Below are 115,343 nucleotides of genomic sequence, written 5' to 3' on the forward strand. Positions count from 1 at the left end.
CGGTCACCCGTCCTACGGGTGACCGGGCTCCGGCATGTCCGGGGTCGCACGTCCCGGAGCCGCCTTCCGTTCATGATCAATTCACTGGTGGAGGTCCGGCCCGCGGCAGTACGCTTCCGCGGATCACCGCACGCGACAACACGGGCGGGGCCGCGACCGGGGAGCCATCATGGGCGGCGGGAACATCGACGACGGGGAGAACACCTCCGAGGCGCCCGGACCGGAGCACCGTCCGCCGTCCGGTGCCTTCCGGGAGATCCGGCAGGCGGCGCGCGCCGCGCAGGCGCTGATTGTCGGACAGACCGCGTTGCAGCTCGCGCTCGCGGCCGTCGGCGGCACCGGCTCGGCGGCCTTCCGCCGGACCGCCCCGGTTTCGCTGGTGCTGTTTCTGGGCGCCGCGGCAGCTTTCCTCGTCTGGTTCCTGGCCTGCCGGGCGAACGCCGAGCTCCTCGCCCCCGGGTCGCAGCGGTACACCGAGGGACTCACCCTGTGCGGCTTCCTCGTCCCGGTGCTGTGGTGGATACCGGTCCGGGCGGCCCTGGACATCCGCGACGCGAGCGGCTCCACCCGGGGCAGTGCGCTGATCATCGCGTGGTGGGCCGCGTTCGTCGCCAAGACGGCCGGCTCCGCGGTGGTGAACGGGACCGGCCCGGCGAACGGCGGGTTCTCCCCGTACGAACTCGTGGCCGGGGTGCTCGCCGCCGTGACGGCGGTCCTGGTGATCCGGCGGATCACCACCGACGTGGACGCCGCGACCGGGGCCGCCCGGCCCCTGCCGCCGACCGCCGATCGTCCCGCCGTCTGACGCCCGGCCCACGCGAAGATGCCCGGCCGCCCCCTCTGGAACGGGCGACCGGGCATCCGTGTGCGGGCCTCACGGCCGTGTTCGGGGTGCGGGTGCGGTGGCGATCAGGACGCGGTGCAGACGCTCACGGTGGGGGCGGCGGTGTTGCCGTTCGCCTGCACGGTGAACCCGAAGCTGGTCGAAGCACCGGCCGCCAGGCTGCCGTTGTAGCTGGGCGTGACCGTCATGACCTTGCCGGTGCTGTCCCAGGCGGTCGTGCCGTTCCAGACGCCGGTGGTCGTCTGGCCGGTGCCGAGGGTGACCTTGACGCTCCAGCCGGTGATCGCGGCGGAGCCCGCCGTGATGGTCACCTGGCCGTTGAAGCCGCCCTGCCAGGTCTGCGTCGCCGTGTAGGCGGCGGTGCAGGTCTTCGACCCGGTGCCGGTGCCCGGGTCGGTGCCGCCGCCGGTGCCCGGGTCGGTGGTGCCTCCGCCGGAGGAGCTTCCGCCGAGGGCCGTCAGGACCGCGGTGTAGGCGGCCTTCTTGCCGTAGTTGTCGTCGAAGAGCAGCGGGGTGCCGCTGGCGCGCCACGAGTACTTGTCCGGGATGCCCCAGACGGTCATTCCGGTGCAGCGGGTCACGGCGAGGCAGGCCTTGACGACGTTGCTGTAGTTGGTGGCCTGGGCGCTGCCGGAGCCCTCGATGTCCAGCTCGGTGATCTGCACGTCGACGCCGAGGTCGGCGAAGCGCTGGAGGTTGGCCTGGTAGTCGGACGGGACGGGCGAGTTGCTGTTGAAGTGGCTCTGGAAGCCCACGCAGTCGATCGGGACGCCCCGGGCCTTGAAGTCCTTCACCATGTTGTAGACGGCGTTGGACTTCGCGTTCACACCGTCGGTGTTGTAGTCGTTGTAGCAGAGCTTCGCGGCGGAGTCGACGCTCCGGGCGGTCTTGAACGCCTCCTCGATGAAGCCGTCGCCCAGCTTGTCCTGGAAGGGCGAGGAGCGCCGCGCGCCGCTGCTCCCGTCCTGGAACGCCTCGTTGACCACGTCCCAGGCGTAGATCTTGCCCTTGTAGTGGGTCATCACCTGGGTGATGTGGTTGTTCATGGCGGTGCGCAGGTCGGTGGCGGCGAGGCCGCTCACCCAGCTCGGCAGCTGGGAGTGCCAGACCAGCGTGTGGCCCCGCACCTTCATGTTCTTGCTCTGGGCGTGGCTGACGATCGAGTCGGCGTTGGAGAAGTTGAAGGTGTTGCGGGTGCCCTCCACGGCATCCCACTTCATCTCGTTCTCCGGCGTCACCGCGTTGAACTCGGTGTCGAGCGTGGTCGCGTAGCCCGACTCACCGAGGTGGTTGGCGGCGACGGCCGTACCGAAGTAGCGACCCGAGCCCGCGGCTGCGGCGCCCAGGGTGCTGCCGGCGGCCTGTGCGCTGCCGGAGAGCGCGACGACTCCGGTGACGGAGACGAGGCCCGCTCCGCCGAGGGCGAGGGCCCTGCGGGCGAAGGTGCGGAACGGGGAGCGGTGCCGCCCGCCCGCGTCGGACACGTTGATGGTCATGACTGCTTCTCTCTTCCGTGGTCGGACAGGGAGGAACTGACCGCCGGGGGACGGCCACAATCAGGGGCATGCTGCGCAACAAGTGCCATGCGCATGCCAAACATGGGCGGGGCGCCGGGCCCCTTCCGCTCGACGGGCCGCGGGCCGGGTGGGCCGGTGCGACGCGGCGTGGTCGCACCGGCCCGTGCCGGTCGGGTCAGTGCCTGCCGTGGCGGGGCGCGGCGGCGCGGAGGCCGTCGGCGAGCGCGGTGTAGGCGGGCTTGCGCACGAAGTTCTCGTCCATGATGTTCGCGGAACCCTGGCCGGAGAACGTGCCCGGGACCCAGGAGTACTTGTCGCTGAAGCCCCAGACCGTGAAGGACTTGCAGCCCCGGACGGCGATGCAGGCGTCGAGCAGCCTGCGGTAGTCCTGGGCCTGGCGCGCCTGCTTGGCGTCGTCCACCGGCAGCGTCATCCGCACGTCGATCTCGGTGAACGCGGTCTGCAGGCCGAGGGCGTCGAACCGGGCCAGGTTGTCGCCGACGTCGCCCGGGAAGCCGTACTGGATGTCCAGGTGGCCCTGGATTCCCAGACCCTGGACGGGGATGCCCTGGGCGAGGAGCTTCTTGGCCAGGTCGTAGTAGGCGGTGGACTTGGCGTTCACGCCCTCGACGTTGTAGTCGTTCATGAAGAGCTTCGCCTTGGGGTCGGCCGCGTGGGCCCACTTGAAGGCGTCGGCGATGTAGGACGGGCCGAGCTTCTGCAGCCACAGGGAGTCCCGGTAGGTGCCGTCCTCGTCGAAGACCTCGTTGACGACGTCCCACTGGTAGATCTCGCCCTTGAAGTGGCGGACCTCGTCGGTGATGTGCTTCTTCAGGATGGCGCGGAGCTCGCCGGTGTCGATCGAGCCGTCCGCGACACCCGAAGTGAGCCAGCCGGGCAGCTGGTTGTGCCAGACCAGCGTGTGGCCACGCACCTCCTGGCCGTTCTTCTTCGCGAACGCGACCAGCTTGTCCGCCTGCGACCAGTCGTAGGTGCCGCGGGCCGGCTCCACGACCTCCCACTTCATGACGTTCTCGGCGGTCACCGAGCTGAACTCGGCGGCCACGTCGGCCCGGTAGGGGGCGTCGGTGGCCAGCGCGCTGGTGTCGACCGCCGTTCCGACGAGCAGGTCCGGACGCGCCGCGAGGGTACGCAGCGTCGCCTCGTGCCCACCGTGACGGGCGGGGGCCGCCTGGGCGGCCGTACCGAGGGTCAGCGCGGCCACGGCACCGGTGGCGACGGCGAGGGCGAGTCGTCTGGACAGCATGGTGCAACTCCTCATAAGGGTGGGACTGGGGTGCGTCGCGCCGACCAGGACTCCGACCCGGCCCCCTGATCTTCCGAAACTCTCTCGACAAGAAGCAGGTGGTGCTCCGCCCATCTCACCGGTTCGGGAGAGGGGACAATAGCCTGGACTTACCGGATCGTTCAGACACAAATCACCCCGCCGGGTGGTGCGCTGAGCCGTTCTTCGGCGCTGAGACAGATCCTGGGGCATGTATTGCCGCCGAAACAATGGCGCGTCACAAACGAAACATTTTCGTTCGAGATATCCCCGTCGAACAGGACGATTCGACGACTCCGCGCCCCGGAATCCGGACACGGGCGTCCCCCGGGCGGGCGCACCCGCGACGGCACCGCGCCGGACAGAGCCGCGTCCGGCCGGACTCCCCCGAGCCCCCGGGCCAAATCCCGACACCAGCCGCCCCGGCCGCCCCCGCCTCACCCCGTGCCGCGACACCACAGCGCCCCGCCCGACCCCGACCCACCGCGCCCACCACGACGGGTCACCGCCCGACCGCTCCGTGTGACGTGGCTAACTTTTGTATTTTCAGGCGGACTTGCTCCGTTCGACTCCCCACATACTGTGCGGAGCACGGGAGTTCGCTTCGTCCGTGTTGCGCCCGGTCGGTCCGGCGCCCCGATCGTCCGCCTCGGCACTTCAGGCCCAACAGGGCACTGTGGTACCGGAGATCGCGAATGAGCCGGGATCGCGGTGGAAGTCTCCCTTGTGTCTGAACTTCACGGGAACTCCAGCGAAATGGCACGTGTGTGGATATCGTGCACCGAGCGATGGCGCATCCGCAGGTCCCCGGGATCGGCGGGTGCGCGGCGTTTTGGGGATGCAACTGTGACTGGGGGGTTCATGGGGCATGTCGAAACACCTGAATCTGACATATCCGGGCCGGTGGGACTTCGGCGTCCGCCACGCCCCCGTTCCACGGCACCCGGGAACCGCGCGACGGCCCTGGAGCAGCTCTGGAGGGCCCCGACAGCACAGCGCGACCTGACCGATCACGCACGTCCCGGGCGGCGGGCCGGCCGCTGGGGTACGCCCCTCACGGTCCTGACCGAGACCGTGGGGATGGCCGTTCCCGCCTGGGCCGTGCTGTCCGCGCGGGGGCAGCCGGTGGCCCTGCCCACCGCCGCGATCGCGGCGCTCGTCTGGACCGGGGTACGGGCCGTCCGCGGGCGCCACACCGCCGGGCCGCCGCGGAGCGCGGCCGGAGCGGCGGGCACCCTGGGCGACTGGCTGGTCTTCGTCGGTCTGCTCGCCGTCGCCTGGGCCGTGGCCGGCGACGCCGTGGACCCGACCGTCGCCCTGGTGGCCGCCGCGCCCGGCGCGGCGGTGGCGGTGGTGACCTCGGCCGTCCGGCGGCGGGCCCGCTCAACGCACCGCCGCCCTGCCCTGCGGGTCCTCGTCGTCGGCGACGCGTCCGGCGTGGACACCGTGGCGGGTGCCCTCGGCCCCCGTACGCAGAAGGGGGGTTACGCCGTCGTGGCGGCCGTGCCCGTGGGGGCGGCGGAACCGGAGCACGAGCTGCCGCTGACCGGGAGGCTCGGGGCCGACGGGACGGACGACGACGTCCCGACCGTGCTCGCCGGGGCGTACGCGTACGACGTGGATCTGGTCCTCGTGGCGCCCGGGCCGCTGCTCTGCGGCGACCGGCTGCGCCGGCTCGGCTGGGGGCTGCACGACGGGGGCATCGCGCTCTGCGTGCTCTCCGCGCTCTCCGGCATCGCCACCTCCCGGGTCCGGCCCGCCTCGGTAGCCGGGATGACCCTGCTGCACGTCACCCCGCCGCTGCGGCGGGGTCCGCAACCGGCGCTGAAGACGGTGCTGGACCGTACCGGCGCGGTGTTCGGGCTGGTGCTGCTGGCCCCCCTGCTGCTGGCGGTGGCGCTGAGCGTGCGGCTCTCCTCGCGCGGGCCCGTCTTCCACCGGCAGATCCGTCACGGGCGCCACGACCGGCCGTTCACCATGTGGAAGTTCCGCACCATGGTGGTCGACGCCGAGTCCCGCAAGGCGGAGCTGACCGGCTCCAACGAGGTGGACGGCCCGCTGTTCAAGATGCGCCACGATCCCCGGGTGACCACGATCGGCCGGGCTCTGCGACGCACCTCGATCGACGAACTCCCGCAACTCTTCAACGTGTTGCGGGGTGACATGTCCCTGGTAGGTCCGCGCCCGCCGCTCCCCGAGGAAGCGGCCGACTACGACGACCGCGAGCGAAGACGGCTCGCGGTGAAGCCCGGACTGACCGGCCTCTGGCAGGTCAGCGGCCGGTCCGACCTCTCCTGGCAGGAGTCGGTCGCGCTGGACCTCTGGTACGTCGACAACTGGTCGGTCTCCACCGACGTGAACCTGCTGGCCCGTACGGTGCGCGCCGTCACCGACGGCCGCGGGGCCTACTGAGAGGCCGGAGTGGAGACCATACGAGCAGTCCGGGTGCCCCGCGCGCGGCGGGGCACCGGATCGTCCGGTTCACCCGAGGGCGGCGTCCCTCTCGCGCCACCAGGCGTAGGTCCCGGCGATGCCGTCCCGCAGGGAGATCTTCGGCGCGAAGCCGAGGGACGTCAGGCGCTCCACGTCCAGCAGCTTGCGCGGGGTGCCGTCGGGCTTCGTGACGTCCCAGGTGATCTCACCCTGATATTCCGTCACGTCCCGCACGGTCTCGGCCAGTTCGCGAATGGTGAGGTCGTCGCCGCAGCCGACGTTGACCGGCTCGTCACCGTCGTACGAGGTCAGCAGGAGGGCGCAGGCCGCGGCCAGGTCGTCGACGTGCAGGAACTCGCGGCGGGGGGTGCCGGAGCCCCAGAGGGTGACGGAGGGCGCCCCGTCGCGCTTCGCCTCGTGGAATCGGCGGATGAGCGCGGGCAGGACGTGCGAGGTGGCCAGGTCGAAGTTGTCGCCGGGGCCGTAGAGATTGGTCGGCATGGCACTGATGTACGAGGCGCCGTACTGCCTGCGGTACGACTGGATCTGCACGATTCCGGCGATCTTCGCCAGCGCGTACGCCTCGTTGGTCGGCTCCAGGGGGCCGGTGAGCAGCGCGTCCTCGCCGATCGGCTGGGGGGCGTGCTTGGGGTAGATGCAGGAGGAGCCGAGGAAGAGGAGCCGTTCGGTGCCGGCCGCGTGGGCTCCGGCGATCACGCTCAGCTGGATGCGGAGGTTGTCCTCCAGGAACTGCACCGGCCAGGTGCTGTTCGCCATGATTCCGCCCACCTTGGCGGCGGCCAGGACGACGGCGTCCGGCCGGACGTCCTTCAGATACGCCTCGGTCCGCGCACCGTCGCGCAGGTCGAGGAGGTCACGGCCGCGGGTGAGGACCTCATGGCCGTCCGCGGTCAGGCGGCGGACCACCGCCGAACCGACCAGTCCGCGGTGACCCGCCACGAATATGCGTGCGCCCGGGCGCAGTAGAGGGCGATCGGATTCCTGAGGAAGGCCGGGGAGATCAGTCGTCATGGCTCGGATTGTGCCAGTGGGAACTCGGCACTGTGACCTTTTCACCGCAAACCACTCACTTCACGCAATACCGGGTTAACAAACGCCGTTCAGGCGACCACAGAAGGGGGGAGTCATGGCCAAGACCGCACTCATCACCGGCGTGACCGGACAGGACGGCTCGTACCTGTCCGAGCTGCTGCTCGACAAGGGCTACACGGTCCACGGGCTCATACGCCGTTCGTCGAGCTTCAACACCGAGCGCATCGACCACATTTACCAGGGGCCCGAGGAGGCGGACCGCTCCTTCGTGCTGCACCACGCGGACCTCTCCGACGGGGTGGCGCTGGTGAACCTGCTGCGCGAGATCCAGCCCGACGAGGTCTACAACCTCGGTGCCCAGTCGCACGTCCGGGTCTCCTTCGACGCGCCCCTCTACACCGGGGACGTCACCGGCCTCGGCGCGATCCGGCTGCTGGAGGCGGTGCGCGCCAGCGGCATCGAGACCCGCGTCTACCAGGCGTCGTCGTCCGAGATGTTCGGTTCCACCCCTCCCCCGCAGAACGAGAAGACGCCGTTCCACCCGCGCAGCCCGTACAGCGTGGCGAAGGTGTACGCGTACTGGGCCACGGTCAACTACCGTGAGGCGTACGGGATGTTCGCCGTAAACGGCATCCTCTTCAACCACGAGTCCCCGCGCCGGGGCGAGACCTTCGTGACCCGCAAGATCACCCGGGGGGTGGCCCGCATCAAGGCCGGACTCCAGGACCGGCTGCACCTGGGGAACCTGGACGCGGTACGCGACTGGGGGTACGCCCCCGAGTACGTGGACGCGATGTGGCGGATGCTCCAGCGCGACACCCCGGACGACTACGTGGTGGCGACCGGCGAGGGGGTCAGCGTCCGGCAGTTCCTGGAGCACTCCTTCGCCCATGCCGGTCTGGACTGGCGCGAGCACGTGCGGTACGACCCGAAGTACGAACGCCCCAGCGAGGTCGACGCGTTGATCGGTGACGCCTCCAAGGCGGAGGAGCTGCTCGGCTGGAAGCCGGAGGTGCGGTCCATGGAGCTGGCGCGCATCATGGTCGACGCGGACGTCCGGCTGCTGGAGGCGCAGCTCAGCGGCGCGGCCGTGCGGGTGGACCGGTGAGCGCGCCACGCCGCCCCGGCGAGGGGTGGCGGCGGGGCGGGGTGGGCGCGACGGTCCTGGCGCTGGCGGCGGGGGTGCTCTCCGCCTCGGCGGCGGGTGCTCCGCCGGCCGCGGCGCTGACCGCGCCGGTCGGGTTCACCGCGGACAACCTGTCCACCTACCAGACCAACGGCATCGTGTGGGCGCTGGCGGAGGCGAACGGGGTCGTCTACGCGGGCGGCACCTTCTCGCAGATCCGGCCCGCCGGGGTGGCGGCGGGCGGCGCGGGTTCGGCGGCTGCGGTGAACTTCGCGGCGTTCAACGCGGCGACCGGGGCTCCGGCCGGCTGCTCGCTCTCCTTCACCCGCAGCAGTGGCACGGCCACGGTGCGGGCGTTCGCGCTCTCGCCGGACAAGTCGACGCTGTACGCGGGTGGTTACTTCAACGCGGTCAACGGGACCACCAGCAACGGGCTGGTCGCCATCAACACCGCGACCTGCGCGGTGCGTTCGGGGTTCGCCCCCAACTTCGGCGCGACCGTGCGGGCGCTGGACGTGGCCGCGGACGGCACGGTGTACGCGGGTGGTGACTTCCAGACAGTCAACGGCAGCGCCCGCCGCTTCTTCGGGGCGGTGACCCCGGCGGGCGCGCTGACCGCGTGGAACCCGGACGCGGACGACCCCGGGCGGGCCCTGAAGGTCACCCCGGACGGTGCTTCGGTGCTGATCGGGGGCGACTTCACCACGGTCGGCGGCACCGCGACGCACGCACTCGCGGTGACGGACGCGGCCTCCGGCGCGCTCACCCACACCTACCCGAACGGATTCGTCCCGGCGTCCGCGGTCGTCAAGGACATCGTCACGGACCAGGCGTCCGGCGGCTGGTACGTCGCGGGCGAGGGCATGGGGGGCAACTCCTTCGACGGGCGCATCGCCATGGAGCTGGACGGGTTCGGCCAGCGCTGGCGCGACACCTGCCAGGGCGCCACGCAGGCGCTCCGGGTCTACCGGGGCGTGCTGTACGCGGGCAGCCATGTGCACGACTGCTCCACCATGGGCGAGTTCCCGAACCAGGTGCGCAAGCATCTGACGGCCCAGTCGGTGGACGGTCCGGCGATGCTGGGGTGGCTGCCGGACACCAACGACGGCATCGGCGAGCCGGTCGGGCCGCGCGCGCTGACCGTGGCCGGCCGGGACGGGCGCGACTTCCTCTGGGTGGGCGGTGAGTTCACCACCGTCAACGGCTCTTCCCAGCAGGGGCTGACCCGGTTCGCCAACACCCCGGACACGGGTGCGCCCGCCGTACCGGTGGTGAGCGTCTCCTCGCCCCGGGCCGGGCAGGTGAGGGTCGGCTGGCGTTCCTCGCTCGACCTCGACGACTCCTCGCTGACCTACCGGGTCTACCGCAACGGCGCGTCGGCCCCGGTGTACACCACGACGGGCTCCTCGCTCTTCTTCAGCCGTCCGCAGCTGACCTTCACGGACACGGACGTGGTGGCCGGGCAGACGTACTCCTACCGGGTCAGCGCGAGCGACGGCACCAACACCAGCGCCCAGTCCGCCGCCGTCTCCGTCACCGCGGCCTCCTCCGCCTCCCCGTACCAGGAGCGGGTGCTGGCGGACGGTGCCGAACTGTACTGGCGGTACGACGAGGCGGGCGGGGCGTTCGCCGCGGACGCCTCGGACGGGCTCGACGGGGGCGTCTACGTCAACGCGCCGACGTACCGGGCGGCGGGGGCGGTGGCCGGTTCGACCGCGCTGGGCCTGAACGGCACGGACGAGTACGTCTACAGCGACCGGCTGCACCACCTGACCTCGCCGTCGCCGTACTCGGTCGAGACGTGGTTCCGTACGACCTCGACGACCGGGGGCCGGATCGTCGGCTTCGGCAACAACATCGGCTTCGACACCGGCCACACCAGCACCATCTCCGACAAGATCGTCTACCTGACGGACGACGGGCGGCTCGCCTTCGGGGTCCAGACCGGCAACGCCCGGCCGACCATCACCACCACCGCCGGCTACAACGACGGCGCCTGGCACCACGTGGTCGCCACGCAGGGCCCGGCGGGCATGGTGCTGTACGTGGACGGCACGGTGGCCGGCACCGACGCGGCGACCGGGAACCGCTCGTACGACGGGTACTGGCGGGTCGGCGGGGACGCCATGAACAACGCGTGGCCGAACCGTCCGACCAGCGGCTATCTCTCCGGGCAGGTGGACGAGACCGCGGTCTACCCGACCGCCCTGACGGCGGCGCAGGTCGCCGCCCACCACGACCTCGCGGACGCCCCGCCCGTGCCCGGCGACGGGGGCGGCGGCGCGGACACCACGGTCGCGCTCACCCCGGTGGAGGACGCCTACGTCAACAGCGTCGCCCCGAACACGAACTACAACGACAACCAGCTCGCCTCGCGCGGCACCACCGCGTACCTGGGCTATCTCCGGTACGACCTGCCGGCGGCCCCCGCCGGGCAGGTGCTCAAGGGCGCCCGGATCGACTTCCGCACCTCCTCGGACTCGACGGCGGGTACCGCCGAGAGCCACCAGGTGGTGCCGGTCACCGGTGCCTGGACCGAATCGACGGTCACCTACAACACCCGGCCGGCGCTCGGTGCGACCGTGCTGGGGACCATCACCGGCGCGACCGCCGTGTCCACCGGCTACTCGGTGGCACTGGACGCGCCGGCCCTGGGCGGGGCCCTCGGCTCCACCACCTCACTCGCCCTGACCAACACCGGTACGGACAGCCTCCGTATCTGGTCGAGCGAGGTCTCCACCGCGGCCTACCGGCCGCAGCTCGTTCTCACCTTCGGAGCTGAATGATGAACGGACGTACGGGGCGGAGATCCGCCGGACGTGGCCGCAAGCGCGCCGCATCCGCCGCTCTCTGCCTGCTGGGCGGGGCCCTGACCGCGACCGCGGTCGGGACCTCCCCGGCGGCTTCGCTGACGCCGCCGGTGTCGATCACCGCCGACGACCTCTCCACCTGGCAGACCAACGGCATCGTCTGGTCGATGGCCGCGACCGGTAACACGGTCTACGCCGGGGGCACCTTCTCCACGGTGCGCCCGCCGGACGCCGCCGCCGGGACCTCGGAGACGCCCGCGGTGAACTTCGCCGCCTTCGACGCGGCGACCGGCGCACCGAACGGCTGCTCCCTGTCGTTCACGCTCTCCTCGGGCACCGCGACCGTGCGGGCCCTCACCCTCTCCCCGGACGGCCAAACGCTCTACGCGGGAGGGCAGTTCGGCTCGGTGAACGGCGTCGGGGTCAGCAACATCGTGGCGATCGACACGGCCACCTGCACCCCGCGCAACGACTTCAAGATCGCGGTGTCGGCGACCGTCCGCGCCATCGCCGTCACCGACGACACCGTCTACTTCGGCGGCGACTTCAACAGCGTGGGCGGCCAGACCCGGCAGAAGTTCGCCGCCGTCACCACCGGCGCCGACCTGCTGCCGTTCACCGCCAACGCCGACGAGGTCGCCCGCGCGGTCGAAGTGACCCCGGACGGCCAACACGTGCTGCTCGGCGGTGACTTCCTCACCGTCAACGGCACCACCTCGCACGCGCTGGCCGTGGTCGACGCCACCAGCGGGGCGGTGACGACCGCCTATCCGGGCTTCATCCCCAACACCTCCACGGTGCAGGACATCACCACCGACGCCACCGGTTTCTACACGGCTAACGAGGGCACCGGCGGCGGGGTGTTCGACGGACGCATCGCCATCGACCTCGACGACTTCCAGCAGCGCTGGCGGGACACCTGCCTCGGTGCGACCCAGGCCGTGCTGGTCCATTCGGGCGTGCTCTACAGCGGAAGCCACGCCCACGACTGCTCCAGCATGGGCGAGTTCTCCGACCAGCCCCGCCACCACCTGCTGGCCCAGTCGGTGACCGACCCGCAGCTGCTGCCGTGGGCACCCGACACCAACGACGGCATCGGTGAACCGGTCGGCCCCCGGGTGATGACGCAGACGGACACCGGCGGCCACCACTACCTGTGGGTGGGGGGCGAGTTCACCACCGTCAACGGGGCGGCCCAGCAGGGGCTGACCCGGTTCGCGGACGGCCCCGACACGGGGGCACCATGGGTGCCCAACGTGCAGCTGTCGACCGTCGTACCGGGGCAGATCGATGTCAACTGGCAGACCAGTTCCGACACCGACGACGGGCTGCTGACCTACCGGATCTACAAGGACGGTGCCACCACCCCGGTGTACACCACCACCGGGAACTCGATCTTCTGGGACCGGCCGCAACTGCGCTGGACCGACACGGCCGTCGCCGCCGGGGAGACGCACTCGTACCGGATCACCGCGAGCGACGGCACCAACACCAGCGCCAAGTCCCCCGCCCTGTCAGCCACCGTGGCCTCGGCGGCCGAGGCGTACCCCACCAAGGTGCTGGCCGACGGCGCGACGCTGTACTGGCGTTACGACGAGGGCACCTCGACCTTCGCTGCGGACACCGGGACCGGGCTGGACAACGGCTTCCTGCGCAATGCCCCGTCCTACCGGCAGACCCCGGCCGCGATCACGGGCGATTCCACGGCCATCGGGTTCAACGGCACCGACGAGTACGCCTACAGCAACCGGCGGCACGCCAAGCCGGGCGCCTTCTCGGTCGAGACCTGGTTCAAGACGACCACGACCAGGGGCGGCAAGCTCATCGGCTTCGGCAACCTGACCATGCAGAACAGCACGGCCTACGACAAGCACGTCTACATGACCAACGACGGCAGGCTGGTGTTCGGCGTCAACGACGGTTCGAAGCGCACCATCACCACCCCCGCCTCCTACAACAACGGCGCCTGGCACCACGTCGTCGCGACCCAGGGCACCGGCGGTGTCGCCCTCTACGTGGACGGCGTGCTCCGGGCCTCCAACTCCTCGTACCGGAACAACCAGAACTTCACCGGTTACTGGAGAGTCGGCGGCGACGCCCTCAGCGGCTGGGCCAACAACCCCACCAGCGCGTTCTTCGCCGGTCAGCTCGACGAGACCGCCGTCTACCCGACGGCGCTGAGCTCCACGCAGATCGCCGCGCACTACGCCCTCAGGACGGGCTGATGAGGAACCCGCTCCTGGCCGGCGCTGCCGTCGTCATCCTGACGGCGGCGCTGGCCGCGTGCGGCTCGTCCCACGACGGGAACGACCCGGAGGCCGCGGCGGCACCCCGCCCCGCGGCCTCCGGGCCCTCCGTCGCGGGCCCCACCGCCGCGACACCGACCGACGGCCCGGCGTCCGGTGGGGACACCGACGCGTCCCCCACCGCGCCCGCGGCCGAAGGCCCCAAGGTCCCCACCGACGAACTGACGCCCGCCACCGGCACGTTCACCAAGAAGGAGAAGGAGTACCTCACCGACCGGGTACCCAAGGGCATGGACCCGGCGGCCGTCCTCCAGACCGGCCAGGAGACCTGCGACAAGCTCGACTTCCTGGTCAAGGCCGACCGCCGGATCGCCGTCGGCTCGATCGTCACCGGCGAAGTACCCGACGCCGCACCCGCCGTCGCCCACCTCTGCACCGGACACCAGGACCTCGTGGACGAGGCCGCGCTCGGCTACGCGGACGGCACCCGCACCGGCAAGGAACTGCGCCCGGGCCGCTACCGCTCGGTCTCCCCCACCGCCGCCTGCACCTGGCGGACCGAAGGAGCCGGCGGCAAGGTGCTCGACCAGGGCTCCTCCGCGAGCGGTCAGCCGGTGAGCATCACCCTCCCCGCGGCCACCCGCACCTTCACCTCCACAGGCTGCTACGCCTGGCTGCCCGAAGGAGACAAGAGTTGAGCGAGTTGAGCAAGCTGCCCATCGCCGTGGCGATCCCCACCAAGAACGAGGGCCTCAACATCGCCGAGGCGGTCAACTCCGTCCTCGGCCACTTCGAGGCGGTCGTCGTCGTGGACTCGCACAGCACCGACGACACGGCGAAGATCGCCGCCGAGTGCGGCGCCGAGGTGGTCGAGTACACCTGGGACGGCGGCCACCCCCGCAAGAAGCAGTGGTGCCTGGAGAACGTCCGCACCGACATCGACTGGATCCTCGTCCTGGACGGCGACGAACGCCTCAGCCCCGGACTCCTCGCCGAACTCCGCACGCTCTTCGCCGACCCCGCCGCGCCGAAGCCCGCCGCGTACGACATCCCGCTCGGCTACTGGTTCTCCGGCAAGCGGCTGCGCCACGGCTACACCATCCGCAAGCGCTCCCTGACCGACCGCACCCGCTGCGCCTACCCGGAGGTCGGCGACCTCGCGGCCCCCGGCATCGGCGAGGTGGAGGGCCACTACCAGCCCGTCGCCGACTCCGCCCAGGCGCTGCGCAACCCGATCGAGCACCAGGACCTCGACCCGGTGACCGCGTGGTTCGAGCGCCACAACCGGTACTCCGACTGGGAGGCCTGGCTGGAACACCACCCCGACGTCAAGGAACAGGTCCGCCGGGTCAAGTCCCGCCAGGGCCGGCTGTTCCACAAGGCCCCGTTCAAGCCGCTGGTGTCGTTCGCGTACATGTACGTCTACCGGCGCGGGTTCCTGGACGGGCGCGCGGGGCTGGACTTCGCCCTGGCGATGAGCTTCTACCGGTGGCAGATCGCGCTCAAGTCGCGGGAGGCGCCCCGGGGGTGAGGCGGTCGCGAGGTTGAGCTCTCGATCGCCGCCGACGCGCAGGCTCCCGAAGCAAAAATTCGCACCGAGCTCCCTCACCCCAGCGGCCCCGCTCGCTTGCTGCCTGATCACCCGCCGACCGATCAAATCATTGTGTTAGCCGTTGTAAACGGCCGCCCACGCAAAACGCTCGGCTGGGAAACCCCAGCCGAGCGCCTGCATAAAATGCTCGCGGCCTGATCAACACAACCACGTATTGCGACGACATCTAGAAACCGCCAGCATTCCGGCGGGCCTACGGCAGATCCTCGGCGACATCAAATCCGACAGAGGCCAGTCCGCTCATCTCTGAACATCGACACCACCCGGAGATGTCTCGAACATTCCGAGAAAATTAGCCAGCGTCTCGCAATTCTTCAATCGAGGCAGAAATTAGGCCTAGATTCCCCTCTAGCCCGGCTAGCCCTTGAGCACTCTCCAGGAAATATACGGACCGAGACCTAAGCTCGCTACTAAATAGCCCACACATGAGAATTAGGTCGATACAAGCCGTACGAGAATCAAGCGTTGCGCTCGTTTCAAGAATCTCCACGTAGGCCGGATATCCTAGGCTGATCTCTTTCATACACTCCGCTTCGGACGCAGGGCCGTATACGCCCGGATCCTCCTCGCTCACCACGGCGGCCGAAATATCCGAGAGAATCCCTAGAATTAGATCTTCAGAATAGTCCGAGCAGCGCCATAGGCAATGAACGAGGCTAGACGCCAAGGCGGCTGAGGCTTCACATAGAATTCCTTGCGCAAATGTGACCTGCTCCACCTGGCGCGCAGCGCTCACCGCGACCTCCCGACTACCAGCGCGGGAAAGGTCCCGGAGAGCATCCTCGAGTATACGAGCATCACCAGAGACCCCTTGGAGTGATCCCCAGGAATGCCGTCTCAGTTCAAGGTCCATACCGGCCCCAACCACCCTTCTGCACTATTGATCGAAGCGGCTCAATACGTCTGAATCGAACACTGTACCCGCCCCCTTGAACCCACTACGCCCGAACTGGCCTTCGCATGCGACGCAAATATTGATCAGCGCCCCAGTCCGAGGCCTCACGGCAGCAGTGAATACAATCTTCGACGGGTCGCCTCCGAGCTGATTGACAACGCAAGTCTCTGCGCAGACACCCTTGACTGATGCGCCTGCGGCGTACTGTCCGGTCTCCGAATTATATCCAGCCGTGACAGTGGCTGGCCTCTTCCTATTGGAGAGCTGGGCCATTTCTCCGGCGTACTCATCTCGAAGCCCTTCCGCCTTCGACATGAGTTCATCTGGACCCAGACCTGCACTGTCTCGGGGACCAGTTCCACAATTGTGAACCAGTACGGGGGTGGCCCCCGCCAGCACATAGTACGCGTGGATGTCAGTGATGGTGAGGTCGTGGGTCAGTTGCGGCTTGGTGAAGTGACGGACCCCCGTGACCTGCACCACGGTGCCAGCGCTCGTGCGCAGCCACTGTCCGACCCAAACATTTCCAGCGTCCACCCATTTCTTCAGCTCTGGAATCCAGAACGGATGGGTATCAGTGGCGACGATGGACGAGTAGCCCTTGCCAACGTGGATACTGATCTCGGTGAAATCCTTGTCGCCCACCGTAGTGATGGTGTCGGCAACAGACCTCGTGGTCGTTTTTCCGGTTTCCACGTCGGTAGTGACAACCTCATCACCGACCTCTACATCCTCGATGGCTTTGTGCGTGCCGTCTGCCAGGAGGACTCCCGTTCCCGGGAGGAAGCTGTGACAGCCGAAGATCGCTTTCGCTATCTTGGGTGCCGCTGCGGAGAGTGCTTCGCCTCCCGCCCCTCCTGCTGCGCCGAGAACTGCACCCGTGGCCATGTCACCGAATACGCCGGTAACGCTGTGGTCAGCATCGGGTGTCATCCAGTTGCCGACGGCGGCGCCTGCCGCGCCGGATATGGCTCCGCACTGGGTGGCCAGGGCGAGGCTCGCTCCGCCGGTCTCTACGGCGGTGGCGCCTGAGACCGCGTAGCAACCTGCACCGACGACAACCTCGGTGCCCAGTTGGACGAGGAAGACCTTGTTGTCATCCACCCATTCGGTTGTGTTGTCCCAACCCGTTTCGATGACCGAGCCAACACCCGTTACAGCGCCCTTGAGATGGCAGCTCCAACTGCAGTCGTCGCCCCCGTCCCCTCCACCTCCGTCGCTGTTGCCGCTGCTGCCGCTGCTGCCGCCTACGTCATAGGAATCGTTCGCCTTCTGGAGTTCTTCGGCGTCGAGGCCATTGAGGTTGGAGCTGCCGGAACGGTCAGCCTGACTCTTGAGGCCGGTGGGGTCGCTCTTGGTGACAGGGCTGTTGCCGGCGTAGCTGTAGCCGTTGAGCTGTTGGGTGTCGGCGAGGTCGAGGACGGGGTCGACGCTGATGAACTGGCCGATTCCCGGGTCGTATTCGCGTGCGCCGATGTGCGTGAGGCCGGTGGTGGTGTCGGCGGGCTTTCCGAGGAAGGCCTTGTCGTCGGGCCAGGCTCCCGCGGTGGTGCCGCGGGATTCGCCGAAGGGCGAGGTGTAGCGCTTGGTGACGGCCTGGGTGGAGGAGTCGAGGGAGATGTTGCTGGTGCCGTGGTTGTCTCCCGCGAGGAAGCTGAGCTTGGTTCCTGCGGTGCCGACCGTCGCGGTGCGCAGCGCGATCGTCTGGCCGGCGGCGCTGTAGTAGCGGGTGCCGGTGACGGTCTTGGTGCTTCCCTTGGTGGTCAGGCGGACTTCGGTGGAGCCGAGGTAGAGGACGGTGTCGCCGTCCCCGGTGGCGCGGCGGATGAGGAGTTCGCCGTCGGCGTCATAGAGGTAGCTGGTGTTGAGTGCCGGCTTGCTGCCCGCGGCGGGCTCGGCCGTGGTGGTGAGGTTGTCCTCGGCGTTCCAGGTCAGGGTCTGGGTGGCCTGGGTGCCGGGGCGGGTGAGGGTGTTGCCGTTGAGGTCGTAGGTGTAGGTGGCGGCTGTGGCGCCGGTGGTCTTGGCCAGCGGGTGTGGCTGTCCGGCAGTGGTGCCGTACGTGTAGTTGGTGGTGGTGTTGCCGCTCGCGCTGTGGGTGACCTCGGTGCTTCGCTGACCGGAGTTGTTGTACGTGTAGCTGGTCCAGTACGGGGCCGGTCCGCCGATGTTGGACTGGGCGCGGTTGGCGGCCGAGCAGTTGTTGGTGGTGGGGGTCCAGGCTTCGGTCAGGCGGCGCTGTGCGTCGTAGGCGAAGCACTGGAAGTCGGCGCCGGTGGTGCCGCCCTGGGTGGTGGCGTCGGCGATGGAGGTGACATTCCCGGCCTGGTCGTAGGCGTAGGTGAGGTCCTGGAGCTTGTAGTTGTGGGTCTGGTCGGTGACGTCCGAGGTGAGCAGGCGTCCCGTGCCGGTCTCGTAGGTGGAGGCTATGTAGGCCTTCTTGGACGCCTCGTTGGTGCCGAGGCTCAGCAGGGTGGGCTGGCCGAGCGCGCTGTAGGTGGCGTCGAGGAGGTAGGAGGAGTTGCCGACGAGGCCGGTGGTGAGTCCGAGGTTGTTGTTGTAGGTCGGCTCCAGTACTTCCTTGGGCAGGCCGGCCACCGCGGGTTCGATGGAGTCGTTGAGGGTGCCGTCGAGCTTGTAGGCGGTGTGGAAGGCCGTGGTCGCTGTGACTGCGCCGGAGGTGACCAGCGGGTCGGTCGCGGGGAGGGTCAGGGTCGTGTCCTGGGCCCTGCCGATCGTGTCGTAGGCGGTGACGGTCTTGGTGTACGCCTTGCCGGTGACGCCGCCGTCGTAGCGTGTGGCTGCTGCTGCGAGCCCCTTGCCGTGGTCGGCGGTGTCGAAGGTCCAGGCGGCGAGCTTGTTGGCGTCGGTCCGGGAGGTCTTCCACAGATCGGTCTTGCGTCCGAGCTCGTCGTACGTGTAGAGCAGGACGTTCTTGTCCGCGTCCGTGGTGGTGTCGACCTGGTCGAGCGCGGTGTAGGTGGTGGTGGTCGCGCCCTTGTCCGGGTCGGTGGTGGACACCTGCCGGCCGTAGAGGTCGTAGGCGTAGGTCCACTTCGATGCGTCGGCTTCCGAGACAGCGGTCAGCGGGAGGCCGTCGAGGGTGGAGGTGCTGGTGACCTGGGTGTAGCTCGCGGCCTGTGCGGCGGTGGCACCGTACTGGGTGTCGGCGGGGGTGGTGCCGGCGTAGGTGCGGGTCGCGGTGGTGCGGCCGAGGGCGTCGGTAATGGTACGGGTGGCGTTGCCGCCGTCGGGGGCGGTGGTCGCCGTGGAGTCACCGGTGTAGGTGGCGGTGGTCTGCCACTTCTGGGTCGTCAGACCGAAGAACGTGGTGGTCGTCGGGCGTCCGGCGGCGTCGTGGGCGGTGTTGGTCTGGGCGCCGGCGGTGCCGTACTCGACCTTGGCGTACACGCCGTCCGGCGACTTCGAGTCGTCGTAGGCCTGGTCGTAGGTCTCGTAGGCGAGGCCCCGGCTGTCGTAGCGCGTGTCGGTCAGGATGCGGCCGGTGAGCGGTGCGGGGACCGGGGACTGCGTCTGCAGCGGGCGCAGCAGCGAGTCGTAGAGGCTGTAGGTGGTGGTGTAGGTCTTGCCGTCGGCGTTGAGGGTGGAGACCGAGGTGGCCGACGGGGTGGCGGTCCTGATCGCGTAGGTGTAGGTGGCGTTGGCGCTTTCGCCGCCGGTCTGGGTGCGGTTGGGCAGCCAGGTGGCGGTGGTGCGGCCCAGCGCGTCGTACGTCGCGTCGGTCTTGCCGCCGTTGGCGTCGTTGCTTCGGGTCTGCAAGCCACGGGCCGGCTCGAAGTAGGCCCACGACTTCTGCGCTTGACCGCTGGCGGCGAGGGTGGGGGTCGTGGTCGCCGTGATGGTGACCGGGCCCTTGTCCGCAGGGGTGTAGGCGGTTGTGGTGGTGTGTCCGGCGGCGTCGGTGACCGTCAACGGCCGTCCGAGCTTGGCCGCCGCGGTGTCGTAGGTGGTCTTGGAGACGGTCTGCCAGCCGGTGGGCGTGCGGTCGGCGGTGCCGGACACGGCCGGGTACCCGGTGGGTCGGCCGACCCAGGTCGCCAGGCCGAGGGTCGGGGTCTGTGTCGCGGACCAGCCGGTCGCGGCGGTGTTGTCGTAGACCGTGGCGGTGTCGGAGAGGACGTCGCCGCGCGTCGCGCTGCTGGTGGGCAGGGTCAGCTGTCCGTCGTCGACGCAGGTCCTGGCGACCTTGCGGACCCGGCTGACGAGGCTGGTGAGTCCCTTGTCGGGGTTGCGGGCGTACCAGGTGCGGGTACAGGTCTCGTCGCCTGTCTTCGCCTGGTCGCCGGAGGTCTCTACGGTGGCCGCCATGCCGTAGCTGTCGTACGTGTGGGACGTGGCGGTCGAGCGCCACGCGCTGGTGGCGGTCAGCCAGGTGTACGCGGTTTCGGTGGACGGCCTGAGGTAGAAGGCTTCGGTGTCGGCGTAGGAGTGGTGCTGGGTCGCGGTGACCTTGAGGTAGTAGGTGTTGAGGTTGAACCCGATCGGGGTGGTCCCGTTGTAGGTGACCGTCTGACGGACCGATCCGGCGAGACGCTCGGTGTCCGGCACGGCCGCGATGGTCGTTCCGGGCATGGTGACGGCCGGGATCGTGGCGGTGCGGGTGGTGCCGTCCAGGCGTTTGTCACCGTTCATGCCCTGCATGTAGACCGTGGTGGTCTTCGTCTGCGGGCCGTCGGTCCGTCCGGTGGTAACGGTGACGTTGCGGTACCCGCGCCAGTCGGACCAGGTGCGGTCCTTCTCCGGGGTGATCACGCTGTCGTCGAAGTGCCAGGCGGCGCCGGAGTAGGCGTACTGGTACTCCAGGCTGCTGGAGCCGGCCGGATCGTCGGTGACGACGGCGGTGACGCGGTACTTGTGGAACCAGTCGACGTCGGTGTCTTCGTCACCCTCGTAGTTCCACTTCTGCGGGTAGCAGGAGGTGGTGGAGTTGTCCTCGGCAGGGAGGCTGCTGCGGACGCACTCGGGCTGGTTGTAGGTGACGGTGGTGATCGCTCCGGTCTCGGAGGTCACCGTCAGCATGCGCGGGCGCGAGAGGGCGGTGACGCCGTCGATGACGGTGTCGACGCGGTTGGGGCGCAGCGTGTAGCCGAACTGGATGGCCGGCAGGGCGATTTCGCCGTTGGACTTGCCGGTGCGCTGGATCGAGGTCAGTGCCAGGACCTGGTCGGAGGTGTCACCGGCGTCCTGCCCGTCCTCGAAGTGCTGCTTGAGGCTGTACGAGTCCACCGGCAGGAACGCGGTGGTCTTGGCGTCCCAGGAGAACGTGTTGACGCCGGTCAGCCGCTTGCGGGTGAAGAACGAAGGGCTGGTGGCGAGGCAGTCGGTGGCCGTGTCGGCGCAGATGGCGTCGAAGGGCACGTCGGGCCAGTTGTCGGCCGTGTCCTCGGTCAGCGACGAGCAGTCGGAGGCGGTGCAGCGCTCGGCGTAGTCGAAGGTGACCTTGTTCGAGGCGTAGCCCTTGGCCGTGCCGGTGGTGCCGGAGAAGAGGGCGTCGGCGCGCTGCCCGTAGAGGATCTCGGTGGGCCGGGAGGCGCGGGTGTAGGACGCGAGAGCGGTCTTGTCGCCGTTCTTGGCGTAGTAGTTGGTGTCGTTGGTGTACCAGGAGGTGCTGGCGTTGCCGTGGACGTCCTGGACGAGGTCGAGGTTCCACCGCCAGGCCTGCTGGTAGAAGCGCTTGTCGAAGCTGGTGCCCTTGCCGTAGCCGGGCTCGTCGGCGTCGTCGCCGAAGACGGGGGTGGTCAGGACGCTGTTGGTACGGGCGTCGTTGGCGCCCGGCAGCTTGTTCAGCCCGAAGGTGTAGGCGGTGCCGTCGCCGGTGACGACCTTCCAGTACTCGCCGGCCCCGTCGCCCTTCTGGGCCGCGCCGACGCCGCTGACCGCGTCGCCCTGGTCGCCGTTGTCCGCGCCGGTGAGGTGGAAGACCTGGGAGGCGTCGTCGTCCTTCAGGTGCCAGACGCCGGTGGTGTCGTCCTTGACGAGCTCGGTGGACTTGCCGTTCAGGACGAGGCTGGCGTTGTCGTACTTCCAGCACAGGTCGTTCTTGTCGTCCTGGCCGTCGTCGTCGCAGGACCCGTAGGACCGTTCGACGTACGACTGGGTGAGGGAGAAGCCCTCACCGATCAGGGACGCCTGGTTGTTCGTGTTGGACGTGCGGCCGTCGCTGCTGCCCGAGTCGTAGGACAGGCTCAGGCTCGGAGCGGGTCCCGCCGCGGCTTTCGGAACTTCGAGCCCTTCGGACCAGGTGAAGGAGCCGGAGGAAGCTCCTGCCGACCAGCTCGACGCGGCACTCAGGTCCGTCGCCTTGAGGTCGCCGGAGCCCTTGACCGAGGTCGGCGCGGTGGCGGCCAGTGCGAAGACCGCGGGTGCCTCCGTGCTGCCGAACGTGGCGCTCAGGGTGACCGCGGCGCTGACCGTCTGCGTTCCCGGGTCGTTGACCGAGTCGACCGGCGTGGAGGCGCGGCAGGCTTCCTTGGTGGGGTCGGTGAGCACACAGGCCGGGTAGCGGAGCAGACCGAGCCGTCCGGACCAGTCGCCGCCGATGACCGAGGCGAAGGAGCCGTAGTTGAGGCTGACTTCCGTCTCACCGGGCGTCTGGGCAGCCGCGGTGAACAGCACACCGGTCACCCCGGCGGCGCGCGCGGACTTCTGGGAGAGGACCTCGACGGTGCTCGTGCCGGCGGCCTGTGCGGGGCTCTTGTCCTGCTTCGCGGCACGCTTCTTGGCGGGGACCACACCGAGCGAGGCGAGCTTCTTGTGGTCGCCCTTGGCGATGGTGCCGGTCAGTCGCTGCGCGGCGGGCCAGGCGGCCTTCTGCTCTTCGGCCGCCCGGCGTGCGGATGCCTGGTTCGCGGCCTTGGTGTCCGCGGCGAGCTTGCGGGCCTTGGCGGCTCCGGGGCCGGGGGTGGTCACCGACGCGACGTGGTCGGTCGGCACGTCGGGGCGGCCGAGGCCGCCCGCCGCAGCCGATGCCAGGGGTGTCAGGGATGTGGGGGCCGACAGGACGACGGCCAGACCCACGACGAGGGAGGCTCGACGGCCTCGGTGTGAGGGTCTTGGCCGGTTACGCCATCGTGGGCGCGCACGGAGAAACACGGAAACTCCCATGTCTGGAAGGTGAATGACTCATGCGGAAAGCGGCTGTGAAGCCGATCGGTCGAAGCAGGGCACCTGGACCGAAGAGTGGGGATGCGGACTCGCGACCACCTCGGGCCGGCGGTCCGCACGGTCCGGTTGTGGGCGTCCCACCCATGGCGGGACGCCCGCAACCGGCGCTGCGGCAGGGTCAGATGCCGGAGCTCAGGGCACCGGCCCACACGTTGACGGCCCCGACGCTGCCGGGCAGTTGGTGCTGCCAGGTGCTGCTGGTGAAGCCCTTGCCCGCGGCGAAGCTGCCGGTACCGACTTCGGCGGTGAACACGGTGTCCACGTCCTGCCGGTCGGACCCGCGGTACAGCCGGATCACACCGGGGTTCGAGGCGTTGGGCGCAACGTCCTGGGCGTCGAACACACCGGTCAGCGTGACCTCACCGTCGATGACCTCGGTGCTGGAGACGACGGAGGTGCCGGTGCCGTCGGCGGTCAGGCGTCCGAAGTGCCATCGTCCAGTCGGGAGCATGTCGAACTCCCCCGTGTCGTCGTTCGGGTAGGCGCTCTCGACGTCCGCGGTGCGCTCGAACCAGATGCCCCACGAACTGCCGGTGGCGGTCTGCTGCCCGGCCACCTGCGCCAGGTAGCCGACCGGCTTGCTCTTGATCAGCTCGGGGTCGATCTGCACGGTCGCGGAGACGGAGAACGAGCCCGAGTCGTCCACGAGCGGACCGGAGACCGTGGCACCGTCACCGGCCGCACCGGTGAAGTTCAGGTGCTCGCCGTCCACCATCGACGCGGAAGCGACGGTCATCGGCCGGCCGTAGCCGGAGCCGTCCTGGACGGTCTGGCCGGTGGCCCCCGCCGGGTCCCACTGCCCCACGAGCTCGACCGCCGGGAGCTTCGACTCCCCGTCGTCCGTGCTCTCGTCGTCGTCCAGGAGCATGGCCTCCTGGACGACCTCCGACTGCGGGATCGCGTAGTTCCACACCGCCACCTCGTCCACGGAGCCCGCGACGTAGTCGGTGTAGGTGTCGGACCACTGGGTCCGGCCGATCTGCAGGGGGCCGGTCGACTGGTACGCGGTCGTGTAGGACACGGGCTGGCCCTGCGCCACGCCGTTGACGTAGAGCAGAATCGTCTTGTCGGTCGCGTCGTACACGGCGGCCAGGTGCGTCCACACCCCGGCCTGCGCGGGCCGGACCGACACGGATCGCGCGTAGGTCCAGGAGCCGGATGCCGGGACATCCGCGGAGACGCCGCGGAAGGACCACTTGCCGCTGACCTCGTAGCCCAGGTAGAAGGCGCTGCGGTGGACACCGTTCTGGCTGAGGATGGTCCGGTTGCGGGAGAGGTCGTCGAGCTTGACCCACGCGGCGACGGAGTACGACTTGGTGGTGTCGATGAGCGGGTCCGTGGTGGCCGCGTAGGCGGTGGTGCCGTTCAGGGACAGCGCCCGGTCCTCGGTCACCGTCTCGACGCCGTCGGCGTCGATGGTGGTGACGTCACCGCGCCGGCCCTGTTCGTTGCGGGTCGCCCCGCCGGCGAGGACGGCGTCGTCCGGATTCGTGCCCCCGGTGTCGGCGGCCGGGGCGGTGTCGGTCGTCTCGGTGAAGTGGTAGCGGCCGACGGCTGCAGGCGGTGAGGCGACCTTGATCTCCACGACGGTGGACTCGCCGTAGTCGACGGTGTCGCGGGCCTCCACCTCCAGAGTGATGGTTCCGTCCACTGTGGGGGTCATCGTGACCGTCGCGGTGTTGCCCGTCGTCACGACGTCCTTGCCGCCCTCGAAGCGGTAGCGGTAACCGGACACGGTCTCCCCGGCAGCCGGGGTCAGCTTGAAGGTGACGGGCTGCCCGGGACCGCCGGCGGGGACGCAGACGTCACCGCACGCGGAGTACGGCGCCTGCGGCACCGCGGTCGGCGCCTTGGGCCGGGCCCCGTCGTAGCGGAAGTAACACCAGCCCGTACCGGACGCGTTGGACGGCCCGGCCGAGTAGTCCGTACCGGTGTAGTACGAACGGGTCCAGGCCCTATACCGGTTGAGAACACCCTCGCCGAGCGTCGCCGCACGAACGGTCTGCCGAGTCCGGGCAACCACATAGCCGGACGAGGGGCTGAGGATGTCCGCCTTGTTCGTCCACGCCTTGGTCGTCGGGTCCTGCTCCTCGACGTCCATGACGGTGCGCAGGTTGCTCTCCTCCACGACCTTCACCTTCCCGGGTGCCGGCTTGTCCCAGCCCGCGGCGCTCGCCACGGTCTGCGGAGTCGCCGTCAGCGCCGGCTGCGGGTCGGAGACGATCGTCGGCTTCAGAGGGTCGACCGAACACACCTGCGTGGTCGGCCCCTTGGAGATCCCGATCTGGGTCGGCAGGGCCGGCTTGGCCGCGTAGACGACCCGCAGGCGCGCGTCGTCGTCGAACCGCTTCCACGAATTCGTGTCCGACTCCGACTTCGCCATCAGCATCAGCGTCAGCCGGGAGAACTTGCCGTCCGCGAACGACTTCACCGTCGGCGCGAGGTTCTCGTCCGGCTCGTCGACGTTGTCGTGAAAGGTGACCGTCGCACGGGGCTGCGCCGGGCTGCACTCACCACCGCGACCTGCCGAGACCTGCCGATCGCCCATCTGGTCGAGCTTCGTCGGCCCCGGCCACTTCGTCGCGGACGAAATGTTGTTGGTCCGCTCCAGGTCGACCCAGGTCGCGTCGCAGGAGAACGACCACGTCTCCGTGATGTCGAAGTACGCGTCCCGCACGTCCTTGCCCTTGAGCTGGTACGGGTCGAACTCGAAGTACATCCGGTTCGTGTACGGCGTGCCGGTGGTGCAGTAGTACGCCTTGCCCCCGATGACCTCGTAGCCGCACTTGCCGACACTCATGCCGTTGGTGCCGCCGTCGAAGTTCCAGAACACGTCCCCGTCAGACGACAGAACGGTGCGCTCGGACTCGTTCAGCGCGATCGTCGGGTCGATGAACAGCGGGAAGTGGGCAGGGTCGGTTCCGGTCAGCATGCCGGAGTCCGGTACGACGGTGATCCGGTCCGGGCCCAGCTCGGTCGCCATCGCCTCGGACGTGTCACCGTTGCCGGGACCGTCCAGAGGATCGATGTCCACCCCGCCGGACACGTCCACCCCCGTGGCGTCGACGGCGCTGCGGGCGGCGGCAGAGGCGGGCTGCGCCGCCGTGTCGCCGGCGCTGTCCCACATCCTTGCCGCCGGAGAGCGGAAGACCGTCTGCCCCTCCCCGTCCAGAGCGGCCAGACCACCTGCGGACTCGGTCAGCCGCAGTCCGTGCGCTTCGACGGGGAAGGCGAGCTTCTCCAGCGCGGGATCCGCAGCGGCCTCAGGGGTGTTGACCTGAAGTACCTCGCGGAAACCCTCCACCGTCGCGGTGAGCACCAGGTCGACGTCCGGCAGGACGTCACGGTAGACGGCCCGTTCGCCCTCGAGCACCGGTACCGGCAGATCGCCTCCCGGCCACGCGAGGCTGACCGAACGCCCCTCACGGGTGATCGACACCAGCTGGTCGTCGCCGCCGCCGGAGAACACCATCTGCGCGGCCGACGCCACCGGCGCCAGACTTCCGTCCGCCCGCTTGGCCAGCGTCGCGTCCGGCGCCTGCCAGCCGCCGCCCTTCTTGGCCACCCGGACCGGCTTGACCGACTGCTCCAGCGTGTACGTCTCCCCGTCCGGGTTCGCGTACGTCGTCGAGCGCTCCGTGCGCAAGCTCTCGACCTCGACCTGCTTCCCCGACTCAGCAGCCTTGAGGAGAGCCGCACTTCCCTCGGAAGGCGCGGCAGTTGCCACGGAATCCGACGCCTGGGCGGCGGCCACAGGGAGCCCCGTCCAGATCAACGCGCCCAGCGACGCGGCTGCAACAGCCGCGCGCACCCGCGCCCCACCCCACCTGTTCACACGAACCCCTCGCAAGATCAACATAACCGGAGGTGAGAGTTCCATGAAGGCACGGTGAAGACAATGACCATTTTGAGATCACCTGAGGGTATTCCAGACCCTTGATGCTCATAAAGTCCAGGTAAATTTGAAGCAAATTCCCTTGCGCGACCCTTGCGGACACCGATGAAAGAACGCTTCAACTGTGCCTCCACACAAGGGAATTGGAAAGGAATCACCAATAGCCCCCTCACGAAAGGAGCTATCGCGACACAATTCACCAGAGAGGCCGAAGAGGGAAAGTGGTTAATTTTAGATGCATAATGCACATATCGGACCCCATTTCATGCGCACCAACCACCCTCCCGGCCACGCTCAGCAGCAGCGCCGGGGGACTCGGGCGTGCACCGGACGGAGAGCCTGGACAGCCGGGCGTCGGGACGGCCCGCTCGCGCTCATCACCGACGTGACGACGATCCGTTCCGGAAAGAAGAAAAAACAAGTGCAGTTGACGCTTCGTCATATGCACCACTCAGAAGGGCAGTTGCGCTCCTGATGCGAAGAAAGCGGCCCTCCACACCGTCGATACCGGCATTCGTCGGGCCCGTTTTCCGGAACTTCGGTCACCAGCACCCATGTTCGGTGGCCGCGTGGTTCGAGCGGCACGACCGCCACACCGGACGCGGCTCAACCATCCACATCGACTCCACGCACGGGCAACCAAATCCCGCTGATAGCGGCAGGTTCGACATGACCGACGGGCACTGCCCTCACCCCGCTCCGGCCGCGTCCCACCGCCTCGCCGCGCGTACGCCTCAGACCGGCTCCCGCGTCGAGGCCCTCCGCAGCAGTGTGGCCGGTACCAGCCGGTGCCGGGGCAGGTCCCCGGCCACCGTGCCGCCGCCCTGGACGAGCTCTATCAGGAGCTGCGCCGCCTGCTTGCCGATCTCCTCGGGCGCCAGGTCCAGCGCGGTGAGCGCGGGGCGGGCGCTGCGGGCGAACTCGCCGTCGGCGCCGACGACGATCTGGACGTCCTCGGGTACACCGAGGCCCAGTTCGCGGCAGACGGCGAGGGTGGCGAACCCGAACTTCTCCATGACGACGTAGAGCGCGTCGGGGCGGTCCGGCCGGTCGAGGAGCCGGCGGGCGGCGTCGGTGGAGTCGGTGCCGGGTTCCGCCCGGTCCATCAGGACCGGGTTCCCGGTGCGGGCGCACCAGTCGCGGTAGGCGCGGGCCGCGTCCTCGTCGTAGGACTGGCCGGTGGAGCCGGTCAGCAGGCCGATGCGGCGGGCGCCGGTGGCGGCGAGGTGGTCGAAGGCGGCGAGGGCGCAGGTGGACAGCTCGTTGTCGACCCAGGGGAAGGCGTCCTTGCGGGCCAGGTCGCGGCCGGTGGTGACGACGGGGACGCCCATGCCGGAGAGCCGGGTGAGCAGCGGGTCGTCGGTGAGCGGGTCGATGACGATGGTCCCGTCCAGCGGCAGCGACTCGAAGGGGCGGCCGTCGAGTGACGGGGGGACGAGTACGAGGGAGTAGTCGTGGGCCATCGCCGTCCAGGTGGCGGCGTTGACGATCTTGACGAAGTACTCGATGTCGGTGACGCCGCCCTCCACAGCGGAGCGGTGCGTCAGGCCGAGCAGTCCGGTGCGGGCGCCGCGCAGCCCTCGCGCGTTGGGGTTGGCGCGGTAGCCGATCTCGGCGGCGACCGCGAGCACGCGCTCACGGGTCTCGGCGCCGACCCGGCCGACGCCGTTCAGGGCGTGCGAGGCGGTGGTGACCGAGACTCCGGCACGGCGGGCCACTTCGCGCAGCCCGCCCGTCTTCGCACCGCCGGTGGCCCGCGGCCCCGCCCCGCCCGTCTTCGTACCGCCGCCCGCCTTCGCAGGCCCGGAGGTTTTCGCCGCCCCGCCCGCCTTCGCCGTGCCGGAAGCTCTCGCCGTGCCGCCGGCCTTCGCCGCCCCGCCCGTCTTCGCAGGACCGGAAGTGCGGGGCGTGCGGGGCGTGCCGCGCGGGTCCGGCTCTGTGACGTCTGACATGGCGGCGAGCTTACCGGTTGACTGCCAAAACGTTTAGGCAGTACGGTCCGGACCATGCCAAAACGTTTGCGCACTTCTCTGCGGAGTGTTGCCAAAACGTTTTGGCAACCCGTGCGGCGCGTCGGGTCCCCCGCCCGAGCCGCGCCGCGCGGCCCCCGCCGTACCGCTCCACCCCCTCCCCCGTAGCTGCACCCCGCACACCGCCGTGCGGTCATCCGGCTCGCTCCGGGCCTTCCCGTACACCCCTCGTCCCGTCCCTCCAGGCCGGGACGCGAGTCCGCAAAGGACGTCTGCCGACCATGGCCGAGGCCACCGCCACCGCCCCGCCCGGATCCACCGCCCACGCTGCCGACCGGACACCCCCGTCGTCCCAGACGTCCGTCTTCACGGTCGAGCAGCGCGGCATCGACGCCGTCCCCGCCTCCGAACGCCAGGGCGGCCCCGGCCGCCTCTTCGGGCTGTGGGCCGGTACGAACACCACCGTCTTCACCGTCGTCTACGGGGCGCTGGTCGTCTCCTTCGGCCTGTCGTTCTGGTACGCCGTCGCGCTGATCGTGGTCGGCAACGTCCTCGGCTTCACCGTCACCGGCCTGACCAGCCTCCAGGGCCCGCGCACCGGCACCTCCACGCACTCCGTCTCCCGGGCCTCCTTCGGGCCGAACGGCGGACGGCTGCCCGCGCTGCTGAGCTGGGTGATGCTGGTCGGCTTCGAAGCGGGCGGCATGGTCCTCATCGTGCTCGCCGGGCTGGCCCTCCTCGACCAGGCGGGCGTCTCCACGGGCACCCCGATGAAGCTGGTGACCATCGCGGTCGCGGCCGGGCTCCAGATGCTCCTGCCGCTCTCCGGCTACCACCTGATCATGAAGGTGCAGAAGTACTTCGCCTGGATCTTCGCCGCGATGTTCGTCGTCATGGCGGTCCTCGTCTTCCCGAAGGCCGACTTCGCCACGCACGGCGCCGCGCCCTCGGTGGTGACGATCTCCCTGGTCCTGGCCATGGTCACCGCATCCGGCGGGCTGTCCTGGGCGGACATGGGCAGCGACTACTCGCGCTACCTCCCGGCCGACGCCGCGCCCCGCAAGGTGTTCACCTGCGCCGCGCTCGGCGGCATGGTGCCCAACATCGCGCTGCAGATCCTCGGCGCCGCCGTGGCCACCGCGACCACCAACGCCGCCGACCCGATCTCGGGGCTCCCGGAGGTCCTGCCCGGCTGGTTCGTCACCCCCTACCTGCTGCTCGCGATCGTGTCGCTGCTCGCGGTGAACACCACCGACATGTACTCCTCCGGCCTGAACCTGCTGGCCGTCGGCCTCCCGATCAAGCGGTGGATGGTCGTCTTCGTCGACCTGACCCTGTGCACCGCGATCACCCTGTGGGCCGTGTTCTCCGCGGACTTCTACACCCTGCTGTCGAACTTCCTCAGCCTGATCGTGCTCTGGCTCGGCCCGTGGGCCGCCGTCTACCTCACCGACTGGGCGCTGCGCCGCGGCCGGTACCACGTGCCCTCGCTCTTCCCCCGGGAGACCGGGAGCAAGGGCATCTACTGGCACAAGGGCGGGGTGCGCCCGGCCGGGCTGATCGCGGTGCTCCTCGGCTTCGTGGCCGCCATTCTCTGGGTCGACTCCACGGTGTTCGTCGGCCCGCTCTCCGACGCGGCCGGTGGCCTGGACCTGTCGGTCTTCGCCGGTGCGCTCGTCGCGGGCGCCGTCTACTGGCTGCTCGCCCGCCGCACCGTGCGCGCCGAGGCCGAGCTCGTCCTGGACGCCTGAACCCCGGACGCCCGAGGCCCGGACGCCTCGACGCCGGCCGTCCGAACGCCCCCGCACGCACTCTCCCGCACGTGAACCCCCCGCACACCTCTCGTACGCGCCCTGGAGCGAACCCCATGAACCACCCCAGCCTCCGCAGCCTCATCGACGCCTCCGAAGGGGTCGTCAAGGCCGACCGGATCATCAAGGGCGGACAGCTCGTCAACGTCCACACCGGCGAGATCTACCCGGCCGACGTCGCGATCACCGGCGAGCGCGTCGCCGCCACCGGTGACGTCAGCGCGTACGAGGGGCCCGGCACGGAGATCGTCGACGCCACCGGCAAGTACCTCACCCCGGGGCTCATCGACGGCCACCTCCACCTGGAGTGCTCCAAGCTCTCGGTGACGATGTTCGCCGACGCCGCGGTCCGCTACGGCACCACCTCGGTGATCTCCGGTCTCGACCAGTTCCTCGTCGTCGCCGGTCTGGAAGGGGTCCGCGAGGCGCTGCGGGAGGCCGACGCGAGCCCGATGAAGATCTTCTGGGGCGCCCCGTTCAAGACGCCGTACACCCTGCCGGAGACCACGGTCGGGTTCTCCTTCGGCCCCGAGGAGCACGAGGAGACGCAGGGCTGGGCCGAGTGCTTCGGTGTCTGGGAGACGGTCGCGGAGTTCGTCCTCAACCGCGACGAGAAGGTGCTGCGCGCCCTCGAACTCGCCCACCGCAACCGGCTGCCGATCTTCGGCTGCGCCCCGATGGCCGCGCAGACCACCATCAACGCGCTGTCGGCGGCGGGCGTCCGCCTCGACCACGAGAGCTACACCGCCGAGGAGGCCCTCCAGAAGCTGCGGGCCGGCATGTCGCTGCTCATCCGCGAGTCCTCGGTCGCGCACTTCATGAACGAGAACGTGCGTACCGTCACCGAGTTCGGCGCCCAGTCCCGGCACGTCGGGTTCTGCACCGACGACATGCACGTCGCCGACATCATCCGCGAGGGCCACCTCGACAAGCTGGTCCGGATGGCGATCAAGGCCGGTGTCCGTCCGGTCGAGGCGATCCAGATGGCCACCCTGAACTGCGCCGAGATGTACCGCATCGACCACCTCGTCGGCTCGATCACGCCCGGCCGCTTCGCGGACGTCCTGATCGTCGACTCCCCCGAGTCCTTCCAGGTGGAGCGGGTGTTCGCGCGCGGTGAGCTGGTCGCGGAGAACGGCCGCACCCTGCGTGCCCCGCAGCCGCCCGTACGCACCCCGGCGCTCTCCCCCGCCTTCAAGGTGGCCCCGCTCGCGCCGGAGGGCGTCGGCATCGCCGCCGAGGGCGAGGAGGCCCGGGTGCTGGTCGTGGAGATGGACCGCACCGTCCCGTTCGTCCGCAAGGGCGTCGAGATGACGCTGCCGGTGGTCGACGGCACGGTCCGCGCCGACCTCGCGCAGGACGCGCTGTACGTCACGGTCTCCGAGCGGTACGGCAAGAACGACGGCGCCACCGTCACCGCGATGATCAACGGCTTCGGGCTGCGGTCGGGCGCCATCGCCTCCTCGGCCGCGCCCGACGACAACAACATCGTCTGCGTCGGCGCGGACCGGGCCGACATGGCCCTGGCGGTGAACCACCTCTCCGAGCACGGCGGCGGCCAGGTCGTCGTGGACGGCGGCGTGATCAAGGAGTTCCTGCCGCTGCCGGTGGCCGGCATCGTCGCCGACCTCACCCCGGAGGAGATGGCCGACGCGGAGGACCGCCTGGAGGCGGCGTCCCGCGCGCTCGGCTGCGAACTCCCCTCGGCGTTCGGTTACTTGATTTTCCTGGAGATCACCGCGATCCCCGAGTACGCCGTAACCGACCTGGGCGTCGTCAGCTACACCACCCAGGACGTCGTCGACATCCTGCTCCCGGCCGCCAACTGACCAGCTGTATCGAGGAGATCGCCATGACCGAGACCGTCACCGTGGACCCCTTCGTCGCGGGTCTGCCCAAGTGCGAACTGCACCTGCACATCGAGGGCACGCTGGAGCCCGGACTGAAGTTCGCACTCGCCCGCCGCAACGGCGTCGAGCTGCCGTACGCCGACGAGGCCGCGCTGCGCGAGGCGTACGACTTCGACGACCTGCCCGGCTTCCTCGCCGTCTACTACGAGGGCATGTCCGTGCTCCGCACCGAGGCGGACTTCTACGACCTCGCCGCCGCCTACGCGGCCAAGGCGCACGCGCAGAACGTCCGTTACGCGGAGATCTTCTTCGACCCGCAGGCCCACACCGCGCGCGGTGTCGCCTTCGACACCGTCATCCGGGGCCTGACCCGCGCGCTGGACGACGCCGAACGCGCCACGGGCTTCCGGGGCCGTCTGGTGATGTGCTTCCTGCGCGACTTCCAGGCCGAGTTCGCCATGGCGACGCTCGTGCAGGCCCTGCCGTACAAGGAGTGGATCATCGGCGTCGGCCTGGACTCCGACGAGGCGGGCAACCCCCCGGTGAAGTTCCGCGAGGTCTTCGCGCGGGCGCGCGCCGAGGGCTTCCGGCTGACGATGCACTGCGACGTCGACCAGCAGAACTCCACGGAGCACATCCGCCAGGTGCTGGACGAGATCGACGTCGACCGCATCGACCACGGCGTCAACGCGCTGGATGACCCGGCGCTGGTGGCCCGCATCGTCGAGCGCGGCATCGGCCTCACCGTGTGCCCGATCTCCAACTCCCACGTCACGGACGGCCTGAAGGCCGCCGAGATCCGCGCGCTCCTCGACCAGGGCGTCAAGATCACGGTCAACTCCGACGACCCGGCGTACTTCCCGGGTTACGTCTCCGAGAACCTCGCGGCCCTGCGCGGCCCCGCCGCCCTCTCGGACGAGGAACTGGTCCGCCTCCAGCGGAACGCCATCGAGGTCTCGTGGGCGGCGCCCTCGGTCCGGGAGAGCTTCCTCGCCGAACTGGACGCGTACGAGGGCTGATCCTCCGGTCACCCGTGTCCGGACGAAGGTGACCGGACACGGGTGACCGGAACACCGGTGCCCCGGACACAGGCGCGGATGCCCCGGAACGCGGGCGACCGGACACGGGGTGAGGGGTTCGCGGCTGCGCGGACCCCTCACCCGTCTTCGCCGGGCGGGTGGTGCGGGGCACGCGCACAGGCGGCCCGCGGGGAGAATCCCCCTCATGGACGCATCTCCCGCCCCCTGGCGGAACACCACGCACGACTGGGCGAGCACCGTGGACCACGCCCATCTCGCCCACGTCCGGGACGATCCGGCCGCGTTCGCTCCCGGCGGCCCGGACCATCTGGTGCTGGAGGTCATCGCCTACGCGGCGGACGAGGCGGAGGACCGGGGCGGCGGGCGCTGTACGGTCACCCTCCACCCGGACGGCTCGGTCTCCGTCGCGGACGACGGCCGGGGCACGGACACTCGGCTCGACGCGCGGGGCCGCCCGGTGAAGAAACCGGTCATGGCCACCAAGGACCTCCGGTTCTTCGACCGTCCCGGTGCCCAGGCACTCCCCGACGGGCACCCGCGACGCGGGATGTCGGTCGTGGCGGCGCTCAGCGAGTGGCTCGTCCACACCAACCGGCGGGCGGGCGGCGCCTGGACGCAGCGCTACGCGTACGGGGTCCCGGTGACGGACCTGACGCCGGTCGCGGACGACGGCACGAGGGGAACGACCGTCCGGTTCCGCCTCTCCGGGGAACTGTGCGCCGTCCCCCTCTCCCCGGGAGCGTTCGAGCGGTCGTGGCCCCGGCTCGCCGTCGAGGTCCGCGACCTCCGTGGGGCGTGAGGGCTCATGCCCGTCGCCGCCCGACCACGTCCTCGTAGGTCCGGCGCAGGGTGGCGGTGACCACGTCGATGGTGAAGTCGGCGTTGACCAGGTCCCAGGCGGCCTGGCCGGCCTCGGCGGCGGCCTCCGGCTCCAGCAGCTCCAGCACCGCCCCGGCCACCTTCGCGGCGTTGGCCGCGTCCTCGCCGACCCGGCTGTCGATCACGCGGCCCGCCCCGGCCTTCGCCACGTCCGGGCCGAGGCCGCAGGTGCGGGTGATGACGACCGGGGTGCCGACCGACATCGCCTCCAGGACCGAGACCCCCAGGGGCTCCTCGATCGACGGGAGCACGTAGACGTCGGCCTCGCGGCCCGCCGCCAGGACCTCCTCGTGGCCGAGCGGGCCCACGTGGTCGAGGGAGCCGGTGACGCCGAGCTTCTCGGCCAGCGCCAGGGTGCCCGCCAGGGCGCCGGTGTCCGGGCCCGCGAGCACGAAGCGGGCGTCGGGGTGGTGGGCGAGCACGGCGGGCATCGCGGCGACGAAGTCCTCGGGGCGCTTGCGCTCCTGGACGCGGGCGAGGAAGAGGACGGTGGGCGGCCGGCCGGGCGCGCGGGCCGGTTTGCGCTCCTGGGGGCGTACTCCGTTGACCAGCCGGACCGTGCGGGTGAGGGCGACCGGCGCGGCCACCGCGTTGACGTCGAGGCGCTCCGTCTCGGTGAGGTGCAGGACGGCGTCCGCCTCCCGGAGCACTTTGCGCACGCCGAGCAGGTCGGTCAGTTTCGCCACGGGCTTCTCGGTGGGGTCGATCATGCCGTGCGTCTGCACGACCAGCGGGGTGCGGGTCGCGAGCGCGAGGAGGGCGACGGGCAGGGTCACCAGGTCGCGCATGAGGTGGACGTGGACGAGGTCCGCGTCGCGCATGGCGCGGCGGGCGGCGCGCAGCAGGGCCAGGGAGGTGATCCCGCTGACCTCGAACATCGGCAGGACGTGCCGGGCGCGGTGGAGGAGGGCCGGAACTCCTTCTATTTCGCTGGGGAGTTCGCCGGGACCGAAGCCGTCGCCCAGGGCCATGACGCGGGCGTCGTCACCGGCCGCCCGCTGGACCTTGGAGAGATTGAGCGCCACCCGGGTGGGCCCGCCGAACGCGTGGTCCGGGGTGTGCAGCGTGACGACGTGCAGGATTTTCACCAGGGTTCCCCTCAACCTCGGCCGGTTTTCACAGAGTAGTCATCGCATCCCCTCAAGTGGCCTGATTCGTTAAGGTGTTCGCAGGTCCACGGAACGGGGGGCGCATGACGTCCGTGTACGACACGGCTCCGGGTTCGAAGGCCGGTGCGGCCGGTGCGGCCCGCGCGGCCACGATCCGGCGGACCCTGGAGCCCGTGACGAGGCCGCTCGCCTGGGCGATGCTGTCGCGTGCGCTGGCGGTGCCGCTGATCCTGGGCCTGGTCGTCTTCCTGCCCGCGGTGGTCGCGGCGCAGCCGGGGACGGGCGGCCGGGACACCGTGTTCTGGCTGCAACTCGTGATGACGTGCTATGCGGGCGCCCGGCTGGCGACGATGATCCTCTCCACCCGGCGACGGCTGCTCCAGGGCGTGTTCTGGATGTTCGTGTATATCGCGATGGGGGTCGCGCCGCTGGCGCAGGCGGTGATCGGGCAGACGCCGACTCCCCTGGTGGGGCCCCGCGCGGATCTGGTGACGGCCACCGCGATGATCCTGGTCGGGTGCTCGGCGTTCGACCTGGGCGCGCTGCTGGCATCGCGTCGCCCGCTGCGGCGCCGGTCCCCCTCCTCCCGGACGCGGCACGGCCGTCCCGCCCTCGCGAGCCGTACCCGGCTGCGGCTGCTGTTGCTGCTGGCGTTCGCGGCGAGCGGGTACTACGTGGTGAAGCTCGGCGGCCCCGCGATCTTCTTCAGCAGCCGCCAGGAGATCAGCGCGTCGGTGGCCGAGAGCGGGGTCGCCTCGGCCGAGTCGAACGTCGGCTCGGCGTTCCTGAAGGGCTTCGGCACGGTGCCCGCGCTGCTGGCCCTGCTCTTCTGGACGCGCCGCCTGGTGACCTCGCGCCGGGCCCGCCGTTCGCCGTCGACGGTGCTGGCGTGGACCGCGCTGCTGGCGCTCAATCTCGTCGTCAACAATCCGATCTCCAACGCGCGTTACTGGTTCCTGACGGTGCTCGTCTCGCTGCTCTTCACGGCGTTCCCGAGCAGCGCGGCGGTGTACCGCACGGTGCTGGCGCTGGGCGTGGTGGGGGCGCTGGTGCTCTTCCCGTACGCGGACAAGTTCCGGTACGACGACAACGGCTACCGGCCGGTTCAGTCGTCCTCGCCCTTCGAGCCGCTGGCGACGAAGGACTACGACCAGACGGTCATGTTCGCCAACACCATCGCCTGGGTGGACACCCGGGGCCACACATACGGCCGCCAACTCGCGGGCTCCGCGCTGTTCTTCGTACCGCGCGCGGTGTGGAGCGGGAAGCCGGAGGACACCGGGGTCCGGGTGGGGCAGTGGATGGGGATGAACATGACCAACCTCTCGGCCCCGCTGTGGACCGAGTTCTGGGTGGACTTCGGTCCGGCCGGGATGGCCGGTGGGCTCGCGCTGATCGGGTACGTCGCCGCGCGCACCGACCGCCGGTACGCGCGCGCGGTCACCCGGGCCGGGCCGGGCCCGGGGAGCGTGCTGGCGATCGCGGCGCCGCTGGTGGCGGGCTACACCTTCATCCTGCTGCGCGGCCCGCTCCTCCAGTCGGTGGGGAAGCTCGCCATCGCGGCGCTCTGCCTGGCGTTCGTCACCACGTTCACGGAGCGGAGCGAACGGCCCTCGCGCTGACGGCCTCCGTACCGGCCCCGTCGGCGCGCCGCAGCCTGGCGACCCGGGTCCAGGTGGCGGCGGCCTTGCAGACGGAGCCCAGGCAGAGCCCCCAGGCGGCGCCGGTGACCCCGGCGGCCAGGTAGCCGGCGATCAGGAAGACGACGGCGGCGAGCGAGAACACCACCTGGATGGAGAGCGTGGTGCGCGGGTCGAGCATCCGCAGGGCGAGGAGCCCGCAGGTGCCGAAGGCCATCGCCGCGTACTGGCTGCCGGTCGCGGGCAGCAGCGCGGCGGCCAACTGCCAGGTGTCGCCGAGGAGTTGGCCGCCTGCCCTGTCCGGGAGGAGGGCGAGGACGGTGGCCCAGAGCGCGGCGGTCGCGGCGAGCACCCCGGCGAGCGCGGCGGTGGCCCGTATCCGGCGCCGCTCGTCGCCGACCCGGGCCAGCAGCGGCGGTCCGAAGCTGGTGGCGGAGGTGAACAGCACGTTGAGCGGCCCGAAGAGGGTGGTCGCGCCGCGCAGAGCGCCCACCACGAGCGGGCTGCCGACCGTGCCGAGGCCGAGCACGGAGAGCTGGCTGGTGGCGTTGCCGACCCCGAACTCCACGACGAACCGCTGCCCCAGGTGACCGCGGCGCAGGTACGGGCGGATGTCGGTGCGCGCTCCGGCGGTACGGCTCCGCAGCAGGGCGGCGGAGAGCAGCAGCGCGGGGAGGGCGGAGAGCCCCCAGACGGCGACCAGCCGGGCGGCCCCGGCCCCGTGGCTCTGCGCCCCGAGCGCGCCCAGGACGCAGCCGAGGCGGAGCAGGTCGGCGGCGAGGGCGAGGTGCGGCAGGCGCAGGGTGGAGAAGGCGTACCGCATCGCGTCCTGGCCGAGGACGACCGGCAGGACGAGTCCGAGCGCCAGCAGGGCGCGGGCGGTGTCCCCCGGGACGAGGAGGGCGCCGCCCGCGAGCAGGGCGCCGAGCACGGTCGACGCGAGCAGGGCGAAGGCGACGGCGGAGCGGCAGGCGTCGCGGGCCGCCTCGCCGCCGCGGGTGAGGACGAGCGGCTGGCCGGTGTAGGCGCCGAAGACGCCGAGCAGCACGGTGAAGACGAGGTAGACCGCGGAGAACCGGGCGAAGTCCGCGACGGTGGAGAGCCGGGCCGCCGCGACGAGCACCAGGATGTTGGTCAGGGCGGCGACCCCCTGGTCCGCGACGGAGCTGACGACCGCGCCGCGGGCCCTCACCGGCGGGCGGGCGGCACGGTGAAGGTGCGCAGCCCCATCGTCTCCGCCGGGTCGCCGGTGATCTCCGGGCGGTCGGCCTCGTCGGGTTCGGCCCCCGGTCCGCCACCGCCGCCTCGCCGTCCGGCGGACTTCTGGTGCTTCCGGTGCTCCTTGCGGGCCCGCCGGGTGCGTCCGGGGTGCAGGAGCACCCCGAGCAGGTGGCCGCCGGCCGCGCCGACGACCTCACGGATGCGCTCCAGGTCGCTGCGGTGCACCTCGCGCGGGTCGCAGACGATCATGACGCCGCCCACCCGGTCCACGAGGGCGACGGCGTCGGCGTACGAGAGGACGGGCGGGGCCAGCACGACGACGACGGCTCCGGGCGCGTCCGCCTCGGCGACGATCCGTCCGACCGGGGCCGAGGTGAGGGCGCGGGGGACGTTGTCCACCCGGGCGCCCGCCACCAGGGCGAAGGCGCCGGAGCCGGGCACGTCGACGTTGGTACGGCTGCCGGCGGGCCAGCCGCGCTTGTCGTCCGAGGCCCACCGGGGCCGGGGCTCGCTGACCGCCGGGCCCAGGTCGCGGGCGAGGGAGGGGGTCCGCAGGTCCGCCTCGACGAGGAGGACGTCGCGGCCCATCTCGGCGAAGGCGGCGGCGACGTTGGCCGCCGCGGCGGTGGCGGCCGAGTTGTCCCCGCGCGGGGCGGTGACCAGCAGGCGGCGGTTGTCGGCGAAGGCGGGGTCGTAGGCGAGCCGGAAGGCCACCGCGCGGTACTCCTCGGCGAGTCTGCTGCCGCCGCGTCCGATGGCGAGCAGGGCGGTCGCGGCGGCGCGCTCCCTGGGGAGGGTGCCGAGCAGGGGGGCGCCGAGCGAGCGGACCAGTTCGTGGGTGGAGCGTACGGTCGGATCGAAGACCAGGCGGACCCAGGAGAGCAGCAGCCCGAGCGCGAGGCCGACGACTCCGCCGAGGCCGAGGAGGAGCGGCAGGCCCGCGCCGGTGGGGGCGGTGGGCGCCACCGGCTTCTTGTTGAGGTAGCCGGGGGTGGCGTCGAGTGCCTTCAGCTCGGATATTTTCTGGCTGAGTTCGGAGATGGAGACGATGAGGCTCGCGCGGGCGCTGGTGATGTCGTCGGCGGTGGAGGAGCCGATCTGCTCCTCCAGTTGGTCGCGCTTCTCCTCCAGCGGTTTGAGCTGGGCGCGGTAGCCGTTCGCCATGTTCTCGATGCTGTCCTCGGTGAGCTGCTTCCGGTTGGCGAGGTAGGCCGTGGCGAGGGCTTCGGCGCGGTCCCGCGCCTGCTGCGGGGTGGCGCCGGTGTAGGCGAACCGGAGGGTGAGGGTGTTCGGCGGGTTGGTGACCTGGAGCCCGGCGAGCAGGTCGCGGGAGGAGACCTGCTCGCCCTTGGCCGCCAGGGTGCGGGAGGCGAGGATGCCGACGGTGTCGCTGACGGCGGTCTGGCGTTCGGAGCCGATGTTGATGCCCTTGTCGGCGGAGGCTCCGGTGGCGAAGGGGTCGGCGGTCGCGGAGCGCACCAGCACCTCGCCGGTGGCCGAGTACGTCTCGTCGCCCGCGACGGCGAGGTAGCCGCCGCCGAGGAGCCCGAGGAGCACCCCGGTGGCGAGCAGGCTGCGGTAGCGCAGCAGCTGGCGGAACTGGTCGCGCAGGAGCGCCGGCTCGTCCTGGTCGTCCAGGGGTCGGATCGGATGGGTCATCGGCGTGCGCTCCCTCGTGCGGTCCCTCGGGCGTTGTCGAGTGCCTCGGCGAGCAGGGCGTCGAAACGGGCGAGCCCCGCCTCGCGGCTCAGGTGCTGTGCGACGTACGTGACTCCGCGCGTGCCGAGCCGGTCGGCTTCCGCGCGGTCGGCGGCCAGGTGGCGTACGGCGGCGAGCAGCGCGGCCGGGTCCTCGGGCCGCACCAGCACCCCGGCGCCGGAGCGGCGGACCTCCTCGGCGGTGCCGCCGCCGTCGGCCACGGACGCGACGACGGGCCGTCCGGAGACGAAGTAGGAGGTGAGTTTGGAGGGGACGGACATGTCGAGGACGGAGGCGCGCTGGGTGACGGCGAGGACGTCGGCTGCGGCGAGGACGTCGGTGAAGTCCTCGGCCGCTGCGGGCGGCAGGAAGTCGAGGTTGGCGAGCCCCGTCGCCCGTGCGCGCAGCGCCTCGCGCTGGTTGCCGTCGCCCATCAGGACGACCCGGACGTCGGGCGCCAGCCGGGCGAGGTCGACGAGCACGTCGAGTCCCTGCTTGAGCCCCATGTTCCCCGAGTGGAGCAGCACGGGGGTGTCCGGGTGCCAGCCGAGGCGGGCGCGGGTGGCCGCCCGGTCGGCCGTGGGCCCCTGCACATGGGTCCAGTTGGGGACGGTACGGATGCGGGCCGGGTCGACGCCGAGGGCTCGCACACCGGGCACGAAGCTCTCGTGGATGACGCCGACCAGCGCCGCGTCGCGCAGCGCGTACCGCTCGGCCGCCGCCGCGGCGGACGCCGCCCTGCCGCCGCCCCGGATGCCGCTCTGGGCGGCGGCTGCGCCCATCAGGTCCTGGACGACGGGGATGTACGGGACGCCGTGGCGGCGGGCGATCCGGGCGCCGACGACGCCGCCCGCGAGGCTCGGCATCTGGGCGACGACGGCGTCCGGACGGCCGGGCGGCGGGGCGAGCAGTCCGTGGCCGAGGACGGTCAGTTCGAACAGACCCCGGCGCAGGGCGGTCTGCCGGGGCGGTACGTAGTGGCGCCGGCGGTGGACGTGGACCCCCTCGCGTCTCTCCGTGGTGCGCCAGACGCCCCGGTACTCCGGGTCGGTCCGCCAGGACGGGTAGTGCGGCATCCCGGTCAGGACGTCGGCGCGCGCGGCCGTGGCCGCCCAGTGTTCGGCGAGCTGGGTGGCGTACGGGCCGATGCCGGTCAGCTCCGGCGCGTAGTTGGTCGAGACCACCAGGATTCTGCGGTCGTGCAGCGGTGTACGTGGTGCGGCAGCGGACATCGGACGATCGCCTTCCCCCCGGAACGGCCCCTGTTCCCCGAGGGAACAGCCCCGCGTCGAGCTTATCCGTTCACGGGTTGCACAAGTGTTCTTCACAGTAAGGTCGTTGGAAACATCAGCACATGACGTTCACCGTGGGGGGAGAGAACGGATGGTGCAGCACAGGGTGGGTTACGCACCGGGCGTGTACGACCTGTTCCACGTGGGTCACCTCAACATCCTTCGTCATGCCCGCAGTCAGTGCGACTACCTGGTCGCCGGGGTCGTCTCCGACGAGATGGCCGAGCTCGCCAAGGGCCACCGGCCGGTGATCCCGCTGCGGGAGCGGCTGGAGATCGTCCGCAGCATCCGCCACGTGGACGCCGCGTTCGTGGAGACCGTGCCGGAGAAGATCGACACCTGGCAGCAGGTCCGCTTCGACGTGATCTTCAAGGGCGACGACTGGCGGGGCACGGAGAAGGGGCAGAAGCTCGAACGCGACTTCGCCGAAGTCGGCGTGGAGGTCGTGTACTTCCCGTACACCGTGCACACGTCCAGCACCCAGCTGCGCGAGGCGCTGGACGTGCTCGTCACGCGGCCCGGAGCGCTCTCAGCTCCCTGAACCACTTGGCCAGGAACGCCACCAGGAAGAGCGCGTGCACGGCGGCGAGCACCGCGTACCCCGCCAGGAAGGCCGCCGGCTCGCCGAGCAGCAGGAAGACCAGGCAGAAGACCCCGTAGTCGGCCGGGAGCAGGGCGACGGCGCGGACCGGGGAGACCGGTCCGGCGGGGGCCGCGGGGACGGTGGAGGCGGCGGCCTCCGCGTCCGTGCGCTGCGCGGCCTTGCCCAGCTGCTCGCGCAGAAGTCCGGCGCAGAAGGTCAGGACGGCGGTGAAGAGGAAGCCGAGCGGCAGCAACAGCCATGCCTCGCCGCGCTGTTCGCCGACGCCGTAGAGGTCGCAGCGGTAGAGGGAGATCAGTACGGCCGTGTGGACCAGGATCATCTTGGCGCAGTCCACCACGTGGTCGAGCCACTCCCCGTCGGGGCCGCCGCGTCCGGTGAGCCGGGCGAGCTGGCCGTCGGCGGAGTCGAAGGCGAAGCCGACCACCAGCCCGGCCCAGACGAGCACCCCGAGCGTCCACGAGGGCCCGGACAGCGCGAGGGCCGCGAGCGAGGTGAAGGTGAACACGGCGCTCACCAGCGTGACTTGGTTGGGTGTGAGCCCCGCCCGGTAGGCCACCGCCGCGAGCACCCGGCCGGCGGGCCTGTTCACGTACCGCGAGTAGAGCGAGACGCCCTTGGCCGTCTTCTGTGCCCCGCGCAACTCGCGCAGCACCGTACCCGTGCTTCCCATACGCCCCCCAGCGTCCGGCAGTTGACCCGCATCATGACACGCTTCCGTTTACGGGCATACCGCGCCGAAGAGGCGTGGACCTTTCGGTGGACCTTTCAAGAGTCAGTGTTCTTCGGTGAGTTGGGTGTCCAGATCGTCGAAGAGCAGGTCGTCGTGGTCGATCTGGCCGGTCCGGTACGCGGACCGGGCGACCAGGTGTGCGGCCACCGGACCGGTCATCATCTGGAAGAAGAGGATCAGGGCGAGGGTCGCGAGATCCATCCCGCTGCGCAGCCGCATCGCCACTCCGACGAGCACCAGCAGGATGCCGAGGGTCTGCGGCTTGGTCGCGGCGTGGCTGCGGGAGAGGACGTCGGGCAGCCGGAGCATGCCGAGGGTGCCGAGCAGGCAGGTCGCCGCGCCGAGCAGGATGGCGACGGCTCCCGCGGTGTCGACGACGGTGAGCCAGGTGGTCACGACCCGTTCTCCTTCGTGTCGTTGGGGCGGTCCGGCCGGGGACGCGGGCGCGGGCGGTCGCGTACCGCGATGAAGCGGGCGATACCGACGGACCCGGTGAAGCCGAGGAACGCCAGCACCAGCATGATCGGGAAGTAGAAGGTGTCGCGCACCAGCGCCGCGCGGGCCCCGAGTCCGGCGATGATCAGGGCCGCGCACACGTCGAGCGAGAGCGCGCGGTCGAGCATCGAGGGGCCGCGCCAGATGCGGGCGAGCAGCAGCAGCCCGGCGACGACGATCATCGCCACCGCCACGTACAGCAGCCACCGGTCGACGTTCTCGGTCGTGGTCATGCGGGGGTGCTCCCGGTCTGCGGGTGGGACGGCGGCGGCTCCGCGACCCGGGCGATCTCGTCCCGGGTCCCGAACGCCCGCACGGCCAGGGCCTCCATCCGCCACACCGAGCGCCGGGCGGCGTCGAGTTCGGCGGGCCGGTCGGCGTCGAGCACGTGCAGGAAGACGGTCGCGGTGGAGCGGCGCACCTCGACGATGGCGCCGCCCGGCACGTTGGAGACGGCGACGGCGGTGGCGGTGAGCATCAGGTCGCTCCGGCAGCGCAGCGGCACCGCGATGACGGCGGCCCGGTGCGGCCTCCCCGCGAGGATCTGCCCGGCCACCTTCACCCCGGAGGTGACCATGTCGTACAGCAGATAGCCGGCGAGCACCAGGATGCCCCAGGGGTGCAGCCGCAGCCCGAGGTCGACCCGGGGCAGTGGGAAGGCCAGGCAGACGGCCACCGCGACGACCACCCCGATGAGGACGTTGGCCCAGGTCAGGGTGGACCAGAGCATCACCCAGATCACGGTGAGCCAGCCGATGAGCGGCAGGTCGAGCACGCGGCGCCCGCTCCTGCCCAGGGTGACGCTGAGCGGGGGCATCCCGGGCCCGTGCGGGAATCGGCGGCTCACCGGCCGAGCACCTCCTCGATGTAGGGGGTGCGCCGCAGGAGTTCGGCGGCGGCCCGGTCGGTGTAGGTGGTCAGCGGTCCGGCGAAGACGGTGAACGAGAGGCTGATCGCGACTCCGGCGGCGGTGGCCGCGACCATGGTGCGGGGCAGCCGGGTCGTGGTGGTGATGGCGCGCCCGTGCAGGGTGGCGGCGAACGCGCGTCCGGCCGGTCCGGGCAGCCGGCCCACGGGCTCGTCGCCCGTGCCGGGCATGCGGTCCGGCCCCTCGTCGGCGTCGTCGTCCTCGTCGGAGTCTGCCTCCAGGACGGTGCCGTCGAGCGCCTGGCCGGGCGGGGCGTCGCGCCAGAACGCCAGGTTCCAGACCTTGGCCATCACGTAGAGCGTGAGCAGGCTGGTGGCCGTCGAGCCGGCCACCAGGAGCCAGGCCCAGACGCTGCCGTCGGCCACACCGGCGCGCATCAGGCCGAGTTTGCCGATGAAGCCGGAGAACGGCGGGATGCCCGCCATGTTGAGCGCGGGGACGAGGTAGAGCACGGCGAGCAGCGGGGCGGCCCGGGCGAGGCCGCCGGTCCGGGTGAGTTCGGTGGTGCCGCCCCGGCGTTCCATCAGCCCGGCGACGAGGAAGAGCGTGGTCTGCACGGTGATGTGGTGCGTGACGTAGACGATCGCGCCGCCGTAGGACTGGCGGGTGGCGAGGCCGATACCGAAGATCATGTAGCCGATGTGGCTGATCAGAGTGAAGGAGAACAGCCGCTTGAGGTCGGTCTGGGCGACGGCGCCGAGGATGCCGACGATCATCGAGGCGAGGGCGAGGGCCATCAGCAGGTCGCCGACCCGGTTGCCGGGGAAGAGCAGCGTCTCGGTGCGCAGCATGCTGTAGACGCCGACCTTGGTGAGCAGCCCGGCGAAGACGGCGGTGACGGGTGCGGGTGCGGTGGGGTACGAGTCGGGGAGCCAGGCGCCGAGCGGGAAGACGGCGGCTTTGATGGCGAAGACCGTCAGCAGCATCGCCTGGATCAACGTCTGCACGCCGAGCGGGAGTTCGGGCAGCCGTTGGGCGAGCTGGGCGAAGTTGGCGGTGCCGGTCGCCGCGTAGGTCATGGCGATGGCGGTGAGGAAGAGCATCGACGAGAAGAGCGAGATGATCACGTAGGTGGACCCGGCGCGCACCCGGGGCCCGGTGCCGCCGAGGGTGAGCAGGACGAAGCTCGCGACGAGCATGATCTCGAAGCCGACGTAGAGGTTGACGAGGTCTCCGGCGAGGAAGGTGCAGGAGACCCCGGCGACGAGGATGAGGTAGGCGGGGTGGAAGACGGCGACGGGGGTCTCCTCGTCCCGGTCGGCCATGCCCTGTCCGAGGGAGTAGACGAGCACGCAGAGGGTGACGGCCGAGGAGACGGTCAGCATCAGGGCGGAGAGCCGGTCGGCGACGAGGGTGATGCCGAGCGGCGGGGCGAAGTCCCCGAGGTGGACGGAGAGCGGTCCTTCCGACTGGGTGGCGGCCATGAGTCCGGCGGAGAGCCCGAGGACGAGCGTGAGCACGGCGACACTGATGAAGCGCTGGAAGCGCCCCAGGCGGGTGCCGAAGGCGAGGCTGAGTCCGGTGGCGCAGAGCGGCAGCAGCACCGGCAGCGGGACAAGGGCTTTCATCCGGCGTCTCCTGGGTGGTCGTCTCCCGGGCGGGGGCGGCGCGGGGGGTCGTCCGAGGGGGGTTCTTCCGTACCGGCGGCCTCCGTACCGGCGGCCTCCGCACCGCCGGCCTCCGCACCGCCGGCCTCCGCACCGGCGCCTTCCGCACCGGCGCCTTCCGCACCGGCGGCTTCGGCGTAGTCCTCCGGGTCGGCGCCGAGCACGTCGTGCCAGAGGTCACCGGTGGCGTCCCTCCCCCGGGCCTGGAGGGCGCGGTCGGCGCGCAGCCGGTGGCGCAGGCGGCGGCGTTCCTCCAGGTAGTGGGCGCGTTCCTCGCTGGTGGGGGCGTCCCCGGTCCGGTACTCCTCGATGAGCTGGGCGCGCTCGCCGCGTACTTCGGCGCGGAGCGCGATGCGCCGGTCCTCCAGGTCGTCGTGGACCTCGTCGGTGCCGGTCAGCTGGTGGCTGCGGTAGGCCATGGCGAGCAGGAACGCGGTGGTGGCGAGGGTGATGACGATCGCGGTGAGGGCGATGGCCTGGGGCAGCGGGTCGGTGACCTCGCGCAGCGGTACGCCGTAGAGCAGGGGCGCGGCGCCGGCCGAGCCGGTGCCGGAGAGCACGAGGAGGTTGATGCCGTTGCCGATGATCACCGCGCCCAGCAGGATGCGGGTCAGCGGCCGGGTGAGCATGAGGATTCCGCCGACCGCGCAGAGCACCACGGCGGTGGCGAGCAGGGAGGCGCTGACGGTCACCGGGTGCCGCCCCCCGCCTCGGCCGGGCCCTGGTGCCGCAGGGCGGCGGCCCGTTCGATCTGCCGGTCGATCTTCGCGCCGAGGGCGCGGACGATGTCGAGCACGACGCCGAGGACCAGCAGGTAGACCCCGCAGTCGAAGAGCACCGAGGTGCCGAGGTGGTAGTCGCCGAGGACCGGGAGGTGGCCGTGGTAGGTCCAGGCGTGCAGCACGGTGCCGTCGAAGAGCCCGAGCAGGGCGACGCCGGTGGAGAGGAACAGGCCCAGGCCCGTGACGAGTCCGGGGGGCAGCGGCGCCGCCTCGGCGAGCTCGAACCGGCCGCCCGCGAGGTAGCGGGTGATGAGGGCGACGGAGCCGACCAGTCCGGCGACGAACCCGCCGCCCGGCATGTTCTCCGCGCAGAACAGGAGGTACACGGAGAGCACCAGGACGGGGTGGAACAGCAGCCGGGCCACCACCTCGAAGACGAGTGAGCGGTGTTCGGGGGCGAGGGTGGAGGTCGCGGCGAGCCAGTCGCGCTCGGGGGCGCCCTCGTCGCCCTGCGGGAGCCCGGTGAGTCCCGCGCCGTCGCGGGAGAGCGACCAGGCGGTGGTGTGCGCCGGGGTGGCGGTGAGCGAGGGGACGCCGGCGGGTGCGGGGGCGGTGGACGGGGGCCGTCCGGGGATCTCGTCGCGGGCGGCGGGCTGCTCGCTCCTGCGGTGCAGGTAGATCAGGCTGGTGACGCCCACCGCTGCGGCGGCGAGCACCGCCGACTCGCCCATGGTGTCCCAGGCCCGCAGGTCCACCAGGATGGCGGCGACGACGTCCTTGAGGCCGTGGCTCGCGGCCTCCTCCACCATCGCCGCGCCGGCCGGTTCGGCGGTGCGCGCGGCGGCACAGACCCAGACGGCGACGCCGAACGTGGCCGCCGCCGCGAGGGCGACGGGGATGCGGACGGCCCGCCGCCAGGAGCTGACGGTCTCCTGGAAGTGCACCGGCATCCTCCGCAGCACCAGCACGAACACGATCATCGAGACGGTCTCCACGCAGAACTGGGTCAGCGCCAGGTCCGGGGCGCCCTGGACGACGAAGAGCAGCGCGGTGCCGTAGCCGGTGAGACCGGCGAGCACCACGGCCTTCATGCGGCGGCTGACGGTGAGGCAGAGCAGGGCCGCGGCGCTGGTGAGAACGGCCAGGGCGCCCTGGAGCGCGGAGTCCCAGAGCCGGGGGCCTACCGCGTCGCCCCACGGGCGGTCGGTGAGGAGGACCGCGAGCTGTCCGGCGATCAGGACGAGCAGGGTGGTGGCGAGGTAGACGGAGAGCGAACCGCGCTGCACCAGGCCGGTGATCTGGAGGGCGAGGCGTTCCAGGCCGAGCAGGAGGTGGCCGAAGACGCTGTCGGCGGTGGGCCAGGCGATGCGCCGGGAGAGCGTACGGACGGGGGCGCGAGCCGCGAAGAGCAGGGCGCCGCCCGCCCAGGCGACGGCGGAGAGCAGCAGCGCCGTGCCGAAGCCGTGCCAGAGGGCGAGGTGGTACGGGTGGGCGGTGGCGGGGAACTCGTCGGCGTACGCGTCGAACAGGTGGTCCGTCCAGCCGACCCCGGGGCCGAGCACGAGTCCGGTGACGGCGAGCACGGCGGGCGGGGCGAGGAAGGCGGCGGAGACCCGGTGGACGGGGGTGTCCGCGGTGCCCGGCTTGCGGAAGAAGGCGCCCCAGACGAACCGGAGGGTGTACGCGGTGGTGAGCGCGGCGCCCGCCACACAGGCCGCGAGGGTCCAGAGGTCGGCGGTGTCCCCGTGCAGGAGCGCCTCGAACGCGGCTTCCTTGGCGGCGAATCCGAGCATCGGGGGCAGCGAGGCCATGGACGCGGCGGCGAGCACGCCGACGGCGCACACGAGCGGCAGGGAGCGGCCGACGCCGGAGAGGCGGCGCAGGTCGCGGGTGCCGGTGGCGTGGTCGACGATGCCGGTGACGAGGAAGAGCGGCGCCTTGAACAGGGCGTGCGCCAGGATCATCACGGCGGCGGCGAGCGCGGCGTCCCGGGTGCCGTCCCCGGCCAGCAGGGTGAGGAAGCCGAGTTGGCTCACCGTGCCGTAGGCGAGGACGAGTTTGAGGTCGTGCAGGCGCAGCGCGCGCCAGCCGCCGAGCAGCATGGTGGCGGCGCCGAGCACGAGGACGACCGGGCGCCACAGGGGTACGTCGGCGAAGGCGGGGGCGAGCCGGGCCACCAGGTAGACGCCGGCCTTCACCATCGCGGCGGCGTGCAGGTAGGCGCTGACCGGGGACGGGGCGGCCATGGCGTTGGGCAGCCAGAGGGAGAACGGCCAGATCGCGGATTTGGACAGCGCGCCCGCCAGGACCAGCGCGACGGCCGCCTGGACGGCGACGGAGGCGGTGGGCGGGTCGGCGACGATCTCCGAGATCCGGTAAGTGCCCGCCGCCCGGCCGATGATGAGGAACCCGACCAGCATGGCGAGTCCGCCGAAGGTGGTGACGGTGAGGGCCTGGAGCGCCGATCTGCGGTTCTGTTTCCTCTCGCTGGTGTGCCCGATCAGCAGGTAGGAGAAGACGGTGGTCAGCTCCCAGAACACGTAGAGCGTGATCAGGTCGTCGGCGAGGACGAGCGCGAGCATGGCACCGGCGAAGGCCAGCAGGTTCCCGGCGAACCGGCCCAGTTGGGGGGTGTCGTCGGCGAAGTACGAGGCGCAGTACAGGAGCACGAGGGTGCCGACCCCGGCGGCGAGCAGCACCATCAGCTCGCCGAGGGCGTCGAGGCGCAGGTCGACGGAGACGTCGTACGCGGGGATCCAGTCCCAGGACCAGGTGTCGTCCCGCCCGTCGGCGGCGCTCGTCCACAACGTGAAGGCCCAGGCCGTGGTGGCGGCCGGGGGGAGCGCGAGCACGACGAACGCGCGGCTGCCCAGCCGGTGCACCAGGGGACCGGCGCAGGCAGCCAGGGCGAAGTGGCAGAGGACGAGCGCGATCACAGCGGGGTGTCCGGAGAATGAGGCACTGAGTATGGATATATCCCCCGGCGGCGTTCACCCGTCCGGCACGCCGCACGAGGTGCGGCGGCGCCCCATCTCCACCCGGGCGGTCCCCGCGAGGGGTCCCGCGCGACGCCTAGGCGTGTGAGGGATATGTGGGACCGGTGTTGTTCATGTGAGCCCACTTTCTCTTCATTTTTTCACTGTGCCTAGTATCTATGTGTCGAAGTTCTCAACGGAATTGACTGGTCGTGAGACCGTCACCCACGTCAAGGAGAATGCCCTGCGCACGCGCGCGTCTCGGCGCACCGACTCGACCCCCATGTCGCTGCGGACAGCCCTGCTCATCCTGGCCATCGTCCCCGGCATCGCCCTCGCGGCCCTCTGGGCGGTCACCAGTGGTCAGACCCTGCTCGACTTCCAGCGGCAGGCAGCTCAGGGGCAGTTGGCCCAGAAGGCCGGCCAGCCGTCCAACATCGTGTACTACAACCTGCAGGAGGAACGGCGGCTCAGTGCGGAAGCGCTGGCCGATCCCGATGCTTCGAAGGAGGCGCTCCAGCGGCAGCGCAAGCTCACCGACAAGGCGATCGAGACCTTCCAGTCCGTCTCGGACATCTCCGCCGACAGCGCCCCGTCCAAGGTGCGCGAGGCCGTCGGCAAGGCCCGTGAGTCCATCAACCAGCTCCCCGCGCAACGGACGTTGGTGGACCAGGGCGACGACGAGCAGCAGGCGGTCGTCTACGGCTACTACACCGACCTCATCGCGGTCGACCTCCAGCTCTTCGCCGCCCTCAGCCAGGTGGACAACGGCGAGGTGACCACGGCGTCCGCGCCGCTGGTCGACCTCTTCTGGGTCAAGGAGATGGTCTCCCGCTCGGACGCGCTGCTCGCCCGCGGCTGGTCCGACGGCAAGCTCAGCACCGCCGACCTCGCGCAGCTGCGCAAGGAGATCACCGGCCAGTCCTTCCAGTACTCCACCAAGGTGCTCCCCAACCTCCCCGCCGACGAGCGGGCGATGTGGAACGAGATGGCCGGTGGCGAGGCCTGGAAGACGAAGACGAAGCTGGAGGCGCAGATCCTCGCGCCCCGCGCCGCCGACTCCAAGGGGTTCGTCCGGATCGGCGCCTCGGAGAAGTCCTGGCGCTCGACGATGGACCAGGTCACCCCCCAACTCGTGGACCTGCTCGAACACCGCACCTCGCTGGTGGTCACGATCGGCAAGAACACCATCGTGTCGCTGCTGGTCAAGATGGTGGTCACCACGGTCGTCGGCCTGCTCGCGGTGGTCGCGGTCATCCTGACCACCTGGCGCCTCACGCGTAACCTGCGCCGTCGCATCAAGCGCCTCCAGGACCGCGCGGAGGAGCTGGAACGCACCCTCCCGGACGTCGTCGAACGGCTCGGCCAGGGCGAGAAGATCGACGTCGAGGCCGAGGCCCGCGCCATCGAGTCCGACCGCAAGGGCAGGACGGGCGACGAGATCACCCAGCTCGGCGACGCCCTCAACCTCGCCCGCACCAGCGCGCTCGCCGCCGCCGTCAAACAGGCCGACCAGCACCGCGGGTTCGAGCGCCTCCTCCAGCGCATCGCCCGCCGCACCCAGCAGCTCATCGGCCAGCAGCTCAAGAAGCTGGACGAGCTGGAGCGCAAGCACGAGGACCCCGAGGTGCTCGACGGCCTCTTCGACCTGGACCACCTCACCGCGCGTCTGCGCCGGTACGAGGAGAACCTGGTCATCCTGGCGGGCGGTGCCCCGCACCGGCGCTGGCGCAAGCCCGTTCCGCTGCTGGACGTCATGCGCTCCGCCCAGGGCGAGGTGCAGGACTACCAGCGGGTGGTGCTCGACCTCGACGGAACGCCCTGGCTCTCCGAACGGGCCGTCGGCCCGGTCTCGCACGTGCTGGCCGAACTGATCGAGAACGCGCTGGCGTTCTCCCGGCCGCCGAGTCCGGTGGAGGTGCGGGCCGCCAAGGTGAGCCGCGGTCTGGCCATCGAGGTCGAGGACCGCGGTCTCGGCATGGAGGAGCACCAACTGGCGGAAGCCAACGAGCTGATGAGCCGGCCGCCCCGGATGGACGTGCTCGCCCACTCCGAGGACATCCGGCTCGGCCTCCACGTGATCTCCCGCCTCGCCCACCAGCACGACCTGCGGGTGGAGTTCCGTTCGTCGGCGTTCGGCGGCACCCGGGTCGTCGTGCTCGTCCCCGACGAGCTCACGGTCGCCCATCCGACCGGGCGCCCGGTCGCCGCCGTGGCCGCGGCGCCCGCGCCGGAGCCCGTGCGCGAGGAGGTCCCCGCCGCCACCGGCGCGCTGCCGTCCCGCGTCCAGGGCCGGGCGATGGCCGGGGTCACCGCCCTGGTCGACCACGCCGCCCGCTCCCAGCGGTCCGCGCCCCCCGTCGGGTCCGAGGCACGGCCCCCCGCCGCCACGGACCAGGACCGGCCGGTCCAGTCGGGTACGTACACCGTCCCGGAACCCCCGTACTCCTCCCCCGAGGAGTACGGGCAGGAGTCGTACGCGGACACCTCCTACGCCCCCGCGCGGGATCCGTACGGCACGCCCGAGGGCTCCTACGGCTCCGGCGACCAGCCGCCCTACGGTCCGGACGACCGGGCGTACGAACCCTCGGCCCCCTACGCGCCCGGCGACCAGGGGTACTCCGCCCAGGAGCAGCCGTACATGACGGCGGCCGGGCAGTACCCGGTGCCGGGCCACGGCTTCGGGGACCAGGACACGCGGGCCGGTCAGTTCCCCGAACCCGGCTCCGCCTACCCGGAGTCGTACCAGGAGCCCTACCAGGAGTCGTACCAGGAGCAGCCGTCGTACCCGGGCGGTTACCCGGACGCGGACGCGGACACCTCGCCCTACGGGAACCACACGCACGGCGGCGACCGGCAGCCCGAGGTCTCCGGTCACCCGGCGCTCCCGCCCGGCCAGGACACCCCGGCACCCGGCTCGGAGCCCCCGCTCCCCCGCCGGGTCCGTCAGGCCAGCCTGGTCGACGAGTTGCGGGTCGACCCCGCGGCGGGCCGTCCGGCCGCCGCGCCCAGGACCCCGAGCTGGGACGAGAACCCCCTGCTCAGGCCCGCTCCCCGGCGGGCCGGTGCGGCGATCGGAGCGTTCCAGCGGCGGTCGCGCGAGGCGCGCTCGGCCGACGGGACGTCCGCGCAGATTCCCCCTCCCCCTTCGCCCCTCAACCCGAGAGAAGAACGGTCATGACACGCACAACGGCCACGCTCCAGGATCTCGACTGGTTGCTCGACGGCTTGGTGGACTCGGTGGCCGAGACCGTCAACGCCGTGCTGCTGTCCGACGACGGACTGGTCGTGAGCCACTCCCGGACCATCGACCGGTCCGACGCCGAGCGGCTCGCCGCGATCTGCACCGGGCAGCAGAGCCTCGCCCGGGGCGTGGGCCAGCTGTTCCGCGGCGGCACGGTGCACCAGGTCATCGTGGAGCTGGCCGACCTCTGGCTCTTCATCATCACCGCCGGCCAGGGCACCCACCTCGCCGTCGTCGCCTCCCAGGAGGTGGACGCCGAGGTGATGTCGCTCGCCATGCACAACCTGGTCCAGCAGGTCGGCCAGAAGCTCACCGCGCCCGTGCGGGGCGAGTTCGACGCCTTCGGCACCGGCACCGGGGACGGGCAGCGGGTGTGACGCCCTACTGGGACGACGACGAGACCGACGACTATGAGGACGACGGTGCGGGCACCATGGTGCGCCCGTACACGATCACCCGGGGCCGGACCGCTCCCGAGCGGGACGACTTCACCCTCATCACCGTGCTGACGACCGTGCACGACATGCGCGACGAGCACGGTGCACCGCTGCGGCCGGGCCGGCTCCAGCCGGAACACCGCATGATCCTCGACCGCTGCACGCACCCCGCCGCGGTCGCCGAGGTGTCCGCCGATCTCGACCTGCCGATCTCGGTGACCAAGATCCTGCTGGCGGATCTGGTCTCCCAGGGCCTGCTGCTGGCCCGTGCCCCGCTCTCGGTGGCACGGGCCTCCGGCGGGGCCCACATGGGCCTGCTGGCCGCCGTACGTGACGGACTCCGGAGACTCTGAGCAAGATGACAACGCCTCAAGCGGCGCCCAGCGCCGTCAAGATACTCATCGCCGGTGGCTTCGGCGTCGGCAAGACCACCCTGGTGGGCGCGGTCAGCGAGGTCGCCCCGCTGCGCACCGAGGAGTTCCTGACCAAGGCCAGCATCGGCGTGGACGACCTGGCCGGTGTCGGCCAGAAGAGCACCACGACGGTCGCGCTGGACTTCGGCCGCATCACGGTCAGCCCGGAACTGGTGGTCTACCTGTTCGGCACGCCCGGCCAGGAACGCTTCTGGTTCATGTGGAACGACCTGGTCAACGGGGCCCTGGGCGGTGTCGTCATCGCCGACACCCGCCGGCTGGACACCAGTTTCGCCTCGATCGACTTCTTCGAGAGCCGGGACATCCCGTTCGTGGTGGCGATCAACTGCTTCCACGGCCACAACACCCGCAGCCCCGGGGAGATCCGCGCGGCGCTCGACCTGGACCCGCACGTCCCCCTCCTCGTCGGCGACGTGCGCGAGCGCTCCTTCGGCCGTGACGTGCTGCTGGCCCTGGTCGACCATCTGATGGCCCTCCCGGCGGCGGTCGGCTGAGCGCGCGGCGCCCGCGCCTTCCCCCCGGCTCCTGAACCCCTCGACCTCCTCGGAAAGAGAACAGACATGGCAACACCCCTGCGCGTACTGATCCACGGCGGCGGGATCGGCGGCCTCACCCTGGCCACCGCGCTCGCCCGCAGCGGTCACACCGTCCAGGTCGCCGAAGTGCGCGACGGCGTCGAGGCTCTCGGCGTCGGCATCATCCAGCCGTCCAACGCCCTGCACGTCATGCGGGAGATCGGGGCCCTGGACGCCTGCCTCGAAGCGGGCTACGAGTGGGAGATCCTCACCATCTGCGACCCGGCCGGCACCCCGCTGGCCAAGATCCCGCAGCCGCGCATGGACGACGCCCCCTCGAACAACGGCATACCCCGGCCCGAGCTGGCCCGGATTCTCGCCGAGGCCGCGACGGCCGCCGGCGCGTCCGTCACCTACCGCACGACGATCACCGAGCTGTCCGACGACGGCGCGGGGGTCGACGTGACCCTGTCGGACGGTTCGTCCGCCCGCTGGGACCTGGTCGTCGGCTTCGACGGCATCGGCTCGCCGCTGCGCAAGCGGCTGTACGGCGACACGTACACCCCCGAGTACACGGGCTTCGCCAACTGGCGCGTCACCGTGCCGCGGCTGCCGGAGGTCCAGGGCGTCGTGATGAGCGCGGGCAACGAGGACGCCAAGGCGCTGCTCACCCCGATCACCGACGAGCTGATGTACCTGGGCGCGGTCTTCGGTGAGGAGCCGGACTTCCGGCCGGACCCGGAGCGGGCGCACGAGGAGCTGGCGGAGCGGCTCACCGCGTTCGGCGGGCCGGTGGCCGAGGCGGTGAAGCACGTCACCGACCCGGCGGCCGTGGTGTACTCCCGGATCTCCCAGGTGACCGTCGAGGAGCCCTGGCACGTCGGCCGGATCGTGCTCGCCGGCGACGCCGCGCACGCCAGCGCGCCGCAGCTGGCGCAGGGCGCGGCGATGGCCGTGGAGGACGCCCTGGTGCTGGCGCGGTCGCTGGACGCCGAGGCCGACGTCCCGGCGGCGCTCGCGGCCTGGGAAGCCCGGCGCCGGCCGCGCGCGATGTTCGTGCAGAGCCTGTCGCGGGCGGTCCTCAAGCAGGAGACCGGCAACCCGACGACGCCCGAGGAGGACGAGCTCCTGAAGATCGGCATCCCGGGCGCCGCCCACGTGCTGGTCAAGCCCTACTGATCCGCCCCGCTCCACCCGGTACCCCGACGGGGCCCGGCCGTCCGCACGGACGACCGGGCCCCGTCCCGCGTCCCGGGGGCGCGGGGCGCGCGGGTGCCCACACAGGGTGGTACGGGCATCACCCGACGCCGCGTAGAGTGACTGTCCTCACAGCCACGGGTCGGGCGGTTCGTGAGAGTGTGGCCCGAAAGTCCTTTTCATACCGGTCGGGTGGCCCCTGTACGTGGACGTCCCGATCCGTAGGTTGGAACACGGAAGCCATCCCGGCGCGGACGGCCGCGCGCACCGCACGACGGCCCCTCCGCCGCCGGACGGCTTCCACGCAAGGAACCCCGCGACCCGAACGGAAGCCGTCTTGCCGCCCGCCGATCCCGCACCCGCCTCCTGGCGCATCGAGCTGCCGCACACGACCGCGGCCGTGCCGATCGCCCGCGCTCTCGTCCGCAGCGCGCTCAACGACATCGACGCGCCCCCGGACAGCGACACCGCCGAACTGCTCACCGCCGAGCTGGTCACCAACGCCGTCGAGCACACCGACAGCCAGGAGCCCATCGAGCTGGTGGTGGAGCTGCTGCCGACCGGCTGCCAGGTGGAGGTCCACGACCGCGACCCCGAGCCGCCGGGCGGCCTGGCCGCCGCGGGCCCGGACACCATGCCGGACCCGTGGCAGGAGCACGGGCGCGGCCTGCTGCTGATCCGTACCCTCAGCTCCGCCTGCGGTCACCGCACCACGGAGCACGGCAAGGCGGTCTGGTTCACGCTGCCGGTGGTGCCTGCCCAGCCGGGTCCTGCTCCGCTGAGCTGACCAGGCGCGAGCGGCTGCGGCCGTAGAAGGAGTACAGCAGGGAGCCCGCGAGCAGGAACGCCGCGAACTCGGCCCAGGCCTCCCAGCCGGTCCCGTACATCAGGTAGAGGCAGAACGCGACGCCCAGGACCGGGCTGACCGGGTAGAGCGGCACCCGGAAGGAGCGCTTCAGCCCGGGGTTGCGGCGGCGCAGCTGGATGACGGCGAGGTTGACGACGGCCATCGCCCCCAGGGTGCCGATGGTGGTCAGGTTCACCACCGCGTCGAGCGAGGAGAAGGCGGCCGGGACCGCGAAGACGGCGGCGACGATCCAGGTGTTGGCGACCGGGGTGTGGGTCTTCGGCGAGACGCGTTCGAAGATCCGCGGCACCAGTCCGTCCCGGGCCATCGACATGAGGATGCGGGTCTGGCCGTACATCACGGCCAGCACGACGGAGGCGATGGCGACGACCGCGCCGAACGCGACGATGCCGCCGCCCACGGTGGAGTCGGTGACCTGGTTGACCACGGCCGAGAGCGCGGCGGGCGTGTCGGCGACCTTCTCCGGGCCGAGCGCCCCGATGGCGGCGACGGCGACCGCGCAGTAGAGCAGCGTGACCAGGCCGAGGCAGATCATGATCGCGACGGGGATGTTCCGCCGAGGGTTCCTGACCTCTTCGCCGGCGGTGGTGATCGCGTCGAAGCCGATGTACGAGAAGAAGGCCAGCGAGGCCCCGGACGTGATCCCGGAGAGGCCGCTGCCCGCGAACGGCGACAGGTTGTCGTGGCGGTACGCGGTGAAGGCGATGGCACAGAAAGCCACCAGGATGGAGATCTTGAGGACCACCATCGCGGCGGTCGCACCCGCGCTCTCCCGGACTCCGCGCACGAGGAGCGCGGCGGCCATGGCGATCACCAGGACGGCCGGCAGGTTGACGACACCGCCGTCGGCGGGGCCGGCCGAGAGCGCCTCGGGCAGCTGTACCCCGAAGAGGCTGTGCAGCAGTTCGTTGACGTACTGGCTCCATCCCACCGCCACCGCGGAGACCGAGACGCCGTACTCCAGCAGCAGGCAGCCGCCGACGAGGAACGCGGTGCGCTCGCCGAAGGTGGCGTACGCGAAGGAGTAGGAGCTGCCGGAGACGGGGATCGCACCGCCCAGCTCGGCGAAGGAGAACGCCGTGAAGATGCAGGTGATCGCCGCCAGCACGAACGAGATCACGACGGCCGGGCCGGCCTCCGAGACGCTGTCCGAGAGCCCGACGAAGATGCCGGTGCCGACGACCGCGCCGACACCGAAGCAGACCAGCTGGAACAGGCCCATGGTGCGCTTGAGGCCGTGCCCCTCGAGGTCCGTCCCGGACTCGGCGACCAGCTGTTCGGGGCTCTTGCGGCGCGGGCCGGAGCTGGGTGGGCCCGGCCGGATCGTGCGCTGCGCGCTCATGCGGCGTTTCTCTTCTCTGGTGGTGCGGTGGGGGGACCACGCCCGGCGCGCCGTGGGGGGCGGTGCCGTACATGGCAATGGGGCCCGAGCCTGCAAGCTCGGACCCCAACGAGACGGACCATGGTAGCCGCCGACGCGCATGTTCACCCAATTGGATGCATCACCATGCAAGCGGGGCAAAGGGCTGCCCCGCGCACCCACCGGGGAGTACGGGGCAGCCCTTCAGGGTGCGGGGAACGGACCCGTGCCCCTCGTGTCCCGCCCCCGGGCGCCCGCGGGCGTGGCCGCCGCCCGCGCGAGCCCCACGCGCTCCGCTCAGGCGTCCGCGAGCGTGGCGACGAGGACCGCCTTGATGGTGTGCATGCGGTTCTCCGCCTCGTCGAAGACCACCGAGTGGGCGGACTCGAAGACCTCGTCGGTGACCTCCAGCTCGGTCATCCCGTGCACGGCGTGGATCTCCCGGCCGACCGCGGTGCCGAGGTCGTGGAACGCGGGCAGGCAGTGCAGGAACTTCACGCCGGGGTTCCCGGTGGCGCGCAGCACGTCCATGGTCACGGTGTACGGGGCGAGGGCGGCGATGCGCTCGGCCCAGACCTCCTTGGGCTCACCCATGGAGACCCAGACGTCGGTGGCGATGAAGTCGCTCCCGGCCACGCCCTCGGCGATGTCCTCGGTGAGGGTGATCTTCGCGCCGCTGACGGCGGCCAGCTCCCGGGCCCGCGCCACCATGTCCTGGTGGGGCCAGTACGCCTCGGGTGCCACGATCCGCACGTCCAGGCCGAGCAGCGCGCCGGTGATCAGGTAGGAGTTGCCCATGTTGAAGCGGGCGTCACCGAGGTAGGCGAAGGCGAAGCCGCCGTCGCGGATGTCCTTGTCGGTGTGCTCGACCATGGTGAGGACGTCGGCCAGCATCTGGGTGGGGTGCCACTCGTCGGTCAGGCCGTTGAAGACCGGGACCCCCGCGTAGGCGGCGAGCTCCTCGACCGCCTGCTGGCTGTCGCCTCGGAACTCGATCCCGTCGAACATCCGGCCGAGCACCCGCGCCGTGTCCCGTACGGACTCCTTGTGCCCCATCTGCGAACCGGCGGGGTCCAGGTACGTGGTGGAGGCCCCCTGGTCCGCGGCGGCGACCTCGAAGGCGCAGCGGGTGCGGGTCGACGTCTTCTCGAAGATCAGCGCGATGTTCTTGCCGCGCAGCCGCTGGACCTCGCTCCCCGACTTCTTGGCCGCCTTCAGCTCCGCGGCCAGCTCGACCAGCCCGAGGAACTCCTCGGCGGTGAAGTCGAGCTCCTTGAGGAAGTGACGGCCTGCGAGGTCTATGGCCATGGTTCTTGCTCCTGGGTCGGACGGGGATCTTCGGCGTACGGCATCCCTGGAAGTGTATACGAGGCAATGCATCGCTATACAGAGCTGTGCGGGGCCCGATCGGGACCGGTCAGAGGCCCGATCACCAGGCGGGACTTTCACCACACGGCCTACACCGGGTCGCGGACGACGGGGCAGCTCATGCACCGGGGGCCGCCCCGGCCCCGCCCCAGCTCGCTGCCGGGGATCTCCAGGACCTCGATGCCCTGCTTGCGCAGATGGGTGTTGGTGGTGGCGTTGCGCTCGTAGGCGACGACCACCCCGGGCTCGATGGCCAGGACGTTGCAGCCGTCGTCCCACTGTTCGCGCTCGGCGGCGTGGACGTCCTGGGTGGCGGTGAGGACGCGGATCGCGTCCAGTCCGAGGGCGGCGGCGACGGCCCGGTGCATGTGCTCGGGCGGATGGTCGGTGACCTTCAGCTCACGGGGCCCGTCGCCCGGCTCGATGGTGTACGAGCGGAGCATGCCGAGTCCGGCGTACTGGGTGAAGGTGTCGCCGTCGACCATCGTCATCACGGTGTCCAGGTGCATGAACGCCCGCCGCTTCGGCATGTCCAGCGCCACGATCGTGTGCGCGGAACCGGCGTCGAACAGCCCGCGCGCCAGCATCTCGACCGCCTGCGGGGTGGTGCGCTCGCTCATCCCCACGAGCACCGCGCCCCGGCCGATCACCAGCACGTCCCCGCCCTCGATGGTCGACGGGTAGTCGTGCTGGCCCTGCGACCAGTGGTGGAAGACGCCCGCCTCGGGGCCGGTGAAGAGCGGGTGGTGGCGGTAGATCGCCTCGAAGTGGACGGTCTCGCGCTGCCGGGCGGGCCACCGCATCGCGTTGATGGAGACCCCGTCGTAGATCCAGGCCGAGGTGTCCCGGGTGAAGAGGTGGTTGGGCAGCGGGCCGAGCAGGAAGTCGTCCGGCTCCATGACGTGGAAGCGGACCGAGACCGGCTCGGCGTGCCGGTCCAGGAACTCCCGCTTGGTCATCCCGCCGACCAGCGCCTCGGCCAGCTCCGCCGGGGTCAGTTCCTCGAAGGCCGCCCGCAGGTGCTCGGTGGCCAGCGGGCCGTACTCCTTCTCGTCGAAGACCCGGTCCAGCACCAGGCGGCGGGCCACCGGGACGCCCAGCGCCTCCCGGAGCAGGTCGCCGAAGAGGTGGACCTCGACGCCCCGGTCGCGCAGCAGGTCCGCGAAGCCGTCGTGCTCCTGCCGGGCGCGGCGCACCCAGAGCACGTCGTCGAAGAGGAGCGCGTCCTTGTTGCTCGGGGTGAGTCGCTTCAGTTCCAGATCGGGGCGGTGCAGGATGACGCGGCGCAGCCGCCCGGCCTCGGAGTCGACATGGAATCCCATGTCCTCATCCTCACCGGGCGGCACCCGCTTCACCCCGCGAATCGCCTGCCGGTCTCGGGGCGTGCGTCACAGCGGTACGTCACGGCGGTGCGTCACCGCGATGTGTCACCGCGATGCGTCACAGCCGGGGGTCGACCGGCTCCGACTCCAGGGCGAGGACGGCGAAGACCGCCTCGTGGACCCGCCAGAGCGGCTCGCCCCCGGCCAGCCGGTCGAGCGCCTCCAGGCCGAGCGCGTACTCCCGCAGCGCCAGGGAGCGCTTGTGCCCGAGGAACCGGGAGCGCAGCCGCTCCAGGTTGTCGGGGCGGGTGTACTCGGGGCCGTAGATGATCCGCAGGTACTCCCGGCCGCGCACCTTGACGCCCGGCTGCACGAGCCGCCCCTTGGCGTCCCGCACGAGAGCGCCGAGCGGCTTGACGACCATGCCCTCGCCGCCGCTGCCGGTCATCTCCAGCCACCAGTCGACGCCCGCGCGGACGGACGCCTCGTCGCCGGTGTCGACGACGAGCCGACGGGTGACCTGGAGCAGGCCGGTCGGGTCGTGCTCGACGAGCCGGTCCAGCCACCCGAGCTGCGCGTCGTGCGGTTCTGCGGCGAGCGACCGCCCCCGTACCGCGAGGACCTGGAACGGCGCGAGCCGCACCCCGTCCAGCCCCTCGGTGTTCCAGCAGTAGCGCCGGTACGCCTCGGTGAACGCGGCGGCGTCCCCGGCGCGTTCACGCTGGCGTCCGGCGAGAGGGGCCACGTCGACGCCCCGGCCCGCGGCGGCCTCCAGCGCGGCGAGGGCCGGCGGGAGGGCGGCACCGGCGGCGGCGCCCACGGCGGCGTACTGCGAGCGGAGCAGTCCGCCCGCCTTCAGCGACCAGGGCAGCAGCTCCGCGTCGAGCAGGACCCAGTCGGTGTCCCACTCCTCCCAGAGCCCCGCGGCGGTGACCGCGGCCCGGATCCGGCCGAGGAGCGTCTCGGTGAGCTCCGCGTCGTCCAGGAACGGCCGCCCGGTACGGGTGTAGAGCGCGCCGGTCGGCCCGTCCGTGCCGAAGCGCTCACGGGCGGCGGCGGCGTCCCGGCAGACCAGGGCGACCGCCCGCGACCCCATGTGCTTCTCCTCGCACACGACCGTGGTGACGCCGTCCGCCCGGTACTGCGCGAAGGCCTCGGCCGGGTGCTCCAGGTAACCGTCCTCGTGGGAGGTGGCGGTCGGCGCCATCGTCGGCGGGAGGTACGGCAGCAGCCGCGGGTCGACCGCGAACCGGCTCATCACTTCGAGCGCGGCTGCGGCGTTCTCCTCGCGCACCGAGATCCGGCCCATGTGGCTCGTCTCCACGATCCGGCGGCCGTGGACGTCCCCGAGGTCGAGCGGACGGCCCTCCCTGCCGCCCGGCGCCTCGGTCGCCAGCGGCCTGACCGGCTCGTACCAGACCTTCTCGGCGGGCACGTCGACGATCTCGCGCTCCGGCCAGCGCAGCGCGGTCAGCTTGCCGCCGAAGACGGCCCCGGTGTCCAGGCAGAGGGTGTTGTTGACCCAGGAGGCGGTGGGGACCGGGGTGTGGCCGTAGACGACGGCCGCGCGGCCCCGGTACTCCTCGGCCCACGGGTAGCGCACGGGCAGGCCGAACTCGTCGGTCTCGCCGGTGGTGTCGCCGTACAGGGCGTGCGAGCGGACCCGGCCGGAGGTGCGGCCGTGGTACTTCTCGGGCAGCCCGGCGTGGCACACCACCAGGTCGCCGCCGTCCAGCACGTAGTGGCTGACGAGCCCCGCGACGAACTCCGCCACCCGCGCGCGGAACTCGGGGTCGGTACCGTCCTCGCGCTCCAGCTGCTCGATGGTCTCGGCCAGGCCGTGGGTGTGCTGGACCTTGCGGCCCTTGAGGTAGCGGCCGAGCTTGTTCTCGTGGTTGCCGGGCACGCAGAGCGCGTCGCCCGAGGCGACCATGGACATCACCCGGCGCAGCACCCCGGGGCTGTCCGGGCCCCGGTCGACCAGGTCGCCGACGAAGACCGCCGTCCGCCCCTCGGGGTGGCTGCCGTCCGTGTAACCGAGCTCGGCGAGCAGGGACTCCAGCTCACCGCTGCACCCGTGGATGTCACCGATGATGTCGAAGGGGCCGGTGAGGTGGCGCAGGTCGTTGTACCGGCGCTCGCGCACGACGGCGGCCCGGTCGGTCTCCTCCTCGGTGTGCAGCAGGTGCACCTTCCGGAAGCCCTCACGCTCCAGACCGCGCAGCGAACGGCGCAGCTCGCGCCGGTGGCGCTGGACGACGTGGCGCGGCATGTCCGCCCGGTCGGGCCGCTTCGCGTTGCGCGCCAGGCAGATCTCCTCGGGGAGGTCGAGCACCACGGCCACCGGCAGCACGTCGTACTCCCTGGCCAGCTGGACGAGCCTGCGGCGGGCCTCGGACTGCACGTTGGTGGCGTCCACGACGGTCAGCCGGCCCGCTTCGAGGCGCTTGCCGACGATGTAGTGGAGCACGTCGAAGGCGTCGCGGCTCGCGCTCTGGTCGTTCTCGTCGTCGGCGACCAGGCCGCGGCAGAAGTCCGAGGAGACGACCTCGGTGGGCTTGAAGTGGCGGTGCGCGAAGGTCGACTTGCCGGAGCCGGTGGCCCCGATCAGCACGACGAGCGAGAGGTCGGGCACGGGCAGGGTCCGGGGCCCGGCCGTCGGCGGCCCCGCGGTGGCGCTGGTGGTGTCGATGCCGGCGTTGTCGTTGTGGGTGGTCATGCCGCCTTCGCCTCCTTCTCTCTCTCGTTCGTGTTCCTGTTCTTGCCGTTGTCGCTCGCGGCCCCGCTCTCGGCCCCGCTCTCGGCCAGCGTGAAGACCGCCATCTGGGTGGGCGGTCCCACCTCGGGGTCGTCCGGCCCGACGGGGGTGAACGCGACCGTGTAGCCGTAGCGGTCCGCCACGCCCTCCGCCCAGTCGCCGAACTCGGCCCGGGTCCACTCGAAGCGGTGGTCGCCGTGGCGGACGTGCCCGGCCGGAAGGGTCTCCCAGCGCACGTTGTACTCGACGTTCGGCGTCGTGACGAGCACCGTCCGGGGGCGCGCCGAGCCGAACACCGCGTACTCCAGCGCGGGCAGCCTCGGCAGGTCCAGGTGCTCCACGACCTCGCTGAGCACCGCCGCGTCGTATCCCCGCAGCCGCTTGTCCGTGTACGTGAGCGAGCCCTGCAGCAACGCGACCCTGCGGGACTGCCGTTCGCCCATCCGCTCCAGCCTGAGCCGGCGCGCGGCGATCGTGAGCGCGCGCATCGAGACGTCGACGCCGAGGATCTCGGTGAACCGCACGTCCTTGAGCAGTGCCTGGACCAACTGTCCCTGCCCGCAGCCGAGGTCGAGCACCCGGGCCGCACCGGCACCGTGCAGGGCGGCCAGGATCGCTTCGCGCCGCTGGTGCGCGAGCGGCACCGGGCGCTCCGGGGTGTCCGTGGTCTCGTCCACGGCGTTGTCCACGCTCTCCACGTCGAGGTCGTCGGACTCGGCGAGGCGTACGAGTTCCAGCGCCTGCTCGGCCTGGCGGGTCAGCCCCCAACGGCGGGAGAGATAACGGCTGGTGATGAGCCGGTGCTCCGGGTGCGCGGCGAGCCAGCCCTCACCGGCCCGCAGCAGCTTGTCCACCTCGTCCGGCGCCACCCAGTAGTGCTTGGCGTCGTCGAGCACCGGCAGCAGGACGTAGAGCTGGCGCAGCGCGTCGGAGAGCCGCAACTCCCCTTCCAGTACGAGCCGTACGTAGCGGGAGTCGCCCCACTCGGGGAACCGCTCGTCCAGCGGTACCGGCTCCGCTTCCACCCGTGCCCAGCCGAGCGGCCCGAAGAGCTTCGCCACCAGCTCGGCGCCGCCCCGCGCGGGCAGCGCGGGCACCTCGACGCGCAGCGGCAGCGGCGCGGCGGCCCGGTCGGGCATGGCCCGGCAGTCGCCCCGCAGCGCCGACTTGAAGACGGTCGTCATGGCCACCGACATGAGCGAGGAGGCCGCGTACGGGCGGTCGTTGACGTAACTCGCGAGGGCCGCGTCGGGAGCTCCGCCCCGTCCCTTCCCCTTGCCGCGCCGGACCAGCGCCACCGGATCGACCTCCAGCAGCAGCGCGGCCGTGCACCGCTCGGGGGACGCCTCGGGGTAGAAGACGTGCGCCGTGCCGTGCGAGGTCGAGAACGTCTGCGCCTTGTCGGGATGCTTGTGCAGCAGGAAGCCGAGGTCGGTCGCGGGGCGTTCCGGGGTTCCGGTCGTACTGATCGTCATGAACACCTGTCCGAGTATGGGCGGGCGGCTCCCTCCTCACCAGGGATTTTCCGCGCCCCGGCCGCCCGGCGCGGGGCCCCGGCCCGGGGCCGAGTCCCGAGTCGTGTGCCGAGTCGTGTCCCGGGCCTCGTGCCGGGTCGTGTCCCGGCTCGGGTCTCCGGCCGCGCTCCGGTCCGGGTCCGCCGGTGCGCCCGCGTCCGGGTCCACGTCCGGGTCCGCGTCCGGGTCCGCGTACAGCGCGCGGCTCAGTGCGGCGATCCGCTCCGGGCCGACCCGGCAGCAGCCGCCGACCAGCCGGGCGCCGTGCCGTGTCCAGGTACGGACCCGTTCCGGGCCGCCGAAGGTGCTCGCACCCGTCCACCGGCGTGCCCGCGCGTCCCACCGCTCCCCGCTGTTGGGGTAGACGACCACCGGCTTGCCGGTCGTCTCCGCCGCACACCGGACCGCGCCGTCCGCGTCGGCGGGGTCGCAGCAGTTGACCCCGACCGCGATCACCTGGTCGTTCCCGGCGGCCTGCGCGAAGGCCTCCCGCAACGGCTGCCCCGCCCGGGTCAGCCCGCCCGCGACGGTGTACGAGAGCCACACGGGGACTCCGGTACCGGCGACCGCCCGGAGCAGCGCCCGCGCCTCGTCCGTGTCCGGCACCGTCTCCAGCGCCAGTACGTCCGGACCGGCCGCGGCCAGCGCCTCCACCCGGGGGCGGTGGAAGCGCTCCAGCTCCTCGACGGAGAGGCCGTAGCCGCCCCGGTACTCGCTGCCGTCCGCGAGCATCGCCCCGTACGGCCCGACCGAGGCGGCGACCCAGGTCTCGTGCCCCGAGCGGTCGCCCGCGCGACGGGCCAGCTCCACGCTCCGTGCGAGGAGTTCCCGCACCCGGCGGTGTCCGGTCCCCCGGCGGGCGAACCCCTCGAACGTGGCCTGGTAGCTGGCCGTGGTGAGTACCTGTGCGCCCGCCAGCGCGTACGCGGTGTGCGCGGCTTCGATCTGCTCGGGCGCGTCCGTCAGCAGCCTCGCCGACCACAGCGCGTCCGACAGCTCGCACCCCTGGGCCTCCAACTGGTTGGAGAGCCCTCCGTCGAGCACCACCGGGCCCTCGGCGAGGGCGTCGGCGAGAGTTCTCCGGACGGGTCGCACGGGTACTCCTTCCGCTTTCGCGCGTTGCCTCGACCGTGCGTCAGCTCAGCTGCGACTGGACCTGCGAGGAGATCAGCTCCAGGTGGTCCAGGTCGTCGAGGTCGAGGACCTGGAGGTAGATCCGCGAGGATCCGACCGCCGCGAACTGCCCGATCCTGTCGACCACCTCGGCCGGCGAACCGGCGAGGCCGTTGGCCTTCAGCTCATCCACGTCCCGGCCGATGGCGGCGGCCCGGCGCGCCACCTCCGCGTCGTCCTTGCCGACGCAGACCACGAGGGCGTTGGAGTACACCAGGTCGTCGGGGCCGCGCCCGGCCGCCTTCGCGGCCTCCCGCACCCGGCCGAACTGCTTCTCCGTGTCCTCCAGCGAGGCGAACGGGATGTTGAACTCGTCCGCGTACCGCGCGGCCAGCCGCGGGGTGCGCACCGCGCCGTGCCCGCCGATCAGCACCGGCACCTTGGGCTGGGCCGGCTTGGGCAGCGCGGGGGAATCGGTGAGCTGGTAGTACGTGCCGTCGTAGCTGAAGGTCTTGCCGATCTCGGTGGCCCAGAGGCCGGTGACGATGGCGAGCTGCTCCTCCAGGCGCCCGAACTTCTCCTTCGGGAAGGGGATGCCGTACGCCTTGTGCTCCTCCTCGAACCAGCCCGCGCCCAGCCCCAGCTCGACCCGGCCGCCGGACATCTGGTCGACCTGGGCGACCTGGATGGCGAGCACCCCGGGAAGGCGGAAGGTGCCCGCCGTCATCAGCGTGCCGAGGCGGATGCGCTTGGTCTCGCGGGCCAGGCCGGCCAACGTGATCCAGGCGTCGGTCGGGCCCGGCAGGCCGTCACCGCCCCCCATGCGAAGGTAATGGTCGGAGCGGTAGAAGGCGTCGAATCCCAGGTCTTCCGTGGCCTTGGCGACGGTCAGCAGGGTGTCGTAGCTCGCCCCTTGCTGGGGCTCGGTGAAAATGCGCAGATCCATGGTTCCATCCTGCCTCTTCCCGCCCGGCTCCCCTCGCGCGGCTCCCTTCGCGCGCCTCCCCCGCACGGCCTCCCACGTGCGGCTCCCTTCGTGCCTCCTTCGCCCGGGCGCGTCCGTACCGGGATCAACGCCCCGGCACGACGCGGCACCGCCCGAGGCCGCCCGAGGCCCTACCCCCGGATCGCGCCGTACGGGCCGTCCCGCTCCCTCGCCCGCTCCCGCGCCTGTTCGGCGAGGCGGCCGAGCATGCCCCGCACCCGGTCCATCGACTCGTCGGCCGCGTCTATGGCTTCGATGCACTGCCAGTAGAGGGTGTCCTCGCCGGTGTCGCAGGCGACCCCGACGAGCGCCATGCCCGCCTCGCCGAGCAGCAGCGCCAGCCCGTCGAGGGTGCGCGCCACGTCGGTCACCTCCGTGAGGCGGGCCGCACGCGCCTGCCCGGTCAGGTGGACCGGCGCCTCCGGCGCGGACCACTCCCTCCCACCGATCTCACCGAGCCCACGCGCGTCACCGCGTAACTCGGCGGGCCCGGCGACGGACAGCCGGGCGCCGATCGCCCGCGCCAGCGTCTGGGCCTGCCACGCCTCGGTCATGATGGCCGCCGCGCCCCGGCTCTCCGCCAGCGCGCGCCGTCCGATCTCGACCAGTCGTTCCGCTTCCATCCGGTCCCCCGTCACTGTGAAAACCCGGTCACTCAGTCCATTACCCACAGTGAGTGAGGCGGTACCGAAAGGACAGAGGAATTCGGAAATCTGTGGATACGAAGGCGATTGTGGATAAGTCGATCACTCCGAAGAGTGATGCTCAGGGGCTTCGGACCGCCCGGGCACCGGAAAACGCGTCTCGTTCCGGTCGATCTTCGCCGACAGCGCCGCCAGCGCATCCACGCCGAGCACCTCGCAGAACTGGAGCAGATAGGCGAGGACGTCGGCCACCTCGTCCTCCACCCGGTGCGCCGTCACCGGGTCGTTCATCACGGCCGCGGCCTGTTCCGGGGTCAGCCACTGGAAGATCTCCAGCAGTTCGGAGGCTTCCACGCTGAGGGCCGAGGCCAGGTTCTTGGGGGTGTGGTACTGACCCCACTGCCTGGACTCGGCGAAGGCGGCGAGCCGCCGCTGGAGCTGTGCCACATCGAGTTCGTTCACCCGGACAGGTCTACCACTGACGCGCCCTCGGTCCGGCCGGCCAGTGCCGCACCCGACTCCCCCACCGTGCCGATCATCCGCAGGTGTCCGTCGGCGCAGATCCCGGCGGCGAGCCTGATCAGCTCCCCCGCCTGGCGCCCGTCGAGCCCCCGGTCGAACCCGTCCGCCAGCACGGTGAGGGCGCGCATGGCCCAGGGGATTTCGTCCGGGGTGTTCACCTCCAGCACATGAGGCCCCGTCAGCAGCACCAGCGCGAGGGCGAGATAGCGCAGCTCGCCGTCGCCGAGACGCCCCATCGGGGTGGTGCGCCCGTCACCGCGCCCCACCAGGGCCTCCACCGTGCCGTCCGCCAGGTCCCGGGTGGTCAGCCCGGTCACCGGCCCCGCGCATCCGGCCGCCGCCGTGGCCACCAGCCGGGCGTGCCGCTGCGCGCACTGCGTACGGGTCCGGTCGAGCACCGCGGCGAGGTTGTCGCAGCCCGGGCGCAGCCGCCCCTCCCCGGCGCGGGCCGGTCCGCGCATCCCCCGGGGCAGCGGATCGCAGGGGAAGGCGGAGTGCAGCCCCACCACCACCTGCTCGGCGGCGGCGAGGACGCGTAACTGGCCCTCGGTGATGCCGGCCACCCGCAGCGGCAGCAGCGCCGTGGCGAGACGGCCGTCCGGGAGGGGTGCCCGGGTCACCGGCACCTGGCCCGCCGTGTGCCAGGCGGCCTGCACGGTCGGGCGGCGCGGGTCGCGCAGCGCGGTGCTGAGCAGGGTCTGCCCGTCCGCCGTGAGCCGCTCGCCCACGATGCGCAGCGAGGGTTCGGCCTGGACCGCCACGTCGAGCCTGACCGGCCCCGCCGGACCGTCCACGGTGCAGCCGATGCGGAACCCGCGCCGGCCCTCGGCGTCGGCCGCCGCGCGCTCGGGCACGCAGGAGACGGGATCGGGGAACACGTCCTCCAGCGCGTCGCCCGCGCCGAGCCGGGCCAGCGCCTCGTAGGCCCGCAGCGCGGACGAGGTACCGCTGCCGCTGGGGCCGGTGAGCAGGGTCAGCGGCCCCAGCGGCAGGGTCCGGCGCCAGTGCGAGGCGAAGGCGGCCAGCCGCAGTTCGGTGACGACGGGGCGGACGGGCCGGGGCGCGGCGCCGGGAGCGGCGCGGGGCGGGCAGACGCGGGTCGCGCTCGGAGGAGGGGCGGTGGTGGTCATGCCCGGACCGTACGCACGGCTGCGGCGGGCGAACCGTTTTGCCCGGAAGAGCTTCCTACGATTGAGGGATGCCCGCCGGGGTCACCCCCTCCACCTCCATGCCGATCGGCGCGAGGAGGAAGACGTTCCGGTCCACCCGGTGCATGCCGCTGCCGAGTCCGAAGACGACCCCGCTGCTGAAGTCGAGGATGCGCTTGGCCACGTCCGTCTCGGCCGCCGTCAGGTCCAGCAGGACCGGGACCTGCGCGACGAGGTACTCGGCCACCTCGCGGGCGTCGGAGAAGACCTGGACCCGCAGCACCACCAGCCTGCGCTGCTCCTCGGCCCTGTCCTGCCCGATCGCGTGGTGGTCGACCCGGGAGGGCCACTCGTTGCGGCCCCGCAGCGGTACCACCTGCGCCAGGCCCTCCCACTGCGCGTCAGTGGCGTCGTACCTGTCGTACCTGCTCACAGGGTCACCTCGTCCGTGTGCCGGTCGACGGTGCGCCGGCTGCGCTCGCTGTTCATCGGCCAATCCTCTCGTTCCTCACCCGTTCGGCCCACCAGCGACACGGCCGGGAATCCGATCCTCGGATCGGCCCCGCCGCGTACCGGGCCGTCCCTGGCCGCGGCATCAACGTAGCCGGAGAGGCCGGGGCCGATCCAGTCGCCCTGCGCGCGGGCGGACGGGCGGACCCGGCGGGCGTACGGCGGGGCGGGGCGGCCGGGCGGGGACGGAGGCCCCCGGCCGCGACGGAGGCAGCCGGCCGTCGGCCGGCCGACGGCGTACGCCGGTAGGGATCAGGTGCGGGCCGGACCGACCAGCCCCCGCTCGATGTCCTGCGCCAGCGAGGCGACTTCGGACATCACCTCGAACACGCCCGTCTGCTCGGAGCCGTTCAGATGCCGGTACTCGGTGCCGACCGTCACGGCCAGGCGTTCGGGCAGGCCCAGGTCGGGGTGGCGGCCCTCGGCGACGATCCGGCGGGCCGCCTCCGTCGCGGGGATTCCGGCCGCGTGGCAGGCGTGGGCGCGGGTCCGTACGTGGCCGAGGTAGTCGATGTGGTCACGGACTCCGGCCGGGCCGAGCAGCGGTCCGTGGCCCGGCACGACGGTCTTCGCGCCGGTGGCCAGGACGCGTTCGCACGCCTCGATCACGTGGGCGAGCGGACCGGCCCAGTGGCACGGGTGGTCGCCCGGCCGCTCGGGGGTGGAACCGAAGATCACGTCTCCGGTGAACACCGTGCCGTGGTCCGGCAGATGGACGATCAGGTCGCCCGTGGTGTGGGCGGGCGGCAGCGCCGTGATCCGTACCGGGTGGCCGTCCAGGGTCAGTTCGAGCTCGCCGGTGAAGTACGTGGTGGGCACGACGGGTTCGGTGTCCGACCAGTCGAAGGGGCCGAAGTGCCGGGCCAGATAGGCCCCGAGAGGCGTCTTCGGGTCGCCGGAGGCGATCAGGGAGTGCTGCTGCTGCGGGGTGGGCTCGAAGTGGATGTGCTCGCGGGCCCCGCGCGTGACGATGATCTCGGCGTCCGGCACGACACCGGCGCCCCAGAAGTGGTCGCCGTTGGCGTGGGTGACGATCACCCGGTCGATCGACACGCCCTCCGGCAGCCGTTCCTCGCTCGCCGCGAGGAACTGCCCGGCCAGCGCCCGGTCGTAGGGGGTGTCGATCCACAACGCCCCCTTGGGCGAGGCGAGCAGGCCGCAGTTGGCCAGCCCCCAGCCCCTCTCCGGCGGTTGCCAGACGTACAGTCCCTGGCCCAGGTCGACGATGTCCCCACCTATGTTCGGCATGGTCGCGATTATGCCGCGCGCCCGGGGTGCGCCGTACGCCCCTCCGGGGAGAACCACGCCCACGCATGACGGAGGGCCGGGTGGCCTTCGCCCCTCCCGGCCCTCCTGGCGGTGGAATCAGGCGTTCCCGGTCGCCGTTCCGGGTCAGGACTCCTCCGACTCCTCGAAGTAGGCGTCCAGGACCACGTCGAGCTCTTCCGGCCACTCCTTGAGCCGCTTCCGGCTCTCCGCCACCACCTCGGCGTTGAACCAGCGGCGCGAGGAGACGTGGACGGTGAGCGTGAACCGGCGGGCCATGCCGGCGGTCTTCACCTCGACCGCGGAGACCTCGGACCAGTCGAAGTCGGCTTCCTGGTCGTCGAGCGTGAACCGGATTCCCGCCTTGTCCACGCGGATGGACCCACGCCGGTCGCTGATCTCGAAGACCGGCGCGCCGGCCTCGTCACCGTCGGCGGAGCCGGCGGCGGTAGCGTCACGGTCAACGGACGCGTCACCGTCACCGTCACCGGACGCTTCGGCGTCGGCGTCGGTGACCGTCGGCTCCGTACCGGCCGCGGCGGACTCCCCGGCGGCGTCCTCCGGGGCCTCGTCCGCCTTCTCGGCGGTGTCGGCCGGGACGGCGTCCGGGATCCCGGCGTCGTCGGCCGCCGTTTCCGCCGGTGCGCCGGCCTCCTCCTCGTCCCCGGTCCGTACCGGAACGGGGGCCGTGAGGCCGGGAATGTACGCCGGGTCGGTTCCCGCGGCGAACTCGGGCTTCGTCTTGGACTCTATGCTCTGCTCCACGGCGGGCAGTATGGTCCACGAACCTGTACGAGAACCAGTCACGCCCCTGCTTGCCTGTTCGAAGCGCCCCGACCGGAGGGCCGGCGGGCCGACCGCCGCGCCGGGACGGCGCGGGCGGCCGGACCCACCGGATCGCTCAGGCCCGGGACGGTGTCCGGCGGATCATGGCCGGACTCCGCCTGCGGGGCCTACAGGGTGCAGCTCTTCCCTCCCAGTGTGAAGGCGGTCGGCGTGCCGTTGCTCCCGGTCCAGCTGCCGGTGAAGCCGAAGGACGCCGAGGACCCGGCCGCGAGCTTGCCGTTCCAGCCGGCGTCGGTGGCCGTCACCGAGGTGCCGGTCTGCTGGACCGTCGCGTTCCACGCCTGCGAGATCTGCTGCCCGTTGGGGAAGGTCCAGGCGAGTTTCCAGCCGTCGATCGCCGTGTCGCCGGTGTTGGTGAGGGTGACGTCGCCCTGGAAACCGCCGGACCACTGGTTGGTGATCTTGTACGTCGCCTTGCAGGCCGCACCGGCGGGGGTGCCGGGGTCCGTACCCGGATCGGTTCCGGGGTCCGTGCCCGGGTCCGTACCGGGGTCGGTGCCCGGGTCCGTGCCCGGATCGGTGGTGCCGGTGTCACCGGACGCGGAGTCGCCGTAGAGGATGCCGCGGCCGTTGGTGGAGACGTACACGCGGCCGAAGATCCGCGGGTCGCCGGTGATCGCGCCACCGGTCCAGCCCCACTGGTGCGCGTCGTCGTTGATCCGCGTCCAGCTCGCGCCCGCGTCGGTGGACCGGAAGATGCCGCGCACCCCGCCGATCTTCGCGCTGGTGAACAGGGTCTGGTACGAGGCGCCTTGGGCCGCCTTGCCGAATCCGATGGTGTCCGCCTGCGCCACGTTGGACAGCTTGGTGAAGGTGGCGCCGGAGTCGGTGGAGTGCCACAGGCCGTACGAGCCGGTGGCGGCGCCGCCGGCCAGCCAGATGTCGCCCTCGATGCCGGGGACGGCCTTGAACCGCACGTTGCCCTCGGCCGGGAGGCCGGTGGACGCCTTCGCGGTGAAGGTGGCGCCGGAGTCGGTGGAGACGTAGAAGACGCCCGCCTTGTAGCCGTAGAACTTCTTCGGGTTCTTGCGGTCCGACTCCACGGTGGCTCCGGCCGGGATGCCGGTGGAGGCCGTCCACGACGAGCCGAAGCCGGTGGTGCGGTACACCCCGGTGCCCGCCGGGCTCCACACGAACGAGCTGCCGTCCGCCGCCGCCGCGACCGTGCCGCCGCCGGTGACGCCCGAGGGGTCGGTGCCGCCGAACCAGTTGGCGCCGTTGTCCGTCGAGAACGCGACGTGCGGGGCCGCGTCCGCGTCACCGACGCGCACCACGGTGCTGGGGGACGCCTCGGCGAAGTCGAGGCTGGTGGAGGAGGTGAAGTTGGGCGAGGTGTACATCATCGCGGGCACGGCGTCGAGGTTCGTGTGCCGGAAGCCGCCGACGTCGAGCAGCGCGCTGAGCAACGGGGCGCCGGAGGGCGGGGAGGCCAGGTCGTTGACGGCCGTCTCCTCGATCCCCTTGACCATGGGCGTGATCGTGAACTTGCTGCCGGTGTCCCAGTTCTTGAGGTTCTCGGTGCCGTAGAGCGTGGCTCCGGTGCCGTACATCATGCGGTTGGAGTCGAACGGGTCGATCTCCAGCGACTCCGTCATCCAGCCGAGCTTCGGGCTGGTCTCGGGCGGCGAGGGGTTGGCGCCCCAGGTGAGCCACGGCACCGAGGAGACGTCCTGGGTGTAGCGGGTGGAGCGGTTGGGGTAACTCGTGTACTCCCAGGCGGTGGTCCAGGTCGCGCCGCTGTCGGTGGACCGGAAGATCTGGGTGTCCGGCCACCAGGAGCTGTAGGCGGTGGCCATCAGCGTGCCGGGCTTCTGCCGGTCCACGGTGAGGCCGCTGAAGCCGTAGTACGTGTCGGCCTCGGCGACCGGGCTGACGTCGATCCAGGTGCCGGTGGCGGTGTCGTAGCGGGCGAGCTTCCCCTTGCCGCCGTCGTACGGGCCGCCGGTGTCGCTCAGCGAGAGGTAGAGGAAGCCGGTGCCCTCGTCCAGGACGCCCTTGTGCGCCAGGTAGCCGGTGGGCTGTCCGGCGATCCGCGTCCAGGTGGCGCCCGCGTCGGTGGAGCGGTAGACGGTGTTGTCCTTGTCCGCCACCCCGACGTAGATGTTCTTCGTCGCCGTCCCCGAGGTGCCGCCGCGCCCGTCGAACGTCACCCAGGTGACGCCCTGGTTGTCGTTGCCGTAGCCGCTGGTGTCGGTCGGGTCCTGGGAGTAGTTCCCGGGGTTGGTGAAGGAGGTGACCTTCGCCCAGGTGGCACCCGAATCGGTGGACCGCCAGAGGCCGTTGCCGCTCGGGGCGCCGAGGTAGAGCACCGAGTTCTTGTGCGGGTCGACGGCCAGCCGCTCACCCATCCCGCGCCCGGGCATGTTGCCGCCGAGCTTGAAGGGGAGCACCGACGGCGTCCAGGTGGCGCCCCGGTCGGTGGAGCGCAGTACCGCGCCGTTGGTGGGGTCCCAGTCGTTGGTGTACGTGCCGGCGGCGACGTACACGTTGTTCGGCTGGACCGGGTCGGAGGCGAGGCTCACCACGCCGGTGTAGCCCCAGTGGTCCCAGTCGACCGAGTCGAGCAGCGGCTTCCACTGCTTGCCCGACTGGTCCCAGCGGTAGGCGCCGCCGATGTCGGTACGGGCGTAGGCGAGGTTCTTCTCGCTCCGGTTGAAGATGATCCCGGGGACGAAACCGCCGCCGTCGACACGGACGTTCTTCCAGGTGTACGAGTCCGCCGCCAGGGTGGCGGACGACGACAGATCGGATGCTTCCGCCGTGGTGGCGGCGGTCCCCGACGTCCGGGGCTGCGCCACCGAGGGGGTGGCGATGCCCGACAAGCCTGCTGACAGGGCGAACACCGCCAGCAGGGCGGCAAAGGGTCTGGCTCTCAAGCGCACGGAAAAGTCCTCTCCGAGCTGGACCGCCACACGGGTGGCAGTGGGCCGATGCGGGGGGTGGGAGCGCTCCCAAGCGCAGCCCGATGGTAGCGGCGCACGGCATCGCGGAGAAGAGGTCGGACAGGAGGTCATCGGATGAATCAGGTCGGGCGCACGAAGCGTCGGGCCCGGCAGCGGCGGACGGGCCCGCTGGACGACGCTGCCGCGCCCGGCCCCGGGCACACCCCACCGGGCGGACCACCGGCCGGGCTGATGGGATGCTGATCAGCTCGCCGGACTTCCGGCTGGGTGGCACATCGGGGAGGGCACGGAAAATGGTGACGCGGAGAACTCTGTCCGTGGTGTTGTGCGGCGTGGTGGCGACGGGGGCGCTGACCGCGTGCGGTGGGAGCGGCACCGGAAAGCCGGAGAGCAAGCCCTCGCCGGTGCCGTCCGCGAGCGACGCGGAGCGCATGACCGAGGCACTGGAAATCTTCAGGGGGTACCGGTCGTACGGACTGAAGGGGGAGGTCCGGGACGACGTGGGCACCCGGATCGACCTGCACGTCGACCGGCGGGGCAACTGCGCCGGAAGCTACGAAACGCTGGGGAACACCACCCGGTTCGTCATGGTCGGGAACCAGGCCTGGGAAGCCTACGACGAGGGGGGCCTGAGCAGTTTCGTGGAACTCGCCAAGCTGACGAACCCCGAGGCGGTGGCCTCCACGGAAGCGGCGGTCGAGAAGGCGCGCGGCAAGTACGTGGAATGGTCGGCCCGCGAGCTGAAGAACGCCCTCGCCCTGTCCCTGTGCGGGACGGACCGGGCGTACGAGGAGCTGCCCGACTCGGTGACCACGGCCGAGCGGGGCAACGGCGGAACGAAGGACGGGGTACGCCTGATCTCGCTCACGCACCCCGAAGAGGACGGCGAGGTGGTCGTCCAGGTGCCCGAGACGGGCACGCCGACGCCTCGTCACATCGAGTTCGAGATCGGGGACGTACCCGTCCTGGTCGACATCGACGACCCGAACATGCCCTTCGAGGCGGAACCGCCCGCTCCTTCCGCCGTGGTATCGGCGGACGACGCGCGCGGGCTGGAACTGTCCATCGAGTGACGCCGCACCCGCCACGGGCGCCGGAAAGGCGGCACGGCTCCTGGGCCTCCGCCTATTCGGCGCCCTCCGGCTCCTCGTCGGAGTCGAGGATCGAGATCTCCAGCTTCCGGAGCAGCACGGCCAGCCGACGCCGCTCGGCCGGGGAGAGCCCGGCGAGCATCCGGTCCTCGTTGTCGAGGTGCTCGGAGAAGACGGTGTCGACCGTGGCGAGACCCTTCTCCGTGAGCCGGGAGTAGACCACCCGGCGGTCGTCGGCGACCCGCTCCCGCACGAGGAGCCCGTCCTTCTCCAGGCGGTCGATGCGCAGGGTGACCCCGGCGGAGGAGACGAGCCCCGAGTCCGCGAGCTGACCCGCCGTCAGCCGGTAGGGCGCACCCGCCCGCCGCAGCGCCGTCAGGACGTCGAAGCCCGCGACGGAGAGACCGTGGCGCTCGATGGACGCGGTGAGGCGGGTGCTGTAGCGGAGGAACGAGCGATGGAGGCGCGCGAGGACTTCCAGTGGGCTCGTGTCCAGCTCGGGCCGCTCGCGGGCCCAGTCCTCGATCACCAGCGCGACGGCGTCGCGGTCCCCGGGCCTCGATGCGGCCATCGTCATCACCTCGTACGGCTCGTGCCGATTTATCACAGTGCCGTGAATCTTACTGCTGAGACGATGAGGTGGGGACGGGTGATCGCGAAGCCTCCGCACGGGTATTGGCGGTGGGGACGGCGGTCGGGACGGCGGCGGGGCCGTCGCACGGGCCCGGCGGTACGGCCGACCGGGGCCGGTCCGCGGTCCGGCCCCGCCCGCCTCACGCGTTCAGTTCCTCCAGCGTCCGCCCCTTCGTCTCCACCGCGAACCACGCGATCACCGCGCCCACCGCGGCGACCACGGCGAGCTGGGCGAAAACGAGGGGGAGGCCGCCGCCGGAGCCGATGACCGCGCCGACGGCGACGGGGCCGAGGATGACGCCGACGCGGTTCCACAGTCCGCCGAAGGCCGCGCCCTTGGCCCGGTTGGAGGTGGGGTAGAGCTCGGGCGAGTAGAGGTAGAGCGCCGCGTTGATGGCGTAGAGGAAGAAGGTCGTGCAGGACGCGAAGAGGGCGACCTGGCCGCCCGAGGTCGCCCCGGCCAGCGCGAGGACGGCGAGCGACAGCACGGTGCCGACGAGCGCGCCGACCAGCGCGGGCCTGCGGCCGACGCGGTCGACGAGGAGGGCGACGACGAAGGTGCCGAGCAGGCCGGTGACGTTGCTGACCAGGGTGTAGACGAGGGCCGTGGTCAGGTCCAGGCCGAACTCCCCGGTGTAGAGCGACGGCAGCCAGGTGGAGATGCCGTGGTTGACGTAGTAGGCGACGAACCACAGGCCCGAGAGCACGGCGGTGCGGCGCAGGTACCTGCCGCGGAACAGGTCGGCGAGCCGGCCCTCGGCGACGTCCTCGGTGGCGCCGCCGACGGCCCGGGGCAGCGGTTCGGCGGTGGAGCGGACGACCTCGGCCTCGATGCGCGCGAGGGCGGCCTCGGCCTCCTCGGTACGCCCCCGGGCCAGCAGCCAGCGCGGCGACTCCTGGACCTGGCGGGGCAGGACGGCGGCGATCACCACGGGCAGCGCGCCGCCGACGAACATGGCGCGCCAGCCGAGGTGGGGCACGACCCAGACGGAGATCAGGGTGGCCGCGGCAAGACCGGCGGGGAAGATCATCTCGTAGAGCAGGACGAACCGCCCCCGCTTGTCGGAGCGGGCGATCTCGTTGATGTAGGTGGCGGCGACGGGCACCACGCCCCCGATGCCGAGCCCCTGGACGAAGCGGAAGAGCGAGAAGGTCCCGATCCCGCCGCAGAGGGCGACGGCGAGGCTGGCGAGGCCGGTGACGGCGACGCCGAGGCCGACGGTGCGCACCCGGCCGATCCGGTCTCCCAGCCAGCCGGCCGCGAGCGCCCCGAGCAGCATGCCGACGGAGGCGGAGGTCACCGCGAAGGTGGCCTGGCCGGTGGTCAGGTGCCACTGCTTCGTGAGGACCGGCAGCGCGGACGCGGCCAGCAGCTGGTCGAACGCCTCGAAGAAGGTGACCGCGCCGATCAGGAACCGGACCTTGACGTGCCAGCGGGAGTGCGGCAGCCGTTCGAGCCGGGCGGAGATGGAACCGGAGGCCTGCTTGCCGGCCACAGTCGTCATGGGGGTCCTTCCGCGGATGACAGGAGTTCCCGCGACCCTAGGTTCATGTACCTAAGCGGTCAATGATTAAGCCCTTAGTAATCTCAACGTAACGCGGCACCACCGGCGTTCACTTCTCGCCAGAACGGGCCACCGGAGCAGCCGGAACGAGAAGTTCCGGGAGCGGGGTCTTGCGCGAATAAATTTAAGCGCTTAGATTTCTAGCACTTCGACACCCCAGGTGGACCGAGCGCGCCGAGCGCCCTCGCACCTGGATCGCGTCCGCAGGACCCATCCGAAATCCCGCCGTCCGGAGGTCTCTTCGTGCCCCCCTTCTCCACCGACATCCTGGTCGCGGGCGTGTGGCGGCCCGGCACGGGCGAGCCCCTCGCCACCGTCGACCCGGCGACCGGCCAGGTCCTCGCCACCGTCGTCTCCGCGTCCGCCGCCGATGTCGCCGAGGCGGCCGAGGCCGCCGCCGTCGCGGTGGAGGACCCGGCCTGGCGGGACCTGCTCCCCCACGAGCGCGCCCGACTGCTGCACCGGATAGCGGAGTTGACCGAGGAGGCGGCCGGCGAGCTCTCCGCCGTCCAGACGGCGGACACCGGGAAGACCCTCGCCGAGACACGGGCCCTCGCCCTCAGCGCGGCCGGCACCTTCCGTTACCTGGCCGCCGCGCTGGAGACCGCCGAGGACACGGTCACCCCGTCCCGGGGCGCGTACGTCACCGTGAGCACGCACGAGCCGATCGGGGTCGTCGCGGCGGTCAACCCGTGGAACTCCCCCATCGCCAGCGACGCCCAGAAGATCGCCCCGGCGCTCGCCGCGGGCAACGCGGTCCTGCTCAAGCCCGCGGGCTGGACCCCGCTGGTCTCCCTCGCGTTCGGCCGCCTGATCACCCGGGCGCTGGAGGAGGCCGGGCTCCCCACCGCACTGCTCTCGGTGCTGCCCGGCAGCGGCCGGGTGGTCGGCGACGCGGTCGTACGCCACCCGCTCGTCGGCCGCATCGGCTTCACCGGAGGCACGGAGACGGGCCGCTCCATCGCGGAGGTCGCGGCCCGGAAGCTGATCCCGGTCTCCCTCGAACTGGGCGGGAAGTCACCGACCGTCGTGCGCGCCGACGCCGATGTCGAACAGGCCCTCGCGGGTGTGCTCTTCGGGATCTTCTCGTCCAGCGGCCAGTCCTGCATCGCCGGTTCGCGGCTCTTCGTCGCCCGCGAGATCTACGACTCCTTCGTCGGTGAACTGGTCGCACGCGTACGCACGTTGCGCGTCGGGCCCGGCACCGACCCGAAGACCCGGGTGGGCCCTCTGGTGCACCTCCGCCACCGGGACGCGGTGGCCGCCTACGTGGACCTCGCCCGCTCCGAGGGCGCCCGGGTGCTCTGCGGCGGCGCGGCGCCCGAGGGCGAGGAGTACGCCGGGGGCGCCTACTACCTCCCGACCGTGCTGGACGGCCTGCCGAACACCTCGCGCACCTGCCAGGAGGAGATCTTCGGCCCGGTGCTCGTCGCCCTGCCGTACGACGACGAGGACGACCTGGTCCGCCAGGCCAACGACTCGGTCTACGGCCTGGCCTGCGGGATCTGGACCCGCGACCACCGCGCCGCCGCGCGGATCGCCCGGCGCGTCCGGGCCGGCACCGTCTGGATCAACACGTACAAGCAGTTCAGCGCCTCCACCCCGTTCAGCGGCTGGAAGGACAGCGGCCTCGGTACGGAGAAGGGGCGCGACGCGATCCGCGCGTACCAGCGCCAGAAGTCCCTGTACTGGGGCACCTCCGAACTCCCCCTCCCCTGGGCGCTCTGACGGACGCCCACGGCGTGCCGTCGAACTGCCCCACCCGCCCCCTGGAGACACTCATGCACCAGCCACCGCCCGGCCCCGTCGCCCGGCTCCGCTCCCTGCGCTACGTCGAGCTGCACACACCCGCCTTCTCGGAGGCCGCCGACTTCTACGAGGAGGTCTGGGGCCTGACGGCCGTGGAGTCGGACACCGGTGCGCGCTGGCTCCGGGGCACGGGCGACGAGCACCACGTCCTCCACCTGACCGAGCGGGACCGGATCGGCCTCGGCCGCCTCGCGTTCGCGGTGGCCACCCCGGCCGAGGTCGACGAGGCGGCCCGCCGCCTCGAAGCGCGGGCCATCGTGCCGGTGTCCGGGCCGGGTCCGCTGGAACAGGTCGGCGGGGGCTACGGGGTGCGGTTCACCGACCCCGAGGGGCGGCTGATCGAGATCAGCGCCCAGGTCCACGCCGTGCCCCCGCGCGGGCGCGAGGAGGCCGTGCCGGTCGGCGTGACGCACGCCGTGCTCAACACCACGGACATCGACGCGGCGGTGGCGTTCTACCGCGACGTGCTGGGGCTGCGGGTCTCCGACTGGTCGGAGCACCAGATGGCGTTCCTGCGGTGCAACGCGGACCACCACTGCGTCGCGTTCAACCAGGCCGAGTGGACCTCGCTCAACCACGTGGCCTACGAGATGAGTTCGGTCGACCACTTCATGCGGGGCATCGGCCGGCTGCGCCACCACGGCATCACCCCGCAGTGGGGCCCGGGTCGTCACGGTCCGGGCGACAACACCTTCTCCTACTTCACCGACCCCTCCGGGCTGGTCTGCGAGTACACCTCCGAGGTCGCCCAGATCGTCGAGGACGCCTGGATCGCCCGGGTGTGGCGGCGCGTGCCCGAGCTGTCCGACCTCTGGGGGACGGCCGGGGCGCCCTCGAAGGAGATCCGCTGCCACATGGCCGGAACGCCCGATCCCGGCCCGCTCGCCCCCGTGGACGCCCCGACCACCGCTGGGGCCCCGGCCGACGCACCCGCACCCGCACCCGCACCCGCACCCGCACCCGCACCGAAGGAGACCGCCGCATGAGCACCGTACGCAAGGTCGGCCTGGTCGGCTGGGGCGCCATCGGCCGCGTGGTCGGCACGGCCCTCGCCGAAGGCCGGCTGGCGGGAGCCGAGTTGGCGTGCGTCGTCGACAACCGCCCGCTGGGCGAGGCCGCGCCCGCCCGGCAGGTCACCTTCGAGGAGGCCCTGGAGCTCTGCGACCTGATCGTGGAGGCGGCCGGACAGGGCGTCGTCCGCGAGTGGGGCGAACGCGTCCTCGCCTCCGGCACCGACCTGCTGATCGCCTCCAGCGGGGCGCTGACCGACGAGGACCTGGCCAAGCGGCTGATGGCGGCGGGCCCCGGCCGGGTGTACTTCACCGGGGGCGCGGTCGGCGGGCTCGACCTGCTCCAGGCCGCGTGCTCGCTCGGACCGCTCGACGAGGTCCGCCTCACCACGACCAAGCTGCCCTCCACCCTCGAACAGCCCTGGATGGACGAGGAGTTGCTGACCCGTATGCGGACGGCGACGGGACCGGTCGAGGTCATGTCCGGTACCGCGCGCGACGTCCCGGTCAAATTCCCCAAGTCGACGAACGTGGCCGCCTCGGTCGCGCTGGCCGTCGGCGACCTGGACACTGTGCGGGTCCAGGTCGTCGCCGATCCGGCGGCGCACCGCACCCGGCACCTGATCGAGGCGTCCGGCCCGCACGGCTCGTACCGCTTCGAAGTGGCGCACCGGCCCGACCCGGAGAACCCGGCGACCAGCCAGGTCGTGCCGTACGCGGTGCTGCGCGGGCTGGCGGCGCTGGCCGGGCGCAGCGGGCAGATCCTGTGACCGCGCCCGCCGCCGTCCACGTGGTGGAGGCCGGGGAGCGGGGGCCGCTGCTGCTCTGCCTGCACGGCATCGGCTCCTCGTCGGCGGCGTTCGCGCCGCAGCTCGCCGAACTCTCCGCGCACGCCCGGGTGGTGGCCTGGGACGCCCCCGGGTACGCGGCCTCGCCCGACCCCGAAGGGCCGCTCGCCCTCGACGACTTCGCGGACGCGGCGGCCGGGCTGATCCGGGAGCGGGGCGGCAGCGCCCACGTCCTCGGGGTCTCCTGGGGCGGGGTGATCGCGTTGCGCCTCGCGGCCCGCCACCCGGAGCTGGTGGCGTCCCTGATCGTCGCCGATTCGAGCGCCGGTTCCGGCACCGACCCGGCGAAGGCCGAGGGGATGCGCGCCAGGGCCGCCGAGCTGGCGGAGCTGGGCCCGCGCGCCTTCGCCGAGGCCCGCGGCCCCCGGCTGGTCTCACCCGACGCGCCGGACGAGCTGGTCCGGCGGGTCGTGGACACCATGGCCGCCTCGGTCCGGCTGCCCGGCTACGCCCACGCCGCCGCGTCGATGGCCTCGGCCGACCTGCGCGGCGAGCTTCCCTCCATTGCCGCGCCCACGCTGGTGCTCTGCGGCGACCAGGACCACGTCACCGGCGTCGAAGCGAGCCAGGTCCTCGCCGGGGCCGTCCACCGGACCGCCTACGTGATCGTCAAGGACGCCGGTCACCTGGCCAACCAGGAGCAGCCCGGGCGCTTCAACGCCTGGGTGCTCGCCCACCTGCGGATCACCGCAGCCATCCCCGAGTAGGAGCTCTCCCCATGCCTCTCACCACCACCGCGTACGACAACGGCGACGACCTCTCCGCGTACACCGACTCGCTCATCGCCTCCAAGGAGTCGCGCGTCGCCGACTTCGACACGCTGTCCTTCCAGGAGAAGGCCGGCCCGCAGTACCGGCGCGGCCAGATCCGTTACGTCGGCTCCGGCGCGACCGGCAACCACGAGGGCGACAGCCGGATCATCCCGTCCGGCGGGTTCACCTTCTCCAACATGCTGCTGCCGCCGGGCGCCGAGGGCCCGGCCCACACCCACCACGACGTCGAGGAGGCCTTCTTCGTCCTGGAGGGCGAGGTCAAGGTCGGCATCCACCGCGGCCCGGACGAGGCGGAGTACCGCACGCTCGGCTACCGCGACATGATCGTCGTCCCGGCCGGGGTGACCCGTTCGCTGAAGAACGAGGGTGACACCGACGCGCTGTTCTGCGTGGTCATCGGCACGCGGAAGCCGCAGGTGCCGTCGTACCCGGAGTACTCCCCGATGCACGGTGTCACCCGTGACTGACCGTTCCCCGGACGGCGTGCGCACGGTCGTCGTCACCGGTGCGGGCCGTGGCCTGGGACTGGCCATGGCCCGCCGGGCGGGCGCCGACGGCTTCCGGGTCGTCGTCGCCGAGCTGGAGCGGGAGCGGGGCGAGCGGGCGGTGGCCGCTCTGCGCGCGGACGGGATCGACGCGCACTTCGTACGGTGCGACGTGGCCGATCCCGCCTCGGTGGCGGATCTGGCCGGCGCTGTGCGCGAACTGGGGCCGCTGTACGGCCTGGTGAACAACGCCGCGCTCGCCAACGGCGTGGGCGGTGAAGAGTTCTGGGACATCGGCGTCGAGGTGTGGGACCGGCTGATGGCCATCAACGCCCGCAGCCCGTGGCTGGTGGCGAAGGCGCTGTACCCGCTCTTCGGCCCCGTGGGCCGGATCGTCAACCTCGCCTCGGACGCGGCTCTCTACGGTTCGCCGCGGCTCGCCCACTACATCGCCTCAAAGGGCGCGGTCATCGCGCTCACCCGGGCGATGGCGCGGGAGCTCGGCGAGCGGGGGATCACCGTGAACGCGGTGGCCCCCGGTCTGACCGAGTGCGAGGCGACCGAGACCGTGCCCGCCGAGCGCCACGACCTCTACCGGGCCAACCGGGCCATCTCCCGGCCGCAACAGCCCGAGGACATCACCGGGATCGTCTCCTTCCTGCTCGGCGAGGAGTCCCGCTATCTGACCGGACAGGTGGTCGCCGTCAACGGCGGCTTCACCATGAACTGAAGCGCAGGAGAAATCCGTCATGGATCTGGGACTCGCGGGCCGCGCCTACGTGGTCACCGGCGGCAGCTCGGGCGTCGGCCTGGCCACCGTCCGCGCCCTGCTCGACGAGGGCGCCGACGTGGCGACGTGCGGGCGGGACGCGGCACGGCTGGCCACGGCCGCCGACGGGCTCGGCACCCGGCCCGGCCGGCTGCTGACGCGGGTGTGCGACGTACGGGACGCGGAGGCGGTGCGCGGTTTCGTCCGGCGGGCCGCCGAGGAGTTCGGCGGCGTGGACGGACTCGTCAACAACGCGGGGCAGTCCCGGATGAAGGGGCTCGACGACTCGACCGCCGAGGACTGGCGGGACGAGCTGGAGCTGAAGTTCGCCGGGGTGCTGCATCCGTTGCGGGCCGCCCGCCCCTATCTCGCCGCCTCCGACGCGGCGAGCGTCGTCAACATCAACGCGGTGCTCGCGAAGCAGCCGGAGCCCCGGCTCATCACGACGAGCGCCGCCCGCGCCGGCATTCTCAACCTCTCCAAGTCCCTGTCGGCGGAGCTGGCCGACGACGGCATCCGGGTCAACTCCGTGTGCCTCGGGCTCGTCGACACCGGTCAGTGGACCCGCCGCCACGCGGCGGCCGGCACCGGGCAGTCCTACGAGGACTGGCAGGCGGAGCTGGCCGCCGACCGCGGGGTGGCGCTCGGGCGGCTCGGCCGCGCCGAGGAAGTCGCCTACGCCGTGGTCGCGTTGCTCTCGCCCCGCGCCTCGTACATCACCGGCACCGCCGTCGACGTCTGCGGCGGCGTCGGCCGTTCCATCCTCTGAGGAGACACCATGCGTCACGACAACGGAGGCGATCTCCTCGTCGCCGTCCTGCGGGAACTCGGCATCGACACCGTCTTCGGCATCGTCAGCGTGCACAACCTGCCGCTGGTGGAAGCCGTCGACCGCGAACTGCGGTTCGTACCCGTGCGGCACGAGGCGTCCGCCGTCAACGCCGCCGACGCCTACGGGCGGGCCCGGGGCTCGCTCGGCTGCGCCCTCACCTCGACCGGTACGGGCGCGGGCAACGCGGCCGGTTCGCTGATCGAGTCGCTCGCCGCGGGCAGCTCGGTCCTGCACGTCACCGGCCAGGTGGAGAGCGCATTCCTGGGCGGCGGACGGGGGTACATCCACGAGACCAAGGACCAGCTCGGCATGCTGGACGCGGTCTCGGTGTACGCGGCGAGCGTGCCCGACACCGAGCGGGCGGGCCTGATCCTGCGCCAGGCGGCGCGTGCGGCGCTGGCCTCGCCCGGCGGCCCGGCGAGCGTGGAGTGGCCGATCGACCTCCAGTACGCGGCACAGAACGACGAGGCGCCCCAGCCGGCCGTCCGCGCCCTGCCCCCGCTCGTGGAGAGCGACGCGTCCGCCGCCGGGGCCCTTCTCGCCGCCGCGCGGCGCCCGTTGATCTGGGCGGGCGGCGGGGCGAACGGCGCCCGCGACGAGCTGACCCGGCTGCTGGAGGCGACCGGCGCGGGTCTGCTCACCTCCAACTCCGGCCGGGGCGCGGTCCCCGAGGACCACGGGCAGGTCGTCGGCAACTTCGCCACCACCCCGGCGGTGCGCGCGCTCCTCGCCGACGCGGACCTGCTCGTCACGGTCGGTACGCACTTCCGCTCGAACGAGACGGCCGACTACACGCTGGAACTCCCCGGGGCCCACATCCAGATCGACGTGGACGCGGCGGCGCTCGGCCGGGTGTATCCCGCGGCCCACACCCTGCACGCGGACGCCTCGGCGGCCCTGGCGGCGCTGCTCGCGCACGCCCGGCCGGCCGAGGAGGGCTGGACGGCACGCGTCGGGGCCGTCCGCGCCGAGGTGCGGGCGAACCTGCACGACTCCATCGGACCGCAGGCGGCGATCTGCGACGCGATCCGCGCCGCGCTCCCCCGCGAGGCCGTGGTCGCCCGCGACGTCACCATCCCGTCGAGCAGTTGGGGCAACCGGCTGCTGGAGATGTACGACCCGCGCGACAACGTCTTCCCGCGCGGCGGCGGCATCGGCCAGGGGCTCGGCATGGGCATCGGCGCCGCGCTCGGCCGCCCGGACTCCCCGACCGTGGTGATCGCGGGCGACGGCGGACTCGCGGTGCACCTCGGCGAACTCCTCACCCTCGCCCAGGAACGCCCGCCCCTCACCTTGATCGTCTTCAACGACGGCGGGTACGGCGTGCTCCGCAACATGCAGGACCGGTACGGCGAGCGGCGCTCCGGGGTGGACCTGGTGACCCCCGACTTCGAGCTGCTGGCACGCGCCTGCGGGCTGCCCTACGCGCGGATCTCCGCCGAGGAGCACGCCGCCCCGGTGCTCGACCACGCCGTCGCCTCGGGCGGCCCGGTCCTGGTCGAGGTCGACCTGACGGCCCTCGGCCCGATGAAGAACCCCTTCACCCCGCCCGTGCGGATCCCCGGGCAGTAGCCCGTGCCCGCTGGACACCGCCGCAAAAACCGCCGGCAAGGAGGCACCTGGCCATGAGCGAGAAGTCGCTGGAGCTGATCGTCCGCCGTATGACGTGGGAGGCCGAGGGCGTACTGTCCGTCGAACTCGCCGACCCGCACGGCAAACCCCTGCCCGGCTGGACCCCGGGCGCGCACCTCGACGTCCATGTCGGCGGCCGGGTCCGCCAGTACAGCCTGTGCGGCGACCCACTGGTTCCCGACGTCTACCGCATCGGCGTGCTCAACGAGCCCTCTTCGCGCGGTGGTTCGCGGTACGTCCACACCCGGCTGCGCCCCGGACAGCTGGTCACCGCCTCCGAGCCGCGCAACCACTTCGCGCTGGAGGAGGCCGGCTCCTACGTGTTCGTCGCGGGCGGCATCGGCATCACCCCGCTGCTGGCGATGGCCCGGGAGACGGCCCGGCGCGGGGTGCCGTGGCGGCTGGTGCACGGCGGCCGGAGCCGCGCCTCCATGGCGTTCACCCCGGAGCTGGACGCGCTCGGCGGGGACGTCACGCTCGTCGCGCAGGACGAGCGCGGCCACATCGACCTCGACGGGGCGCTGGCCGGGCTGCCCGAGGACGCGCTGGTGTACTGCTGCGGGCCCGAGCCGCTGCTCGCCGCCGTCCAGGAGCGCTGCCCGGAAGGCCGGCTCCGGCTGGAGCGCTTCGCCGCTCCGGCCGTCGAACGCGGCGGCGAGGACGCCTCGTTCGAGGTGGAGTGCCGTACGTCGGGGGTGATTCTCACCGTCGGCGCGGACACGTCCGTCCTCGAAGCCGCCGAGGAGGCGGGGCTGTCCGTCGACAGCTCGTGCCGCGACGGGATCTGCGGCTCGTGCGAGACCCGTGTCCTCGAAGGCACTCCGGACCACCGCGACTTCCTGCTCAGCGCGGCGGAGCACGCCGCGAGCGCCACGATGATGATCTGCGTCTCGCGGTGCGCCTCCGGCCGTCTCGTCCTCGACCTGTGACCCCTCCCCCCGCACCCCCTGGAGCCACCATGACCGACACCACGACCGGCACCTGGCCGTATCTGGACGTCCACCAGTCCCGGACGCGACCGCCGACCCCGTACGAGTACAAGCTCGCCGCGACCCTCGAAGAGGTCTTCACCACAGAGGGGCACGAACTGACCGATGTCATACGCGGCCTGAACGCACGTCAGGTCCACGCCGCCGACGGCACGCCCTGGACCGAGGAGTCCTTCCGCGCCGAGATCACCCGACTGGGAGCCTGACCATGACGCTGTCGTCCTCCGCCACCGCGGACCACATCTACGCCACGGGGCTGCGCAACCAGTGGCACCCCGTCGTCCCCTCGCACTTCGTCGCGCCGGGTGCGATGCGCCGGGTGACCGCGCTCGGCGAGCAGTGGCTGCTGTTCCGCCGCTCGGACGGCGCCCTGTCGATGCTGGCCGACCGGTGTCCGCACCGGGGCGCACCGCTCTCCCTGGGCAAGCACCTCGGCGACCGGGTCGCGTGCTGGTACCACGGGGTGGAGGTGGAGGGCGACGGCACCGTGTCGTCCGTCCCCGGGCTGCCCGGGTGCAGCCTGGAGGGGAAGAAGCTGGTCACCTCGCTGCCGGTGCGGGAGGTGGCGGGCGCGGTCCTCGCGTACTTCGGCGACGAGGAACACCCAGAGCCGCCGGAGCTGACGCTGCCCGATCCGCTCGACGACGACGGGGTGTCCGCCTTCCTCTGCTACGCCGAGTGGAACGTGCCGTGGCGCTACGCCGTGGAGAACCTGCTCGACCCGATGCACGGGGCGTTCCTCCACCACGACTCCCACACCATGTTCGACGGCGACACCACCGCCAAGTTCCGTATCCGCGAGACCGATCGCGGCTACTTCTTCGAGAAGACGGACCAGCGGGGCGTCAACTTCGACTGGGTGGAGCTCTGCCGCACCGGCGTGGACTGGGTCGACCTGTCGATCCCGTACCCGCCGTCGGCCGGCCCCGGCGGCCCGTTCGGCATCGTCGGCATGGTCTGCCCGGTCGACGCGGAGCGCTCCGGTGTCTTCTTCTGGCGCTACCGCCGGGTGGCGGACTGGCAGCGGGCCTCGTGGCGCTTCCTCTACCGGACGCTGATCGAGAAGCGCCACTGGGAGGTGCTGGAGCAGGACCGCGTGATGCTGGAGGCGCTGCCCGCCGACGCGGACCAGCGGGAGAACCTGTACCAGCACGACCTGGGCGTGGTGCGGCTGCGCCGGCTCTACCGGGCGGGGGCCGCGGCGCAGTCGACGGCCGCGCGCCAGTAGGGCCTTGTGGGGCGGTGTCCGGATCATGCCGGGCGAGCCGGGCCCTCGGTGGGCCGGCCGGTGGCACCGGGGCGGTGGAGCCTGCGCAGCGCGAGGAGGCCGCCGACGCCGGGGACGAGGGCGAGGGCCTTGATGGTGGTCGTGGCCGGTGCCAGGCGCCAGGTGGCGATCACGACGAACAGGTAGGCGCAGCCGTGGGTGGGGCCCATCAGGGACGAGACGGGCCTGAGGTGGGCGGTGGCGAGGTTGGCCAGCAGCACGGTCAGCGAGACGAGTTCGGCGTGCGCCGCGACGCGCAGGGGGCGAAGGTGCACGGTCACGCTCCCGTGGTGGAGCCGGGACGGACGATCATCAGAACGGTGACGGTGGCCCACAGCAGGTTGAAGACGCCGGTGAGCAGGGCGAGCCGGGCGGCCGGGGGCAGCGCGGGTCCGGGCCCCGACGCCTGCGCGGCGGTCAGGGCCTGGTCCTGGGCGGGCAGGATCAGCAGGCCCAGGACGGCGGCAGCCGCGGCGGTCAGGACGATCGAGGTGATCAGCCATCCGTTGCCGAGGACGTCGAGGCTGCCGGCCGTGGCGAACCCGAAGGCGGGAACCGCGATGCCGATGCCGGCGTAGACGCGGCAGATGCGGTGCAGGGTGCGCAGGCCCGCGACCTGCTCACGGTCGCCCGGGGCGCTGTGGGCGCGACGCAGCGCCCCGGGGAACATGCTCGCGGCGACCGTGACCGGTCCTACGGCGAGTACCGCCGCCAGGACGTGCAGGGAGAGGAGAAGTTTCGTCATGCCCGGCGCTCCACGGCCGCGGGGTCGGCCGGGCCCGCGGGTGCGGGGTCTTCGCCGTCGTACAAAACGCGCTGGGCATGCATGGTGAGGTTCCTTCGGGGGCGGTCGGCGTCCGGCCGGTGCCGGAGTCGTTCCCGACGCTAGTGGGGCGTCGACCCGCGCCCCAGTGGCGTGAGTGACACCTTTCAACGGGAAAGTGCCATGACGCCGGGCAGGGCTCTGAACTGGCCGGATCCCCGGACTCGGGACGCCGTGGCGGCTTCACGGCTACCGGGGGCCGGGTATCTTCTCGCCATGCACGCCATTGCCGTCCTCGCCCTGGACCAGGTGATCCCCTTCGACCTGTCCACGCCGATCGAGGTCTTCTCCCGCACCCGTCTCCCGGACGGACGCCCCGGCTACCGGATCCGCGTCTGCGGCGAGCGGCCGGAGATCGACGCCGGTGCCTTCACCGTGCGCGTGCCCTGGGGGCTGGAAGGCCTTGACGCCGCGGACACGATCATCGTTCCCGGTACCGCCGACCTCGCGGCCCCGCTCGCCCCCGCCGTCCGCGACGCGCTGCGCACGGCCGCCGCGAACGGCACGCGCATCGCCTCCATCTGCTCGGGCACGTTCCCCCTGGCCGCCACCGGGCTCCTCGACGGCCTGCGTGCCACCACCCACTGGGCCGCGGCCGGTCTCCTGGCCGCCGCCCACCCGGCCGTCGAGGTGGACCCGGACGTCCTGTACGTCGACAACGGCCAGATCCTCACCTCCGCGGGCGCCGCCGCGGGCCTGGACCTGTGCCTGCACATGATCCGCCGTGACTACGGCTCGGCCGTCGCCGCCGACGCGGCCCGGCTGTCCGTCATGCCACTGGAACGCGAGGGCGGGCAGGCGCAGTTCATCGTCCACGATCACGCACCCGCCCCCCAGGGATCGACGCTCGAACCGCTGCTGGCCTGGCTGCGGGAGAACCTGGGCTCCGATCTCACCCTCGCCGACATCGCCGCGCACGCCGGGACGAGTACCCGGACCCTGATCCGGCGCTTCCGCGAACAGACCGGCACCACCCCGCTCCAATGGCTCCACCGCGCACGCGTCCGCCAGGCCCAGCATCTCCTGGAGACCACACGCCACTCCGTCGAACGCATCGGCGTGCAGGTCGGATTCGGTTCGCCCACCACTTTCCGCGACCGGTTCAAGAAGACCACCGGCGTCAGCCCGCAGAGCTACCGCCGCACCTTCGGCTGACACGGTCCGTCGCGCCGCCCCCGCGGACGGCCCTGTCCCGCAGCGGCGCCGGAAGCGGTCTCCGCCCGTGGTTCGGCGGCGGCCTTTCGGGGTCGTCCCAGCAGCACCCCCGCGAGGATCAGCGCCATTCCGGCGAGCTGCCGGGCGGTGAGGCCCTCCGCCGCCAGGACCGTGCCGAGCAGGACACCGGTGACCGGGTTGAGGAGGCCGACGAGGCCGACCGTGGCGGCGGGCAACAGGCGCAGGGCCGCGAACCAGGCGAGGAAGGCGAGGGCGGTGGCGACGAGCGTGACGTAGCCGAATCCCAGGAGCGCGCGGCGGTCCAGCGGTGGCGGCGCTCCCTCGCGTACGACCGCCGCCGCCAGCAGGAGCACCCCGCCGAAGCAGAGCTGCCAGGCGGTGGAGGCGAGGACTCCGGCGCCGGAGCTCCAGCGCTGGGAGAGCACGTATCCCAGGGAGGAGACCAGCATGGCGGCGACGGACGCGATCAGGCCGCCGGTCCCGCCGCCCCCGGTACGGCCCCACATCATCAGGACCACCCCGGCGAGTCCGCTCGCCCCGCCGGCCAGGTGGGCGACACGGGGGCGCTGGGCGAGCAGGGCCCACGCGGTGACCGTCATGACCAGCGGGGAGAGCGCCATCACCATCGACGCGGTGCTGGTGGCCAGGCGCTGGGCGGCGATGTAGACGAGCACGAAGAAGGCGCTGGTGTTCAGCAGCCCCAGCACGGCGGCCCGCCCCCACCAGGCTCCGGTGGGCCGGGTCCGGGCGAGGAGCAGCAGCAGGCATCCGGCGGGCAGGGCGCGCAGGGCGGCTCCCCAGAGCGGGTCTCCGGCGGGGAGGTAGTGGCGGGTGACGTAGTAGGTGGTGCCCCAGGCCACCGGCGCCACGGCGGCGACGGCCAGGCCTCGCACATTAGCTTCCATGGAAGGCATATTAGCTTCCCAGGAAGCTACTCACTAGGGTGGGGTCATGCAGCAGCCTCACGAGCACCAGGACCCGCCGCCCGACCACGTGGCCCGCATCCAGGCCGCCTGGCGCCGCGAGCGCCCCGACCTCGACGTCGGCCCGCAGGCCGTCATCGGCCGCCTGCACCGGCTCGCGGCCCTGCTCACGCGGGAGTTGTGCGTGGTGTACCAGCGGTACGGCCTCAGCGAGGGCGAGTTCGACGTCCTCGCGGCGCTGCGCCGGGCCGGCGCCCCGTACGAGCGGGCCCCCGGGGAGCTCGCCGCGCACACCATGGTGACCACCGGGGCGATGACCAAACGCGTCGACCGGCTGGAGCGGTCGGGGCTGGTGACCCGGCGCCGGGGGGACGGGGACGGCCGGGGCCGGGTCGTCGCCCTCACCGCGGCGGGGCGCGAACTCATCGACCGGGCGTTCACCGAGCACATGCACAACGAACGGCGCCTCCTCGCAGCGTTGCCCCTGGCGCGGGCCGAAGCGCTGGAGGACCTCCTGACCACCTGGCTCGCCGAACTGGAGGACCCGCGCGGCGACGGCCGGGGCTGAGGCTGAGACCCGGCGGGCGGACCGGGCGTCCCACCGACCCGCGCGGCGCCGGCCGGGGCTGAGGCCCGGCGGGCGGACCGGGGTTCACGCCCTGGCCAGGCTCCGCACCACGTGGGTCATGTGCTGGACGTTTCCGACCCGCAGCCAGGTGGCGGCGTTGCCCGTGCCCGGACCGTCGGAGCCGGTGCGCACGGCCGGGTGGGTCAGCGAGCGGGCGCAGTCGCGCAGCCAGCACTCCCCCGAACTGGCCAGCGCGCCACGGAAGTCGGGCAGCCGCAGAAGCGCGCGTGCGGCCTCGCGGTTGGCACGCGCCCGGTCCGGGCCGCTGTGCAGGACCTTCACCAGCGCGAAGGTCCGGTCCGTGGTGTAGCGCAGGTATCCCCAGTCCGGCCCGCCCCCTTGGTGCGGCCGGTACGGGCGGGCGAGGGCGGTGGCCGGCTGGACCCCGTAGTCCCCGAACCCGAGGGCGGTGAGCCGGCCCGCGGGGGTCCGCCGTATTTCCTGCCAGACCTGCCAGTCCCAGCGGGGCTCCTCCCGTACGCCCCGGTGCAGCATCTCGGCCGTCACCTGGGGAAATCCGCCGCCGATGGTGACGACGGAGCGCCAGTCGGCCAGCGGGAGCAGGGCGTCGAGGGCGCGCAGCGCCTCCTTGTGGGCGCCTGGCCGGTCGGCGAGGACGCTGCCGAGGTCGATCAGCAGCTCGAGTTCGACGGCACGGCCGGCCCGTGCCACCAGCCGGGCCACCGCCTCGGTGACTCCGTGGTCCCACTCGCCGGGCACCGGCACCCGGATGCCGAGCGGGCGCCCGCACTCCACCGCCGTCGCGAGGGCCGCGCCCTGCTGGGCGGCGGGCCGCAGCGGCCCGGTCACCGGCCGGAACGTGCCGAACTCCACGTACGAGGCGAACACTTCGGCGAGTACCGGGATCTGCGCCTCGTCGGCGAAGGGGGCGTCGAGCCATGCCGGACCCCTGGACTGGACCCGGCTCACCTCCGCGACCTCCCGGCGGACGGCGGCGGCCAGCGAGGTGCCCCGCGCTTCGGGACGGGGCGGCAGGCTCCACAGGGGTGCGACGCCGTCTTGGACGGCGGGCCGCAGATCACGGTAGGCCCGGACGGCATGGCTGCGCACCGGGAGTACGGGAACGTACAGAAGTCTCGGCATGGCGGCTCCCCTGGGGACGGTCCTGCGATCCCTGGCGGCCGTTCCGGCGGCACGGCTCGTCCGTACTCGTTCGCACTCGTTCGTACTCGTTCGTACCGAGAAGGCTCTCCCCGCCAGGGGGATCGCTCTCGGGCGCCGTCGGCACGGTTCTCCTGGGGGAAGGCTCCTCGGCGTCCGGAGGCCACGAAAGGGGGCCTAACCGGACGCTCTGGCCGAATCGAGCAGGTGCGCGTGAGCGGGCCCGCCCGGCGGGGCGGACGCGGCGGTGACCGAGGTGCTGCCGAGCGGCACGTGCGAGCCGGGTGTCATGCCGCCTGACGGCTCGCGCCGACGTGGCGCCACGCACGCGCCCCGGACCACCGTCCGGCCGCCGGGCCCTCCGCCGCGCCCGCCCGTAGCCGCCCTCCTCGTCCGTGAACGCCGGGTCGCAAGCGCGGCAAATCCCTCCGGATCACACCTTCCGGGCGGCCTCCGTGCCGGGCGTCTCCTGAATATCCGCCAGAACCCGTTCTCCGCGTTCGACTTGGTGCCTGACCAGGGGACGCGCGCCTCCGCGGGGAGGTACGGTCATGCCGTGCGGGCAACCGGATATCCGGCCAACTGCACCCGTTGAAGCGCGAGTAGGAGATTCCGATGGCCCCTGACGACATTGAGTTCCGCAAGAAGATCCGTGCCGACATACCCCACTCCGCGCGGGTGTGGAACGCGTGGCTGGGCGGAAAGGACAACTACCCCGTCGACCGGGAGCTGGCGGACGCGGTCACCGCCGCCTACCCGGCCACGGCCGCCATCGCGAAGGCCTCGCGCGCCTTCCAGGCCAGGGCGATCCGCTACCTCGGCGGTCTGGGCGTCCGCCAGTTCCTGGACGTCGGCACCGGGCTGCCGGTGGAGAACAGCACCCACCAGGTCGCGCAGGCCGTCGATCCGACGTCCCGGATCGTGTACGTGGACAACGACCCCATCGTGCTGGTGCACGCCGCGGCGCTGCTGACCAGCTCGCCCGAGGGCGCCACCGCCTTCGTGGACGAGGACCTCACCCACACGGACGCCGTGGTGGACGAGGCGGCGAAGACCCTCGACCTCGACCAGCCGGTGGCGGTGCTGCTGCTGTCGACGCTGGGACACCTGCTCCCCGACGACGGGATCAAGGTGGTCCAGTCGTACATGTCCCGGATGCCGTCGGGCAGCTACCTGGTCATCTGCGACACCATCAAGACTCCGGAGACCCTCGCGGCCCAGGACGCGTACGACTCGGGCGACAACCCGCCCTACCTGGTGCGCGAGCCCGAGGAGATCACCGGCTGCGCCGAGGGGCTGGAACTGGTCGACCCCGGGTTCCTCTCCATCACGTACTGGCGCCCCGACGGCGAGCCCGAGGGCCCCGGCGTCGACCAGTGGGGTCTCGTCGCCCGCAAGCCCTGACGTCACGGGCACCACGGACCGAGGGTCCCTCCGCACGGGGCGGGGGGACCCTCGGCGTTCGCGGTGCGTGGTCAGGGCTGGAGCGGCATGGTCCAGCAGTTGGAGCCCGCGGACTTGCCCGCCAGCCGGTCGGTCAGCCAGGAGATGGCGTCGCCCTGGTCGGTGAGGAGCGGGACCAGGTGGTTGGTGACGATCTTGTCCCCGAGGTTGGGGAGGATGATGGCGTCGTAGGTGACGTTGGCGCCCTTGTGGCACCAGTCGACGGCGAGTTGGCGCGCCTGGGCGTGCGGCACGATGTCGTCCTGGACGCCGGTGGCCACCCTGACGGGGGCGGTGGGCTTGAGGTTGCCGATGCGCTGGGCGTCGAGGGTGGCCTTGAGCTGCGGGATGGTGTCGACGAGCTGGCTCAGGGACTTGCCGCTGGTCGTCCACGAACTGCTCTTCTTGAAGCCGTACCCGAAGAGCGCGTCGCCGGTGCACATCGTGGAGAGGTCGGCGAGGGCCGCCTTGCCGGCCGCGTTGATCTGCGCGTCCGCGAGGGGCTGGAGTGACGGGTCGGTCTGGAGGAAGCCGTTCAGGGACCAGCCCAGGGCGCCGGCCAGGGCACTGCCGTCGATGCCCTTGATGGTGGCGGCCAGGTCGGCCGGGGGCGCGCCGACGTAGGCGCCGGCCAGCTTGACGTCCGGTGCGTAGGTGGGCTGGAGTTCGGCGGCCGACGCGCTGGCGCCGCCGCCCTGGCTGTAGCCGTAGAGCCCCACCGGGGAGGCGGCGGTGACGGACGCCCCGCTCACCGCGCGCGCCGCGCGGGCGGCGTCGAGGAGTGCGTGGCCGCCGTCGACCCGGCTGACGTAGGTGTGCAGCCGGTCGGTGGCGCCGAGGCCCGCGTAATCGGTGACGACCACGGCGGTACCGGCGGCCAGCAGCCGGTAGACGGACAGGTCTTCGTATCCGATCGACACGGTGTCGCCGTTGAGCGTGATCGGGTTCTGGAGTCCCAGCGAGGCCGCGCACTGGTCGCCCTGCCCCATCGTGCCGGGCGCCAGGGCGACGAGCGGACGCGGTCCGCTCCCCTTCCACGCGGCCGTCGGTTCGATGTAGGCGCCGGTCACGGCCACCGGAAGCCCGTTGGAGTCGGTGGACTTGTACATGAGCCGGGTCGCCTTGCCCGGGAGCGGGCCGCCCACGCTGGGCAGGCTCAGCGCCAGGGGAAGCGACTCGGTGCGCACCAGTGCCCCGTCCGCCGCGGGCAGGGCCTGGGGCGGGGTGTAGAAGGCCGGGATCTCCACGCCCCGGGAGACCACCGGGGCGGTGGCGGCGGACGCGGGAAGCGTCTGGGCGCCGAGGCAGGCCGCGGCGGCGAGTCCGGCCGCCAGCAGACGCCCGGTGATCACCCCCGCGGTGCCGCGCCGGGCCGGACGGGCGGTCCGGCGTCGGCTCGCCGGTGGGGACGCGTGAGGGGGACGGGCGATGCTCGGTCGTTCCATGCGGCTCACTCCTCGGTTCGGGGGAAGGACGAGAGTTCGCTACCGGCGGCTCGTGCCGTGGGGCACCGGGACACTGATCCCGCACCGGGGTGTGCACGGGGGCTGCGCGCCGGGTCCGGCTCGGACAGGGGTGCACCGAGCCCGAAAACCCTGCGGAAACACGCTGGTTACTCGCGAGTCATACTGGAGAGTAGGTCCGGGTGTCACTCAGTGACAAGACGTCTGCGCGCGACAGATCGCGCCACCCGCCCGCACACGGGGAAGAGCGGAGCGGCGGCCCCGGGCCGGCCGACGGGGGAAGGAGCGGGCCGGGGAAGGTGTGGCCGGCGGAAGGAGCGGCCGGAAAGAGCCTCGATGAGTCGGCCGGAAAGAGGCGGCCGGAAATGCGGTCCGTGGGTGAAGTTCCCGGCGATACCAGGTGATGCCGTCGGGAATTCGCGTGCCGGGGTCTCCGTCCGCCCGACGACGTCACCCGCCCGCGCCCCCGGGCCGGTCCATCGCCGCTGGTGGACCGGCCCATGGGCGGCACGAGGAGCCAGGCGAGGAGCGACAGGGGGAGCGGGCCCCTCGGTCATCCCGCATTCGGGGAAGTACGTGTGCGACAAGTCGTCATAACTGTTGCGATCTTGACGATCAGTCTTCCTCAGCCCCCTTGGAAATCAGACCGTTTGGTCTAGGCTCTGCATGCCTTTGATCTCGCAAGGGAGTTCGACGTGTCCTGGAAGGGTCCATTCCTCGTGGCTGGCGCTGTGTTCTGCAAGGCCGTCGGGGCGAGGCCGTCGTGGTGAGGCCGCCGGCCCGCGGAGTGCGCCCCGCGAAGCGGACCGACCGGTCGGAGTACGGGACAGTGCTCCGCCCCGCCGTGATCTGGCCGGCCGCCGCCGTACTCGCGGCCGGTGGCGCGGTGTCGGCCCTGGCCCTCACCGGCGAGGCGCGCCGCGTCCTGGCCGTCGGCGGTGTCGCGGTCGCCGTGCTGCTGATCGCCCCGGTGGTGCTGCTCACCCGGAAGCTGCGGGCCGAACGCGCGCACCGCGCCGAGGCGGCGGCGCTCGCCGCCGCCCGGGACGCGGAAGTGGCGCACCTCGCCCAGGTGCGCGTACCGGCCATCGCCGAACTCCTGCGCACCGGGCAGCGGGTGGACGGGGCGCCGGGTCCGCTGCGTGAACGGCGGGAGACCGGTGAGGGGTTCGCGCGGTCGCTGGACGTGGTGGTCGACGTGCTCGGTTCCGACGAGGCGGTGCATCGCGAGCGTGTCCTGCGCGACTCGGTGATGGCCGCCTTCGAGTCGGTGGCGCGCACCATGCACGTGATGGCCACGGTGCAGCAGCAGGTGCTGGACCAGGTGGAACGCTCCCTGGACGATCCCCGGCTGATGGCCGAGGTGATGAAGGCCGACCACGCCGCCTCCCAGATGACCCGCAAGGCGCAGACGCTGCTGGTGATGTGCGGCATATGGCCCGCGCGGCGGGAGACCCGGCCGGTCTCGCTGTACGACTGCGTACGCGGCGCGCAGTCGCGGATCGTGGAGTTCGGGCGGATCGAGGTGCACGGCGGGCAGACCCTGTACGCGGCGCCTCCGGCGGCGGAGGGGCTGATGCACGCCATCGCCGAACTCCTGGAGAACGCCACGGTGTTCTCGCCCTCGCGCTCCCAGGTCATCGTCAGCGTCCGGGAGGTGGGTGCCGGGGCGGTCGTCGAGATCGACGACGCCGGGCTCGGCATGCCGCCGGACGTGTTGCAGCAGGCCCGGGGCCAGCTGCACGACGACCTGGACCTGACCCGGCTGGGCGCGGTGCCCCGGCTGGGTCTGGCCTGTGTCGGCCGGTGGAGCCGCGAGCTCGGCTTCAACGTGGAGTTGAGCGGCACTTCCGCGTACGGCGGGACCCGCGCCGTGATGTTCGTACCGTTCCGGCTCCTGACCGAGCCGGCGCCGCGGGTCCCGGCGCACCGGCGTCCGGAGGCCTGGCCCGAGAACGACCCGGAGTCCCCGGAGCCCCCGGTGCGGGAACGGCCGCGACCGGCCGGGCGCACCGAGAACGCCGAGCACGCCGGATTCGCCGAGTACGCCGAGCACGACGAGTACGCCGCAGGCACCGGGGACGCCGGGCACACCCGGCCGGGGAACCGGGACGACGGCCTCCTCCCGGCCGAGCCGTCCTCGGAGGGCGCTTCGGGGACCTCGGTTCTCCCCCGCCGCCGCAGTCGGCGGAGCCCGGCCCGTACCCCGGACTCCCCGGACCCCGTGCCGCCGCGGGCGGCCCGGCACTCGGTGCCCCGGGCGCGGCCCGCGCCCGAGCCGGGCCCCGAGTCCGCGCCGTGGACGCCCGAGGCGGCCCGCGCGTCGATCGCCAGTGTGGTCTCCGGCACCCTGCGCGGACGTGCCGCCCTCGGCGCGTCCGGGGCGCGGCACCGGCCGGACACCGATCAACCCGAGGCGCCGCCGCCCGGCGAACCGCCTCTGCCCAGTAACCCGAACCAGCACGGAGGCCGGTCGTGACCGGAACCATCACTCGACTCCCCGACCTGGGCTGGATGCTCCGCCCGCTCACCGAGATCCCCGGCGTCCGGCACGCCGTCGTCGTCTCGGAGGACGGTCTGCGTCTCGGCCACGCGTCCGCGAAGAACCTCAAGGGCCCGGTGTCGGGTCTCAGCGTCGCCGAGGCGGAGTCGCTCTCGGCCGCCTGCGCGGCGATGACCATGACGGGCCGCTCCACGACGACCCTGCTCTTCGGCTCCGGTGTGGGGCTGCGCCAGCTGATGCTGGAGTCCGACCACGGGTTCGTCCTGTTCACCCATGCCGGGGTCGGCGCGCACCTGGGGGTGGCCACCGACCTGGAGGCGGACGTCGGTCTCGTCGCCCAGCAAATGCAGCTGCTGGTGGCGAAGATCGGCGCGCACCTGAGCAGTCTGCCGCGGGATCAGGCCATCGCGTCGTCATGACGGACCGGTCCGAGGAGCCGAGAGCCTCGGCGGTACGCCCCTACGTCATCACCCGCGGCCGTGCGGAGTCCGGCGCCGAGCCACTGTCCTGGGAGTCGCTGGTGATGGCCACGGAGGCGGCGTTCCCGGCGTCCCTCCAGCCGGAGCACCTCGCCATCCTGACGCACTGCGAGGGACTCATCTCGGTCGCGGAAGTGGCCGCGCACCTGCGCCAGCCGCCCTCGGTCGTGCAGGTGCTGCTCGCCGATCTCGTCCAGTGGGGGCTGATCGTGACCCGCCCTCCCATCCCCGCGGCCGAACGCGCCGATGTGACCATGCTCAGAAAGGTCCTCGATGGTCTCGAAAGCCGTATCTGAAGCCTCCGTCGAGGCCGGTCCGGCACGCGTGCCGGGCCGCGGAACCCCGGCCGGTCCCACCTCCGGGAAGTACGTCGCGTCCAGCGTGGCGGGGGCCGCGAAGATCCTGGTCGTCGGCCCGCTGGGGGTCGGCAAGACCACGTTGATCGGGACCGTCTCGGAGATCGAGCCGCTCTTCACCGAGGCCGCGATGACGCAGGCGGGTGCCCGGGTCGACCCGGTCCTGGACAGTGGCAAGACGACCACCACGGTCGCCCTCGACTTCGGGCGGCTGACCATCGACGGCGACCTGGTGCTCTATCTGTTCGGCACGCCGGGCCAGCAGCGGTTCCTGCCGGCCTGGCGGGACCTCGCCAAGGGCGCGCTGGGGGCGCTCGCCCTGGTGGACACCCGGGACCTGACCGCGTCGTTCGACGCCCTCGGCAACCTGGAGGACCTGGACCTGCCGTTCGCCGTCGCCGTGAACGTCTTTCCCGGCAGTCCGCTGCACGACACGGCCGATCTGCGCGACGCCCTCGACCTGCTGCCCGGGACGCCGCTGGTCCTGTGCGACGCGCGCGACGAGGAGTCGTCGATCCGGGCCCTGATCGCGCTCGTCAGCCATCTCATCCATGTCGCCACGGAGCCTTCATGAGCACGCCCCATCCCCCGGCCGGGTCCGCCACCCGGTGCCCCTGGCCCGCCGCCCCCTCCGCGTCCTCGGCGACCCCGCTGTACGGGCCGGATCTCGACGGCGACCGGATGACCCTGCTGTACGAGGAGATGCGCGACGCGCACGGACCGGTCGCCCCGGTCTCCGTGGCTCCGGGCATCGACGCCTGGCTGGTGCTGGGCCACCGCGAACTGCTCAAGCTCACCCGCGACGAGGGGGACTTCTCGCACGATCCGCGCCACTGGCGTCTGCTGCGGGAGGGCCGGGTGCCCGCCGACTCGCCGATCCTCCCGATGGTCGGCTGGCGCCCGGCGCTGCTCTTCGCGGACGGTCAGCAGCACCGCAGGATGCGGGCGGCCGTCTCCGACACGCTCGCCGGGATCAACGGCCACGAGCTGCGCCGGAGCGTTCGGGCCGCCTCCGAGGGGCTGATCGCCTCGTTCGCCGGGCGGGGCGAGGCGGACCTGGTCGCCGACTACGCCCGTACGCTGCCGATGCGGGTGGTCAGCGGACTGCTCGGGCTGGACGACCGCACCGGGCGGGAGCTGGTGGAGGCGGTCGCGGGCATCGTCTCCGCGACCAGCGACTCGGCGGACGCCAGCCGGCGGATGGGCGCCATCCTCTACGGGCTGATCAAGGAGAAGCGGCGCGAGCCGGGCGAGGACATCACCTCCACGCTGCTGAACCACCCGGCGGAACTCACCGACGAGGAGGTGCTGCACAACCTGGTGGTGATGTTCGTCGCGGGCAACCAGACCACGGTGAACTGGATCGCCACGACGCTGCGCATCCTCCTGTGCGACCCGGCGTTCCGTTCCTCGCTGGCCGGCGGCCACCTGAGCGTGGACGACGCGCTCGACCTGGTGCTGTGGCGCTTCCCGCCCACCCAGAACTTCCCCGCCCGCTACGCCACCCGTGACATGCGGTTCGGCGGACAGGACGTCCGTACCGGCGACATGCTGATCCTGGGCCTGGCGGCGGCCAACGCGGACCCGGAGATCCTGCCGGCCGACGGCGCGCCGGTGGTCGGCAACCGCTCCCATCTGGCGTTCGGCGCCGGACCGCACACCTGCCCCGCGCAGGACCCGGCCCGGCTGATCACCCGGACCGCGGTGGACACCATCCGGCACCGGCTGCCGGATCTGGAGCTCGCCGTGCCCGAATCGGAGCTGCAGTGGATCAAGTCTCCGTGGAGCAAGGGCCTGGGGGCGCTCCCGGTACGGTTCGGCACGCCGCAGCTGCCGCAGGGGGCGGTCACCCCGCAGTCGGCACGGGACCTCGCGCCGGCCCGGACGGCGCCCTGGAGCACCGCCACGCCCCGGCCGTCGTCGACCGTGCCCTACTGACGGCCCCGCGCCGAGGATCCACGCTCCGCGGAGCACGGAGTACCGCCCCGCGACCACTCAACCCGCATCTGGAGAGCTCAGTTGAACACGTCACCGGTGAACCCCGCGGCCGACGGGCCGTACCGCCTCGACCCCGCGGGCGGGTGCCCGCACGCGGCCAACGCCCGGCTGCTGCGGCGCTCCGCGGTCACCGAGGTGATCATGCCCGGCGAGGTGGAGGGCATGGCGGTGCTGGGGCACGACGCGCTCAGGGAGTTCCTCCAGCACCCCGACGTGGCGAAGAACGCGGCGCACTTCGCGGCGCTCCAGGCCGGTGAGATCGCGGACGGCTGGCCGCTGAAGACGTTCGCCACCGTGCAGGGGATGACGACCGCCGACGGCGCGGACCACCGGCGGCTGCGGTCCCTGATGAGCAAGGCGTTCACCCCGCGCCGGGTGGAGGAACTCAGGCCGCGCATCGAGGCGTTGACCACCTCGCTGCTGGACGGCCTGGAGGCCGCCGCGGCGGCCGGGGACGGGGTCGCCGATCTGCGGACGCACTTCGCGCTGCCGCTGCCGATGGGCGTCATCTGCGAACTGCTGGGCGTGGGGCCGGAACACCACGACCGGCTGCACCGCCTGTCCAACCAGATCGTCGCCACGGACATCGGCCCGGAGGAGTCGATGGCCGCCAACCGGGAGATGGTGGAGGTGCTGAGCGCGGTAGCCGCCACCCGGACCGAGGAGCCGGGCGACGACCTCACCACCGCGCTGATCGCCGCCCGCGAGGAGAACGGCGACCGGCTGGCCCCGCAGGAGCTGCTCGGCACCCTGATGCTCACGATCATCGCCGGGCACGAGACGACCCTCAACCTGATCACCAACGCGGTGCGGGCGCTCTGCACCCACCGCGACCAGCTCGCCCTGGTCCTCGCGGGCGAGGCGAGCTGGGAGGACGTGGTGGAGGAGACGCTGCGCTGGGACAGCCCGGTGAGCTACTTCCCGTTCCGCTACCCGACGCGCGACCTGGAGCTCGACGGCACGGTGATCCCCAAGGGGACGCCGGTACTGGCCGGTTACTCGGCGGCCGGCCGCGACACGAACGCCCACGGCCCCGACGCCGAGCGCTTCGACGTCACCCGCGACAGCAAGGCCCGCCACCTCTCCCTGGGCCACGGCGCCCACTACTGCATGGGCGCCCCGCTGGCCCGGATGGAAGGCACGGCGGCGCTGGAGCAGCTGTTCACCCGCTTCCCCGACCTCGACCTGGCCGTGCCCGAGCCCGAACTGCCCCGGCACGCCTCCTTCGTGGGCAACAGCGTGCAGAGGCTGCCGGTCCGCCTGCACGGCTGAGCCGCACGCCCCGAGGGGCCCGAGGCAGGCGGAGTCGTACGGACGCACACCCGCCTGCCTCACAGCCGTACCCCCACGCACCCTCCTGTACCAGCCCCCCCCACGCACCCTCCTGTACGGCTCCGATCCGCCTCCCGCACCGGCAGTGCGGGCTGCTCGCGCACCGGGGCGGTCCCAGGCGTGCCCCGGCGACGGGGCGGCGCCAGGCGTTCCCCGGCGACGCGGCGGTCCCAGGCGTGCCCCGGGCCGTCCCGGGGACGAGCCCGCCCTTCCGGCACGGGGAAACAATCCGGACGCCCCCATTCCGACCCGCTCGGCCGGGTCCCGTCCGCGCCCCCGCGGCTACCGGCGCACTCCGGGCGCGTTCCTGGCGCACTCCCGCGCGGAAGGGGCGGTCTCGGGCGATTTCCCCAGCATGGCCGCATGGTTACCACGTCATGAATCGTGACCTTTGGGGTCTCCTTTGCCTCTCCATGGTTCCCCGCATCTCAGTAGATTGCCTCTGCCGCCCACGCAGGTGCGTACCCTGCGGTCTTTTCTGTGAAGGGGCGGCGGGGGGTGGGGCATGGAACAGCCGAAGGAGGCGGCGAGATCGGCCGCCGGCGCTACGGGCACGCGATGTCAGATAGACATCGACACGCAAGGGGGGTACGGCTGGCGGCTGGTCGCGTCGAACGGCCGGTCGATGGCGGTCGCGGGGGTGTCGTTCGGCACGCACGCGCGGTGCAGGTCGGCGTTTGTCGAGCTGTGCGCGGCGCACGCGCACCACTCCGGGGGGATCCAGCACCGCAAGGGGGGCGGCGGCTGGGTCTGGGTCCTGCGGGACGCGTCGGGCACCGTGGTGGCCGTCTCGCCGAGGACGTACGAGCGGCATGCCACCTGCCGCTCCGCCTACGACCGGTTCCGCGCGATGCTGCCCGGGTTCAAGGTGGAAGAGGAGGCGTTCTGGGGTAACTCTTGAGCGGAACGATGCCAGGAATGCCGAAGTTGCCCCCAGGGCCCCTCTCGTTCACCTCTCAGGACGTGTCCGTCCACCGGATCGGTCGAGCGTCGGGGCGTGCCTTCGCTGAAAAGATCCAGACGCCTGACGGACGACGGCGTCCTCCACGGGAGCTCCGACGGCGCTCCGTCCGCCGGAACCGTCGCCGCCCCGCCCGCCGCTCCGGCGGCGGGCGGCGAGCGGGGCGGCGACGCTCCGCGGCGGCTGTACGCGGACCCCGGCCTGCCGGACAAGGTCTTCCGCACGGTCGCCCGCTCCGGCGGATCGCTCGTCCTGGTGGTGATGCTGCTGGTCGGCGGTTTCCTCTTCGCCCGGGCCCGGCCGGCCCTGGCGGACGCCGGCTGGTCCTTCTTCACCACCTCCCAATGGGCGCCCGACGCGGGGAACTTCGGTATCGCCGCCGTCATCGTCGGGACGGTCCTCATCGCGCTGATCGCGATCATGTTCGCCTTCCCGCTGGCGCTCGGTGCCGCGCTCTACATCTCCGAGTACGCCTCGCCGAGGCTGCGCCGCACCCTCATCAGTGTGGTCGACCTGATGGCCGCCGTGCCGTCCGTCGTGTACGGCCTGTTCGGCTTCTTCTTCCTCCAGGACAAGGTGGTGCCCACCGCGCGGTGGATCGCCACCTACCTCGGCTGGATACCGGTGTTCGGCGTCGAGGGCGCCGACCCGGACGATCCGCTCTCGCCGCCGAGCGTCTACACCTCGTCCTCGATGCTCGCGGGGCTGGTCGTCGCGATGATGATCGCCCCGATCATCTGCTCGATCATGCGCGAGGTCTTCTCGCAGGCCCCGGCCGGTGAACGGGAGGGCGCCTACGCCCTCGGGGCGACCCGCTGGGGCATGATCCGCAGCGTCGTCCTGCCCTTCGCCAGGGGCGGCATCATCGGCGGCACGATGCTCGGGCTCGGCCGGGCGCTGGGCGAGACCATCGGTGTCTTCATGGTCATCTCGCTCACCTTCGACGTGCAGTGGCACGTGCTCCAGGCCGGTACCAGCTCGGTCTCCTCGCTCATCGCCCTCCGCTACGGCGAGGCCGGCGAGTTCGGCATGTCGGCGCTGATGGCGGCCGGGTTCGCCCTGTTCGTCATGACGCTGATCGTCAACTTCGCGGCGTCCTCCATCGTCGCCCGCAGCCGCTCCGGCGCGTCCAGCGACGCCTGAAGCCCTGCCTTCCGCGCGCATCCCCTCAGCCCTCGCACTCCGCGCACTCCGCGCCCGGTTCCCGTCCGAGAAATGAGCGTGACGACCATGACCCTGGCCCCTGAAACGCCCCGCGCGTCCGGTGGCGCGGACCCGGCCCCCGGCGCCGCGCCCCGTACCTTCCTGCCCGGGCCCGCCCGTACCAAGGACCCCGCCGGTGAACGGCGGCGTGCCCTGACCCCGCTGCGCGCGAGCGACGTGTACGCCCTGCTCGGCTCGGCCGCCGGGGCGCTCTCGCTGACCTGGCTGGTCTTCGCCCGGCTCACGCCGTTCAACGGCGTGGTCGGGTTCGTCGTCGTGGCGTACGTCCTCTTCCTGGGGCTGTACGCCCTGGTGGTCTCGCTGGACGAGGACGGCCCGGCGGTCGTGGACCGGATCGCCGCCGCCGTGATCCGCTCGCTCGGCCTGCTGCTGGTGGCGATCCTCGTGTACGTCGTCGTCTACGCGCTCTTCGAGGGCCGCCAGGCGCTGGCGCACCTCAACTTCTTCACCGAGGACATGCGGTTCGCCGGTCCGCTGGAGCCGTTGTCGGTGGGCGGCGCGGTGCACGCCGCCGCCGGCACCCTCATCATGATCACCATCGCGCTGCTGGTCACCGTGCCGATCGGGCTGGTGTGCGCGGTCTTCCTCAACGAGGTGCCCGGAGCGTTCGCCCGCTTCGTGCGCACGGTGGTGGAGGCGATGACCGCGCTGCCGTCCATCGTGGCCGGTCTCTTCGTCTACGCGACCGTGATCCTCACCCTCGGCATGGACCGCTCCGGGTTCGCGGCGGCGCTCTCGCTCTCCGTGATGATGCTGCCGATCGTGATCCGCGCCGCCGACGTCGTCATCCGGCTGGTGCCCGGCACCCTGCGGGAGGCTTCGTACGCGCTCGGCACCTCCCGGTGGCGGACGGTCTGGCACGTCGTCCTGCCCACCTGCCGCTCCGGGCTGACGACCTCGGTCATCCTCGGTACCGCCCGGGGCATCGGCGAGACCTCGCCGGTGCTCCTCACGGCGGGCTTCACCGCCGAGATGAACTGGGACCCGTTCTCCGGGCCGATGGTGTCGCTGCCGCTGGCCACCTTCACCTTCGTCCGCTCGCCCGAGCCGAACATGATCTCGCGCGGATTCGGTACCGCCGCGCTGCTCATGGCGCTGGTGCTGCTGCTGTTCGTCGTCGCCCGGGTGCTCGGCGGACGCGGACCGGGGCAGCTCTCGCGCGGCCAGGAGCACCGCAGGGTCGTCGCCTCCCGCCGGGACGCGGCCCGGTTCGCCGCGCGGGGCTCCGTGAGCCCCGCCGAACCGCCCACCGGCCCCGCGCAGCACCCGTACCCGCACCCCACGACGCCGTGACGCGCCGGACCGCCGGCCGGACACCATCCGACCCCCCGCCCCACTCCGCACCGCACACCCCGAACCTGCGTGCCCCGCACCCGCGCGCCGCCAAGGAGAACATCGTGAGACCCGTCAACGCACCCGCCCGTTCGGGGGTGATGCTGCTGTCCCTGCTGCTGGTGTTCGGCACACTCTCGGCCGTGCGGGCACCCGTCGCCGAGGCCGCCTCGTACGCGAAGATCACCGGCTCCGGCTCCACCTGGAGCGCCAACGCGGTCACCCAGTGGGTCCGCAACGTCAAGGCCAACTTCGGCATGACGGTCAACTTCACCGACAACGGCTCCTCCCAGGGCCGTGAGCAGTTCCGCAACAACGTGGTGGACTTCGCCGTCTCCGAGATCCCGTACGGCCTGACGGAGCAGGGCGTCCGGGACTCGCCCCCGCAGCGCGGCTACGCCTACATGCCGATCGTGGCGGGCGGCACGTCGTTCATGTACAACCTCAAGATCAACGGCAAGCGGGTCACCAACCTGCGGCTCTCCGGCCCGGTCATCGCGAAGATCTTCACCGGGACGATCACCCGCTGGAACGACGCCGCGATCAAGGCCGACAACCCCGGCCTGACCCTGCCCGCCCGCCAGATCATCCCCGTCGTCCGCTCCGACGGTTCCGGAACGACCGCCCAGTTCACCACCTGGCTGGCGAAGGAGCAGGCGTCCGTCTGGAACGCCTACTGCCAGAAGACCGGTCGCGGCAGCGGCTGCGGAATGACCTCGAACTACCCGCTCCTGGGCGGTAGTTCGATGATCGCCAAGTCGGGTTCCAACGGTGTCGCCGGCCATGTGCGCCAAGCGTCCGGCGAGGGGGCGATCACGTACGTCGAGTACTCCTACGCCCTGAAGACGGGCTTCCCGGTCGCCAAGATGCTCAACAAGTCGGGCTTCTACGTCGAACCGACCGCCGCCGGCGTGGCCGTCGGCCTGCTCGGTGCGAAGATCAACACCGATAGGAGCAGTCCTTCCTACCTCACCCAGATCCTCGACGGCGTCTACCGCAACGAGGACGACCGCACCTACCCGCTCTCCAGTTACAGCTACATGATCCTGCCGACGAAGGTGGAATCGGGCTTCACCAAGGAGAAGGGCAACTCGCTGGGTACGTTCGGCCGTTACTTCCTCTGTGACGGGCAGCAGCAGGCGGAGGAGCTCGGTTACTCGCCGCTCCCGAAGAACCTCGTGCAGGCCGGCTTCGACCAGCTGCGCAAGGTGCCCGGAGCGCCCACCTCCTCGATCGACATCAACAAGTGCCGCAACCCCACCTTCTCCAGCGACGGCACCAACACCCTGGCCAAGAAGGCACCCCAGCCGAAGGCGTGCGACAAGCAGGGCCCCACGCAGTGCACCACCGGCACCGCCGGTGACACCCGCACCACCCCGGTCAAGCCCAGCGCCTCCGGCAGCGGCGGTTCCTCCGCGGGCGGCACGAGCGGCACCACGACCTCGACGGGCGGCACCTCGACGGCCGGTGGCTCCACGGGCGGCCGGGGCTCGGGGACCGCGGGCACGGGCGGCGCGGCCACGGACGCGGACGGTGACGGACAGCCCGACGGGACCGCGGGCGCCGCGGGCGGTACGGGCGGGACGGACGGAAGCGCGGGGACCGCGGGCACCACGGTCGATCCCGACACCGGCGAGGTGATCACCGACTCGGCGGCCGTCGGGGACGGTTCGGTCGTCGCCAACCCGGTCACCCTCGCCTCGGGCAACGGCCTCGGGCTGCGGGGCGCGCTGATGGCGCTCTCCGCGCTGCTGCTCGTCGCACTGGTCGTCGTACCCCCGCTGACCGCGCGGACCATGACGGCCCGCGCCCGGCGCAGGGGGGACGGGGCATGAGCGGCGCGCGGAAGACCCACGACGACGAGCCGCAGGAGAGGAGACCACTCGTGCGCCGCACGCGTCTGACGGCACCAGGGCGGCTCGGGTCCGCGCGGCGCCGGGTCGTGGCCGGCCTGGGTGCGCTGACGGCAGCTCTCGTGCTCGCCGTGCTGCCGGTGCCGCCGGGCGGTGACACCCCGGCGAGCGCGGCGGAGCAGAACGGCTCCGCGGTGACGAAGACCGGCAGGAAGGGACCGTACGACGACTTCTCCACCCTGAAGGTGACGGTCGGCCAGACCAAGGACCTGCGGGGGCAGGCGGTCAAGGTCTCCTGGACGGGCGGCACCCCGGGCACCACGGAGACGGCCCGGGACTTCATGCAACTGATGCAGTGCTGGGGCGACGATCCCGACGCGGGGCCCTCGCGCGAGCAGTGCGAGTTCGGGGCGACGAGCAGCGCCTCTCCCGGTTCCACGCGGGCGCTCGTACCGGGCTCGGACGCCGATCCCGCCGAGGGCGACTACGCGGATCTCCCCGACGAACCCCTGGGCGCCAACAAGTTCGTCCCCTTCCGGCCAGTCAGCGGCGCCACGACGACGGGAGCCTTCGACTACACCTATTTCACCGACGGGGACACCAACAACATCCCCTGGGTGGCGAACGACTCCGAGGGATCGGGTGAGGCCATCTTCGAGGTGCGGACCTCCGTGGAGTCACCGCACCTGGGTTGCGGAGCCCGCCGGAACGCGGAGGGGGCGATCCAGCCGTGCTGGCTCGTCGCCGTCCCGCGGGGCGACCACAACCCGGACGGCCGGCTGGCGGAGTCCTCGTCGTCCCCCGCGGCGGCCAGTGCGCTGAGCCAGTCGATCTGGGACCAGCGCCTGACGTTCCGGCTCGACTTCCTTCCCGTGGGCGACAACTGCGACCCCGACAAGCCCGAACGGCGCACCATCGGCTCCGAGCTGGTCACCGACGCGATGACCTCGTGGCAGAGCAAGCTCTGCGTCGGCGGGACCCACCGGTTCACCTTCACGCAGGCCGGCGAGGAGACGGCCCGCTCGGCGATCACTGCACCCACGGACACCTCGCCCGGCCTCGCCTACACGGTGGACCCGGTGGAGACGGACGGTGACGGCGCACCGGTGGTGCACGCGCCGGTCGCGGTCAGCGGCCTCACGATCGGCTTCCTCTGGAACTACGAAGCCGACTCGGTTTCCCACCACGTGAGCCGGCTCCGGCTCAACCAGCGGCTCCTGGCGAAGCTGTTGACCGAGTCGTACGTGGAGAACGTACGCATGGGCATCTTCGGCCAACCCGAACCGGACACCGTCGCCGGCAATCCCATCCGGATCGCCGCGGACCCGGAATTCCTCCAGCTGAATCCCGAGATCACCGCCGGGCGCGAGGCACCGAACGGAATGGTCGTGGGTCTGGAGAATTCCGACACGACGCGGATGTTGTGGCGCTACATCATCCAGAACGACGACGCCCGCTCATTCCTCGAAGGTGAGCCGGACCCCTGGGGAATGCATCTCAACACCAGCTACAAGGATTTGGGACTGACCGCAGATCCCTTCGACTACTACCCGAAGAGCGACACGACATCCACCGCCACCCAGTGCGAGAACGTCGAATACAGCAGCCAGAACCTGGTGCCCTACGCCAACGACATGCACAGCACGGCGCTGAAGATCCGGCGGGGCTACTCGGGGCTGGCATTCATCTGCGACGCGACGACGCAGTTCGCGCTGTCGGGTACGCGTCCCAAGCTGAACAACGCTCATGAGATCGGTATCGCGGACACCGCTTCCGCCGATCGGTACCTCCTGGACGTGGCGGCCCTGCCCAACGCCGACGGCACCTTCGTGAAGCCGACGACTGCCACCATGCTCAAGGCGGTCACGCAGATGCCGGACTCCGCCGTCCCGGGAGTGAAAACGACCGACCCGGCCAAGGCACGCGGCAGCGCCTACCCGCTGACCTCCGTCGTCTACGCGGCGGCCTCCACCGACCAGCCGGACGCCGCCCGCGCCGACTACGCCAAGGTCATCCGGTACGCCGTGGGCGACGGGCAGACGCCCGGCACCGCGCCCGGTCAGCTCCCGGCAGGCTACGCCCCGCTGCCGCAGGAGTTGCGTACCCAGGCGCTCGCGGCGGCGACCGCGCTGGAGAAGGGGGTGGTCCCCGAAGGCGGGACCTCGGCGGACGGCGGCTCCTCGGGCGGGGGTGACAGCGGCGTCGTCTCGGGGGGCGGCTCCGGCACGAGCGGCACGGAATCGGCTTCGTCCGGCTCGACGGGCGGCTACGCGGGGGCGTCCGCGTCCACCGGTACGTCCGGGGCGTCCGGGGCGTCCGGGGCGTCCGGGGGTGCGGCGGACGGCACCGCCGCCACCGCCGCGGGAGGGGACACCACGGCGGCGTCCGGCACCACTCCCGCCGAACTGCTCGGCGCGGTCCGCTGGGTCCTGCTCGGCGTGCTCGTCCTGGGCGGCGCGGCCTCCCTGTCCGGACCTGTCCTGCTGCGCCTCGCCGCGCGCAGAGGCGGGACGGAGGCCGCCGGCTCCTGAGAATCCGGTGCACAGGATTCGCGCTTTCCCGGAGATCTGCTTTCCGGGAAAGCGCGATTTCTCAGCGGCACTTCCGGAACCTCTACGGGTGGCGCAGGAAACAATCCATTCACTTGATCCGCCCTTCGGATTTGTGGTCACAGGCCCGCCGATCCGGAAGTGTGAGCACCGCCGGCCGACGGGCCGGAAGCGCGAAAATCCGGATTGCTCCACTGCTCCCTTCCTTGTCATCCGTACGCATGGAATCCGTATCCACGGAGGAGAAAACAGTGAACGTCACGTCTCGTGTTCGTGCCGGTGCCGTCGTCGGTGCTGTCGCTCTCGCCCTCGGCGCCTTCGCCGCCCCGGCCGCCATCGCCGACCCGCCGGCCGCCGAGTACCGCACCCTGGCCGGTGCCGGTTCGGACACGACCCAGGACGTCGTGAACGCCCTCGGCAATGTGGTCCTGAACAGTTCCAACGCGAAGATCATCGCCTCGTACGACGCCACCGGCTCGGCGACGATCAAGACCCGCGCGACCAACTGTGTGGTCAACCGGCCCAACGGTTCCTCGGCCGGCATCACCGCCCTGGCCGCCGATGTCGCCGACACCACCGTCGACTGCATCGACTTCGCCCGTTCCTCGCGCGGCGCCAAGACGGCGGGCTCCACCCTCACCTGGATCCCCTTCGCGAAGGACGCGGTTTCCGTCGCGGTCCGCACCGACAGCGCGCTCTACGCCGCCGGCGCCCAGAACCTCACCACGGCGCAGCTGGCGTCCATCTACACCTGCAACACGACCACGCTGAACGGCGTGACCCTCACCCCGCTGCTCCCCCAGACCGGTTCGGGCACCCGCTCCTTCTTCCTGGAGAAGCTCGGCCTGACGGACGCCCAGGTCGGCTCCTGCGTCGACCAGACGGTCCAGGAGAACAACGGCGTCGCCCTGAACACCGCCGGCGACATCGCCCCGTACTCGGTGGCCCAGTACATCGCCCAGGTCAACACCAAGGTCAGCGACATCCACGGAGCGACCGACCTGATCCAGGTCAACAGCACCGCGCCCTACACCTCGGCCTTCGCCCTCAACACCGGCTTCACCTTCACCCGTGACGTCTACAACGTCGTCCCGACCGCGAAGCTCACCGACGCCACCATCGCCTCCACCTTCGTCGGCTCGGCCTCCAAGGTCTGCGCCGCCACCTCCACCCTCACCGACTACGGCTTCGGCACCCTCGGCACCGCCTGCGGCGCCACCACGATCACCGGCAACAACTAGGGCGTGTGTCGAAAGTCCCGCCTCACCGCCGAGCACCACGGCCGGGCACCCCACGGGTGCCCGGCCCCCCGGCGTATCCCGCCCAGGACCGCCGCGGGCGACGCACCCCGACCGGACGGTGTCCAGCGGACCAAGACCGTCTGCCCGGCCTTGATCCGCCGGACACCACCTGGCCGGCCCGACAAGGGTCACGGTGGGCACTCCACCGGCCCGGCCCGCCCGCACGTCCATCCGTCCATCCATCCATCTACCGCTCTCCTGGGGGACATCACCCATGAACCGCCTGGCACCACTGAGATCGCCCGTGGCACTGCTGACGACGTGTGCCCTGCTGTTCGCCGCGCTCGCGGCCGTGCTCGCCATGGCCACGCAGGCACACGCGTTCAGCACCGTCGGATCGCTCACACTCACCCCGGCGAGCGGCAAGATCGACGATCCGCTCATCGCGTCCCGCGCCGGGACCGACGGACCGTGCCCCGCCGGGTCGGTCGGGGCACCGTCGCTCATGGTGGTCCTGCCCGGTCAGGACGGAGCCGGCCTCAAGCTGGCGAACTTCACGAACGACGCGGCGACCACCACCGATGGTCCGTTCGCCGGGGATCTGAAGACTGCCGTCCCGGCCGTCCTCCACCGCACCCTGGGACAGCGCCTGCTGCAGGCCATCCCCGAGGGCTCGTTCGACGGCGTCTACACCGTGGGCCTCACCTGTGAGTCGTCGGCGGCCGACGCACCCGCCTTCACCGCCCTCATCGAGGTCGAAGGGGACTCCTGGTCGGTCCTGGAGCAGAAGGCCACCACCGTCACGCTCTCCAGCGTTCCCGAGAACCCCGTGGTGGGCGCCGACTACACCCTGGTCACCACGGTGGTCCCACAAGGCGCGGACGGGCGGATCACCCTCGCCTCGATGGCCGGTGTGAACACCGAGCCGGTGACGATCGCCGAGAAGGACACGACGGACGGAAAGGCGGAGTTCACCCTCACCGCACCGTCGACGCCCGGCGCGGTCTATTTCCGGACGACCTTCACTCCCACCGACGTCCAGCAGTACGGGCCGTCCGTGACCGACGGCCAGGTCGTCGCTGTCGGGGCGGCCACCACTCCGCCCCCGACGACTCCCGCCCCCGGTGGGCCCGAGGACCTGGTGGTCACCGACTCCGAAGGCAACATCCTCGAAGCCGACCCCTCGCTGGAGCCCGGTGACGCCGTGAAGATCACCGCGCACGGATTCGCGGCGGCGGCCACCGTCAAGGCCGACCTCGACGGCGGAACCGCCCTCACCGACGCGACCGCCGACGCCGAAGGCACCGTCACGGACTACGCGTTCACCGTGCCCGACGACATCGAGGACGGCACGCACACCCTCACCCTCGCCGAAGAAGCGACCGGCGGACACACCGTCGACTTCGCCTTCACCACCGGCGCGGCCCCGACCGACGACCCGACCGACCCCGCCGAAAGCCCCACCGCCGACCCGAGCGACACCACGAGTCCCGACGCCTCCACCGGCGGCTCCGACACCGGCGGCTCCGGTTCCGGCGGTTCGGACAGCGGCGGCCTCGGCACCGACTCGGGCTCCGGCGGCGGCACGCTCGCCTCCACCGGCGCACAGCTCGGCACGGCCGCACTCGGTGGCCTCGCCCTGATCGCCGCCGGCGCCGCCCTCGTCGTCCACGGACGCCGCAAGGGCATGCTCCACTTCGGCACCCCGCGTCACTGACCCGTCCCTGACCGACCCGTCCGCCGCGGGCCCGTGGCCGCCACCTCGCGCGGCGGCCCCGGGCCCGGCGGCACGGAGCGGGTCCCCTCGTTCCGGGCAAAGGCCTCCGCGCCGACCGCTCCGCCCCTCTCCGTACCGTCGACCAGGAGTGCACCCATCGTGTCCGTGCTCGCAGCGCCGCCCCCGGCCGCACCGCCCGACCAGAAGCCGCCCCGCCCGGCCGCGGCGCCCGACGCGGCACCCTCCCGGCCCGGTCTCGCCCTGACCGGCGCCGCCCTGTGCGTGCTCGCCGCCGTGCTGTTCGGGTTCGCCGCGAACCTCACGGTCGTCGGCCACCTCCAGCACGCCCGGGACCAGCAGGTCGCCCACGACGACCTGCGCGAACAACTCGCCCTGGGTACGGCCCCGGTGGGCCAGCAGACCTTCGACGGCAAGCCGCTCGCGGCGGGAGCTCCCGTCGCCCTGCTGCGCATCCCCGTACTCGACCTGGAAGAGGTCGTCGCCGAGGGCACCACCTCCACCGTGCTGATGTCGGGACCCGGCCACCGGCGTGACACCCCGCTGCCGGGCCAGGCGGGCACCTCCATCGTGATGGGCCGTCAGTGGGGGTACGGCGGGCCCTTCGGCGGCCTGCACAACCTGCCGACCGGCACCCGCATCGACGTCACCACCGGTCAGGCGAAGGCCACCTACGAGGTGACCGGCATCCGCCGGGCGGGCGATCCACTCCCCGTCCCGCTCGCCTCCGGAGAGGGGCGGCTGACCCTGATCACCGCGACCGGCGGACCGTACACCCCTTCCGGCATCCTGCGCGTCGACGCCAAGTTGGTCACCCCCGTCCAGCCGAGTCCGCCGCGGGTGCTGCGCACCGGCTGGATCGCCGAGTCCGAGCAGGCACTGAAGGGCGAGGGCGATGCCTGGCTCCAGGTGTTCCTGTGGACGCAGGCCCTGCTCGTGGCGGCCCTGCTCACCGTGGCGGCGTACCGGGTCTGGGGTCGCTGGCAGACCTGGGCCTGCGGGGCACCCCTGCTCGCCGCCCTCGGCATCGCGGACGCGGGCGCGTTCACCGCCCTGCTGCCCAACCTCCTCTGATCGCACCTCCGTTCACGCTCACACAGACCATCTCGCCGTACCTTCTGGAGTCACCATGACCACCACCGGCACGACCGGCGCGGCCGTCGACCGCGACGACTTCACCGACACCCTGATCCAGCCGCGCGTCATCCGCGGTCAGGGTCCCGCCACCCTGGAGGCCGACGAGATCTCCGCGTGGTTCGGGGACCACAAGGTCCTGGACCGGGTCTCGCTGACCATGCCCGCCCGGCAGGTCACCGCCCTCATCGGCCCGTCGGGCTGCGGCAAGTCGACGTTCCTGCGCATCCTCAACCGGATGCACGAGCTGATCGGTTCGGCCTCGCTGGCGGGCCGGGTGCTGCTGGACGGCGACGACATCTACGACCGGGGGCGCCGCATCACGCAGGCCCGCCGCAACATCGGCATGGTGTTCCAGAAGCCCAACCCGTTCCCCGCGATGTCGCTGTACGACAACGTCCTCGCGGGTCTCAAGCTCAACGCCATCAAGGCGGGCCGCGACGCCCGCGACGACCTGGTGGAGGAGTGCCTGACCAAGGCGGGGCTGTGGCGGGAGGTCAAGGACCGGCTGCGCCAGCCGGGCGGCGCGCTCTCCGGCGGCCAGCAGCAGCGTCTGTGCATCGCCCGCTCCCTCGCGGTGCGCCCCCGCGTCCTGCTGATGGACGAGCCGTGTTCCGCGCTCGACCCGACGTCGACGCGGCGTATCGAGGAGACCATCGCCGAGCTGAAGTCGGAGGTGACCATCGTCATCGTCACCCACAACATGCAGCAGGCCGCCCGCGTCTCGGACACCTGCGCGTTCTTCCTCGCCTCGCAGGGGACGCCCGGCCTCATCGTCGAACACGGCGACACCCAGGCCATGTTCACCTCCCCCCGGGACGCGCGCACGGCCGACTACGTCAACGGGCGTTTCGGCTGAGCCGGCCGGAGAGGCAGGCCCCCTCCCTCAACCGTCCGCCATAACCAGAAGTTCGGTCTTCGCGAAAAACCAGGTCTTGGACT

86 protein-coding genes and 1 pseudogene are annotated in these 115,343 nt (G+C 71.8%); 49 read left to right on the top strand and 38 right to left on the bottom strand.

Translation table 11 applies throughout. The annotated features are described in order from the left end of the window. Positions 1-169: 169 nt before the first annotated feature. Positions 170-805, top strand: a complete 636-nt coding sequence (locus ACFWEE_RS10540) for a DUF4328 domain-containing protein (RefSeq protein WP_386888204.1) — start codon at positions 170-172, stop codon at positions 803-805. A 104-nt stretch (positions 806-909) separates the two neighbouring features. Here ACFWEE_RS10540 and ACFWEE_RS10545 read toward each other — a convergent pair whose 3' ends face one another. Together ACFWEE_RS10545 and ACFWEE_RS10550 are read right to left on the bottom strand one after the other, a co-directional pair. Then, positions 910-2,340 carry an endo-1,4-beta-xylanase gene (locus ACFWEE_RS10545; protein WP_386888205.1) on the bottom strand — a complete coding sequence of 477 codons (1,431 nt, stop codon included), beginning with the start codon at positions 2,338-2,340 and terminating at the stop codon, positions 910-912. Positions 2,341-2,536: 196 nt separating this feature from the next. After that, positions 2,537-3,628, bottom strand: a complete 1,092-nt coding sequence (locus ACFWEE_RS10550; protein WP_386888206.1) for an endo-1,4-beta-xylanase — start codon at positions 3,626-3,628, stop codon at positions 2,537-2,539. Between the two features lie 879 nt (positions 3,629-4,507). On the opposite strand from ACFWEE_RS10550, the gene ACFWEE_RS10555 reads away from it, so the two are divergent. Beyond that, positions 4,508-6,058 (top strand): exopolysaccharide biosynthesis polyprenyl glycosylphosphotransferase, encoded by a 1,551-nt coding sequence (locus tag ACFWEE_RS10555; protein WP_386888207.1) that lies wholly within the window; start codon positions 4,508-4,510, stop codon positions 6,056-6,058. 69 nt (positions 6,059-6,127) lie between these two features. Here ACFWEE_RS10555 and ACFWEE_RS10560 read toward each other — a convergent pair whose 3' ends face one another. Then, on the bottom strand, positions 6,128-7,111 hold the full coding sequence (locus tag ACFWEE_RS10560) for a GDP-L-fucose synthase family protein (RefSeq protein ID WP_386888208.1): 984 nt from the start codon (positions 7,109-7,111) through the stop codon (positions 6,128-6,130). Positions 7,112-7,226: 115 nt separating this feature from the next. On the opposite strand from ACFWEE_RS10560, the gene gmd reads away from it, so the two are divergent. Genes gmd through ACFWEE_RS10585 form a run of 5 tightly spaced genes read left to right on the top strand, consistent with a single transcriptional unit; the run spans position 7,227 to position 14,845 of the window. Beyond that, entirely contained in the window at positions 7,227-8,240 is a 1,014-nt protein-coding gene (gmd, locus tag ACFWEE_RS10565) for a GDP-mannose 4,6-dehydratase (protein WP_386888209.1), read from the top strand. Next, positions 8,237-11,044 carry a LamG-like jellyroll fold domain-containing protein gene (locus tag ACFWEE_RS10570; protein WP_386888210.1) on the top strand — a complete coding sequence of 936 codons (2,808 nt, stop codon included), beginning with the start codon at positions 8,237-8,239 and terminating at the stop codon, positions 11,042-11,044. The genes gmd and ACFWEE_RS10570 overlap by 4 nt, the downstream gene beginning before the upstream one ends. Continuing rightward, a complete protein-coding gene (locus tag ACFWEE_RS10575; RefSeq protein WP_386888211.1) occupies positions 11,041-13,293 on the top strand; it encodes a LamG-like jellyroll fold domain-containing protein in 2,253 nt (750 codons plus the stop codon). The genes ACFWEE_RS10570 and ACFWEE_RS10575 overlap by 4 nt, the downstream gene beginning before the upstream one ends. After that, complete coding sequence (locus ACFWEE_RS10580) at positions 13,293-14,012, top strand: hypothetical protein (protein ID WP_386888212.1); 720 nt, start codon at positions 13,293-13,295, stop codon at positions 14,010-14,012. Before ACFWEE_RS10575 ends, ACFWEE_RS10580 begins: the two co-directional genes overlap by 1 nt. A 5-nt stretch (positions 14,013-14,017) precedes the next feature. Further along, complete coding sequence (locus tag ACFWEE_RS10585) at positions 14,018-14,845, top strand: glycosyltransferase family 2 protein (protein WP_386888317.1); 828 nt, start codon at positions 14,018-14,020, stop codon at positions 14,843-14,845. A gap of 958 nt (positions 14,846-15,803) precedes the next feature. Here ACFWEE_RS10585 and ACFWEE_RS10590 read toward each other — a convergent pair. The 3 genes from ACFWEE_RS10590 to ACFWEE_RS10600 all read right to left on the bottom strand — a co-directional run bounded on the left by ACFWEE_RS10590 (position 15,804) and on the right by ACFWEE_RS10600 (position 28,850). Beyond that, positions 15,804-22,856, bottom strand: a complete 7,053-nt coding sequence (locus ACFWEE_RS10590) for an RHS repeat-associated core domain-containing protein (protein WP_386888213.1) — start codon at positions 22,854-22,856, stop codon at positions 15,804-15,806. A gap of 265 nt (positions 22,857-23,121) precedes the next feature. Continuing rightward, positions 23,122-26,730 (bottom strand): LamG domain-containing protein, encoded by a 3,609-nt coding sequence (locus tag ACFWEE_RS10595; RefSeq protein ID WP_386888214.1) that lies wholly within the window; start codon positions 26,728-26,730, stop codon positions 23,122-23,124. A 902-nt stretch (positions 26,731-27,632) separates the two neighbouring features. Next, positions 27,633-28,850 (bottom strand): LacI family DNA-binding transcriptional regulator, encoded by a 1,218-nt coding sequence (locus ACFWEE_RS10600; RefSeq protein WP_386888215.1) that lies wholly within the window; start codon positions 28,848-28,850, stop codon positions 27,633-27,635. 299 nt (positions 28,851-29,149) lie between these two features. Here ACFWEE_RS10600 and ACFWEE_RS10605 point away from each other — a divergent pair, with 299 nt between their 5' ends. The 4 genes from ACFWEE_RS10605 (at position 29,150) to ACFWEE_RS10620 (ending at position 34,368) form a co-directional block, all read left to right on the top strand. Continuing rightward, positions 29,150-30,619, top strand: coding sequence for a purine-cytosine permease family protein (locus ACFWEE_RS10605; protein ID WP_386888216.1), 1,470 nt, complete (start codon positions 29,150-29,152; stop codon positions 30,617-30,619). A gap of 116 nt (positions 30,620-30,735) precedes the next feature. Beyond that, positions 30,736-32,508, top strand: a complete 1,773-nt coding sequence (locus ACFWEE_RS10610) for an adenine deaminase C-terminal domain-containing protein (RefSeq protein WP_386888217.1) — start codon at positions 30,736-30,738, stop codon at positions 32,506-32,508. A gap of 23 nt (positions 32,509-32,531) precedes the next feature. Then, positions 32,532-33,548 carry an adenosine deaminase gene (locus tag ACFWEE_RS10615; RefSeq protein WP_386888218.1) on the top strand — a complete coding sequence of 339 codons (1,017 nt, stop codon included), beginning with the start codon at positions 32,532-32,534 and terminating at the stop codon, positions 33,546-33,548. A gap of 205 nt (positions 33,549-33,753) precedes the next feature. Continuing rightward, on the top strand, positions 33,754-34,368 hold the full coding sequence (locus ACFWEE_RS10620; protein WP_386888219.1) for an ATP-binding protein: 615 nt from the start codon (positions 33,754-33,756) through the stop codon (positions 34,366-34,368). Positions 34,369-34,372: 4 nt separating this feature from the next. Here the strand turns inward: ACFWEE_RS10620 and ACFWEE_RS10625 are convergent, their stop codons facing one another. Beyond that, on the bottom strand, positions 34,373-35,536 hold the full coding sequence (locus ACFWEE_RS10625; RefSeq protein WP_386888220.1) for a glycosyltransferase: 1,164 nt from the start codon (positions 35,534-35,536) through the stop codon (positions 34,373-34,375). Positions 35,537-35,640: 104 nt separating this feature from the next. Between ACFWEE_RS10625 and ACFWEE_RS10630 the strand changes: the two genes are divergently transcribed. Continuing rightward, a complete protein-coding gene (locus ACFWEE_RS10630; RefSeq protein WP_386888221.1) occupies positions 35,641-37,179 on the top strand; it encodes a hypothetical protein in 1,539 nt (512 codons plus the stop codon). Here the strand turns inward: ACFWEE_RS10630 and ACFWEE_RS10635 are convergent. Genes ACFWEE_RS10635 through ACFWEE_RS10645 form a run of 3 tightly spaced genes read right to left on the bottom strand, consistent with a single transcriptional unit; the run spans position 37,148 to position 41,348 of the window. After that, on the bottom strand, positions 37,148-38,389 hold the full coding sequence (locus ACFWEE_RS10635) for a hypothetical protein (protein ID WP_386888222.1): 1,242 nt from the start codon (positions 38,387-38,389) through the stop codon (positions 37,148-37,150). The genes ACFWEE_RS10630 and ACFWEE_RS10635 overlap by 32 nt on opposite strands. Further along, positions 38,386-40,077 (bottom strand): lipopolysaccharide biosynthesis protein, encoded by a 1,692-nt coding sequence (locus ACFWEE_RS10640; RefSeq protein WP_386888223.1) that lies wholly within the window; start codon positions 40,075-40,077, stop codon positions 38,386-38,388. Before ACFWEE_RS10640 ends, ACFWEE_RS10635 begins: the two co-directional genes overlap by 4 nt. After that, positions 40,074-41,348, bottom strand: coding sequence for a glycosyltransferase (locus ACFWEE_RS10645; RefSeq protein ID WP_386888224.1), 1,275 nt, complete (start codon positions 41,346-41,348; stop codon positions 40,074-40,076). Before ACFWEE_RS10645 ends, ACFWEE_RS10640 begins: the two co-directional genes overlap by 4 nt. 151 nt (positions 41,349-41,499) lie before the next feature. On the opposite strand from ACFWEE_RS10645, the gene ACFWEE_RS10650 reads away from it, so the two are divergent. Continuing rightward, the gene (locus ACFWEE_RS10650; RefSeq protein ID WP_386888225.1) at positions 41,500-41,949 is read left to right on the top strand and encodes an adenylyltransferase/cytidyltransferase family protein; all 450 of its coding nucleotides are present in this window, start codon (positions 41,500-41,502) and stop codon (positions 41,947-41,949) included. On the opposite strand, the gene ACFWEE_RS10655 is transcribed toward ACFWEE_RS10650, so the two are convergent. The 7 genes from ACFWEE_RS10655 to ACFWEE_RS10685 form a co-directional block, all read right to left on the bottom strand. Next, complete coding sequence (locus tag ACFWEE_RS10655; RefSeq protein ID WP_386888226.1) at positions 41,918-42,682, bottom strand: CDP-alcohol phosphatidyltransferase family protein; 765 nt, start codon at positions 42,680-42,682, stop codon at positions 41,918-41,920. The genes ACFWEE_RS10650 and ACFWEE_RS10655 overlap by 32 nt on opposite strands. Before the next feature lie 102 nt (positions 42,683-42,784). Continuing rightward, positions 42,785-43,138 (bottom strand): monovalent cation/H(+) antiporter subunit G, encoded by a 354-nt coding sequence (mnhG, locus tag ACFWEE_RS10660; RefSeq protein ID WP_386888227.1) that lies wholly within the window; start codon positions 43,136-43,138, stop codon positions 42,785-42,787. Continuing rightward, complete coding sequence (locus tag ACFWEE_RS10665; RefSeq protein ID WP_386888228.1) at positions 43,135-43,470, bottom strand: monovalent cation/H+ antiporter complex subunit F; 336 nt, start codon at positions 43,468-43,470, stop codon at positions 43,135-43,137. The genes mnhG and ACFWEE_RS10665 overlap by 4 nt, the downstream gene beginning before the upstream one ends. Beyond that, positions 43,467-44,054, bottom strand: coding sequence for a Na+/H+ antiporter subunit E (locus tag ACFWEE_RS10670; protein WP_386888318.1), 588 nt, complete (start codon positions 44,052-44,054; stop codon positions 43,467-43,469). The genes ACFWEE_RS10665 and ACFWEE_RS10670 overlap by 4 nt, the downstream gene beginning before the upstream one ends. Positions 44,055-44,080: 26 nt before the next feature. Continuing rightward, positions 44,081-45,733, bottom strand: coding sequence for a Na+/H+ antiporter subunit D (locus ACFWEE_RS10675; RefSeq protein ID WP_386888229.1), 1,653 nt, complete (start codon positions 45,731-45,733; stop codon positions 44,081-44,083). Next, a complete protein-coding gene (locus tag ACFWEE_RS10680; protein ID WP_386888230.1) occupies positions 45,730-46,464 on the bottom strand; it encodes a Na(+)/H(+) antiporter subunit C in 735 nt (244 codons plus the stop codon). The genes ACFWEE_RS10675 and ACFWEE_RS10680 overlap by 4 nt, the downstream gene beginning before the upstream one ends. Further along, positions 46,461-49,430, bottom strand: a complete 2,970-nt coding sequence (locus ACFWEE_RS10685) for a Na+/H+ antiporter subunit A (RefSeq protein ID WP_386888231.1) — start codon at positions 49,428-49,430, stop codon at positions 46,461-46,463. The genes ACFWEE_RS10680 and ACFWEE_RS10685 overlap by 4 nt, the downstream gene beginning before the upstream one ends. Before the next feature lie 322 nt (positions 49,431-49,752). Here ACFWEE_RS10685 and ACFWEE_RS10690 point away from each other — a divergent pair, with 322 nt between their 5' ends. The 6 genes from ACFWEE_RS10690 (at position 49,753) to ACFWEE_RS10715 (ending at position 56,083) form a co-directional block, all read left to right on the top strand. Beyond that, positions 49,753-52,650 carry a nitrate- and nitrite sensing domain-containing protein gene (locus ACFWEE_RS10690; protein ID WP_386888232.1) on the top strand — a complete coding sequence of 966 codons (2,898 nt, stop codon included), beginning with the start codon at positions 49,753-49,755 and terminating at the stop codon, positions 52,648-52,650. Continuing rightward, positions 52,647-53,090 (top strand): roadblock/LC7 domain-containing protein, encoded by a 444-nt coding sequence (locus ACFWEE_RS10695; RefSeq protein ID WP_386888233.1) that lies wholly within the window; start codon positions 52,647-52,649, stop codon positions 53,088-53,090. The genes ACFWEE_RS10690 and ACFWEE_RS10695 overlap by 4 nt, the downstream gene beginning before the upstream one ends. Beyond that, a complete protein-coding gene (locus ACFWEE_RS10700; RefSeq protein ID WP_386888234.1) occupies positions 53,087-53,503 on the top strand; it encodes a DUF742 domain-containing protein in 417 nt (138 codons plus the stop codon). The genes ACFWEE_RS10695 and ACFWEE_RS10700 overlap by 4 nt, the downstream gene beginning before the upstream one ends. A gap of 5 nt (positions 53,504-53,508) precedes the next feature. Then, positions 53,509-54,078, top strand: coding sequence for an ATP/GTP-binding protein (locus ACFWEE_RS10705; protein ID WP_327178550.1), 570 nt, complete (start codon positions 53,509-53,511; stop codon positions 54,076-54,078). Positions 54,079-54,144: 66 nt separating this feature from the next. Beyond that, positions 54,145-55,278, top strand: a complete 1,134-nt coding sequence (locus tag ACFWEE_RS10710; RefSeq protein ID WP_386888235.1) for an FAD-dependent monooxygenase — start codon at positions 54,145-54,147, stop codon at positions 55,276-55,278. Positions 55,279-55,633: 355 nt separating this feature from the next. Then, positions 55,634-56,083, top strand: coding sequence for an ATP-binding protein (locus ACFWEE_RS10715; protein ID WP_386888236.1), 450 nt, complete (start codon positions 55,634-55,636; stop codon positions 56,081-56,083). On the opposite strand, the gene ACFWEE_RS10720 is transcribed toward ACFWEE_RS10715, so the two are convergent. The 14 genes and pseudogenes from ACFWEE_RS10720 to ACFWEE_RS10785 form a co-directional block, all read right to left on the bottom strand. Beyond that, positions 56,034-57,506 (bottom strand): APC family permease, encoded by a 1,473-nt coding sequence (locus ACFWEE_RS10720; RefSeq protein WP_386888237.1) that lies wholly within the window; start codon positions 57,504-57,506, stop codon positions 56,034-56,036. The two genes, ACFWEE_RS10715 and ACFWEE_RS10720, sit on opposite strands and share 50 nt — an antisense overlap. A gap of 315 nt (positions 57,507-57,821) precedes the next feature. Further along, a complete protein-coding gene (gene argF / locus ACFWEE_RS10725; RefSeq protein ID WP_386888238.1) occupies positions 57,822-58,832 on the bottom strand; it encodes an ornithine carbamoyltransferase in 1,011 nt (336 codons plus the stop codon). Positions 58,833-58,981: 149 nt separating this feature from the next. Then, positions 58,982-60,214, bottom strand: coding sequence for an arginine deiminase (locus ACFWEE_RS10730; protein WP_386888239.1), 1,233 nt, complete (start codon positions 60,212-60,214; stop codon positions 58,982-58,984). 118 nt (positions 60,215-60,332) lie between these two features. After that, entirely contained in the window at positions 60,333-62,933 is a 2,601-nt protein-coding gene (locus ACFWEE_RS10735) for a polynucleotide kinase-phosphatase (protein WP_386888240.1), read from the bottom strand. After that, the gene (locus ACFWEE_RS10740; RefSeq protein ID WP_386888241.1) at positions 62,930-64,453 is read right to left on the bottom strand and encodes a 3' terminal RNA ribose 2'-O-methyltransferase Hen1; all 1,524 of its coding nucleotides are present in this window, start codon (positions 64,451-64,453) and stop codon (positions 62,930-62,932) included. The genes ACFWEE_RS10735 and ACFWEE_RS10740 overlap by 4 nt, the downstream gene beginning before the upstream one ends. A 228-nt stretch (positions 64,454-64,681) precedes the next feature. Continuing rightward, positions 64,682-65,581, bottom strand: a pseudogene (gene mmuM, locus ACFWEE_RS10745) (homocysteine S-methyltransferase); the annotation flags it as partial. Between the two features lie 40 nt (positions 65,582-65,621). Then, complete coding sequence (locus ACFWEE_RS10750) at positions 65,622-66,545, bottom strand: LLM class F420-dependent oxidoreductase (RefSeq protein ID WP_386888242.1); 924 nt, start codon at positions 66,543-66,545, stop codon at positions 65,622-65,624. Positions 66,546-66,715: 170 nt separating this feature from the next. Beyond that, a complete protein-coding gene (locus tag ACFWEE_RS10755; RefSeq protein WP_386888243.1) occupies positions 66,716-67,207 on the bottom strand; it encodes a DUF6099 family protein in 492 nt (163 codons plus the stop codon). Positions 67,208-67,330: 123 nt separating this feature from the next. Continuing rightward, positions 67,331-67,690: a nucleotide pyrophosphohydrolase gene (locus ACFWEE_RS10760; protein WP_386888244.1), complete on the bottom strand. Its 360-nt coding sequence runs from the start codon at positions 67,688-67,690 to the stop codon at positions 67,331-67,333. Continuing rightward, the gene (locus ACFWEE_RS10765; RefSeq protein ID WP_386888245.1) at positions 67,687-68,880 is read right to left on the bottom strand and encodes an ATP-binding protein; all 1,194 of its coding nucleotides are present in this window, start codon (positions 68,878-68,880) and stop codon (positions 67,687-67,689) included. The genes ACFWEE_RS10760 and ACFWEE_RS10765 overlap by 4 nt, the downstream gene beginning before the upstream one ends. Before the next feature lie 55 nt (positions 68,881-68,935). After that, positions 68,936-69,331 (bottom strand): cell division protein SepF, encoded by a 396-nt coding sequence (locus ACFWEE_RS10770; protein ID WP_386888246.1) that lies wholly within the window; start codon positions 69,329-69,331, stop codon positions 68,936-68,938. 329 nt (positions 69,332-69,660) lie between these two features. Then, positions 69,661-70,656 (bottom strand): MBL fold metallo-hydrolase, encoded by a 996-nt coding sequence (locus tag ACFWEE_RS10775; RefSeq protein WP_386888247.1) that lies wholly within the window; start codon positions 70,654-70,656, stop codon positions 69,661-69,663. A 144-nt stretch (positions 70,657-70,800) separates the two neighbouring features. After that, positions 70,801-71,439: a hypothetical protein gene (locus ACFWEE_RS10780; protein ID WP_386888248.1), complete on the bottom strand. Its 639-nt coding sequence runs from the start codon at positions 71,437-71,439 to the stop codon at positions 70,801-70,803. A gap of 188 nt (positions 71,440-71,627) precedes the next feature. Continuing rightward, a complete protein-coding gene (locus ACFWEE_RS10785; RefSeq protein ID WP_386888249.1) occupies positions 71,628-74,402 on the bottom strand; it encodes a cellulose binding domain-containing protein in 2,775 nt (924 codons plus the stop codon). 314 nt (positions 74,403-74,716) lie between these two features. On the opposite strand from ACFWEE_RS10785, the gene ACFWEE_RS10790 reads away from it, so the two are divergent. Next, positions 74,717-75,496, top strand: coding sequence for a hypothetical protein (locus ACFWEE_RS10790; RefSeq protein WP_386888250.1), 780 nt, complete (start codon positions 74,717-74,719; stop codon positions 75,494-75,496). Between the two features lie 52 nt (positions 75,497-75,548). Here ACFWEE_RS10790 and ACFWEE_RS10795 read toward each other — a convergent pair whose 3' ends face one another. Both ACFWEE_RS10795 and ACFWEE_RS10800 read right to left on the bottom strand, forming a co-directional pair. Next, on the bottom strand, positions 75,549-76,091 hold the full coding sequence (locus ACFWEE_RS10795; RefSeq protein WP_386888319.1) for a MarR family winged helix-turn-helix transcriptional regulator: 543 nt from the start codon (positions 76,089-76,091) through the stop codon (positions 75,549-75,551). A 196-nt stretch (positions 76,092-76,287) separates the two neighbouring features. Continuing rightward, positions 76,288-77,652: an MFS transporter gene (locus tag ACFWEE_RS10800; protein WP_386888251.1), complete on the bottom strand. Its 1,365-nt coding sequence runs from the start codon at positions 77,650-77,652 to the stop codon at positions 76,288-76,290. A 303-nt stretch (positions 77,653-77,955) separates the two neighbouring features. Here ACFWEE_RS10800 and ACFWEE_RS10805 point away from each other — a divergent pair, with 303 nt between their 5' ends. Genes ACFWEE_RS10805 through ACFWEE_RS10855 form a run of 11 tightly spaced genes read left to right on the top strand, consistent with a single transcriptional unit; the run spans position 77,956 to position 88,087 of the window. Beyond that, on the top strand, positions 77,956-79,440 hold the full coding sequence (locus tag ACFWEE_RS10805; RefSeq protein ID WP_386888252.1) for an aldehyde dehydrogenase family protein: 1,485 nt from the start codon (positions 77,956-77,958) through the stop codon (positions 79,438-79,440). A gap of 53 nt (positions 79,441-79,493) precedes the next feature. Next, complete coding sequence (locus ACFWEE_RS10810) at positions 79,494-80,507, top strand: VOC family protein (RefSeq protein WP_386888253.1); 1,014 nt, start codon at positions 79,494-79,496, stop codon at positions 80,505-80,507. Continuing rightward, positions 80,504-81,301 carry an aspartate dehydrogenase domain-containing protein gene (locus ACFWEE_RS10815; protein WP_386888254.1) on the top strand — a complete coding sequence of 266 codons (798 nt, stop codon included), beginning with the start codon at positions 80,504-80,506 and terminating at the stop codon, positions 81,299-81,301. The genes ACFWEE_RS10810 and ACFWEE_RS10815 overlap by 4 nt, the downstream gene beginning before the upstream one ends. Beyond that, positions 81,298-82,086 carry an alpha/beta fold hydrolase gene (locus ACFWEE_RS10820; protein ID WP_386888255.1) on the top strand — a complete coding sequence of 263 codons (789 nt, stop codon included), beginning with the start codon at positions 81,298-81,300 and terminating at the stop codon, positions 82,084-82,086. Before ACFWEE_RS10815 ends, ACFWEE_RS10820 begins: the two co-directional genes overlap by 4 nt. A gap of 11 nt (positions 82,087-82,097) precedes the next feature. Beyond that, positions 82,098-82,619 carry a cupin domain-containing protein gene (locus ACFWEE_RS10825; RefSeq protein WP_386888256.1) on the top strand — a complete coding sequence of 174 codons (522 nt, stop codon included), beginning with the start codon at positions 82,098-82,100 and terminating at the stop codon, positions 82,617-82,619. Then, positions 82,612-83,367, top strand: a complete 756-nt coding sequence (locus tag ACFWEE_RS10830) for an SDR family oxidoreductase (RefSeq protein WP_386888257.1) — start codon at positions 82,612-82,614, stop codon at positions 83,365-83,367. The genes ACFWEE_RS10825 and ACFWEE_RS10830 overlap by 8 nt, the downstream gene beginning before the upstream one ends. Before the next feature lie 19 nt (positions 83,368-83,386). Beyond that, the gene (locus ACFWEE_RS10835) at positions 83,387-84,175 is read left to right on the top strand and encodes an SDR family oxidoreductase (RefSeq protein WP_386888258.1); all 789 of its coding nucleotides are present in this window, start codon (positions 83,387-83,389) and stop codon (positions 84,173-84,175) included. A gap of 9 nt (positions 84,176-84,184) precedes the next feature. Beyond that, on the top strand, positions 84,185-85,810 hold the full coding sequence (locus ACFWEE_RS10840; protein WP_386888259.1) for a thiamine pyrophosphate-binding protein: 1,626 nt from the start codon (positions 84,185-84,187) through the stop codon (positions 85,808-85,810). Between the two features lie 53 nt (positions 85,811-85,863). Beyond that, the gene (locus tag ACFWEE_RS10845) at positions 85,864-86,799 is read left to right on the top strand and encodes a PDR/VanB family oxidoreductase (RefSeq protein ID WP_386888260.1); all 936 of its coding nucleotides are present in this window, start codon (positions 85,864-85,866) and stop codon (positions 86,797-86,799) included. Between the two features lie 29 nt (positions 86,800-86,828). After that, positions 86,829-87,065, top strand: a complete 237-nt coding sequence (locus ACFWEE_RS10850) for a recombinase-like helix-turn-helix domain-containing protein (RefSeq protein WP_386888261.1) — start codon at positions 86,829-86,831, stop codon at positions 87,063-87,065. A gap of 2 nt (positions 87,066-87,067) precedes the next feature. Beyond that, positions 87,068-88,087: a Rieske 2Fe-2S domain-containing protein gene (locus ACFWEE_RS10855; protein ID WP_386888262.1), complete on the top strand. Its 1,020-nt coding sequence runs from the start codon at positions 87,068-87,070 to the stop codon at positions 88,085-88,087. Positions 88,088-88,110: 23 nt separating this feature from the next. On the opposite strand, the gene ACFWEE_RS10860 is transcribed toward ACFWEE_RS10855, so the two are convergent. Together ACFWEE_RS10860 and ACFWEE_RS10865 are read right to left on the bottom strand one after the other, a co-directional pair. After that, positions 88,111-88,407: a DUF3817 domain-containing protein gene (locus tag ACFWEE_RS10860; RefSeq protein WP_386888263.1), complete on the bottom strand. Its 297-nt coding sequence runs from the start codon at positions 88,405-88,407 to the stop codon at positions 88,111-88,113. Beyond that, the gene (locus ACFWEE_RS10865; RefSeq protein WP_386888264.1) at positions 88,404-88,871 is read right to left on the bottom strand and encodes a hypothetical protein; all 468 of its coding nucleotides are present in this window, start codon (positions 88,869-88,871) and stop codon (positions 88,404-88,406) included. The genes ACFWEE_RS10860 and ACFWEE_RS10865 overlap by 4 nt, the downstream gene beginning before the upstream one ends. Before the next feature lie 294 nt (positions 88,872-89,165). On the opposite strand from ACFWEE_RS10865, the gene ACFWEE_RS10870 reads away from it, so the two are divergent. Continuing rightward, on the top strand, positions 89,166-90,104 hold the full coding sequence (locus tag ACFWEE_RS10870) for a GlxA family transcriptional regulator (protein WP_386888265.1): 939 nt from the start codon (positions 89,166-89,168) through the stop codon (positions 90,102-90,104). Here the strand turns inward: ACFWEE_RS10870 and ACFWEE_RS10875 are convergent. Beyond that, entirely contained in the window at positions 90,083-91,030 is a 948-nt protein-coding gene (locus ACFWEE_RS10875; protein ID WP_386888266.1) for a DMT family transporter, read from the bottom strand. The genes ACFWEE_RS10870 and ACFWEE_RS10875 overlap by 22 nt on opposite strands. Before the next feature lie 46 nt (positions 91,031-91,076). Between ACFWEE_RS10875 and ACFWEE_RS10880 the strand changes: the two genes are divergently transcribed. After that, positions 91,077-91,616: a MarR family winged helix-turn-helix transcriptional regulator gene (locus tag ACFWEE_RS10880; protein WP_386888267.1), complete on the top strand. Its 540-nt coding sequence runs from the start codon at positions 91,077-91,079 to the stop codon at positions 91,614-91,616. Positions 91,617-91,700: 84 nt separating this feature from the next. Here the strand turns inward: ACFWEE_RS10880 and ACFWEE_RS10885 are convergent, their stop codons facing one another. Next, positions 91,701-92,780 carry a beta family protein gene (locus tag ACFWEE_RS10885; protein WP_386888268.1) on the bottom strand — a complete coding sequence of 360 codons (1,080 nt, stop codon included), beginning with the start codon at positions 92,778-92,780 and terminating at the stop codon, positions 91,701-91,703. A gap of 633 nt (positions 92,781-93,413) precedes the next feature. Here ACFWEE_RS10885 and ACFWEE_RS10890 point away from each other — a divergent pair. Next, complete coding sequence (locus tag ACFWEE_RS10890) at positions 93,414-94,202, top strand: SAM-dependent methyltransferase (RefSeq protein ID WP_386888269.1); 789 nt, start codon at positions 93,414-93,416, stop codon at positions 94,200-94,202. A gap of 71 nt (positions 94,203-94,273) precedes the next feature. Here ACFWEE_RS10890 and ACFWEE_RS10895 read toward each other — a convergent pair whose 3' ends face one another. Then, complete coding sequence (locus ACFWEE_RS10895) at positions 94,274-95,686, bottom strand: lipase family protein (RefSeq protein ID WP_386888270.1); 1,413 nt, start codon at positions 95,684-95,686, stop codon at positions 94,274-94,276. Between the two features lie 862 nt (positions 95,687-96,548). On the opposite strand from ACFWEE_RS10895, the gene ACFWEE_RS10900 reads away from it, so the two are divergent. The 15 genes from ACFWEE_RS10900 to ACFWEE_RS10970 all read left to right on the top strand — a co-directional run bounded on the left by ACFWEE_RS10900 (position 96,549) and on the right by ACFWEE_RS10970 (position 115,260). Further along, positions 96,549-98,183 carry an ATP-binding protein gene (locus tag ACFWEE_RS10900; RefSeq protein WP_386888271.1) on the top strand — a complete coding sequence of 545 codons (1,635 nt, stop codon included), beginning with the start codon at positions 96,549-96,551 and terminating at the stop codon, positions 98,181-98,183. Next, positions 98,180-98,626 carry a roadblock/LC7 domain-containing protein gene (locus ACFWEE_RS10905; protein WP_327178488.1) on the top strand — a complete coding sequence of 149 codons (447 nt, stop codon included), beginning with the start codon at positions 98,180-98,182 and terminating at the stop codon, positions 98,624-98,626. Before ACFWEE_RS10900 ends, ACFWEE_RS10905 begins: the two co-directional genes overlap by 4 nt. Beyond that, a complete protein-coding gene (locus tag ACFWEE_RS10910) occupies positions 98,623-98,982 on the top strand; it encodes a DUF742 domain-containing protein (protein WP_386888272.1) in 360 nt (119 codons plus the stop codon). Before ACFWEE_RS10905 ends, ACFWEE_RS10910 begins: the two co-directional genes overlap by 4 nt. A gap of 85 nt (positions 98,983-99,067) precedes the next feature. After that, complete coding sequence (locus tag ACFWEE_RS10915) at positions 99,068-99,616, top strand: ATP/GTP-binding protein (protein WP_386888320.1); 549 nt, start codon at positions 99,068-99,070, stop codon at positions 99,614-99,616. Further along, entirely contained in the window at positions 99,613-100,980 is a 1,368-nt protein-coding gene (locus ACFWEE_RS10920) for a cytochrome P450 (protein ID WP_386888273.1), read from the top strand. Before ACFWEE_RS10915 ends, ACFWEE_RS10920 begins: the two co-directional genes overlap by 4 nt. A gap of 81 nt (positions 100,981-101,061) precedes the next feature. Next, entirely contained in the window at positions 101,062-102,312 is a 1,251-nt protein-coding gene (locus tag ACFWEE_RS10925; RefSeq protein WP_386888274.1) for a cytochrome P450, read from the top strand. Positions 102,313-102,877: 565 nt separating this feature from the next. Then, positions 102,878-103,273 carry a hypothetical protein gene (locus tag ACFWEE_RS10930; protein WP_386888275.1) on the top strand — a complete coding sequence of 132 codons (396 nt, stop codon included), beginning with the start codon at positions 102,878-102,880 and terminating at the stop codon, positions 103,271-103,273. Positions 103,274-103,369: 96 nt separating this feature from the next. Further along, positions 103,370-104,476 carry a phosphate ABC transporter permease subunit PstC gene (gene pstC, locus ACFWEE_RS10935; RefSeq protein ID WP_386888276.1) on the top strand — a complete coding sequence of 369 codons (1,107 nt, stop codon included), beginning with the start codon at positions 103,370-103,372 and terminating at the stop codon, positions 104,474-104,476. 87 nt (positions 104,477-104,563) lie between these two features. Continuing rightward, positions 104,564-105,850 (top strand): phosphate ABC transporter permease PstA, encoded by a 1,287-nt coding sequence (pstA, locus tag ACFWEE_RS10940; RefSeq protein ID WP_386888321.1) that lies wholly within the window; start codon positions 104,564-104,566, stop codon positions 105,848-105,850. A 104-nt stretch (positions 105,851-105,954) separates the two neighbouring features. Then, on the top strand, positions 105,955-107,724 hold the full coding sequence (gene pstS / locus ACFWEE_RS10945; RefSeq protein WP_386888277.1) for a phosphate ABC transporter substrate-binding protein PstS: 1,770 nt from the start codon (positions 105,955-105,957) through the stop codon (positions 107,722-107,724). 50 nt (positions 107,725-107,774) lie between these two features. Beyond that, on the top strand, positions 107,775-110,273 hold the full coding sequence (locus ACFWEE_RS10950) for a hypothetical protein (RefSeq protein WP_386888278.1): 2,499 nt from the start codon (positions 107,775-107,777) through the stop codon (positions 110,271-110,273). Between the two features lie 269 nt (positions 110,274-110,542). Next, positions 110,543-111,532, top strand: a complete 990-nt coding sequence (locus tag ACFWEE_RS10955) for a substrate-binding domain-containing protein (protein WP_386888279.1) — start codon at positions 110,543-110,545, stop codon at positions 111,530-111,532. 304 nt (positions 111,533-111,836) lie between these two features. Then, the gene (locus tag ACFWEE_RS10960; protein ID WP_386888280.1) at positions 111,837-113,249 is read left to right on the top strand and encodes a hypothetical protein; all 1,413 of its coding nucleotides are present in this window, start codon (positions 111,837-111,839) and stop codon (positions 113,247-113,249) included. Positions 113,250-113,408: 159 nt separating this feature from the next. Next, positions 113,409-114,341, top strand: coding sequence for a sortase (locus tag ACFWEE_RS10965; RefSeq protein WP_386888281.1), 933 nt, complete (start codon positions 113,409-113,411; stop codon positions 114,339-114,341). A gap of 55 nt (positions 114,342-114,396) precedes the next feature. Then, the gene (locus ACFWEE_RS10970; RefSeq protein ID WP_386888282.1) at positions 114,397-115,260 is read left to right on the top strand and encodes a phosphate ABC transporter ATP-binding protein; all 864 of its coding nucleotides are present in this window, start codon (positions 114,397-114,399) and stop codon (positions 115,258-115,260) included. The last annotated feature ends 83 nt before the right edge of the window (positions 115,261-115,343 follow it).

The sequence above is a fragment of the Streptomyces sp. NPDC060184 genome (assembly GCF_042728795.1).
Classification (GTDB): domain Bacteria; phylum Actinomycetota; class Actinomycetes; order Streptomycetales; family Streptomycetaceae; genus Streptomyces.

Bases quoted from the DNA above. Each gene is read 5' to 3' on its own strand.
- ACFWEE_RS10540 (WP_386888204.1), top strand. From the start codon at position 170: ATGGGCGGCGGGAACATCGACGACGGGGAGAACACCTCCGAGGCGCCC.
- ACFWEE_RS10545 (WP_386888205.1), bottom strand. From the start codon at position 2,340: ATGACCATCAACGTGTCCGACGCGGGCGGGCGGCACCGCTCCCCGTTC.
- ACFWEE_RS10550 (WP_386888206.1), bottom strand. From the start codon at position 3,628: ATGCTGTCCAGACGACTCGCCCTCGCCGTCGCCACCGGTGCCGTGGCC.
- ACFWEE_RS10555 (WP_386888207.1), top strand. From the start codon at position 4,508: ATGGGGCATGTCGAAACACCTGAATCTGACATATCCGGGCCGGTGGGA.
- ACFWEE_RS10560 (WP_386888208.1), bottom strand. From the start codon at position 7,111: ATGACGACTGATCTCCCCGGCCTTCCTCAGGAATCCGATCGCCCTCTA.
- gmd (WP_386888209.1), top strand. From the start codon at position 7,227: ATGGCCAAGACCGCACTCATCACCGGCGTGACCGGACAGGACGGCTCG.
- ACFWEE_RS10575 (WP_386888211.1), top strand. From the start codon at position 11,041: ATGATGAACGGACGTACGGGGCGGAGATCCGCCGGACGTGGCCGCAAG.
- ACFWEE_RS10580 (WP_386888212.1), top strand. From the start codon at position 13,293: ATGAGGAACCCGCTCCTGGCCGGCGCTGCCGTCGTCATCCTGACGGCG.
- ACFWEE_RS10600 (WP_386888215.1), bottom strand. From the start codon at position 28,850: ATGTCAGACGTCACAGAGCCGGACCCGCGCGGCACGCCCCGCACGCCC.
- ACFWEE_RS10605 (WP_386888216.1), top strand. From the start codon at position 29,150: ATGGCCGAGGCCACCGCCACCGCCCCGCCCGGATCCACCGCCCACGCT.
- ACFWEE_RS10610 (WP_386888217.1), top strand. From the start codon at position 30,736: ATGAACCACCCCAGCCTCCGCAGCCTCATCGACGCCTCCGAAGGGGTC.
- ACFWEE_RS10615 (WP_386888218.1), top strand. From the start codon at position 32,532: ATGACCGAGACCGTCACCGTGGACCCCTTCGTCGCGGGTCTGCCCAAG.
- ACFWEE_RS10620 (WP_386888219.1), top strand. From the start codon at position 33,754: ATGGACGCATCTCCCGCCCCCTGGCGGAACACCACGCACGACTGGGCG.
- ACFWEE_RS10630 (WP_386888221.1), top strand. From the start codon at position 35,641: ATGACGTCCGTGTACGACACGGCTCCGGGTTCGAAGGCCGGTGCGGCC.
- ACFWEE_RS10640 (WP_386888223.1), bottom strand. From the start codon at position 40,077: ATGACCCATCCGATCCGACCCCTGGACGACCAGGACGAGCCGGCGCTC.
- ACFWEE_RS10645 (WP_386888224.1), bottom strand. From the start codon at position 41,348: ATGTCCGCTGCCGCACCACGTACACCGCTGCACGACCGCAGAATCCTG.
- ACFWEE_RS10650 (WP_386888225.1), top strand. From the start codon at position 41,500: ATGGTGCAGCACAGGGTGGGTTACGCACCGGGCGTGTACGACCTGTTC.
- ACFWEE_RS10655 (WP_386888226.1), bottom strand. From the start codon at position 42,682: ATGGGAAGCACGGGTACGGTGCTGCGCGAGTTGCGCGGGGCACAGAAG.
- ACFWEE_RS10665 (WP_386888228.1), bottom strand. From the start codon at position 43,470: ATGACCACGACCGAGAACGTCGACCGGTGGCTGCTGTACGTGGCGGTG.
- ACFWEE_RS10670 (WP_386888318.1), bottom strand. From the start codon at position 44,054: ATGCCCCCGCTCAGCGTCACCCTGGGCAGGAGCGGGCGCCGCGTGCTC.
- ACFWEE_RS10675 (WP_386888229.1), bottom strand. From the start codon at position 45,733: ATGAAAGCCCTTGTCCCGCTGCCGGTGCTGCTGCCGCTCTGCGCCACC.
- ACFWEE_RS10690 (WP_386888232.1), top strand. From the start codon at position 49,753: ATGTCGCTGCGGACAGCCCTGCTCATCCTGGCCATCGTCCCCGGCATC.
- ACFWEE_RS10695 (WP_386888233.1), top strand. From the start codon at position 52,647: ATGACACGCACAACGGCCACGCTCCAGGATCTCGACTGGTTGCTCGAC.
- ACFWEE_RS10705 (WP_327178550.1), top strand. From the start codon at position 53,509: ATGACAACGCCTCAAGCGGCGCCCAGCGCCGTCAAGATACTCATCGCC.
- ACFWEE_RS10710 (WP_386888235.1), top strand. From the start codon at position 54,145: ATGGCAACACCCCTGCGCGTACTGATCCACGGCGGCGGGATCGGCGGC.
- ACFWEE_RS10720 (WP_386888237.1), bottom strand. From the start codon at position 57,506: ATGAGCGCGCAGCGCACGATCCGGCCGGGCCCACCCAGCTCCGGCCCG.
- argF (WP_386888238.1), bottom strand. From the start codon at position 58,832: ATGGCCATAGACCTCGCAGGCCGTCACTTCCTCAAGGAGCTCGACTTC.
- ACFWEE_RS10730 (WP_386888239.1), bottom strand. From the start codon at position 60,214: ATGGGATTCCATGTCGACTCCGAGGCCGGGCGGCTGCGCCGCGTCATC.
- ACFWEE_RS10735 (WP_386888240.1), bottom strand. From the start codon at position 62,933: ATGACCACCCACAACGACAACGCCGGCATCGACACCACCAGCGCCACC.
- ACFWEE_RS10750 (WP_386888242.1), bottom strand. From the start codon at position 66,545: ATGGATCTGCGCATTTTCACCGAGCCCCAGCAAGGGGCGAGCTACGAC.
- ACFWEE_RS10755 (WP_386888243.1), bottom strand. From the start codon at position 67,207: ATGGAAGCGGAACGACTGGTCGAGATCGGACGGCGCGCGCTGGCGGAG.
- ACFWEE_RS10765 (WP_386888245.1), bottom strand. From the start codon at position 68,880: ATGACCACCACCGCCCCTCCTCCGAGCGCGACCCGCGTCTGCCCGCCC.
- ACFWEE_RS10775 (WP_386888247.1), bottom strand. From the start codon at position 70,656: ATGCCGAACATAGGTGGGGACATCGTCGACCTGGGCCAGGGACTGTAC.
- ACFWEE_RS10790 (WP_386888250.1), top strand. From the start codon at position 74,717: ATGGTGACGCGGAGAACTCTGTCCGTGGTGTTGTGCGGCGTGGTGGCG.
- ACFWEE_RS10795 (WP_386888319.1), bottom strand. From the start codon at position 76,091: ATGACGATGGCCGCATCGAGGCCCGGGGACCGCGACGCCGTCGCGCTG.
- ACFWEE_RS10800 (WP_386888251.1), bottom strand. From the start codon at position 77,652: ATGACGACTGTGGCCGGCAAGCAGGCCTCCGGTTCCATCTCCGCCCGG.
- ACFWEE_RS10810 (WP_386888253.1), top strand. From the start codon at position 79,494: ATGCACCAGCCACCGCCCGGCCCCGTCGCCCGGCTCCGCTCCCTGCGC.
- ACFWEE_RS10815 (WP_386888254.1), top strand. From the start codon at position 80,504: ATGAGCACCGTACGCAAGGTCGGCCTGGTCGGCTGGGGCGCCATCGGC.
- ACFWEE_RS10825 (WP_386888256.1), top strand. From the start codon at position 82,098: ATGCCTCTCACCACCACCGCGTACGACAACGGCGACGACCTCTCCGCG.
- ACFWEE_RS10835 (WP_386888258.1), top strand. From the start codon at position 83,387: ATGGATCTGGGACTCGCGGGCCGCGCCTACGTGGTCACCGGCGGCAGC.
- ACFWEE_RS10840 (WP_386888259.1), top strand. From the start codon at position 84,185: ATGCGTCACGACAACGGAGGCGATCTCCTCGTCGCCGTCCTGCGGGAA.
- ACFWEE_RS10845 (WP_386888260.1), top strand. From the start codon at position 85,864: ATGAGCGAGAAGTCGCTGGAGCTGATCGTCCGCCGTATGACGTGGGAG.
- ACFWEE_RS10850 (WP_386888261.1), top strand. From the start codon at position 86,829: ATGACCGACACCACGACCGGCACCTGGCCGTATCTGGACGTCCACCAG.
- ACFWEE_RS10855 (WP_386888262.1), top strand. From the start codon at position 87,068: ATGACGCTGTCGTCCTCCGCCACCGCGGACCACATCTACGCCACGGGG.
- ACFWEE_RS10865 (WP_386888264.1), bottom strand. From the start codon at position 88,871: ATGACGAAACTTCTCCTCTCCCTGCACGTCCTGGCGGCGGTACTCGCC.
- ACFWEE_RS10870 (WP_386888265.1), top strand. From the start codon at position 89,166: ATGCACGCCATTGCCGTCCTCGCCCTGGACCAGGTGATCCCCTTCGAC.
- ACFWEE_RS10875 (WP_386888266.1), bottom strand. From the start codon at position 91,030: ATGGAAGCTAATGTGCGAGGCCTGGCCGTCGCCGCCGTGGCGCCGGTG.
- ACFWEE_RS10880 (WP_386888267.1), top strand. From the start codon at position 91,077: ATGCAGCAGCCTCACGAGCACCAGGACCCGCCGCCCGACCACGTGGCC.
- ACFWEE_RS10885 (WP_386888268.1), bottom strand. From the start codon at position 92,780: ATGCCGAGACTTCTGTACGTTCCCGTACTCCCGGTGCGCAGCCATGCC.
- ACFWEE_RS10890 (WP_386888269.1), top strand. From the start codon at position 93,414: ATGGCCCCTGACGACATTGAGTTCCGCAAGAAGATCCGTGCCGACATA.
- ACFWEE_RS10895 (WP_386888270.1), bottom strand. From the start codon at position 95,686: ATGGAACGACCGAGCATCGCCCGTCCCCCTCACGCGTCCCCACCGGCG.
- ACFWEE_RS10910 (WP_386888272.1), top strand. From the start codon at position 98,623: ATGACGGACCGGTCCGAGGAGCCGAGAGCCTCGGCGGTACGCCCCTAC.
- ACFWEE_RS10920 (WP_386888273.1), top strand. From the start codon at position 99,613: ATGAGCACGCCCCATCCCCCGGCCGGGTCCGCCACCCGGTGCCCCTGG.
- ACFWEE_RS10930 (WP_386888275.1), top strand. From the start codon at position 102,878: ATGGAACAGCCGAAGGAGGCGGCGAGATCGGCCGCCGGCGCTACGGGC.
- pstA (WP_386888321.1), top strand. From the start codon at position 104,564: ATGACCCTGGCCCCTGAAACGCCCCGCGCGTCCGGTGGCGCGGACCCG.
- ACFWEE_RS10970 (WP_386888282.1), top strand. From the start codon at position 114,397: ATGACCACCACCGGCACGACCGGCGCGGCCGTCGACCGCGACGACTTC.